Source organism: Enterobacter quasiroggenkampii, assembly GCF_043972695.1.
Lineage (GTDB): Bacteria > Pseudomonadota > Gammaproteobacteria > Enterobacterales > Enterobacteriaceae > Enterobacter > Enterobacter quasiroggenkampii.
In genome coordinates, this window is sequence record NZ_CP143745.1 from 3,554,635 (window position 1) to 3,669,977 (window position 115,343).

A 115,343-nucleotide genomic window follows, 5' to 3' on the forward strand; every position below is an offset into this window, starting at 1 on the left:
ACCCCGTCTGAACGTATGCGTCGTCTGAGCCGTTAAGCATGAAAACCCAGGCAACACTATCGCAACCTTCTGCCGTTCCCGGCTCACCTCTGCTCCAGGTGAGCGGGGCGTTGTTCGGTATTATTGCCTTTATTCTTATCGCCGCCTGGCTGGCGAAGCGCTTTGGCCTGGCGGGGAAAACCGCCGGCGCCCGCGGGCTGAAGGTCAGCGCCAGCACCACCCTGGGACCACGTGAACGCGTGGTCATCGTCGAGGTGGACGATGCGCGTCTGGTTCTGGGCGTCACGGCGTCAAACATCAGCGTATTACATAAGCTGCCGCCCGCCCCTGCTGTGGTGGACGAGCGTGCAGAGGCCCCTGCGGATTTCCAGTCCGTGATGAAGAGTTTGCTTAAGCGTTCCGGGAGATCCTGATGCGCCGTTTGTTATCCCTGACGCTTGCGGGCGTTGGCCTGTTTGCTCCCGCGGTCTATGCGCAACTGCCCGGTCTGGTGTCAACCCCTCTCGCAGGCGGCGGCCAAAGCTGGTCGCTTCCGGTGCAGACGCTGGTGTTCATCACCTCGCTGACGTTTATTCCGGCTATCCTGCTGATGATGACCAGCTTCACCCGCATCATCATCGTTTTTGGTCTTCTGCGAAACGCGCTGGGCACCCCTTCCGCTCCGCCAAACCAGGTTCTGCTCGGACTGGCGCTGTTTTTGACCTTTTTCATTATGTCGCCGGTGATCGATAAGATTTACACCGACGCCTACCAGCCGTTCAGCGAAGATAAAATCTCCATGCAGGAAGCGCTGGATAAAGGCGCGCAGCCGCTGCGGGAATTTATGCTGCGCCAGACGCGCGAAGCGGATTTGGCCCTCTTTGCCCGCCTGTCCAACACCGGCGAGCTGCAGGGACCGGAAGCGGTACCCATGCGTATTCTGCTGCCCGCCTATGTGACCAGCGAGCTGAAAACCGCGTTCCAGATCGGCTTTACCATCTTTATTCCGTTCCTGATTATCGACCTGGTGATCGCCAGCGTCCTGATGGCGCTCGGGATGATGATGGTGCCGCCAGCGACCATCGCCCTGCCCTTTAAGATCATGCTCTTTGTGCTGGTCGACGGCTGGCAGCTTTTGGTCAGCTCGCTGGCGCAGAGTTTCTACAGTTAAGGAACGGCAATGACACCCGAATCGGTCATGATGATGGGCACGGAGGCGATGAAAATCGCGATTGCCGTTGCCGCTCCGCTGCTGCTTGTCGCGCTGGTTACCGGTCTGGTTATCAGTATTCTGCAGGCCGCCACGCAGATTAACGAAATGACACTGTCGTTCATCCCGAAAATCATCGCCGTGTTCGTGGCGATTATCGTGGCCGGACCGTGGATGCTGAACCTGTTGCTGGACTACATGCGCAACCTGTTTACCAATCTGCCGTACATCATCGGCTGACCTGACGATGCTGCACTTCACCAGCGACCAGTGGGTTCAGTGGCTCGGCGTCTACTTCTGGCCGATGCTGCGCATCATGGCGCTGATCTCCACCGCCCCCATTCTCAGCGAGAAATCGATACCCAAGCGTGTCAAAGTGGGGCTGGGGATTATCATCTCCATTATCGTCGCACCGTCTCTCCCTCCCGTGGATATTCCGATCTTCTCGGCGAATGCGGTGTGGGTCGCCCTGCAGCAGGTGATGATTGGCGTTGCCGTCGGCTTTACCATGCAGCTCGCTTTTGCCGCCGTGCGTACCGCGGGGGAACTGATTGGCCTACAGATGGGGTTATCGTTCGCCACGTTTGTCGATCCCGGCAGTCATCTCAACATGCCCGTGCTGGCGCGCATTATCGATCTGCTCGCCATGCTGCTGTTCCTGTCGTTCAACGGCCATCTGTGGCTTATCTCCATGCTGGTGGACACGTTCCATACGCTGCCGATTGGCGAAAACCCGGTGAACAGCAACGCTTTCCTGGCGCTCACCCGCGCCGCGGGGCTGATCTTCCTGAATGGGCTGATGCTGGCGCTGCCGATCATCACCCTGCTGCTGACCGTCAACCTGGCATTAGGTTTACTGAACCGAATGGCGCCGCAGCTTTCGGTGTTTGTCATTGGTTTTCCGTTGACGCTGACGGTCGGAATTTTATTAATGTCATTACTGATGCCACTTATCGCTCCCTTCTGTGAACATTTATTCGGCGAGATATTCAACCTGTTAGCGGATATTGTCAGCGAACTGCCTCGTAAATAATAGACCGTACTGTTGCTACTGTCTTTCTGAGGATATTCCTAAAATAAAACGCGAAAAACATCTTCCAGGATATATCTGACGCGGTTTAATTGTTTCTAACCACCTCACAATACTTAATATTTACTTTACTTTAAGAAGATTCCTGGCAAATTATACGTAACTTTACGGGATAGTGAGTCCGCCTGAAAGTCTTTGTCATGCTCACAGGTTTATTATTTTTTTCCATCCCGTATGGCTGTTTTGAGCTCTCAGGCAGATGGTGAATTATCGTTACGCATTGAGTGAGGGTATGCCATGTCAACGATCATTATGGATTTATGCAGCTACACCCGGCTAGGGTTAACCGGGTACCTGGCAAGCAGAGGGGTAAGAAAGAGAGACATCAACGATGCACACACCGTTGACGAACTCGCAGCCGCTTGTGACGAACTAAAACCAGGCGTGGTGTTTATTAATGAGGACTGTTTCATTCACGATCCAGCCAACAGTCAGCACATTAAGCAAATCATTAATCAGCATCCAAAAACCCTGTTTATTGTTTTTATGGCGATCGCGAATATCCATTTCGATGAGTATTTGTTGGTCCGTAAAAATTTATTGATCAGTTCTAAATCGATTAAACCCGAGTCGCTGGATGACATTTTGGGTGATTATTTGAATAAAGAAGTTAAAAATGTAGGAGCGGTTAACTTACCCACCCTATCATTAAGCAGGACTGAATCAAGTATGCTGCGAATGTGGATGGCGGGACAAGGAACTATTCAGATCTCCGACCAGATGAATATTAAAGCGAAAACCGTTTCATCACACAAAGGAAATATTAAACGGAAAATTAAAACGCATAATAAGCAAGTGATCTACCACGTGGTACGCCTGACCGATAATGTGACGAACGGGATTTTCGTCAACATGCGTTAGTCGCTTAAGACCCTGTGCACCCTACCTTTGATCTCTGGCCTGGCCAGAGATTTTTGCTTCTGCAGAGGGTGTCGGGCACGCGATATGCTACCCGACGCCGTGTTAGTCTGCTTTCTCAACAAAAATACCGTCCGGATGCCCCAGTTCGTTAAAAAACCAAATGCCGAGCGGGTAGTCTTCCAGTGATACCAGGTACATTGTCCCTTCGCTAAACTCTTCAATTGCCAGCACCACACCCGGGCGGCGCGGCCCACCGTCCGTTTTAACCGTTACCCGATCGTTGACCTTCATACATTCCTCCTCTGGTTTTGAGCCAGTGTAGAACAAAACGCAAAATCGCACATCGCCGCTCGGTGTGAATGGCGTTTTTATCTACAGTCTATACTTAGCGATGGACCCGGCTGAATGAGGAACCCCGCAATGAAGACCGATAAAGAGTACAGCGACACCATCAAGCGCGAAGTCGAGGTGGATGTCGATGCCCTGCTGGCCGCCATCAATGAGATTAGCGAGTCAGAAGTCCGCAGGACGGACGACAATTCGGACCGCGTCATTGTTAACGGAAGGGATTATCACACCTATCGTGAGCTGGCGGAGGCCTTCGAGCTCGATATTCACGACTTTAGCGTGTCGGAAGCCAATCGTTAGGGCGAAAAAAATCCCGGTCATGGGGATGACCGGGATCAAAACTTGCTTATGCAAGAAGCACTTGAAAATTCGTTACACCAGGAAATCTGATGTACAAGCCACACTATCCCCAACGAATTTGTCTGACAAGCATATATTCTTATGATGAATATAATATTTTTAACATAATGCTTTTCGTTATGAGCACTAACTTACGCCGAATGCGGGTTTGCCAGGGATTGTTCCCATTTCATCTGTTAACAATTCGGTTATTTTTTAGGAATTTTCTTAGAACGAAACGCAACCGTCATCGGGAGTCACTATGCCTTCACTGCGGGATACCTTGCTGATTTTTTCTGACCTGGATGGCGCGTTGCTGGATATTCATACCTACGACTGGCAACCCGCAATGCCCTGGCTGGACAGGCTACAGGATAACCAGATTCCGATTATTCTCTGTAGCAGCAAAACCGCGGCAGAGATGCTCGATATTCAGCAGGATCTGGGGCTGGAAGGCCTGCCGTTTATTGCCGAGAACGGCGCGGTAATTCAGCCTGACGTGCGCTGGGACAAGGTCCAGCGTCAGATCCGGGGGATGACGCACCGGGATATTCGCCCGCGAATCGAGCAGATTCGTCTGCAAACGGGCTTTAAATTCACCACCTTTGACGATGTAGATGAGTACATTATCAGCGAGTGGACCGGACTGACGCGCTTCCGTTCGACGCTTGCCCGCAAGCATGAAGCCTCCGTCACGCTCATCTGGCGCGATACCGACGAGAAATTGGTCCAGTTTGAAGAGCAGCTGGCGCACATCGGCCTCAAGTGTGTGCAGGGGGCGCGCTTCTGGCATATTCTCGACGCCCGCTGCGGTAAAGACGTGGCGGTTAACTGGCTGATTGAACAGTATCGCGAGCAGGACGAGATCGAGCCCACCACGCTGGGGCTCGGCGATGGCCCTAACGATGCGCCGCTGCTCGACAGCATGGACTTCGCGGTGGTCATCAAGGGGATTAACCGCCAGGGCATCACGCTACGGGACGATAACCCCGAGCGGGTCTATCACACCCAACAGACCGGCCCGGCAGGCTGGCAGGAGGGGCTGGATCACTTCCTGTCCTGATCCCGCCACACGACCCGGTTACGCCCGCTCTGCTTAGCCTGATAGAGCCGGACGTCCGCCACGGACTGCAGCTGTTCAAAATCGTAGTTGCCCGTTTCATCCGCGCTGCTGACGCCCAGCGACGCGCTGATGCGCAGGGTGGTGCTCTTCTTCACCAGGATCTCCTTACTGGTGATTCGGTAACGAATGCGGTCAGCGACGCCCCTCGCCTCCTCCAGACCAATGCCGGGAAGGACCACACAAAACTCTTCTCCGCCGACGCGCCCGGCCACATCATTCTTGCGTAACGCGCTGGCAATCACGCCTGCCGTATGGGAAAGCACCTTATCACCTGCCTGATGGCCGAAACGGTCGTTAATGCTTTTAAAATGGTCGAGATCGATCTGAATCACCGAGAACGGCAGCGCCTGCTGGCGGCAGGTTTCCGCCAGCAATTTGGCGCGGTCGAACAGCGCGCCGCGATTATTGAGCCGTGTCAGCGGATCGTGCCAGGCCTGCCACTGGAGGGAGTGCTGAAGCGTGTACATGTTACTCACCATCCGACGGATCACCAGCCACGAGATCAACAGCATGGCGGTAAAGAGCGCCCACAGCAGCGCCAGCACGATACTGATACTGCCGAAATCATCCTGCACCCCTTCATGCAGGGTGTGGATCCGCAGGACGACGCCATCGAAGTGATCGAGCCGCTCCCAGGTGATAAACCGGCTCCCGAGGCGGATCGCGCCGCCGGTATCATGCTCAATCGCCTGGGCAATCTGCGCCGTTTCGCGTTCGTCAAAATGGTTAACCAGGGTTCCCGCGTGGGCAGAGGTGGCTATCATATTAAGCCGGGTATCGTACAGCTGATACTCCCCCTCCGTCCGGTCTTCCGTCGCGTCGGTCAGCAGACGCTGCATCGTGTCTAAGGTAAAGTCCATCGCCACGACGCCGTACCAGTAGTGATCGAAATAGATGGGGACGCTGGCGGTGATCGTTCGTTCATCCCCGGTCCAGGATGAAGGGGTAGAGATAAACCAGCGCACGGCGCGCGCGCGATTGTTACGTTCTGACTGCTGGGTAAACCAGGACTGCGTGACCAGATGATAATAGCGGGCGGTAATATCGCCCGCCTGGTCCGGCGTATCCGTGGAAAGGAAAAAACCGGCGCGAGAGACGTAGATCACCCGCGCTTCTGTTTGTGCTCTCGATGACGCCAGCCTGAGCAGATACCCCACTTCGAGTGCGGCAGAAATTTCATGACTGATGCGCTCAGCGTCCCGGTTCAGAAGGGTGGTTTTATCCACGAATGCATCCGAGACCCCATTAAGGGGAAGCGTGCGCTTTTTATCAACGGCAAGCTGCCAGGTGGGGAGCATGCGGACGGTATTAAAGCGTGACACCGCATCCTGTAAGACATCAAAGGCCAGCGGCGTCTCGATTGCATCATGCATGCCCTGGCGGAATAACAGCATCCTGTCGACGCTGTTCTGTAACTGCCTGTCCAGCGAACTGGCCACCGTATCCAGATGGTTGCGCTGGCTGGAGATGTACGCCTCTTCCAGCACCACCACCTCACGCCAGGTCAGGAGCGTGGAAAACACCAGAACGATCAGAAAACAGAGATTAACAATCCGCCCCGGATTGCTACGCTTATGCAGCCATTGCAAAAAAGTTTGTCTTACAACAAAGGTATCGCGCTGCACACACACTCCCTGATTACTGCTCTTTACCCGAAACCTGAGATAAAAACGCCCGGCAAAGCCGGGCGTTATGTGATTAAGCCTTGTCCCGCTGGTGCTGCCCGTCACCCGGCTGAAGCTCATCTTCACGGAATGCTTCCCGCTTGATGCTATAGCCATCGTGCCACCGACATTCCACCATTCCGCTGGAATACCCGGTGACGATCATACGTGGGCCGCCCTTCTTAGGCTTAACTTCATCACTGACCAAAAAGACCATACCTGCCTCCTGTATCAGGGTGAAACTGTTTCAATTTAGACGAGGAATGGTCTTTTTGCATCCTGCCGCGGGTAACAATTAGTGCGACGTGCCGCGAATTTTCTCAACCAGCTTCACCGCCGCGACGACGATAGCGCCAATGATAAAGCCCAGCACAAGATTCAGCAGCGTAGGCAGAATCGCCGCGATAACGGCCCCCTGCGTGGAGGAGAAATGTTCGATGGCATGGTGCAGCGGCGCAATGCCGTGAACCACAATTCCGCCACCCACGAGGAACATCGCCAGCGTGCCCACCACCGACAAACTCTTCATCAGCCACGGGGCCAGCACCAGCAGGCTTTTGCCGATGCCTCTTGCTACCGCGCTCGATTTTTCCTCCAGCCAGTAGCCAATATCGTCCAGCTTGACGATCAGCCCCACCAGACCGTACACGCCCACGGTGACCAGAATCGCGATGCCGGAGAGGATCAGGACCTGATTCAGGAGCGGCGCGTCAGAGACAATGCCCAGCGTAATCGCGACGATTTCCGCAGACAGGATAAAGTCGGTCCGAATAGCGCCTTTGACCTTATCGCGCTCGAAGGTTTTCGGATCCTGCGCGGCCAGCGCTTCAAGACGCTGCTGGCGCACCTCCGGCGTATCGCTCTGCTTGCGCGCGCTAAAGGAGTGCAGCACCTTCTCCACGCCCTCGAAGCAGAGAAATGCCCCGCCAATCATCAGTAACGGCGTGATGGCCCAGGGAATAAACGCGCTGATCAGCAGCGCCAGCGGCACCAGAATCACCTTGTTCAGGAAGGAGCCTTTCGCCACGCCCCACACCACCGGCAGTTCACGGTTTGCCCTCACCCCACTCACCTGCTGGGCGTTAAGCGATAAATCATCGCCCAGCACGCCTGCGGTTTTCTTCGCCGCCAGTTTCCCCATCACTGAAATGTCGTCCAGTAAGGTGGCAATATCATCCAGCAATGTTAATAAGCTACTTCCTGCCAAAATCTTAATCCTTCATTTTTTGGTAATTAAGTGAATAGTATGGAGCAAAAGCGCCAACCCGGAAACAGGCACCTTACGTCAACAAAAAATTCACATCTGCCACACAATTAAAGGGCTCGCCAGCGAGATAGTTTTCGCGTTTACTATCAGCGAACTTTTTATTTCGTCGTGAGGGATTATGCGTTTCCGGCAAATGCTACCGCTTATCGGGGCACTCTTTTCGCTGTACATCATCTGGGGGTCAACCTACTTTGTCATTCGCATCGGCGTGGAGAGCTGGCCGCCGCTGATGATGGCGGGCATTCGCTTCCTCTCGGCGGGCATCCTGCTGCTGGCCTTCCTGCTCCTGCGCGGGCATAAGCTTCCCCCGCTACGCCCGATGCTGAATGCCGCCCTGATCGGCCTGCTGCTGCTGGCGGTGGGTAACGGGTTTGTGACGATTGCCGAGCACCAGAACGTCCCGTCCGGGATCGCCGCCGTGGTCGTTGCCACCGTACCGCTGTTTACCCTCTGCTTCAGCCGCCTTTTCGGCATCCGCACCCGCAAGCTGGAATGGCTTGGGATTGGGATTGGCCTGGCCGGCATTGTTCTGCTCAACAGCGGCGGCAACCTGAGCGGGAATCCGTGGGGCGCGGTGATTATCCTGATTGGCTCGATGAGCTGGGCGTTGGGTTCCGTCTACGGGTCGCGTATCGAACTGCCGACCGGCATGATGGCCGGTGCGATTGAGATGCTTGCCGCGGGGATTGTCCTGCTGCTGGCCTCGGCGCTGACGGGAGAAAAGCTGACCGCGCTGCCGGACCTGTCGGGCTTTCTCGCGGTAGGCTACCTGGCGCTGTTTGGCTCTATCATCGCCATTAACGCCTATATGTTCCTGATCCGCAACGTCTCTCCGGCTGTCGCCACCAGCTACGCCTACGTCAACCCGGTCGTGGCCGTGCTGCTCGGAACGGGACTGGGGGGAGAAACGCTCTCACCTGTGGAATGGATTGCTCTTGGCATCATCGTGTTTGCCGTCGTGCTGGTCACGCTGGGCAAATATCTGCTGCCGGCAAAACCGGTGGTCACGCCTTGCGAGGTGGAGAAACCGTAAGCAGGTGAATGCCCTGCGTGTCGATCTGCGCGGTCTGGCCGCCGCCGCAGATCCACTCTTCCAGCCGTTCGCTCAGATCGGCATCGTTCAGCTTTAATCTGCCTCTCAGCGCACACTCCCAGACGATCAGCACCCGCCAGCCCTGCGCCATCAGCGTGGCCAGATCCCGCCTGTCGCGCTCGACGTTCTTACCAATCTTATCCAGCCAGAAATCGGTGCGCGTCGCCGGGACTTTGAAGAGGTAGCAGTCGTGATGGTGCCAGAAACAGCCATGGGTAAAGATGATGCACTGCCAGGCGTCGATGACGAAATCCGGGCGTCCCGCCAGGGTGGGATCCTGCACGCGGAAGTCAAACCCCGCCTGCTTCAGCAGCGCGGCCAGGCGCTTTTCAATGGCGGTGTCACGCGTGCCGATGGCACGCATGTTTTTACTGCGCGTCGCCTTATCGTGAACATCCGTCATTGACGGCCTCACCCTGACGAAGTGCCACCGCCTGTCGGATGCGCGAGGCTAACAGCTTTGCGACAGCCGCGAACGCCGGGACCACCACCGAGTTACCAAACTGGCGGTACGCCTGGGTGTCCGACACCGGGATGCGGAAGCGATAACCCTGCGGCGTCTCAAAGCCCATCAGCCGGGCGCATTCGCGCGGCGTTAAGCGCCGTGGGCGATGGCGCTGGTTGTGCGGATCGTCGAAATCTTTTTCACCCAGCGCCTTGTCCCAGCCTCTGTCGATCAGGATTTCCGCGCCGTCTTTATAGTAGCGAGCAGACAGCGTACGGGTGACGCTGTGCGGATCGTTCGGGTTGACCATCCCAAAGCCGAAGCCGTTGCCTTTCGCCTGGTGCTTTTTGGCATAGCGGTAGAGGTATTTCCAAAGCACCGGGGTCAGGATAAATTTCGCGTCGACGACGGGTTCCAGCAGATCGGCCACGGTGGGGCGGCGCTCGGGATACAGAGAAGGAATATCCCGCAGAGTAAAATCGCCTTTCAGATTGAGATCGCGGCGGAAGCCCACCAGCACGATACGTTCGCGATGCTGGGGCAGGAAATGTTTCCCATCAATAATTTTAGGATCGTCCGCGCCCATGTCCTCTGAATCGGCCACGTCATAACCCAGCTCATCCAGCGTTTGCATGATAATGCGGAAGGTTTTCCCGCCGTCGTGGCTTTTTAAGTTTTTGACGTTTTCCAGTACGAAAATGGCCGGACGACGGGCGTCAATAATACGCGCCACGTCAAAAAACAACGTTCCCTGCGTATCGCAGGCAAAACCGTGGGCGCGTCCAAGGGCATTCTTTTTGGAGACGCCGGCCAGCGAGAAAGGCTGACACGGGAAGCCTGCCAGCAGCACGTCATGCGCCGGGATCGTCTGACGAATGTGCTCGGCGGCCTGTTCATCGCTCACGCCGCTTTTATGGCTCAGGGTCACATCGCGGATATCCGCGTTAAAATGATGCTCGTGCGGATCGCAGTACCAGTTTGCCTTGTAGGTGCGCACGGCGTGCTTATTCCACTCGCTGGTAAACACGCACTGTCCACCGATGGCTTCAAAACCGTGACGAATGCCGCCGATACCGGCAAACAGATCGATAAACCGGAAGGCATAGTTCGGGTGTGCGGCAGAAGGACGCGGAAGCAGGTTCTGCAGACAACGAAACTCGCCTTCACTCAGGCGACGCCCTGCTCGCTCGCTGGTCAGCAGACGTTTAAGGATCGCCGGGCTCCAGTGGCTCTCGCCGTGCGCCACCAGCAGGCTGGCCAGCGTTTTAGCATCATAGATATCCAACAGCTGGCGCAGTAAGGCCTGCACCGTTGCCGTTGATTTCTCAGCCTGCGCGGGCGCGGGCTCTGTCACTGATCGATTTTCCTGCATTCTTTTAACCGGAGAGTAAAGACTGGGAACAGATTACCACAGTTCAGTTGCGCAAACTGCGACGGAAGCGGCTCAGCACCTGGCTATCCAGCCCGAGGCAGTCGCCGCGTAATTCGGCGCTGAGTTTCGCCATAAACTGGATCAGGAAATCGGCATTGTGACGTGCCAGTTCGCGGCCCATGTCCGTTTGCATTGTATCAGGCAAACGCAGCAGCTTGGTCTGAAAATGGTCGAGGGCAAACGCGCGGTCGTCGAGGGGACGCGCATCGGCAAAGGGATCGTCCGCGTCAAATAGCGGCACGCCCAGTGCGCCCGAGACGGCAAAAACGCGCGCCAGGCCGATAGCGCCTAACGCTTCCAGCCGGTCAGCGTCCTGCACAATTTTGGCTTCTATACTTTGCGGCGCAATACCGGCGCTGAAGCTGTGCGCCTCAATCGCGTGCGCGACGGCGGCAATATGCTCGGGTGGAAAGTCCGGGAAGTCGCGGCGCAGTATATCGCTCGTCTTGCGAGCAGCGAGCCGTGACGACTGGCTGCGTTCAGGATGGTTCTTCGGGAGGCTGACAATATCGTGAAAATAGCAGGCGGCCAGAATCACCCGCGGCTCGGCCGTGTGGTGAACCATGATTTTTTGCGCCGTCATCCACACCCGACGAAAATGCGAAATATCATGTGCAGTATCGTCGTTCTGGTGATTTTCCTTGAGCCAGCGCTCAAAGCCATGCTGCCACCGGGCCAGTTCCATCATCATGTCCTGTTGTTTAAAAGAAGGTGAATTATAACATAGCCAAATTAAATGAATTTAAAAATAGCGCTGCGAAATATTTAATAATAATTACTCCTTATAAATCCACCCCAATAATTCACAAGAAAAATAAAGAGATTAATAGAAATAATTTGAAATATTTCATCGAATTTAATTACATTTATTTTTGAAACTAAATCACAAGCCATAGAATAGTATCGAGCCTGTAATTACGGAGGGTGATTACATATATTCATATAAATTATCTTTAAAGGGAATATATAATGAAAAGAAAAGTTCTGGCATTTCTGGTACCCGCGTTATTAATGTCAGGCGCAGCGAATGCGGCTGAAATGTATAACAAAAATGGCAACAAAGTTGACCTGTACGGTAAGGTTGACGCGCGTCATACCTTCTCTGACAACCCTGGTGATGATGGCGATGAAACCTATGTACAGGTTGGTTTCAAAGGCGAAACCCAGATTACTCGCGATCTGGTCGGTTACGGTCAGTGGGAATATAAAACGTTCGCTAACGATACCGAAGGCGCGGGTGACAAATCCTTTAACCGTCTAGCCTACGCTGGCCTGAAATATGGCGAATACGGTTCATTTGATTATGGCCGTAATTACGGCGTCGTGTACGACGTTGAAGCCTGGACCGATATGCTGCCGGTATTTGGCGGTGATTCTTACACCTGGACCGATAACTTTATGAATGGCCGTGCCAACGGTCTGGCAACCTACCGTAATAGCGATTTCTTCGGTCTGGTTGAAGGTCTGAATTTCGCGCTGCAGTATCAGGGTGCGAATGAAGGTGCTAACGCTGATGAAAATCAGGAAGGCACCAAAAACGGACATAACAGCGTTCGTTTCCAGAACGGTGACGGCTTCGGTATGTCTACCTCCTATGACTTCTCAGGCGATCTCTCCGGCCTGAGCCTGGGTGCGGCGTACTCTTCTTCTGATCGTACTAATGAGCAGGAAGCGGCAGGCCAATACAACGCGCATTATGCGAGCGGTAAAACAGCTGAAGCGTGGACCCTTGGCGCGAAATACGACGCCAACAACGTCTATCTGGCAATGATGTACGCTGAAACCCGCAACATGACGCCATACGGTGATTATGGTATCGCGGATCAGACTCAGAACTTCGAAGCGGTAGCACAGTACCAGTTCGACTTCGGCCTGCGTCCATCCCTGGCATGGGTTTACTCTAAGGGCAAGGACATGACCTATCCAGGCAACGCCAGCAACCCTCAGGGTCAGCATGGAGACATGGACCTGGTTAACTACATCGACCTGGGCATGACCTACAGCTTCAACAAGAACTTCTCCACCTATGTTGACTACAAAATCAACATGCTGGATAACGATGAAAGCTTCTACGAAGCCAACGGTATTTCCACCGACGACATCGTTGGCGTCGGCATGACCTACCAGTTCTAATCTTTAAAAATACCAAAGGCCGCATCTGCGGCCTTTTTTATTTCTTCGCGGTCTGTGTTATGGCGCTTCCTGCAGCGCCACGCGGATGAACCCGTTATTCTGCGCCAGCAGTTCATGGGCTTTCCACGCATCCAGCCCTGTCAGCGCCATCAATACCGCCGTTTTACAGTGATGGTTACAGCTCTCCAGCGCGGCTTTTGCCTCCGCCCGGGAGCATCCCCCTGCTTCCATCACAATGGCGATTTGGCGTTCGGCCCATTTGGTACTGCTTGCCTCGAGATCCACCCGCAGGTTGCTGTAAACGCGTCCGGTTCGAACGGCCAGCCCGGTAGCGATCATCGAGAGGATCATTTTCTGCGCAATCCCCGCTTTGGTGTTGAGATAGCCGGCCACCACATCGGCCCCCAGTTCGGGAGCAATAACCATACTCGCCAGCTGCGCGGCTTCACTTTGCGCATCACCGGTAATAACGGCGACCGGCGCCCCCAGCGACCATGCATGGCGCATTGCCCCCCACACCCACGGTGTTTTTCCGCTGACGGTCACGGCCAGCATCATATCGTGTTCACCAAACTTAATGGCCTGCAGATCGGCAACGCCGCGCTCGTAGCTCCCTTCCCCCTCTTCTGCCGTGACGGCCACCACAGGGGTTTTGCCCGGCGCATAGTCATCAGCAACCTGTTGCGCGACCCGACCAGACGGTCCCGCCCCGACAATCACCAGACGGCCACCGTGATTGAGGGTCGCGGCAGCGTTATCCACCGCGCGGGCAATCACAGGTAAGCAAGGGGTGAGCGCAGCAGAAATGAGTGCATCATCCTGGTGAATGACTTTCAGCATGTCCAGCGTGGACAATCGATCGATATTCATCGTGCTGGCGTGCCGTCTTTCCTTGACCGAACCGGTAAGCAGAATGCTCATAAACAGCCTCCTTATTATGAGTACCCACACACTATAAAGTGTTTTATATAGATGACCTGCGAGGAGGGTCACGAAAAGAGGACCAAATCCACGCCTTTACATGGCTTTAAGAAAAGCGCGTCATCGGCGATAATTACCCCCTTACTTAATCATCGCGGAGTATTGATGAGCGATTTGCAGCCTTTCCTTCCGACGCGCAAGCGCCCCATGAAACTCAATACGCTGGTCACGCTGATGGTATGCGCGATTATCGGTTCAGTGCTGCTGGTGGTCTTTGCGCTCTATTCGGTGCAAATCACCCGCGCCACACGCGATGATGTCAAAGACACCGCGCTCGGCATTGCCCGCACCCTCGCCGACAGCCCCGAGATACAGCGCGGCCTGATGCAGGCGCCGCAGGAGAATATTATTCAGCCCATCGCCCAGGCGGTGACGAAACGAAACGATCTGCTGTTCACCGTGGTCACCGATATGCGCGGGATCCGCTATTCTCACCCGAACGAGGCGCTGCTGGGGCTGCATTTTATCGGCGACGATTTAACGCCCGCGCTGGAAGGCAAAGAGAACGTATCGGTTAACCGGGGTGCGCTCGCCGAAGCGCTGCGCGTATTTACCCCCGTCTACGACGGCCAGCACGAGCAGATTGGCGTGGTGGTGGTCGGTATCTCCCTCAATAAGGTGGAAGAGCAGATTACCCGCGGGCGGCTAAACGCCGTCTGGACCATTTTGTTCAGCATTTTTATGAGTTCGATGGCGATTTGGGGTCTGGTGCGGGTCCTGAAACGCATCCTGTTCGGACTCGAACCCTATGAAATTTCCGCCCTGTTCGAACAGCGCCAGGCGATGCTGCAGTCGCTTCGTGAGGGGGTGCTGGCCGTTGATATTCACGGGCGCGTGACGATGATTAATCAGACCGCCAGAGAAATATTGCTTCTCCCGTCCGGCAAGCAGACCGAAAACACCAGCGCCCCCCTGCTGGCCAGCCTGCGTGACGTCTCGAAGACGGGCATCGCGCGCCAGGATCAGGAGATCAGCTGCAACGGCCGGCTATTGCTGTGCAACATGGTCCCGGTAAAAAGTCAGGATCGGGTGATCGGCGCCATCACCACCTTCCGTGATAAAACGGAAATCAGCCAGCTGATGCAGCGTATTGATGGCATGGTGAATTACGTCGATGCCCTGCGCGCCCATACACACGAGTTTATGAATAAACTGCATGTGATCCTGGGCCTGCTGCACATGAAGCGCTACGACAAGCTGGAAGAGTACATCCTGCAGACGGCACATCATTACCAGACGGATATCGGTACGATACAGAGCAAGGTAAAATCCCCGGTGGTAGCCGGGTTCCTGCTGGGTAAAATCAACCGGGCGAAAGAAGCGGGCGTCACCCTGACGCTGGCGGATGAAAGCCAGATACCGGATACCGCAAGTGAAGAGCAGGTCGCGGTGCTGATCACCGCGCTGGGCAACCTCATTGAAAACGCGCTCGACGCGATGGAAGGACAGCAGGAAGGTGAGATTGGCCTGCTGCTGCATTATCAAAATGGCTGGCTCAGCTGTGAAGTCAGCGACGATGGCCCCGGCATTGATCCCACTCAGCTGGAGTCTATTTTTACAAAGGGCTTCTCAACAAAAGGCGACAACCGCGGCGTTGGGCTGTTCCTTGCTCGCCAGCAGATTCAGAACCTTGGCGGCGATATCAGCGTCGAGTCTGAGCCCGGCGTATTTACCCAATTTTTTGTTCACATCCCCTGGGATAGCGAGAGGAATATCGCGTGATAAATGTATTAATTGTCGATGATGACGCCATGGTGGCCGACCTCAACCGTCTGTACGTCAACCGTGTTGAAGGCTTTACCTGCTGTGGCGTCGCCTCCACGCTAAACCAGGCCGAGGCCATCATTAATGACCCCAGCCATCCTGTCGATCTGGTGCTGCTGGATGTCTATATGCAGCAGGATAACGGGCTGGATCTGCTGCCCGTCATTCGAGCATCCGGCCGCCCAATCGATGTGATCATGATCACCTCGGCCGCCGACGCCGCCACGATCCAGACCTCCATCCATTATGGCGTGGTGGATTATCTGATAAAGCCGTTCCAGTTCCCGCGCTTTGAAGAGGCGCTGAACGGCTGGAAGGCAAAGCACAGCCTGATGGGGTCGCATCAGTATTACGAGCAGGCGGACGTCGACCGTCTGATCCACGGCGGGGCACCGGAACTGGCAGACAGCAAAAAGCTGCCGAAAGGGTTAACGCCGCAAACGCTGCGCACGATTTGCCAGTGGATTGACGCACACCCGGAGACGGAGTTTTCTACTGATGACCTGGCAAACGCGGTCAATATTTCCCGCGTGTCCTGCCGCAAATATCTGATTTGGCTGGCGCAAATCAATATTCTGTTCACCAGCATTCACTACGGCGCTACCGGGCGTCCGGTGTATCGCTACCGTCTCCAGCCGGAGCAGACGGGCCTGCTCAAGCAATACTGCCAGTAACGCGGTAGGTATCGTCCAGCAGGGTAAAGCGGAAGTGGTGTGCTGAAGAGAACACCACTTCTTTTGTTTTGGTCACAAAGATCGCTTCTATGTCTGGACGCGCACGCAGCGCGGCGCAGCCCTTCTCCACGCCCATGCCGTACATCAGCGTGGTCCAGATATCGCCATCGATGGAATCTTTTGAAATGATGGTCACGCTGTCCAGTTCGTTGTCCAGCGGATACCCGGTGCGCGGATCGAGAATGTGGTGATAGCGTTTGCCGTTGTGCTCAAAGTAGCGCTCGTACGTTCCCGACGTCACGACGGAGAGGTTCTCGACGACCATCGTGCCGATCAGCGCATCCCCGGCGAACGGTTTTTTCAGCCCAACGCTCCAGCCCCCTTCCGGGGAGCCTAAGGTCTGAATGTTTCCGCCAAGGTTAATCAGCCCCAGCTCAGCGCCCTCTTTACGCAGGTAATCCCGCACCCTGTCGGCGATATAGCCTTTGGCAATCGCCCCCAGATCGATCTCCATCCCCGCCCGGGTCAGAAACACGCTGCTGCTGGCCTCATCAAGGAGAACATCCTCTGGACGGGTAATTGCCAACAGCGACGTGATTTCATCGGCAGGCGGAACGCTGTCCCCCTGAAAACCAATCTTCCAGCGCTTCACCAGCGGACCGATTGCCAGATTAAAGGCGCTGTCCTTGAGGAGGCTTGCCGCTTTTGCACAGCGGATCAGATCAAACACTGGCCGACTGACGGTGACCGGATGCTGGCCGGCCGCATGGTTGATGTCCATCACCTGCGAGTGCGCGCGGTTGACAGTGAGCAGGTCTTCATACTGTTTGATCAGGCGAAACACGCGGGACGCGAGGGCTTCGTCATGGGAAAAGAGCTTCAGGAGGATGGGTGACCCCATCAGGACGGCGGAGTAACTGTAAACGCGATGGCTATCAGGCATGGCAGGAGTCCTCAGCTGTAGCCCCGGCTGGCACCGCGCCGCCGGGGAAAATGCCGGATAACGCTGCGCGTATCCGGCCTGGGAAGCAGGAGCCTTACCTCATTTTCGAACGCAGAGCCGCCTGATGTCCTGCAAGGGTACCAAAAATAATGATATCTGCCACCGCGTTACCGCCGATACGGTTAGCACCGTGGATCCCGCCGACCACTTCACCGGCTGCAAACGCGCCTGGCAGCACGTTGTGGTTGCTGTCCAGCACGCAGGTTTCGGTGTTGATGGTCACGCCGCCCATGGTGTGGTGCACGCCCGGCGCAATCTGAATGGCGTAGAATGGCCCTTCATTGATGGGCGCACGCAGCGCGGTGGTACGACCAAAGTCGTCATCATGCTGTTTTTCAACGAAACCGTTATAACGTTCCAGGGTCGCCAGGAAAGCGTGGTAATCCATGCCGAGCGCTTCCGCCAGGGCTTTCGGCGAGCTGGCGCTGGTCACGAAGCCTTTGGCAATGTACTCATCCGCGGCTTTGTTTTTGGCGCGTACATGCTCGTCAAAGACGATGTAAGCGTATTTCTCCGGCAGGGCGATGATTGACGCCGAGACTTTATCGCGGGTCGACATTTCGTTGTAGAAGCGTTCCCCTTTCTGATTGACCAGAATCGCCCCACCCCCGCGGATGGATTCGGAAATCAGGTACGAGGTTTTCTGCTCTACGGTCGGGTGAATTTGAATCTCGCCCATATCGACAGTGCCAGCCCCGATGCGCTCCAGCAGCGCGATACCGCCACCGGTCGCCCCTTTATGGTTGGTGGTGACGAAACCTTCCAGATCCGGACGGTATTTCACGACCATCTGGCTGTTAGCGCTGAAGCCGCCCGTTGCCACAATCACGCTTTTCGCTGCCACGGTGATGGTTTCATTCTCTTCGGTGGTCAGGCGCACGCCGGTGACTTCACCGTTTTCGAAGAGGATGTCGCTGACGGAAGTATCCAGCATCACCTCGATATTGCGTTTGTTGACGTTACGCACCAGGCCGCTAATCAGGTAACCGCCCACCGCAGAACCGTCTTTTGGACGGTGAGTACGGTCGATGCTCATCCCGCCGGTGGTGGTGATGTCGTTCAGCATGATGCCGCGGGTTGCCAGCCACTCAATTGCCTGCGGCGCGTTCTCGACGAAGCGGCGCAGCAGTTCAGGGTTGTTCTTGTTGCCGCCACCTTTCAGGCTTTCCTGGTAGAACAGCTCTTTGCTGTCCTGAATGCCCTTCACGCGCTGGAAGCGCGTTTCGGCGGCGTTCATCCCGGCAGAGGCTTTAATGGTGTTCCCGCCGATGGTTGGCATTTTCTCAACAATCAGCACGCTCGCGCCTTCGTCGTGAGCCTGAATCGCCGCCGCCAGACCGGCGCCGCCGCTGCCGACAACCACCACGTCCACGCTGCGGGTTTCGTTCGGGTCAACGCCCTCTTCCGCTGCCCGCGCTTTGCTGGATTTCAGCATCGCTTTAGAGACCGCTTTCTTCACCGCTTCACTCTGGCTGGTTGCACCGGTGATGGCATCCACGTGCGGGGTATTGGCATCCAGAATGCGGGTGCGGATCTCTTCAAAGCTGGTGACGAACTCAACGTCTTCGCTCGGGCCAGACGCCAGCTCGATGTCCGCAATGCGGTCAGTCTCCAGGCTGACGTTAATCACCAGTTCGTTCGCGTCGTCCTGCACCTTCTCGGTGAACATGCCCGGTTTGAATTTTGATTCGCCCATGCTCATGTCGCGGATCATCGCTTCCACCAGCGAGAAGCGCCACAGCGGTTCAGGAATGTTCAGCGCCTCGCGCTGAGTGCTGTCCATAAACAGCTCCAGCGTTTCCCCGGCCGCGATGCGGTCGGTCCAGTCCGGATAGGCGATGGTGGCACGGCCCACGGCAATCAGGTCGTAACCGTGTTCCAGCGCTTCATTGGCATCGGCGGCATTCACCACGCCACCCACGCCCATGACCGGAACCTGCGCCAGCGTTTCAGAACGCATCGCGCAGTATTTTTCGATAAGCGGCGTTGGGTCCTGGGTGTCGACAATGGAAGGACGCAGGGTCGCGCCGACGGAGAAGTGCAGGTAATCCACGCCGCGCGCCGCCAGTTTTTCCAGCAGGTACATGGTGTCTTCAAAGCGGATGCCCGGCACTTCCAGCTCTTCAGGGGAGAAGCGGTAGCCAATAATAAAGGCGTCGTCCGCGTACTGGCGCACCATTTTGTGGGTGATATCCAGAACCGCCAGCGGGAACTTCGCGCGATTATCGCGGCTGCCGCCCCACTCGTCGTCACGCTGGTTAGAGTTTGGCGAATAGAATTGCTGAATCAGATAGGTGTTTGCCCCGTGGATTTCCACGCCGTCGAAGCCGGCCTGGATGGCGCGGCGCACCGCTTCACCAAACTTGCCGATCATGCCTTCGACTTCTTCGCCAGTCAGTGCCACTGGCGTTGCTGCGCCCTCACGCGGCGCGGCAACGGCACTTGGGCCAACCGGCGTACGGCCACCGATCAGTTTCGGGTCAACCATGCGGCCGCCGTGGTAGATCTGCAGCAGAGCCTTAGAGCCTTTGGATTTAATCGCCTCCGCGATTTTCGCCAGCCCGGCAATTTTCTCATCATTATCAATCCCGATTGCGCCCGGGAAAGCCAGACCGAGATCGTCGACGAAGCAGCACTCCACAATGATGGTGCCGATACTGCCGGAACGGGCACGATAGTACTCCACCAGTTCACTGGTAACGGTGCCGTCGTAATAGCCGGTGCAGGTGGTCATAGGGGCCATTAACAAACGGTTTTTCAGTTCAGTGCCATTCGGTAATGTGAAGGGGCTAAGAATACGTTCGTTAGTGCTCATATTAGAAACTCCAAACTTTTAAAAAATTAAGAATTCGTTATCGGATTAGTTTTTAGTTCGTCGTTATTTGCCGATGTCATGATATTAATATAATGATTTTTTTAGTTTCTAAAGTTATTACGTTAGTTAAAAAACTATTTAATCCCTGCAATAACACAAATAACACATTGGTGTTAGCGAATGTAATTCAGTCATTCACAATAATTTAAAACTCGTTAAATAAAAATTGGTTAAACCAATTTCCATCACGCATGCAAAATCATTAAAAACAACAAGATAAAAGACAAAGAAAAAATAGATGTTACGAAAATGATAAAACAAACCAATAAAACAGGCAATACCCACATACGCCTGAGTGGTTATTAATAAAAGCATAAAAATAACGCTGCAATTCTGTTTTTTTGATCGCGATCAATAGTTATGGCATCCAAAAGCGCAATATAAAAACATCATCATTTTTTAATTTAACGCCACCATAAAAGCGTTGAATTGCTATTACTGAAAATACAAAACCGCACCTTTAATAACTAAAAAAAGCAAAAAAACTTAAGAAAGTGATTTTGTTTTTTCAGTACGACCGAATCTTTGACAACTTAAGACGTGAAACTATGAATACAAAAACTGCTGTAACGCCCCCTGTGGCGAACCAGGCATCAAATGGAAACGCAAAACGTCTGCTGATGATGGCACTGCCCGTCATCGTCGCCGTACTGCTGCTGTTTGTTCCGGTACCGGAAGGTCTGCCTCCTTACGCATGGCACTACTTCGCCATTTTCGTTGGCGTAATCGTGGGTTTGATCTTCGAACCGCTGCCGGGCGCGGTGATCGGTCTGACCGGCGTGGTCGCCATTGCCCTGTGCAGCCAGTGGGTGCTGTTCAGCCCTGAACAGCTGGCTGACCCGAAATTCAAGCTGGCAGGCGCCTCCTTTAAGTGGGCGGTGAGCGGGTTTGGTAACTCGACCGTCTGGCTGATTTTCGGTGCCTTCATGTTCGCCGCAGGCTATGACAAAACCCGCTTCGGCCGCCGTCTGGCGCTGATTCTGGTGAAATACCTCGGCCGTCGCAGCCTGACGCTCGGTTACGCGATTACGTTTGCTGACCTGCTGCTGGCACCGTTCACCCCGTCCAACACCGCGCGCAGCGGCGGGACCATCTACCCGATCATCGCTAACCTGCCGCCGCTGTACGGTTCTAAACCGAACGACCCAAGCGCGCGTAAAATTGGTTCGTACCTGATGTGGGTGGCGATCACCGCGGCCTGTATCACCAGTTCAATGTTCCTCTCCGCCCTCGCGCCGAACCTGCTGGCGCTGGCGCTGGTGAAAAGTACGGTTGGGATCGATATCTCCTGGGGCACCTGGTTCCTCGCCTTCCTGCCGCTGGGTATCCTGTTGATTCTGGCCATGCCGCTGCTGGCTTACTGGTTCTACCCACCAGAAGTGAAGGTGAACAACGAAGTGCCGCTGTGGGCGACCCGTGAGCTGGAAAAACTGGGCAAACTGTCCCGCAATGAAATCCTGCTGCTGGTGTTCGTGTGCTGTGCGCTGCTGATGTGGATCTTCGCCGCCGCGTGGATTGAACCCGCTATGGCTGCCCTGCTCATCGTCGGCCTGATGCTGTGGACCGGCGTGCTGGAGTGGAACGATATCACCGGTAACAAAGCGGCGTGGAACACCTTCGTCTGGTTCGCCACCCTGGTTGCGCTGGCGGACGGCCTCTCCTCTACCGGCTTTATCAGCTGGCTGGGTAAAGAAGGTGGTCTGTTAATGAGCGGTATCTCTCCGGGCGTGGCGACCATCGTCCTGCTGCTGGCGTTCTACCTGCTGCACTACCTGTTTGCCAGCACCACCGCGCACACCACGGCGCTGCTGCCAGCGATGCTGACCATCGCCTCCACCATTCCGGGCATGAATATGGAAGTGTTCGTTCTGCTGATGGTGACCTCGCTGGGCGTGATGGGGATCATCACCCCGTACGGTACTGGCCCAAGCCCGATCTACTACGGTAGCGGCTACCTGCCAACCAAAGACTACTGGCGCCTCGGCACCATCTTCGGTGCCATCTTCCTGGCGGCCCTGCTGCTGATTGGCTATCCGTGGATGTCCATGATGTTCTGATTTCTGACCGCCGGGGCCTTCCTCCGGCGGTTTTATTTTTGTGGAGCAAGCTATGTCAAACAAACCGTTTATCTACCAGAACCCCTTCCCTCTTGCGCATGACGACACCGAATACTACCTGCTGACCAAAGAGCACGTCTCCGTTGCCGAGTTCGAAGGCCAGGAAATCCTGAAAGTGGAGCCGGAAGCGCTGACCCTGCTGGCGCAGCAGGCCTTCCACGACGCCGCATTTATGCTGCGTCCTTCCCACCAGAAGCAGGTTGCCGCCATCCTCAACGACCCGGAAGCCAGCCAGAACGATAAGTACGTTGCCCTGCAGTTCCTGCGCAACTCCGAAATCGCGGCCAAAGGCGTGCTGCCGACCTGCCAGGATACCGGCACCGCGATCATCATGGGTAAAAAAGGCCAGCGCGTCTGGACCGGCGGGGGTGACGAAGCGGCCCTGAGCCAGGGCGTGTATAACACCTACATTGAAGACAACCTGCGCTACTCCCAGAATGCGGCACTGGATATGTATAAAGAGGTGAATACCGGTACCAACCTGCCCGCGCAGATCGATCTCTACAGCGTGGACGGCGATGAATACAAATTCCTGTGCATGGCGAAAGGCGGCGGCTCTGCCAACAAAACCTATCTCTACCAGGAAACCAAAGCGCTGATCACCCCGGCTAAGCTGAAAAATTACCTGGTTGAGAAGATGCGCACCCTCGGCACCGCGGCGTGCCCGCCGTACCATATCGCGTTTGTTATCGGCGGAACCTCGGCGGAAGCCACGCTGAAAACCGTGAAGCTGGCTTCCACGCGCTACTACGACGCGCTGCCAACGGAAGGCAACGAACACGGCCAGGCGTTCCGCGATGTTCAACTGGAACAGGAACTGCTCCAGGAAGCACAGAACCTCGGCCTCGGCGCGCAGTTTGGCGGTAAATACTTCGCCCACGACATCCGGGTGATCCGCCTGCCGCGCCACGGCGCGTCCTGCCCTATTGGCATGGGAGTTTCCTGCTCCGCGGACCGCAACATCAAAGCGAAAATCAACCGCGACGGGATCTGGATTGAGAAGCTGGAGCACAACCCGGGCCAGTACATTCCTGAATCGCTGCGCCAGCAGGGCGAAGGCGATGTGGTCAGCATCAACCTGAACAAGCCGATGAATGAGATCCTGGCGCAGCTTTCCGCGCACCCGGTCTCTACCCGCCTGTCGCTGAACGGAACCATCATCGTGGCGCGCGACATCGCCCACGCGAAGCTGAAAGAGCTGATCGACAACGGTGAAGAACTGCCGCAGTACGTCAAAGATCATCCGATTTACTACGCGGGCCCAGCCAAAACGCCGGAAGGCTACGCGTCTGGCTCACTCGGTCCAACCACCGCAGGGCGCATGGATTCGTATGTGGACTTACTGCAGTCCCACGGCGCGAGCATGATCATGCTGGCAAAAGGCAACCGCAGCCAGCAGGTGACGGACGCCTGCCATAAGCACGGCGGCTTCTACCTGGGCAGCATCGGCGGCCCGGCGGCGGTGCTGGCGCAAAACAGCATTAAGAGCCTGGAGTGCGTCGCGTATCCTGAGCTGGGCATGGAAGCCATCTGGAAAATTGAAGTCGAGAACTTCCCGGCGTTTATCCTGGTGGATGACAAAGGCAACGATTTCTTCCAGCAGATCCAGAACCAGCAGTGTAAAGGCTGTTCACAGCGCTGAGTGCTTCCATACGTCCGGCAAGAGCGACAGCGTTTCAGCGATCGTGCTGCGCTTGTCGCTTCCCGGCTTCCAGATGGTGACCATCGTCTGACCAATCCCCTGGCTGCCCACTTCGGTGTGCAGCCTTTTTACGTTTTGCCACTGCCCGGCGTGAAAATGCGTCGGTAAGAATCCCCAGCCGCAGCCGCGCTCCAGCAAACCGCGCAGCATCTCCGGTTCATTGGTAAAGAGGGTATGCCCGGAAATCTGCAGGCGGCGCGCCACCGGCTCGTCCGAGGCGGGGTGCATGACGACCTGGGGCACCAGGGAGAGATCGAGCAGCGACAGAGGCGAAGAACGGTCAGCAAACAGCCCGCTGGCGGCATAAAAATCCATATCGATGGCACCCAGGGCGCGCCACTCCATATCATTGCCCACGCTGCGGTTGCGTGCCTGGCAGATGGCGAGATCCGCGTCGTTGTTCGCCAGCAGCCGTTCCGATTCATCCCGCGAGGCGCAAATAAGGCTCAGGCGGATTTTTCGCACCGCCATTTCAGCAATCACCCCGTGCAGAAAGGCTCTGGGCGTAAAAGGATCGTAGACCAGCGTCAGGTCCTGCGTGGCACCGTGCGGCACCTCTCTGGCAAACGCCTCAAAGGCTTTTACCTGCCGCATCAGCAGGTGCGCCTGGCGCTGAAGCTGCTCCCCTTCGGGCGTGAGCCGCAGGGTGCGGCCGTCGCGAATAAACAGCGCGTAGCCTAACCCATCCTCAAGAAAATCAACCAGATCGCGAAGCGTCGTTCGGTCCTTCTTCAGCGCCACCGCGGCTTTACTCAGGCTCCCGTTCTCGGCCACGGCGGTAAATGCCTCGAGCTGTGCAAAAGAGTAAATCAATCCCGCCACGCTACGCTCCTTCTGTTTTTTGGGGGGATTTTCCCCCGCTACGCGTTTTTTATTATAGCCCCGGGGTTTTTAAACTGAAGCCGTTCCTAACCTGTAAGAGACGGATATGAAAAACAGAAAAGTAAACCATGCCCTGCTGGCGGGCCTTGTCTTCAGCACCCTGCTCTCCCCTGCGGCAGTGGCGGCCTGTAAAGGCACCGACCTCAGCGCCTGCCCAGCCCCCTTCGACACCACGCTGCCAGACCCCCATAAGATGCTCACCTGGAGCCAGGCCGATCGCGTGGTGGGCTTTCGCAATGACTACCGCAACTACGCCGGGGATCGTTTCCGCCACGGTAACGCCGTGCCGCTGCAAATGTCGGACAAGCCGCTCACGGACGCACACTATCAGGTCAACGGCAGGCGCTACGGCCTTCAGGAGTACCTCCAGCGCCAGAACGTCAGCGGCATGCTGGTGCTGAAGGACGGCAAAATCGCCTGGAAGTATCTTGGAGAGGGCAATACCGACTCGACGCTCTGGACCTCGCGCTCGGTTGGGAAATCGGTGGTATCGGCGCTGGTGGGCGTGGCCCTCAAAGAGGGAAAGATCCACTCGCTTGACGATCTGATCACGCGGTATGAACCCGACCTGAAAGGCACCGCGTGGGATGGCGTGACGCTCAAACAGCTGATCACCCATACCTCCGGCGTGGCCTGGAACGAGGATTATACCAACCCCCACTCCGACTTTGCGCAGCTCACCGAGTGCGAGGCGAAACCGGGTACCTATGACTGCGTGCGCAAGCTGGTGAAGGGGTTACGCAGAGCGCATCCGGCCGGAGAGAGCTGGTCTTACTCTTCGGGTGGCGCCTGGCTGCTGGGTGACGTGCTGGAGCGGGCCACCGGCATGACGCTCGCAGCCTATCTGGAGAAAAGCATCTGGCAGCCTTACGGCATGGCGAGCGACGGCGTGTGGCATGCCTACAGCAAAGGCCAGCACGACGTCGGCGCGCACGGCTTTAACGCCACGCTGGAGGACTGGGGACGCTTCGGGCAATTTATCCTGAACAACGGTACGCTGCCGAACGGTAAGACCATCCTGCCGGAAAACTGGATCCGGCAGTCGTCAGACTGGACGAAGGCCAAAGGCTCGGTATCAGACGCCCATCCCGAGGGGCTGTACGGCTATCAGTGGTGGAACAATGAAGTGCCCGCGAACGCCGCGGGCGTAGAGCCGACGGCACAGGATTCGCTAAAAGGTTCGCTCTGGGCGCTGGGCATTTTCGGGCAGATGATCGTGGTGAACCCGAAGGAAAATCTGGTCATCGTCCAGTGGTCTACCTGGCCGCAGGCGGAGCCGTCCTTCAGCGCCCAGCCGCTGGAAGCTTCTCTGATGTTTAGCGCGATCGCCAGGGCGCTGCGCTAAAATGCATCCGCCGGGTAATGAAGCGGTTACCCGGCGCATTCTGAAACGGGCCTCTGCGCCACATCACAAAATCGCAATATCAGAGACTTACAGAATATTGGTGAATAAAAAGCCAACGGTTTGTTAAGTTATTGTTGCCATTAATTGTATTTATCAGTCGAATTATATTCATGCAAAAAATGCATCAGTCGATGCGGCATTTGCGCTTATCTAATTCCTCATCCTGATCCAGTTTTCAGAAACAGACGCGTAAAACGTCAACAATAAACTGGAGATAACCATGTTTTCCTCAACCTCACCTGCAACCGTACGGTCGAAAGCGGGCGCGATACTTCGCGTCACGTCCGGCAACTTTCTTGAGCAATTCGATTTCATTCTGTTCGGCTTCTATGCCACCTACATCGCCCACACGTTCTTCCCGGCGAGCAGTGAATTTGCGTCGCTGATGATGACCTTCGCCGTATTCGGCGCGGGCTTTTTGATGCGTCCAATCGGGGCCATTGTGCTTGGCGCGTATATCGACAAGGTGGGGCGCAGAAAGGGGCTGATTGTCACGCTGTCCATCATGGCGGCGGGGACCTTCCTGATCGTGCTTATTCCGTCTTATCAAAGCATCGGTCTGTGGGCGCCGCTGCTGGTGCTGACGGGCCGTCTGCTGCAGGGTTTTTCCGCCGGCGCGGAGCTTGGGGGCGTGTCGGTCTATCTGGCTGAAATCGCCACGCCGGGCCGCAAGGGTTTTTACACCAGCTGGCAGTCCGGTAGCCAGCAGGTCGCCATTATGGTCGCCGCCGCAATGGGCTTTGCGCTGAACGCGATGCTGGAAGAGAGCGCTATCCGCGAATGGGGCTGGCGCATCCCGTTCCTGTTCGGCTGTTTAATCGTGCCGTTTATCTTCTTCCTGCGCCGCAAGCTGGAAGAGACGGAAGAGTTCAGCGCGCGTCGCCATCATCTGGAGATGCGTCAGGTCTTTAAAACGCTGCTCGCGAACTGGCAGGTGGTGGTCGCGGGCATGCTGATGGTGGCGATGACCACCACGGCCTTTTATCTGATCACCGTCTACGCCCCCACCTTTGGCAAAAAGGTGCTGATGCTGAGCGCGTCAGACAGCCTGCTGGTCACGCTGCTGGTGGCGATCTCTAACTTCATCTGGCTGCCGGTGGGCGGTGCCCTGTCGGATCGGTTCGGGCGCAAGCCGGTGCTGATTGCCATGACCCTGCTGGCGCTGGCGACCAGCTACCCGGCCCTCACGCTGCTGGCGAGCGCGCCCAGCTTCTCGATGATGCTGAGCGTGCTGCTGTGGCTCTCCTTCCTCTATGGCCTCTATAACGGCGCAATGATCCCGGCGCTGACGGAAATTATGCCGGCTGAAGTGCGCGTGGCGGGCTTCTCGCTGGCTTACAGCCTGGCAACGGCGGTCTTTGGCGGCTTTACCCCGGTCATGTCCACCGCGCTGATTGAATACACCGGCGACAAAGCCTCGCCGGGCTACTGGATGAGCTTCGCCGCGGTATGTGCCCTGCTGGCGACGCTCTACCTCTACCGCCGCCGCGCGGTATCGCTGCAAAACACCGTCAAGTCAGAGGGGGCAGTATGAAACGCACTTATCGCTATACCGCCAGCGCGCTGGTGCTGACGTTCCTGAGCGTCAATGCCTTTGCCCAGGACGTGAAGGTGATGATCTCAGGCGGTTTTAAAGCCGCCCTTGAAAAGCTGGCCCCGGAATATGAACACCGGACCGGGGATAAAATTGTGATCATCCCCGGCCCCTCAATGGGCAATACGCCGCAGGCGATCCCAAACCGACTGGCGCGCGGCGAGAAGGCCGACGTGGTGATTATGGTGGGCGATGCGCTGGAGAAGCTCGAAAAGGCCAGCCAGACCCAGCCGGGTTCGCGAACGGAACTCGCGGATTCTCCCGTTGGCATGGTGGTAAAAAAAGGAGCGAAAGTACCGGATATCAGCAGCGATGCGAAACTGCGTGAAACGCTGCTGCAGGCCAGCTCCATCGCCTACTCTGACAGCGCCAGCGGCAGGTACGTCAGCCAGGCGTTATTCAAAAAGCTGGGAATAGAAAAAGAGGTGGCGGGTAAAACGACAAAGGTCGAGCGTATTCCGGTCGCCTCAGAAGTGGCCAAAGGAAAATACACCCTCGGTTTCCAGCAGGTTAGCGAGCTGTTGCCGGTTCAGGGCGTCACCTTTGTCGGGAAAATCCCTGACAATTTGCAATACATCACGCGCTTCGCGGGCGCGGTTACCCGCCATGCAGAACATCCCGGGGAGGGGAAAGCGCTGTTGACCTATCTCGCCTCACCGCCCTCAAGGGCCGTCATTACGGAGACGGGGATGATCCCCGTTACGTCCGGCGATACTGCTCGGTGATCTGCTTTTCCAGTTCAGCCGCAATATAAGACTGGATGCGCCCCCGGCGCCGGATAAGCCCCACGGTGCGTTTCACTTCCGGCGCCATCAGCGGCAGATGCGTCAACAGCGTGTGCTCTGAGGTCGGCATTGACATGGCGGGAACGGCAGCGATGCCGATCCCCGCCTCAACCATACCGAGCATCGTGGTAACGTGACGTGTTTCGCAGACACTGGGCCGCTCGGGAACGATATCCCCCAGCATCCGGTCGAGCAGATTGCGGTTGCCTGACGTTTTATCGAGGGAGATATAATCCTGCTGGTAGAACGTCTTCCATGTCAGGTGACTCTTCTGCGCGAGGGGATGATCCTTTCTGCACGCCGCGACGTAGACATCCTCCACCAGCGGGAAAAATTCGATTTCAGACGGCAGGTTTCCTGCAAAGCAGATACCAAAATCCGCCTGGCTGCGGGCCACGGCGTCAATGACATTGCCCGCGCTGCTGTCGATGAGCTTAATGCGAACACGCGGATAGCGAGACTGAAAACGCCGGATCACGTCAGGCATAAAGTAACAGGCCGCGGAAGGTACCGTGGCAACCGTGATCAGCCCCGTCCGCTCTTCACTGGCCTTATCGACATCCGCGAGCATTGACTCAACGCTGTCGAGCAACTGTGCGGAGCGCTCAGCAAAGTTTTGTCCGTAGAGCGTCAGCGCCACGCGGCGGGTGGTGCGATCGAACAGCCTGTTTCCCAGCGCGGCTTCCAGCTTTTCAATCCTGCGGCTCAGCGCCGACTGGGATAAACAGATAGATTCAGCGGCGACACGGAAGTTACCGTATTCCACTAACGCTCTGAAAGCATAAAGATCGTTAAGGTCAAAATTCACGGGCATAGCGTCTGGATGTCCTGTCAGGGAATACGCAACAAAGTCAAAAATAATAGCGTCTTATTGACCTGCCGCAACCGCCCAGGCGTTGAAATACCGATCAGAGGTCGTTGAGATGCAGGCGGATGTACCCGGCGCGGTCTGCAATGGCCTGCCGATCCTCTTCCGTCATGTCCGCTAGCTGTTTAAAGACAATGCCCAGGCGGGGATTGTTACCGAGACGCGCCTTATTGCGCGCAAAGAAGTCCCAGTAAAGGGCATTGAAGGGGCACGCCTGTTCGCCGGTACGCTGGTTGTGTTGATACCGGCACCCCTGACAGTAATTACTCATTTTATGAATATATGACGCGCTCGAGACGTAGGGTTTACTCGCCAGTAACCCGCCATCGCCAAACTGGCTCATGCCGAGGGTGTTGGGCAGCTCCACCCACTCAAAGGCATCAATATAGACGCCCAGATACCATTCATGGACCGCCTGCGGCGACAGGCCGCTGAGCAGGCTAAAGTTTCCAATGACCATCAGGCGCTGGATATGGTGGGCGTAAGCCTCGGTGAGCGACTGCCCAACGGCATGCGCCAGGCAGCGCATCTGCGTCTTGCCCGTCCAGAACCAGTCCGGCAGCGGGGCGTGCTGGTCTAAGGCATTCAGCTCCCGATAGCCCGGCATCTGCGACCAGTAGATCCCGCGCACATACTCCCGCCAGCCGAGAATTTGTCGGATAAACCCTTCTACGGCAGGCAGCGGCGCGTGGCCCGAACGCCACGCCTGCTGGGCGGCCGCGACCACTTCCCGCGGATTAAGCATTTTAGCGTTCAGCGCGAATGAAATTAACGAGTGGAAAAGAAAAGGTTCCTCCGCGTGCATCGCGTCCTGCCAGTTTCCAAACTGCGGGAGCACGTGCGCGATAAAATCATCCAGCCTGGCTTTGGCTTCCGCACGGTTGAGCGGCCAGCGAAAATTGTCGGCCTGCGGTTCGCCGAAGGTCTTTACGCCGCAGCGTTGGATCTCCGCCCATAAGGCGGAACGATCGTGGCAGGGACGCGCGTCCACCGGCGCGGGAGGCTCGCCGGACCAGCGCTTGCGGTTTTCAGCATCGAAATTCCATTTCCCCCCTTCCGGCTCGCCTTCAGAGGTTAACAGGACGCCGTGCTGACGACGCATTTCCCGATAAAAGTACTCCATTCGCCAGCTTTTGCGTGACGCAAAGAACGCGCTGACCTGTTCCCGAGTGGTGAAAAAATGCTCGCTACTGACGCAGGCCGTTTCAACGGAGACCGTCTTCGCCCACGCCTGCAGCTGCGTATCAAGACGCCATTCGTCGGGCTCCTGCCATATCACCCTGTCCGCGCGGTAATGCGCGACAAGCGCGTTGAGATTGTCTTCCAGCGCGCCGCGGTTTGAGCCGTCGGAGAGTCGGACATACCTCACCCGATGCCCCTTCTCTTTTAATGCAGAGGCAAACGCGCGCATGGCGGCGAAGATAGCGATAACTTTCTGGGCGTGATGAAGCACGTAGGCGGTTTCTGCCCGGAGTTCCAGCATCACGTAAATGACGTTCGGACTGCAGGTATCAAACCAGCTGTGATGCGGATTAAGCTGATCGCCCAGGATCAGACGCAGCTCGGTCAACGGTGGCTCCTGCGGCAACGCTCAGAACAGTATTTAACCTCATTCCAGCATTTCGCCCATTTCTTGCGCCACGTCATGGGCCGCTGGCAGTGCACACACAGTCGACTGGGCAGGTCCTGCTTGTTACCTTTGAAATCGCTCATCTTTTCAATACCGCACTGATTAATTCACCCCACCTGCGGATAAAGGCCACGACAGACTTCACAAAATGAAGGTGATGCCCGCAAACCGCTACCCACCGCTACGTACGAAATGATAGTTTATTCAGGCTGGATTTGTCGCAGTGAGCGATTTTCTGGCATCTTAACCGAACCTGACTTTCCCATTTTTGTTCAAATGACGAGTTTGCGAGCAAAGCGATGATAAAGTGGCCCTGGAAAACGAATGAGGCTGGCCGGGATGTGGCGCTGCCATGGGATGACGCGCTGACGATCCCTGTTCTGGCTAATCTAACCCCGGATGAACAATCGAAGCTGGTTCAACTGGCGGATCGTTTTTTGCAGCAAAAACGCCTGGTACCACTGCAGGGGTTTGAACTCGATCCCCTGAAAAACGCCCGCATCGCCCTGCTGTTCTGTCTGCCGGTGCTTGCACTCGGCATTGAGTGGCTGGACGGTTTCCACGAAGTGCTTATCTATCCCGCGCCGTTCGTGGTGGATGACGAATGGCAGGACGACATCGGGCTGGTGCATAACCAGCGCGTGGTGCAGTCCGGACAAAGCTGGCAGCAAGGGCCGATAATCCTCAACTGGCTCGATATTCAGGACTCGTTCGACGCCTCCGGCTTTAATCTGATTATTCATGAGGTGGCGCACAAGCTGGATACCCGCAACGGCGATCGCGCCAGCGGCGTTCCGCTGATCCCGCTTCGCGAGGTCGCGGGCTGGGAGCACGACCTGCACGCGGCGATGGATAACATTCAGGATGAAATAGACCTTGTGGGCGAGAGCGCGGCCAGCATTGACGCCTATGCGGCAACCGACCCCGCTGAGTGCTTTGCGGTGCTCTCCGAGTATTTCTTCAGCGCGCCAGAGCTTTTCGCACCCCGTTTCCCGGCCCTGTGGCAACGTTTCTGCCAGTTTTATCAGCAGGATCCGCTCCAGCGCCTGCGGCAGAATGAGGGGTCTGGCGGGCATTCCTCCTCCCGCCAGGTCCATTAAGCTTTTTCAGCAGGGGTACGCTCGGTTGACCATACCCCTATGCTCAGGGCTAAAAACAGCAGCGCCATTCCCCATGCGGCCACCGTTAAAGCCTGCTCCCCGTAAAAGCGCGTCACGACCGGCACCAGCAGTGCGCTGACGCCGTAGCCTAACGTGTGGCTGGTGGCGATGACGCCCGCGCCTTTCCCCGTGGTCAGCCGATCGTTCAGCAGAAGCTGGTAGCCCGGCGTGGCCATCGCCGCCCCGAGTGACGTGATAACAATCCCCACGTAGAACAACATTAAACCGGCAACAGCCATCAGCCCAAGCCCTGCCACCATCAGCACCGCCGCGATACAGAGCAATGTCACCGGGCTGAAATGCTGCGGGCGGACCACCAGAAACTGTGCCGCGAGCGTGGCCAGCGCGGCCAGGCTCAGCAGGAGCGCGACATGATGGCTGATCTCCCGGGCGTTACCGTCCAGCAGCGGGCTAAGATGCGGTGACAGGCCAATCTGCATCAGGCTCACCAGCGCCGCTAGCAGCAGCGCCAGCAGCAGGAACGGCAGCATGGAGGCCTGCAGGCGGGTTGCCTGGTGGGCTACCGGTGGCAGCGGCGGGTCAGCGACTTCGCGAAGCACCAGCAACAGAGCGAGAAGCGGCGCAACCGCCATCAGCCAGAGCGGCGCCACCGGATTAACGCTGAGCATCAGCGCCGCCAGCGGTGGGCCGAGCAAACGCCCGCAGCTGAGGCCGGAGCTTATCGTCGCCAGCGCCGCCATTCTTTTCTCCAGTCCCGCACGCTGAATCGCCCACGTCTGGGCCGCAGGCACCAGCCCCGAGACCGTCAGTCCGTAGAGCAGGCGCGAGAATATAAGCCCCGCCAGCCCCCAGACCGTATCCAGCCTTCCGGCCGCCATCGCCCAGACCACCAGCGCCATCACAACAAAACTGGCCAGATAGCCGCTTAGTGAGGCCAGCATGACGGACTTACACCCCTTCCGCTCGCTCTGACGCCCCCACCAGGGCGATGCCGGTAAAAAGAGCATGGATCCAAACATCAACAGCCCGGCCCAGACCGAGAGTGACAGCCCGGTCAGGGTGACCAGCTGCGGGAGCATCACCAGCAAACCGTTTTGCCCGATGCCCAGTAAACCCGCAGATAGCGCCAGGGGCCAGTTAGCTTTTGAGGTGACGTTTTTCGTCAAGGTTTCAGAGTCAGCGCGCATGAGAATGTGAACATAGTGTCAATAAATGTGTGGAAATTATGAAGTTTATGAAAACAAATATTGCAAAAATGGTTGCGACTGTAAACAGAATGAATATCATAACGAGAATTATTATCAATCATGGAATGAGGTACATCTATGCGTGCTCTGCTCCGCGCCGCCGGTACAGACGTTGCAGCCCAGTGTTTTTTAAACGCCCTGTTGCGCGAAACGAAGGACTGGCGTTATCACTCCGCTACCGATGCGGATGCGCTATCTGAGATCCATATCCCGCTTTCCCAAACCCAGGCGCTTCGGGTGCCGGTACGGTATTTCTCTCCCACCCAGCATCATCAGTACCGCTTCCCGGCAACGCTTATTCAGAGCAACAGCGACCGCAGTGACGCTGTCACATTCTCTCAACTGGTTGATTTAATTCTTGAAAAACCGTCCGTAAAAGGCTCGCTGGATGCCGATACGCTGGCGCGTTTTAAGCAGCGCGTTCTCGAAAGCCATGTCCACACCTGGCAGGCGATTGATTTACGCCACGGCTGGGCAACCCTGCGCGATAAGCCGCTGACGTTTGCCGACGCGGAACAGGCGCTGCTGGTCGGCCATGCGTTTCACCCGGCACCGAAGTCGCACGAGCCGTTCAACGAAACCGAGGCGCGTCGCTACCTGCCTGATTTCGCCTCCCGCTTCCCGCTGCGCTGGTTTGCCGTTGAGAGCACACTCGTTGCCGGCGACAGCCTGAACGTCTCCCTGCGTGAACGTCTGCTGCGCTTTGCGGCCCAGAGCGCGCCCGAGCTGCTCGGCCACTTCACCGACACCCGTTGGCTGCTGCCGATGCACCCGTGGCAGGCCGACTATCTGCTGGAGCAGGACTGGTGCCAGCGTCTGGCGGAAGACGGTTCACTGCAGGATCTGGGTGAAGCGGGCGCACAGTGGCTGCCCACCAGCTCCTCCCGCTCGCTGTACAGCGAGACCAACAGCGACATGATTAAGTTCTCCCTCAGCGTGCGCCTGACCAACTCCGTGCGCACGCTGTCGGTGAAAGAGGTGAAGCGCGGCATGCGCCTGGCGCGTCTGGCAAAAACGGAACGCTGGCAGGAATTACAGGCGCGCTACCCGACCATGCGCGTGATGCAGGAAGACGGCTGGGCGGGCCTGCGCGATGACAGGGGCGTCATTCAGGAAGAGAGCCTGATGGCCCTGCGCGTTAATCTGCTGTTCGATACGCCAGACACCCAGACCAACGTGCTGGTGAGCCTGACGCAGGCCGCGCCGGACGGCGGTGACAGCCTGCTCGCTGCGGCGGTGCGCCGTCTGAGCGAGCGTCTTAATTTACCGCTCGCTCAGGCCGCCCGCTGCTGGCTGGACGCCTACTGCGACCGCGTATTGCTTCCGCTGTTCAGCGCCGAAGCGGACTACGGTCTGGTCCTGCTGGCGCACCAGCAAAATATCCTCGTTGAGATGCAGCAGGATTTCCCGGTCGGGCTGATCTATCGCGACTGCCAGGGCAGCGCGTGGACCGAAAGCGCCGACGCGTGGCTGAAAGAAGCTGGCGAAACTGAGGTGGAAAACCGCTTCGGCGAGAGCCAGCTGCTGCGCTACTTCCCTTACTACCTGCTGCTGAACTCTACCCTTGCCGTTACCGCCGCCCTTGCTGCCGCCGGTTTTGACAGCGAGGAGAGCCTGATGTCCCGGGTGCGCGACGCGCTGGCGGAACTGCGCCGCACGGCGAAGCAGACCCGCTGCCTCGACTACGTGCTCGACAGCCCGACCTGGAACTGCAAAGGCAACTTCTTCTGCTACCTGCACGATCGCAATGAAAACACCATCGCCGATCCGGCGGTGATCTATTTCGACTTTAGCAACCCGTTCTACAAGGAGAAGGCGTGATGGCTATCGCGAATATCGTCCATTCCGGCTACGGCTTTCACTGCACCGCAACGGATCGCACCCTGCCGCTGGCGTTGGGTCTCGACGGCAGCGCGGTGCTGGAGCGTCTGAAGGGGATCCCGGACGGCTGGTTGATGGAAGCTCTGGATCAGCTGTTTGTGGCCGCCCCCGCGCTGACCGGCATTACGTTACCGTGGGCGGACTGGCAGGATGAACCCCAGGCGCAGGCGCTGTTTGGCCTGGCCCATGGTGATTATCTGGCGCGCGATGCCTTCTGGCAGTTGCCGCTGTGGCTGAAAGGGGAACGGCATCAGGCGAGCGGCGGAATGCAGTTTGACGAGAGCCGTCAGCTGTATTTCCCGCTGCGCCCTCACCGCCCGCAGGGCGAAGTGTATCGCCGTTACGATCCGCAAATTAAGCGCACCCTCAGCTTCCGCGTGGCCGACGTGGCGCTGGACGGCGAGCGCTTTACCCAATGGATGAACAACCCGCGCGTGAACGCCTTCTGGGAGATGGCGGGCCCGCAGGCCGAGCAGGAAAACTACCTGCGCCGTCAGCTCGACTCGACCTACTGCTACCCGGTTATCGGCTGCTTCGACGACCAGCCGTTCGGCTATTTTGAACTCTACTGGGCGGCGGAAGACCGCATTGGCCGCCACTACCGCTGGCAGCCGTTTGACCGCGGGCTGCACATGCTGGTGGGCGAAGAGAACTGGCGCGGTGCGCAGTACATCCGCAGCTGGCTGCGCGGCCTGAGCCACTACCTGTATCTCGATGAACCGCGCACCACGCGGATTGTCGCCGAGCCACGCTTCGACAACCAGCGCCTGTTCCGCCATCTGGACTCTGCCGGTTTCGACACGGTGAAAGAGTTCGACTTCCCGCATAAACGCTCGCGCCTCATTATGAGCCAGCGTCACCGCTTCTTCAGCGAGGTGGGCCTGTGAACGCGCTCTGGGAAAAAGTGAACCGCGAGATGGTGGCGAAGATCCTCGCCGAACTGGAGTATGAACGCACCCTGCGCGCCGAGCCGCTTGCGTCTGACGCCTGGCGCATCACTATGGGCAACGAGTCCTGGCAGTTTTGCGCCACGCGCGGGATCTGGGGCTGGTTGCACATCGACCCGGACAGCCTGACCACCGCCAGCGGTGCCGCCGTGGAGGCGGAGAGCGCGCTGCTGCAGCTGGCGAAGGTGCTGGAGATGAGCGACGCGCAGACGGCGGAGCACATGGAAGATCTCTACGCCACGCTGCGTGGCGACATACAGCTGCTGCAGGCGCGTGACGCGCTGGACGCGGACGCGCTGATCCACCTCGACCCGGACGAATTACAGTGCCTGATGCGCGGTCACCCGAAGTTTATTTTCAACAAAGGCCGCCGCGGCTGGGGCCTGGACGCGCTGCGTCAGTACGCGCCTGAGTATCGCGGACGTTTTCGTCTGCACTGGGTTGCCGTTCAGCGGGAGCATCTGGTCTGGAGCAGCGACGCCGATTGCGATATCAGCGCCCTGCTGGCCAGCGCCATGTACAACGCCGAGCGCGCCCGCTTTGACGCCCGCTGGCAGGCGCTGGGTCTCGACGAGAGCTGGCTGCCGGTGCCGCTGCACCCGTGGCAGTGGCAGCAGAAGATCGCCATTCATTTCCTGGCGCAGCTGGCAAGGGGTGAGATGGTTGAACTGGGCGAGTTTGGCGATGAGTACCTGGCGCAGCAGTCCCTGCGCACGCTCACCAACGCCAGCCGTCGCGCGCCGTTTGATATCAAGCTCCCGCTGACAATCTACAACACCTCCTGCTATCGCGGTATTCCGGGCAAATACATTGCCGCCGGGCCGCTGGCCTCGCGCTGGCTGCAGCAGCAGTTCGCCAGCGACGCCACGCTTGCCCGCTCTGGCGCGCAGGTGCTGGGTGAGCCCGCTGCCGGGTATCTCTCGCATCCGGGTTATGCCGCATTGCCGAAAGCGCCCTATCGCTACCAGGAGATGCTGGGCGTGATCTGGCGCGAGAACCCGTCCTGCTATCTGCAGGACGGCGAACAGGCGGTGCTGCTAGCGGCGCTAATGGAAACAGACAACGCCGGGTGTGCGCTGATCGACGCGTGGATCAGCCGCTCCGGGTTAAGCGCCGACGCATGGCTGGAAAAACTGTTTGAGGCATCGGTGATCCCGTTCTATCACCTGCTCTGCCGCTACGGCGTGGCGCTGATCGCCCACGGGCAGAACGTGACGCTGGTGATGAAGGATTACGTCCCGCAGCGCATCCTGCTGAAAGATTTCCAGGGCGATATGCGCCTGGTGGATGAAGATTTCCCTCAGGCCCAGAGCCTGCCGGAACAGGTGAAGGCCGTCACGGCGCGCCTGAGCGCGGATTACATCATTCACGATCTGCAAACCGGCAACTTTGTGACGGTGCTGCGTTTTATCTCACGCCTCACGCTGCAAAGTGGCGTCAGCGAAACGCGTTTCTATCAGATCCTCGCCGGGGTTCTGCACCGCTATATGGCCGCGCACCCCGAGCTTGCCGACCGCTTCGCGAAGTTCGACCTGTTTAAGCCGCAAATTATTCGCGTGATCCTCAACCCGGTCAAACTGACCTTCTCCGAACACGACGGCGGCAGCCGCATGCTGCCGAACTACGTCACCGACCTTGATAACCCTCTTTTTCTGGCCTCCCGGGAGTCAGCGCAATGAAAACCTATGATTTCATCGGCATTGGTATCGGCCCGTTTAACCTCAGCATCGCCGCGCTGGCGGAAGGGCTGGACGGCTTTAGCTCGCTGTTTCTTGAGCGCAAACCGCACTTTTCCTGGCACCCGGGGATGATGGTGCCGGACTGCCACATGCAGACCAGCTTCCTGAAGGATCTGGTCAGCGCCGTGGAGCCGACCAACCGCCACAGCTTCCTGAACTACCTGGTGCAGCGTAAAAAGTTCTACCGCTTCCTGACCACCGAACAGCGCACCGTTTCGCGGGAAGAGTTTGCCGATTACCTGTGCTGGGCGGCGGACAACCTCACCAACCTGTCCTTTAGCCAGCAGGTGCAGCAGGTGAGCTTTGATGAGAAAAGCGGCCTGTTTGAGGTGGTGACCCAGCGCGACCGCTTCCTGGCGCGCCACGTCTGCGTAGGGATCGGTAAGCAGATCAACCTGCCGGACTGCGTCACCGTGCAGGACGATACCTGCTTCCACGCCAGCGAGATGATGCTGCGCACGCCGGATCTTACGGGCAAGCGCGTCACCGTCGTCGGCGGCGGCCAGAGCGGCGCCGACCTGTTCCTGAATATTTTCCGTGGCGAATGGGGCCAGCCGCTGAGCCTGAACTGGGTCTCGCGCCGCAACAACTACAACGCGCTGGATGAAGCCGCCTTTGCTAACGAGTATTTCACGCCGGAGTACGTGGACAGCTTCTCCACGCTCGGTGAAGAGGCACGTCGGCAGATGCTACACGAGCAGAAGATGACCTCCGACGGCATCACCACCGAGTCACTGCTGGCGATTTACCGCGCCATGTACCACCGCTTCGAAGTGCTGCGTGAAAAACCCTGGGCGCACCTGATGCCGTCCCGCTCGGTGACAGCCCTGACGCGCCTGGAAAACGGCCAGCGCCTGAGCATACAGCATCACCTCGACGGCGGCCGCGAGCAGCTGGAGAGCGACGTGACGATCTTTGCCACCGGCTATCGCGCCGTGCAGCCTGCGTTCCTGGCGCCGCTGTCTCACCGCCTGCATCTGGATACGGACGAAGCCTTCTGCATCAACAACGATTTCACCCTCGAATGGGACGGTCCGCAGAGCAACCGCCTGTTTGCCGTGAATGCCGGGATGCACCGTCTCGGCATTGCCGAACCCCAGCTCAGCCTGATGGCCTGGCGCGCGGCGCGCATTCTGAATCGCGCGCACGCTGACGAGCCGTTTGAGCTGGCCACCACCCCTGGCGTTATCCACTGGCGAAGCACCACCAGCCCGGAGAACAGTCAGGTTTTTAAATCATTAGCAAACACCACCGAGTACTGACACACACAATCAGGGTCAACATAACAATGAAACGTTCTCATCTTTGGGTTTTAAATCCTTGCTTGCTTGCAATGCTTTCTACCTCTGCGTGGGCGGAAGAACAAAAGGAAGAAAATATCGTGGTCTCCGCCAGCCGCGCGCACCGCAGCGTGGCGGAGATGGCGCAGACCACCTGGGTCATTGAGCGGGCTGAAATTGAGCAGCAGGTTCAGGGCGGGAAAGAGATTAAAGAAGTGCTGGCACAGCTGATCCCGGGTATGGACGTCAGCAGCCAAGGACGTACCAACTACGGCATGAACCTGCGCGGCCGCTCCATGATGGTGATGGTGGACGGCGTGCGCCTGAACTCGTCCCGCAGCGACAGCCGCCAGCTCGACTCTATCGATCCGTTCAACATTGACCGTATCGAAGTCATCTCCGGCGCCACGTCACTCTACGGCGGCGGCAGCACCGGTGGTCTGGTGAACATCGTTACCAAAAAGGGCCAGCCTGAGACTGAAGTCGAGTTCCAGACAGGTGCTAAAAGCGGGTTTAACAGCCACAACGACCATGATGAGAACGTATCGGCAGCGGTCAGCGGCGGCAACGATAACGCTTCCGGTCGTCTGTCGGTGTCGTATCAGCGCTACGGCGGCTGGTATGACGGCAACGGCGACGAGGTGATCATTGATAACACCCAGACCGGCTTACAGTATTCCGACCGTATCGATGTGATGGGCACAGGCACCCTCAATATTGACGATCACCAGCAGCTGCAACTGACCACTCAGTACTACAAGAGCGAGTCCGACGGAAAGCATGGTCTGTATCTCGGGAAGAACTTCTCGGCGGTTACGGGGGATGCGACCGCGTACAACAAAGGTAACCTCGATTCTGACCGCGTGCCGGGTACCGAGCGCCATCTGATCAACCTGCAGTACTCCAATACCGATTTCTGGGGCCAGGATCTGGTCGCGCAGATTTACTATCGCGACGAGAGCCTGACCTACTATCCGTTCCCGACCCTGACCAAAGGCGTGGTCAGCAGCATCGGCGCGTCGCAGCAGAAAACTGATTTCTACGGCGGCAAGCTGACGCTGAACAGCAAGCCGGTGGACGATTTAACGCTGACCTGGGGTATGGATGCCGACCACGAAACCTTCGACGCCAACCAGCAGTTCTTTAACCTGAGCAAAGCTGCAGCGAGCGGCGGCATGGAGCTGGATAACGCCTACAACGTGGGCCGCTACCCGGGCTACAGCATTACCAACCTCGCCCCGTTCCTGCAGGCCAGCTACGATATTGACGCCATCACCCTGAGCGGCGGCGTGCGCTACCAGTACACCGAGAACAAGGTAGACGATTTTGTCGGTTACACCCAGCAGCAGGCCATCGCTACCGGGAAAGCCACCTCCGCCGACGCGGTGCCGGGTGGGAAAACCGATTACAACAACTTCCTGTTTAACGCCGGGATCCTTGGTCGCCTGACCGAACAGCAGCAGGTGTGGTTTAACTTCTCCCAGGGCTTCGAAATTCCGGACCTGGCGAAGTACTACGGCTCCGGGACCTATCAGCTCAGCAACGGTCACTATCGCCTGCTGAACAGCGTCAACGTGAACGACTCGAAGCTGGACGGTATCAAGGTCAACGCTTATGAGCTGGGCTGGCGCTACACCGGGGATAACCTGCGCACGCAGGTTGCGGCGTACTACTCGCTCTCGGATAAAACCATCACCATCAACAAGACGGATATGACCATCAACCTGGAAGACGACAAGCGTCGTATCTACGGGGTGGAAGGTCAGGTGGACTATTTCTTCACCGACAGCGACTGGAGCACGGGCGCGAACTTTAACGCCATTAAGTCTGAAACCCGCGAAAACGGGAAATGGGAGAAGCTGACGGTCGACAGCGCCAGCCCGTCAAAAGCCAGCGCGTGGGTCAACTGGGCGCCGGGCGACTGGACCCTGCGCGTACAGAGCACGCAGACCTTTGACGTCTCTGACGCCGACGGCAAGAAGATCGATGGCTACAACACGGTCGACTTCCTGGGCAGCTACGCCCTGCCGGTGGGTAAAGTCAGCTTCAGCGTGGAAAACCTGCTGGACAAAGACTACACCACCGCCTGGGGCCAGCGCGCGCCGGGGCTGTATAGCCCAACCTACGGTGCACCGGGTCTGTATACCTACAAAGGCCGCGGACGGACGTTTGGTCTGAACTACTCCGTTCTGTTCTAATCCTGCGCGCCGCCTGCGGGCGGCGCAATTTGCTGTGTAATTTCGAAGCAAATTTACTATTAAATCAGCGATTTGCTGAAATTGTCGGCAAACGAACGAAAAGTGCGTTTTCACCCTTTGACAAGGTGTAGTGAGGTCGCTACTATGCGCCTCGTTCACACGATTCCTCTGTAGTTCAGTCGGTAGAACGGCGGACTGTTAATCCGTATGTCACTGGTTCGAGTCCAGTCAGAGGAGCCAAATTTGAAAAGCCTGCTTTTGAAGCAGGCTTTTTGCTTTTCTGCGTCGGGTAAAATTGTCGGGTGGCGGCTTCGCCTTACCCGACCTACGGGACCGTAGGCACGGTAAGCGCAGCGCCACCGGGCAATAAACCGCTGCTTTCATCATTTTTCCTCTGTCTTATTTTCGACTGGCGGAAAGCTCATAACGCTCAGGGCAGCCGGGCAATCACCTTTATCTCAAACTGGAATCCGTACAGCCACGTCACGCCGATCCCCGTCAACGTAGGGTAAGGCGCTTCCCCCCAATATTCTGGCAGGATACTCCAGATAGCGTCGAGGTTTGACTCGGGGTCGACGACAAAGAGGGTCACGTCAACCACGTTAGCGAATGTGCAGCCCGCAGCCGCGAGGACAGCATTAAGATTATCGAAAGCCAGCCTGACCTGCGCTTTCAGATCGGGCTCAGGCGAACCATCCTCGCGACTACCCACCTGCCCCGAAACGAACAAGAAACCGTTGGATTTGATGGCCGGTGAATAGCGATTACGCTCATAGAGCGCCTGCCGACCGGAGGGGAAAACTGCTTCGCGTGCTGTCATATTTATACCTTTGTAATGGGGCGAAATCTGCCCGGTGAACATACAGACACTTTACAGGCGCCAGATCGGGCGGATAAACAAGCGACTTTGTCCATCATTGTTTGTAATATCCAAACAATCGGTGAAAAGAGAGGATAAGGAATGGATCGTTTCGATGCGATGCGCGCCTTTGCTCGCGTGGTGGAGGCAGGAAGTTTCACAAAGGCTGCCCAAACGCTTCATATGAGCAAAACTACAGTGACGCAGCTCATTCAGCAGCTGGAAGCGCGCCTGCGCGTCAAATTGCTCCATCGCACCACCCGCAGGCTCGGCGTCACTCCCGATGGCGCGATCTACTACGAGCGCGTCATCCGCCTGCTGGCGGACATGGAAGATGCTGAAAACAGCCTTTCCAGTGCGACGATGCTCCCCAGGGGACGCCTGCGGATAGATGTGCCCACGCCTCTCGCCCGCCTGGTGCTGGTGCCCGCGCTGCCAGCTTTTCACGCACGCTATCCTGATATCCAGTTCGACATGGGCGTGAGTGACCGGGTGGTGGATCTGATCGGCGACAACGTGGATTGCGTTCTGCGCGGTGGCGAAATCAACGACCAGTCCCTGATCGCACGTCATGTCGGCGATTTGCAAATCGGTGTTTACGTCGCACCGAGCTATGTGGAACGCCTTGGCTCCCCTGCGCATCCGCGTGAGCTGGAAAACACCGACCATCGCATAGTGGGATTCTTGTCCTCACGCACCGGTAAGATTGATCCTCTGGTACTGCACAGAGAGAGTGAACATATTGAAATCAAGGGCAGCTACGTGCTTGCAGTGGATGATGGCAATGCTTACCTCGAAGCTGGGTTAGCCGGGATAGGCGTGATTGCGCTGCCGGTCTATATGGCAGAAGCGCATCAGGCTTGTGGTTCCTTGATTCGGCTGTTCGAACATTGGCGTATTAACCCAATGCCCCTGTACCTGGCATTTCCGCCTAACCGCCATGTCAACGCCAGGCTGCGCGTTTTTATTGATTGGATCGTTGAATTGATGCGGCAACATGTCCCCAACACCAATAGAAAGGGAAATGAGATTTAGCTTATTTATTCGCCCGTTACTGGCAAAGGCGCTCCCGGTCAGAGGAGCTAAATTTGAAAAAGCTGCTTTTGAAGCAGCTTTTGCCCTACAGCACAAACTCATAGTGCGAGCCATCCGGCAGCTCAACGTCAAGTTTAAGCTTTCCACCCGCTGCCTCAACGTAGCGCTTAAGTGAAGAGAGTTTCAGATCGCGCCCTGGCTTTTCCATAACCGCGACGGTGGGCTGCCTGATGCCCAGCGCCTGCGCCATTTCAACCTGCGTTTTTTGCACCTTTTCACGTAGCTCTGCCAGGTGAATGTTTAGCAAAATGTCGGCCGCCATTGCCTGAGCGCTGGCAACAACATCCGGTTTTTCATCCGCTATAAGCTGCTCAAGGTTTCTGCCCATCGCGCAACGTCCTCTCTTTTAATGTATTCAACCAGTGAGTGAATTCCCGGTCAGCCACCAGAAGCATCTCATCGTAAAATCGTCTTTCGTTGCCGGCCTTGTTGCCAGCACAAAGCACAATGCCTGTTCGATTTGGGTCAAACGCGAAAAATGCCCGCAACGGATCGCCCTTACTCTGAATGCGCAGCTCTTTCATGTTACTGTGACGAGAGCCTTTAAGCGTATCGGCATAGGGTCTCGACAAAGCCGGCCCCTTTTCTCGCAAAACAAGCAGTGCTGCCAGCACGCAGGCCCGGTCAGTATCGTCAAGTGAACGAAACCAGCAATCAAACCTGTCCGTCGTGTTAATTGTCCACACACTTCCTCCATGAAATATAGATCAAAAGCTATATAGCAGTAAAGCTATAGCAGCAATTATCCTGAGAGAATGTGCATGATTCATGTGTTTTTACGCGAAAGCTGAAGACGTGCAGGAGTATTTCGATGAATCACCCGTCAGGCATTCACCGCATTGCGAGCAGTACCGTAAAAAAGAGTTCAGAACTCCGTGAGCTGAAGCCAGGCCGCCACTTCCTCATCCAGCCACTCGACAAAGAGAGCCACCTCCGGCTTCGCCTCCGTTAACTGCGATGTCACCAGCCAGTAAGGCCAGGGATACGGCGCAGTGAAAGGGGTACAAAATGTGTATGAGCACAACCTACGCCCGGAAGAAAAGCAGCACGGTGGCTGGGTCGATCGTCCAGCTGCTGGCGGCCTGCAGGGAATGGAATGCGCTGCTAAAGACGCGTCCGACCACCTACGCTCCCGATCGGGTTGCCGTCACCAGTACGGTTATCAGGACGTTTATTCAGTCAATGAGCCCGGTCAGCGCAGCGCCACCGGGCAAAACCGCACCTAAATCTGATAATCAATCGCCACTTCTTCCGGCTCCATGACCTGACGTTTAATCTCATCCACCGACAGCCCGGCGTTGCAGAGCTCGATAAAGCGCCACACATAGTTGCGCTGCAGCTGTCCACGCTTCAGGCCAAGCCATACGGTGTTGGCGTCAAACAGATGACGCGTGTCAAGACGCACCAGGTTCCCGTCTTCGCGTTCTCCGCTGGACTGTTCCGCCACCAGGCCAATGCCCAGCCCCAGCTCGACGTAGGTTTTGATCACGTCAGAATCCTGCGCGCTCAGCACGATGTCCGGCGTTATCCCTTTACGGTTGAAGGCTTCATCAATACGCGAGCGTCCGGTGATCCCCTGGCGGTAGGTAATGAGTGGCCATTTCGCAATGTCTTCCAGCGTCAGGGGAGAAACCTGATTCAGCGGATGATCGACCGGAAGTAATAAGCTGTGGTACCAGCGGAACCAGGGGAAAGCCACCAGCAGCGGATCGTTGCTCAGGCGTTCGCTGGCAATGCCGATATCCGCCCCACCGTTTTGCAGCAGCACTTCAATTTCCTGCGGCGTGCCCTGGATAAGCTCCAGACGGACGTCAGGGAAAAGTTCGCGGAACGCTTTAATCACCGGCGGCAGGCTGTAGCGCGCCTGGGTGTGGGTGGTGGCAATGGTGAGCACGCCCGAGGCGTCATTGGTGAAGAGATCCGCCAGGCGACGCACGTTGCTGGCCTCGTTGAGGATCCGCTCAGCGATGGTGAGCAAAGCCTTACCCGGCTCCGTCATGCCGAGCAGCCGCTTGCCGCGACGGATAAAGATCTCTATGCCCAGTTCCTCTTCCAGCTCGCGGATATGGCGGCTGACGCCGGACTGAGAGGTATAAAGCATATTGGCGACCTCGGTCAGGTTGTAGTCCCGCCTGGCCGCCTCACGGATAATTTTAAGTTGCTGGAAATTCACGATTCACTCCGGCGCATCTGACATAGCTCTATTGTTAGAGTCAGCCGAGCTGCAGAACAAATAATAAAAACCAGCATCTTATGCTTTTATGGAATATCAGCTCACGAGCTGGAGTTCACGGTTCTCAAGCGATGGCTTGCTGACCAGCGACATCAAAATCTCTTTTACCGCCTGCGCCTGTGGCGACAGCGAACCGCGTGCGGACATATTCAGCGACAGCGGCAGGCTCATGGAAGGCGTGGTGATCCGCGCCATCCAGCCGTTTGCCGCACTGCACAGCGAGCGTGCTGCGGATTCCGGCAGAACGGTCACCCCCATGCCGCTGGCAATGGCTGCGGTCAGCGTGGAGATCGAGTCGATTTCGCCGATGATTTTGGCCGTCAGGCGGCGCAGGGAAAATGCTTCGTCCACGCGCACGCGCACGGCGCTGTAGTCGCGCGGCAGATAGAGGTTCATTTCCGCCACGGCGGTAAGGTCGACGCTCTGGCCCGGGCAGTCGCGGGTGCCCACGAGGTAGAGATCTTCTTTCAGCAGCGGCTGGCTGGTGATCCCGGCAACCGGGGAGCGATCGTAAAGGACCGCCATGTCCAGCTGGCCACTGAGCAGTTTATCATTCAGGACAGAACCGCTGTTTTCGTGCAGATAGACCAGCACTTCAGGCAGCTCAGCGCGGACGGCCTGCAGCAGCGGCATGGTTATGGACGATGCCGCCGTTCCCGGCGCCAGCCCGATGGACACGTGCCCGCTCAGGGTCTGGCCCACGTTATTCACCGCCAGCTGCGCCTGTTCACACTGGCGAAGAATGGTGCGCGCATGGGTATACAGGATCTTACCGGCTTCCGTTGGCGTGACGCCGCGTTTGGTGCGGATCAACAGCTGCTGATCCATCTCGCCTTCCAGAGTAGCCACCTGCTGGCTCAGCGCAGGCTGCGCGATATGCAGCACTTCTGCCGCTTGAGTCAGGCTGCCGATATCGACGATTTTTACGAAGTATTTCAGTCGTCTTAAGTTCATTTTGCCCCCTGTTCGAAATGCTGTGCCGGAACCGGCTGTCGTTGTTGAACAGGTTTTGCAATATGAATGCCACTTTTACCAGGCGGTCTGAATTGGGCGCTAAACGCCTGAAAATAAGGAAACCTAATCATGGAGGGGGGTTTTATTACCGAAACAGCAGTTTATGATCTGCCCCATTAGAGGTATACCCGCACCAAAGCGGTGCATTCCGCTGTCAAAAACATCACTTTGCCGATTTTGTCAGCAAACGATCAAAAGGCGGCGATCCACCCTTTGACAAGGTGAACGCAGGTCGATAATATGCGCCCCGTTCACACGATTCCTCTGTAGTTCAGTCGGTAGAACGGCGGACTGTTAATCCGTATGTCACTGGTTCGAGTCCAGTCAGAGGAGCCAAATTTGAAAAGCCTGCTTTTAAAGCAGGCTTTTTGCTTTTCTGCGTCGGGTAAAATTGTCGGGTGGCGGCTTCGCCTTACCCGACCTACTGGACTGTAGGCCCGGTAAGCGCAGCGCCACCGGGCAACACAGCCTCAATAAGCAAGCTTCACCGGCATCCCTGACCGCCGGTCCAGTTCGGCTCCCGCCCCCTCGTTTATCAACTGCGTCCGCTGCGCGGCTGACATTGGCAGAGGCACTTTTCGGGTCGATTCAAACTCCGCGCGATTACGTGATAATGGCTCGTGAACCTCCACCCAGCGGCTGCCGTCCGGTTCCGTGGTGACTTTAACGGGCCGATCGATAAGCTGTACGCGGGTTCCAACGGGGACATTATCGAAAAGGTATTTGATGTCGTTATTGCGCAGACGAATACAGCCCTGGCTCACCCGCAGTCCGATGCCGAAATTCGAGTTTGTGCCGTGTATGGCATACAGCCTGCCAATATAGATCGCATACAGCCCCATCGGGTTATCCGGTCCGGCGGGCACGAAGGCAGGCAGCGTTTTTCCCTCTGCCGCATAGGCACGGCGCGTATTCGGCGTCGGAGACCAGGTTGGCCCCACCTGCTTACGTTCAACCGCCGTTACCCAGTTACGCGGGGTTTCGCGCCCGGCCTGACCGATGCCGATGGGCAGCACTTCAACGGTATTGCTGCCAGGTGGATAATAGTAAAGACGCATTTCCGCCACGTTAACGACAATCCCCTCGCGGACGGTGTCGGGCAAAATCAGCTGCTGGGGAATCACCAGCCGGGTGCCGGATTTGGGCAAGAAAGGATCCACCCCCGGATTCGCTTCCAGCATATTGCTTAGCCCCTGCCCGTACTGCGCGGCAAAGGCCTCAAGCGGTAACGTATTGCGCTCGGGAACGGTGATGATAATCGGGGCTCCCACCAGACGACTGCCTTCCGGTGGTAAGGTATAGGTTACGGCAAACGCGCCGGGTACAGCGGCACACAGCGTAAGGACGAACCAGGTAAATCGCATCATAATTTCCTGTGCTCAAAAAAGAGAAAGCCTCGACTCAGGCAGGCTTTCTCAGTTTACGCTATTACGCCTCGGTTTTGCGCCATCTGCGCGTCAGCACTTTTTCCGCCTCGACAATAAGGAACATCACAAAACCAATCAGGAAGGTGATGACCCAGTAGCGGAACGGCAGTGCTTCGGTGCCAAACAGCATCTGCATGAACGGTGCGTAAATGATAAGAAATTGTAGCGCCAGCAGTACACCGCTCACGATCCAAATCCCTTTATTCGCCAGCAGGCCTTTGCTCAGCGAGAAGCCGTCATTAACGCGGCAGTTAAGCATGTAAAACCACTGCGCGGTCACCAGGGTTTGCAGCAGCACGGTGCGGATAAATTCCGCTGAGTAACCGCGCGGCTGTAGCCAGGCTTCCAGCACGAAAGCGCTGATGGCAATCATCAGACCGACAAACACCACGCGCCAGATGGCATAGCCGTCCATCACATGCAGATTCGCCTTACGCGGTGGCCGGTTCATGATGTCCTTCTCACCCGCTTCAAACGCCAGGCCAAACGACAGCGTCGCCGACGTCGCCATGTTCATCCACAGGATCAGGACCGGCGTCAGAGGGATCAGGTTCCCCGCCAGCAGCGCGATGATGATTAGCAGGGCCTGCGCAATGTTGCTCGGGATAACGAAGAGAATCGTTTTTTTCAGGTTATCGTAAACACGACGCCCCTCGTGCACCGCACTGGCAATGGTGGCAAAGTTGTCATCCGTTAACACCATGTCGGCGGCTTCCTTGGTGACCTCTGTCCCCTTAATCCCCATGGCGATACCCACATCCGCCCGTTTGAGCGCCGGGGCATCATTTACGCCATCCCCGGTCATGCCCACCACTTCCTGTTTACTTTGCAGGGCCTGCACGAGGCGGAATTTATCCTCCGGGCTGGTTCGGGCGAAAATATCGTACTGCTGCGCGGCGTCGCTCAGCTGACGGTCGTCCATCGCCTCCAGCTCGCGTCCGGTGATAGCGCTTGCAGCGTTACCAATCCCCAGCATTTGCCCAATGCTCATGGCCGTTTGCGGGTGGTCGCCGGTGATCATTTTCACGCGAATCCCGGCCTGCAGACAGTCGGCAATCGCGGTAATGGCCTCCGGACGCGGCGGATCCATCATTCCCGCAATACCCAGCAGGATCACGCCATCACGCAGGTCCGGGTGATCCAGCTCGCGCTGTCCCTCGCGGGCAGGTTTCCAGGCCGCAGCCACCATACGCAACCCTTCCCGGGCATACTCTTCAATCTTGCCTTCCCAGTAAGGTTGGTCGAACGGCTGCAGTCCGTCATTCGTCTGCTGGTACTGACAGAGGCGGAACAGGACGTCCGGCGCGCCAGTGATTAAAATCACCTCTTCTTCACCCAGCCGGTACAGCGTGGACATGTATTTATACTGCGAATCAAACGGGATTTTACTGCGCATTTCGGTATCACGCGGTGGGAGCGGGATTTTTGCCGCCAGCACCTTCAGGGCGCCCTCGGTCGGCCCCCCGGTGATTTTCCACAGCCCCTGCTCGTCTTTGATCAGCTGGCTGTCATTACAAAGGTCAATGGTGCGCAGGTAGCGTTCCAGCAGGGAACCCTGCGTCACGCTGACGGGCGTCGGGTCATCTACGGGGTGAATATTCCCCACCGGTTCGTAGCTGTCGCCCTCAACGCGATAGGTCGTCTCAGCGGTAATCACCGCTTTGACCGTCATTTCATTCATCGTCAGGGTGCCGGTTTTATCCGAGCAGATGACTGTCATTGCGCCCAGGGTTTCCACCGTGGGCAACTTACGAATGATGGCCTTGCGACGCGCCATGGCCTGTACGCCAAGCGAAAGGATGATGGAAATGATGGCCGGCAGGCCTTCCGGCACGGCGGCAACGGCGAGGCTGATAAGCGACAGCACCAGTTCAGAAACCGGCATATCCCGGAACAAGAGGCTGAAAACAAACAGCGCCACCATCATGACCAGGATAGTAATGAAGATGGTTTTACCGAGCTTATCCATCTGCACCATCAGCGGCGTGCGGTGCTTTTCAATGTCGGACATCATCTGATTGATGTGGCCAAGCTCGGTCTCGCCCCCGGTTGCCACCACCACGCCTTTACCGCCGCCGGAGCTGACGGTGGTGCCTGAGTAAAGCAGGTTATACCGGTCACCTAAAGGCAGTTCCCCGCTTAACGCATCGCTGTTTTTTTCAACAACGGTGGATTCGCCGGTCAGGATGGCCTCCTCCACGCGAAGGTTATGCGCTTCAATCACACGCAGGTCCGCAGGAATACGATCCCCGGCGCGGATCACCACGATATCCCCCGGGACCAGCGACGTGGTGGGGATCGTTTCATGATTCCCCTGTCGTACCACCACGGCTTCGCTGGAGAGCATATTGCGAATACTCTGCAACGATTTTTCAGCATTGCTCTCCTGGATATGGCCAATCAGCGCGTTAATGATGGCAACCCCCAGGATCACGAACATGTCTACCCAGTGGCCCATAAAGAGCTTAAGCAACGCGGCCACCAGCAGAACGTAAATCAATACATCGTTAAAATGCGCCAGGAAGCGCAGCCAGGCGGGTTTGCCCTTTTTTTGCGGCAATGCATTCTCACCATGCTGCTGAAGTCGGGCTGATGCCTCAGTGCCGCTAAGTCCTTCCAGAGTGGAGTGGATATTCGACAGGGTTTCGTCAACGGTTTGTTGATAATATGGACGTTCAGATTTTCCTGTTTTCATCGTTCCTTCCTCAGGTTCTATTCAGAAATCACCTTGCTTTCATGTAATTAACGAATAACGAAAACAGGAACATGGGCGTAACGGACAATACTTGCCGCCTCCGATCCTAACAAATGGGTTTGAATATTTGGATTTCGAGAGCCGACAATAATCGCGCCAGCAGCAAGTTCATCCGCCAGCTTAATAACCTCATCACGAACATTTCCGCTACGAACATGGAGATGAACCCGCTCTTCTGGCAGATTCAATTTTTTGACCAGGTCAGACATTTTTTCTTTCGAATTATTAATCATATATTCATCCATCTTGCGCGCATCTGAAATAAAACCGCGCGTCAGTTCGGCTGAAAATTTGGGCATGACGTGCAGCAAATGAATGTCACCTGATGCGCTTTGCGCCAGAAACTGTGCATGTTGCAACGCTTTATCCGCCAGGCTTGTCTCGTAGACGTCCACCGGAACGAGAATGTTTTTATACATATCGAGCATCCTTTTTATAACCAACATGAGAGTGAATGAAGCATAAAAACGCATTAAATGCAGGGGGTTGCCCTTAATGCCAGTTACGGTAAAAAGAGATGAATAATATTAAACGTAGCACAGGAATATCAGGTTTAGCGCTTCCCCACTGCTAATGGTTATTTAACATTTATCTTTTCGCCGACTATGCTCATAGTTAGCCACCGCTTCCGGCTCATGGAGGAATGTATGTATGGTATAAGCCTGATCCGACTGGGTATGTTTATTGCGCTTGCCATTATCGCCAGCACGGCGATTGGTTTATTTACCTATATGGTCGTCACTGTTCTGGCAGAATAGTGTCACCCCTGTCCAGGTTATGGAATAAATAAAACAGTTATTTATTAGGGGAATACAGTGAACCGCTACCTCTCTCTTTTACCGTTCGTTTTGTTAACGCTCACAGCGTGCGACCCGAAACCCAAAGACGTCTCCCCCCTGCCCAGGATGGTAAAAGTAGCGGAGGTGACGGTTCCCGGTAACGCCCAGCAGCGCGTTTTTCCCGCCCGCATTGAATCGGGCGATGCCACAGACCTTTCCTTCAAGCGCGCAGGTCAAATTGAAGCGCTCGATGTGCGTCAGGGCGCAGTCATCAAGCAGGGTCAACAGCTTGCAAGATTGAATGCCCGTGAAGCCCAGCAGCGGGTTAATGACAGACAAACGGCGGCGACGCTGGCCCAGAGGCAATTCGATCGTTTCCAGACGCTGGCGGGCCGCCAGGCGGTTTCGAAAGCCGAAATGGACGTGCAGCGTGCGAACCGCGATTCGGCGAATGCGGCGCTACAGATCGCCCGAGAAGAGTTGAATCAAATGACGCTTGTCGCCCCCTTCAGCGGGACGGTGGCCAGCGTACATGTCCGAAACCATCAGGTGGTGTCTGCCGGTCAGCCCATCGCGACGTTAACCCGCACCGATCTGCTTGACGTGGTGTTCAGCATCCCTGAAAACCTGTTTAAGACCTTTGATATTCGCAACGCGCAGTATCGCCCGGTAGTGAGAATTAACGCCATTCCGGATCGGGAATTTACCGCCGTTTATAAAGAACACTCAGGCAGCAGCGACAGTAATACCCTCACCTGGCAGGTAATACTCACCATGCCGCGGCCAGATGATTTTCCCGCCGTCGGTGGCGTAAGCGGTACGGTTACCATTAATTTAACCAACCTCCCGGCTGGCGCGGGCACTCAGGCGCTGGTCGTACCGGTTGAGGCAGTCTTTAACCCGGACAACAGCCCGCGCAATGAGCCGCACGTCTGGGTTGTGGCGGGAGAAGGCGACACGCTCCATCTTGAAGACCGCAAGGTCAGCGTGGGGCAAGTGATTACCGAAGGCGTAGTGATCACCAGCGGGCTTAAGGCGGGCGAGCGCGTGGTAGCCGCAGGCGTTGGGGAGCTGCATGCTAACCAGCCGGTGCGTATCTGGACGCGTGAACGGGGACTGTAATGGATATCTCTCGTCAATTTATTAATAACCCTGTTCGCGTCTGGCTAACGATTCTGCTGCTGGGCATCGGGGGTATTTTCGCGCTGTTGAATATCGGCAGGCTGGAAGATCCCGCCTTTACCATCAAAACCGCAGTGGTTGTCACCCACTACCCCGGCGCATCCGCTCAGCAGGTCGAAGAAGAGGTGACGCTGCCGCTGGAGAATGCCCTTCAGCAGCTGCCTTATCTGGACAACGTGAGCTCCATCTCTTCAAACGGTTTGTCACAAATCACCGTTAACATCGCGTCACGCTATCACTCAAACGAACTGCCGCAGATTTGGGATGAACTGCGCCGCCGCGTGGGCGACGCCTCGCGTCAGTTCCCGCCCGGCGTCGTCACGCCCTTTGTGAATGACGATTTCGGCGACGTGTTCGGCTTCTTCTTCGCCATTTCCGGGGATGAATTCAGTAATCCTGAACTGGTGAGATACGCGGAGCAGCTGCGCCGCGAGTTGATTCTGGTCCCCGGGGTCGCGAAGGTTGCCATCGGTGGAGCGATTAGCCAACAGGTCAATATCGATATTTCCCTGACCAAAATGGCCGCGCGCGGCATTACCCTGAACCAGCTTTCCACCCTGCTCAGCAGGCTTAACGTCGTTTCCAGCGCCGGAGAAATCACCTCTGGCAGCGAATCCATTCGTCTGCACCCGACCGGTGAATTCGAGAATCTTGATGAACTGGCGGATCTCATCATCACGCCTTCCGGCACGGGGGCGGCGACGCGTCTGCGGGATATCGCCACGCTGTCGCGCGGGCTGAACGAATCGCCAGCCAGTATCTACCATGCCAACGGCAAAAAAGCCGTCACCATGGGCGTCTCGTTTATTCCCGGCGTGAACGTGATCGACGTGGGCCACGCGCTGGAGGCGAAGCTAAACCAGATGTCGGCGGAAAAACCGGCAGGCATACAGATAGATCTGTTTTACGATCAGGCAGCCGAAGTGGGCCACTCTGTTAACGGTTTTATTGTTAACTTCCTGATGGCGCTGGCGATTGTCATCGGCGTGCTGCTGATCTTTATGGGCGTACGCAGCGGGATCATCATCGCGTTTTCCCTCGCGCTTAACGTGCTGGGCACGCTGCTGATTATGTATCTCTGGGGCATTGAGCTACAGCGCATCTCGCTTGGGGCGCTGATTATCGCCCTTAGCATGCTGGTGGATAACGCCATCGTCATTGTCGAAGGGGTGTTGATTGCCCGACAGCAGGGCTCCCCGCTATTAACCGCCGTTAACACGATCATCCGTCGCTCCGCCCTGCCGCTGCTGGGGGCGACGGTGATCGCTATCCTTGCGTTTGCGCCTATCGGGCTGTCGCAGGATTCCACCGGGGAATACTGTAAATCCCTCTTCCAGGTGCTGCTGATTTCCCTGATGCTGAGCTGGTTCTCGGCGCTCACCCTCACCCCGGTGATGATTAAGTGGTGGTTGTTTAAAAACGACAGCGAGCCGGAGACCACTGACGAGTCAGATCCTTACGACAAACGTCTCTACCGCCTCTATCAGCGCCTGCTTAACACGCTGCTGCACCATAAGGCACCGACGCTGGTAGTGATGGCCGCCCTGCTGGCCGCGTCTGTCTGGGGGTTTGGCGCGGTGCGGCAAAACTTTTTTCCGTCATCCAATACGCCGATTTTCTTTGTCGACCTGTGGTTACCCTACGGGACCGATATCAAATGGACCGAGAAAATGACCGGTGATATTGAGAAAACCATCAAGGGCCAGCCCGGCGTGGAAACCACCGTCTCCACCATCGGTCAGGGGAGCATGCGGTTTATTCTGACCTACAGCGGACAGCGGCAGTACAGCAACTATGCGCAGATCATGGTGCGCATGGATGACCAGCGTAACATTTCCCCCTTGACCCGCCACGTTGACGAGTACATCGCGCGAAACTACCCGCAGGTGAACGCCAGCACGAAACGGGTGATGTTTGGCCCTTCCGGCGACAGCGCCATTGAAGTGCGCATTAAAGGCCCGGATCCTGACAGGCTGCGTCTGATTGCCAGCCAGGTGGACGATATTCTGGCGCGCGATCCGGCTACGGGGAGCGTCCGAAACGACTGGCAAAACCGCAGCAAAGTGATCCGCCCGCAGTACGTTGCCGCGCTGGGACGCGAGCTTGGCGTGGATAAACAGGACGTCGACAACGCACTGGAGATGAATTTCTCCGGCAGCCGGGCGGGGTTGTATCGGGAAGGCAGCGACCTGCTGCCCGTGGTGGTGAGGCCCCCGGAAAGCGAAAGGCTGGATGCCAGCCACCTGAACAACGTGCTGGTGTGGAGCCAGGCGCGGCAGCAGTATATCCCGCTGAGTAACGTCGTCAGTCGCTTCTCTCTGGAGTGGGAAGATCCGCTCATTCTTCGACGCGACCGCTCGCGGGTATTGACGGTTCAGACGGACCCGGACCCGCTGACCCAGCAAACCTCCGGCGATATTCTCGCCCGCGTGAAGCCGCAGGTAGATGCCCTTCCCCTGCCACACGGCTACAGCATCGAGTGGGGGGGCGATGCGGAAAACTCCAGTGAAGCGCAGCAAGGGCTGTTCACAACGCTGCCTCTCGGGTATCTGGTGATGTTTGTCATTACGGTGCTGATGTTCAGCTCGGTAAAAAATGCCGTCGCAATCTGGCTGACCGTACCGCTGGCGTTGATTGGCGTCACACCAGGATTTTTAATTACCGGCATTCCCTTTGGCTTTATGGCGCTGATTGGTCTGCTGAGCCTGAGCGGAATGCTCATCCGCAACGGCATCGTGCTGGTGGAAGAGATCGAACAGCAGAAAACGCAAAAGGATCAGCACAGCGCGATCGTTTATGCCGCCACCTCGCGCCTGCGCCCTATCCTGCTCACCGCGTTCACGACCGTACTTGGCCTGGCTCCGCTACTGCTGGATGTTTTCTTCCAGAGCATGGCCGTTGTGATTATGTTTGGACTGGGGTTTGCTACAATCCTGACGCTACTGGTACTCCCCGTGATCTATGCGTGTTTCCATCGTAAGGACGAAGCCAAACAACAATGAATGCGACAGGGCTGAACATTATCAAGACGCTGGGCTGCATGACGGCGGTGACCTTCTTCACCATCTACAATACCTGGGATCATTATGATTATGACTATCACTGGATCCTGGGGTTTTTAACCTTTATCTCGACGATCGCTACACCGTTGTTTTTTGTGGTGTCGGGCTATCTCGACGGACAATCCCGGCACGGCACGCGCTGGCAACTGGGTAAAATTAAAAGTCTTGTGATTGTTTTTCTGTTCTGGATAACGATCTACTACCTGTGGGAGCCTTATCAGCGCGGGTATTTAATCCAGCCCTGGTTCGTGTTCGCCTTTGTCGTGATTTACACCTTCCACCCGGCGGTAGAGTGGCTTAGCCAGCGGAGATCGCTGTTCTGCGGCGCGATTGCTGCCCTGCTGTTCTTTTCCTACGGATACGATCTGTTATCGGCGCTTTATCCTGAAACGCACGTCCTTTCTCTTTCACCGCAGTATCGGCTTTGGACGTGGCTGCTGTTTTATCTGACGGGGCAACTCTTCTGCGATCCTAAAATCGCCGAGTGGATAAGCCGCAAAAATGTAGTCCGTGCGGCGGTTATCGCCATTCCGTTTATCTATCTCTTCACCTGGTTTTACGAGCGCCACTTCTTTTTTGCCCTGTTTAAGGCCGACAGAAACGCCTTTATCCTCACCGGCTCGCAGATCTACATCCTGATTATTGCCCTGGTGATTGCGGCGAACGGCGTGCGCTTTCGCCGCAATGCTGAGTTTAAGGAGTCCATACTGGCCGCCATCAGCAAAACGATGACTGGCGTATATATTGTGCACTACTCGGTGTTTCATCTGCTGACGGCGCTGATACCGGTGACGTCGCTCGGTATGAAGCTGGCGTTGATTGTACTTACGTTCGTCACCTCTGTTCTCTTCTCCATGCTGGTATTGTCTAACGCCGTGGCAAAAAAGGTGATCACCCTTTAAAAGCCTAAGCGCAGCCAGGCAAAGAGCACGTTGCCGTTGTTATAAGTCCCGGGAATATAGGTGAACTGGACGGTAACGCGCTGATAGCTGGCCGAAAAAAGCGGGAAGATGAACGGTAGCGGGACATAGTTCGCAAAATCATCGCGCGCCGTGATGCCCGCGGCGGCACCGAGCCCAAGGCGGAAATCTCTGGCATTATCCAGATACCAGCCCTTCTCCCAGCCATAGCCCATCGCGGGCTGCCATTCGTTGTGCGAGTCCTTGAACATCATCGCGAAAAGCGCGCTCCAGTTACCCTCTTCGTTATAGCGGGAAACGCCCAGCCCACCTCCCCACGGCATTTCGTTGTACTTGTCGGTTTTTTCTTTGTCGTACATAAAGCGAGCGTGCCAGCTCAGAAACGGCAGGTACAGATCGTAACGCTGAGGCTGCGCCCAGGTTTGCGAAATGTCTTCCGTCAACGCATTCCACCAGCCGCTGATGCGTTGCTCGCCATAGACGTTGGGCTCCGCCTGAAGCGGTGCGACGAATAAAAACAGAATCATCCAGAATGCCGAAAAGGTGCGTTGCATCGTTATTCCCTCAGCTTAACTCACGCGGCGGTCACTATTACTGTAAACCATTCAGCACTTAACGAAGCCAGAAGAGGCAATTATCTCGCCGCAGGTGTGGATGAAATTTATTTATTCAGCACCTTCCGGAAAGATAAAAACGTTTTCTCAGGCGTTTTGTCGCGGTAGTCTCATAGGTTCCGTTTATATGACGGGCGCAATGTGAGTGACCTTTTCTTATACCAATAATTAAAAAATCAGTACGGACAGGACAACTATGGACTCCACCCTCATCTCCGATCGTCCCAACGAGGAGACACCTTCGCTCAATCGCGCCCGCCGCGCCGCACTCGGCAGCTTCGCGGGTGCCGTCGTCGACTGGTATGATTTTCTGCTTTACGGCATTACCGCCGCGCTGGTGTTTAACCGTGAATTCTTCCCCCAGATCAGCCCTGCGATGGGTACGCTCGCCGCGTTTGCCACCTTCGGCGTCGGCTTTCTGTTTCGCCCCCTGGGCGGGGTGATCTTCGGCCACTTCGGCGACCGCCTGGGCCGCAAGCGCATGCTGATGCTCACCGTCTGGATGATGGGGATCGCCACCGCGCTGATTGGCATTCTCCCGTCGTTTTCCGCCATTGGCTGGTGGGCCCCGGTATTGCTGGTGACATTACGCGCCATTCAGGGCTTCGCCGTGGGCGGCGAATGGGGCGGCGCGGCGCTGTTATCCGTTGAGAGCGCGCCAAAAAATAAGAAAGCGTTTTACAGCAGCGGCGTGCAGGTCGGGTACGGCGTAGGGCTGTTGCTTTCTACAGGGCTGGTGTCGTTAATCAGCCAGCTCACCACCGACGAGCAGTTCCTGAGCTGGGGCTGGCGCATTCCGTTCATCTTCAGCATCGTGCTGGTGATTGCCGCACTGTGGATCCGTAACGGCATGGAGGAGTCCGCTGAATTCGAACAGCAGCAGCAGGAAAAACCGGCCGTCAAAAAGCGGCTGCCGGTGATGGAAGCCCTGATTTGGCACCCTGGCGCTTTTCTGAAAATTATCGCCCTGCGCCTGTGCGAGCTGCTGACGATGTATATCGTCACCGCCTTTGCGCTGAACTACTCGACGCAGAATCTCGGCCTGCCCCGTGAATTGTTCCTGAATATCGGCCTGCTGGTCGGCGGGATCAGCTGTCTGACGATACCCTGCTTCGCCTGGCTGGCGGACCGGTTTGGCCGCCGTCGCGTCTACATCACCGGCGCGCTGATTGGGAGCCTCAGCGCCTGGCCATTCTTTATGGCGCTGGAGGCGCAGTCGATCTTCTGGATTGTCTTCTTTGCCATCATGCTCGCGAACATCGCTCACGATATGGTGGTCTGCGTGCAGCAGCCGATGTTTACCGAACTGTTCGGCGCCAGCTACCGCTACAGCGGCGCGGGCGTGGGCTACCAGGTCGCAAGCGTGGTCGGCGGCGGGTTTACGCCGTTTATTGCCGCCGCGCTGGTGACCTTCTCCGGCGGTAACTGGCACAGCGTGGCGGTTTATCTGCTGGCCGGTTGCCTGCTGTCGGCGGCAACGGCGCTATTGATGAAAGAGACGAGCCACCGCTGATCTCACTTTTGTTTCACAGGCGTGTGACATACTATCGGGTAGAGTCGCACACCTGTGGAACAAGGAGACAGAGATGAATAATAAGGGCTCCAGCCTGACCCCGGCTCAGGCGCTGGAAAAACTCGACGCGCTGTATGAACAGTCCGTCAACGCGCTGCGCAGCGCCATCAGCGAATATATCGAAACAGGGAAACTTCCCGACGAAAAGGCCAGAACCGAGGGCCTTTTTGTTTATCCATCGCTCTCTGTGACCTGGGACGGCAGCGCCAGCACAACACCGAAAACCCGTGCCTACGCCCGTTTTACCCACTCCGGCTGCTACAGCACCACCGTCACCCGCCCGGCCCTGTTCCGCCCGTACCTCGAAGAACAACTTACGCTGCTGTATCAGGATTACGGCGCGCACATTCACGTTGAGCCCTCGCAGCATGAAATTCCATACCCCTACGTGATTGACGGTTCGGCGTTAACCCTCGACCGTTCGATGAGCGCGGGGCTAACCCGCCACTTCCCGACGACGGAACTGTCGCAGATTGGCGATGAGACGGCCGATGGGATCTATCACCCGGCAGAATTTTCTCCCCTGTCGCACTTTGATGCCCGCCGGGTCGATTTCTCCCTGGCGCGTCTGCGCCACTACACCGGCACGCCCGTCGAACATTTCCAGCCGTTCGTCCTCTTTACCAACTACACCCGCTACGTTGACGAGTTTGTCCGCTGGGGCTGCAGCCAGATCCTCGACCCGGAAAGCCCGTATATCGCGCTCTCCTGTGCGGGAGGGATCTGGATCACTGCGGAGACCGAAGCGCCCGAGCAGGCCATTTCTGACCTGGCGTGGAAAAAACATCAGATGCCCGCCTGGCACCTGATCACCGCCGACGGTCAGGGCATTACGCTGATTAACATCGGCGTGGGCCCGTCAAATGCCAAGACCATCTGCGACCATCTGGCGGTGCTGCGTCCGGACGTGTGGCTGATGATCGGCCACTGCGGCGGCCTGCGTGAAAGCCAGCTGATTGGCGACTACGTGCTCGCCCACGCCTATCTGCGTGATGACCACGTGCTGGATGCGGTGCTGCCGCCGGATATCCCAATCCCGAGCATCGCCGAAGTGCAGCGTGCGCTGTATGACGCCACCAAAGAGGTTAGCGGCATGCCGGGTGAAGAAGTTAAGCAGCGCCTGCGCACCGGTACGGTCGTCACGACGGATGACCGCAACTGGGAGCTGCGTTACTCCGCCTCCGCGCTGCGGTTCAACCTGAGCCGCGCGGTGGCCATTGATATGGAGAGCGCCACCATCGCCGCGCAGGGGTATCGCTTCCGCGTCCCGTACGGCACGCTGCTGTGCGTCTCCGATAAGCCGCTGCACGGCGAAATTAAGCTGCCCGGCCAGGCCAACCGTTTCTATGAAGGGGCGATATCCGAACATCTGCAAATTGGCATTCGCGCCATTGACCTGCTGCGGGCAGAAGGTGACCGGCTCCATTCCCGCAAGCTGCGCACCTTCAACGAGCCGCCGTTCCGCTAATAACGATAAGGAATAATCATGTCCAGCACATCTCCGCTCTCTGCCCTGCGCCACTGGCTTGAGGCCAGCCATCTCGACGGGATGATCGTCCCGCGTGCGGATGCATGGCAGAGCGAATACTGCGCGCCCTGTGACGAAAAGCTGGCCTGGCTGACGGGCTTTGACGGCTCTGCTGGCGTCGCGCTTGTACTGAAGGATAAAGCGCTGCTGTTCGTTGACGGGCGCTATCAGGTGCAGGCCCGCGTTCAGGTCAATACGGATGAGGTTGAGATCCACCATCTGCACAACGAGCCGCTGGCAGACTGGCTGACGGCAAACGTCGAGGCGGGCACGCGCATCGGTTTTGACCAAATGCTGATGACCCATTCAGAGTTTGAGCAACTGTCTGCCACGCCTTGCGAACTGGTCCCGCTGAAAGCCTCGCCGTTTGACACCCTATGGACTGACCGCCCTGCCGCACCGGCGGGGCTTATCCGGGAAATGCCGGTTGAATACAGCGGTGAAAGCAGCGCTGATAAACGTCAGCGCGTCGCCGCCGTGCTGGCTGCAAGCAATGCCGATTATCTCGCCGTTACCCTGCCGGATAATATCGCCTGGCTGTTAAACGTCCGTGGCGCGGATATTCCTTACAGCCCGGTACCGCTCTCTTTTGCTCTTCTGCGCCGTGACGGCCACGTTGAGTGGTTTGTTAACGACAGCAAGCTCGGCGCCCTGCCGGAAGACGTGCGCAGTGCGTTTACCATTGCGCCGCAGGACGCCTTTGTCGAACGCTGCCAGCAGATTGCTGCAGGAAAACGGGTGATGATTGATGCCGATTCCGCGCCGGTCGCCCTGCGCTTTGCCATCGAACCCCGGGGAGAAATTGTCTGGCGGACCGACCCCATCACCCTGATGAAAGCCACCAAAAACCCGGTTGAGCTGGCCGGTTATCGCGCGTGTCATCACCAGGACGGCGCCGCCTGGGTCAACTTCCTGGCCTGGCTGAGCCGTGAAGTGCTGCTGCGCGAGGCGGCAGGAAATCCGCTCACCGAGCTGGAAGTTCAGGCGCAGCAGCTGGCGTTCCGTCAACAGCAGCCCGGGTTCATCGAGCAGAGTTTTGCGACCATCTCCGCCTCTTCGAGCAATGCGGCGATGTGCCACTATCATTCGAGCGAGGCCAGCAACAAGCCCATCGGTCATGACCATTTTTACCTGAACGATTCCGGCGGTCAGTACGTGAATGGCACCACCGACGCCACGCGCACGCTGGCATGGGGTAAGGTCGACCCGCAGCAGCGCCTGCACTACACCGCCGTGCTGAGAGGCTTCCTGTCGCTGATTACCCTGCAGTTCCCTTCCGGGACTCAGGGGCATCAGTTGGATGCATTTGCGCGTCGCCCGCTGTGGGAGATGGGGCTGGATTACGATCACGGCACGGGGCATGGCGTGGGTCATCAGCTTCTTATCCACGAAAACCCGCATCGCATTGCCAAAAAGGTCAACCCGTGGCCGCTGGTGGCGGGCAATATCATGACTATCGAGCCGGGCTACTATCTGGGCGATAGCCACGGTATTCGTATTGAAAACCAGGTGGAGATTGTGGAGAGCCGCCCGGGGTTCTGCAGGTTTGCCTCGCTGACGCTGATCCCGATCGACTTAAGCCAGGTTGAGTTGCATTTGCTGAGCGAGCAGGAAAAGCAGTGGCTGGATGCGTATCACCAGCAGGTACGCGAGGCGCTGTCACCGCGGGTGAACAGCGATGCGCGTTCGTGGCTGGTAGAGGCGACGGCGCCGGTTCGTGTGAACGGATAGTGCGGCTTTTGCCGGGTGGCGGCTTCGCCTTACCCGGCCTACGATTCGAGGTTTTTGTAGGTCGGGTAAGGCGAAGCCGCCACCCGACAATTTTACCCGACGCAGAAAAGCAAAAAGCCTGCTTTAAAAGCAGGCTTTTCAAATTTGGCTCCTCTGACTGGACTCGAACCAGTGACATACGGATTAACAGTCCGCCGTTCTACCGACTGAACTACAGAGGAATCGTGTGAACGGGGCGCATATTATCGATGCGCTCCCGGGATGTCAAAGGCAGAATGCATATTTCCGATCGTTTGACGATTTATTCTCCACTTCGCGCAATTGTCAGGCATTTTGTCGCGGATATTTCCATAGCCAGCGCCCGCTGACCATACGCCAGTAGAACAGCGCGCCCCGCACGGCCCAGTCCATGAACATCCCCAGCCAGACGCCGATCACACCCCATCCAAGCATTACCCCAAGCGTATACCCCGCCACGACGCGACATCCCCACATGCCAAGCATCGACACCCACATCGCAAAGCGGGCGTCGCGCGCCCCCTTCAGCCCGGCAGGCAGTACCCATGAGGCCGCCCAGATAGGCATAAAAGCCGCATTGAGCCAGATGAGGACTTTTACAACCTCTTTAACGTCGTCTTCATGGGTATAGAACGAGGCCATCAGCCCGGCAAACGGCGCGGTTCCCCAGGCAATCACGGTCAGTCCAATGGTCGACAGCCAGAAAACGTGGCGCAGCTGTCGCTCCGCCTGGCCGATTTGCCCTTTCCCGAGCCGTTTCCCGGTAATAATGGTCGATGCAGAGCCCAGCGCGTTACCCGGCAGGTTAATCAGCGAGGCGATGGAGAAGGCGATGAAGTTACCGGCGATCACGTCGGTGCCCATCCCGGCGACAAACATCTGCGTCAGTAATTTCCCGCCGTTAAACAGCACCGACTCAATGCTTGCGGGAATGCCGATCCCCATCACTTCCCAGATAATGGCGAAATTGAAGGGGCGGAAATAGCTCTTCAGCGTGAGGCGCAGCGAGGGGGTGATCCCCGCCATCAGCACGCCGATAATCGCCGCTGCACCGATATAGCGTGAAATGGTTAGTCCCAGTCCTGCACCGACAAAGCCCAGCCCGTCCCACGAGAACACGCCGTAGATCAGCACGCTGCTGATGATAATATTCAGGATATTCATTCCGCCGTTGATCAGCAGCGGGATTTTAGTGTTCCCTGCCCCGCGCAGCGCGCCGCTGCCAATCAGGGCGATGGCCGCCGCCGGATAGCTGATGACGGTCATCTCCAGATAGGTCAGCGCCAGGTCTTTAACCTCGTTCGTGGCCTCCCCGGCGACAAAATCGATGATCTCTTTGCCGAAATAGTGGATCACCGCCGCCAGAACGGCCGAAAACACAGTCATGATCATCAGCGACTGGCGTGCCGCCTCGCGCGCACGTTTGGGATCCAGCTTGCCGAGGCTAAAGGCCACCACCACCGTCGTCCCGAGGTCAATGGCGGCAAAGAACGAGATCACCACCATGTTAAAGCTGTCCGCCAGACCAACCCCCGCCATCGCCTCTTTTCCCAACCAGCTCACCAGGAAGGTGCTCAGCACCCCCATCAGCAGAACACAGGTATTTTCCAGGAAGATAGGCACGGCAAGAGGGGTGATTTCACGCCAGAAGAGAACCCGATAGCTTTTACGTTTTGCATACCATGGCGTGCGCGCGATCGCCTGGCGTAAGGAGGCAGTGACGTTCAAAATGGACCTTAGCGAGAAAAGTTGAAACTCCATTTCAAATAATGGGGGAGAAATGCTCATCCTGCAAAGTATTTTCCGGAAAAAGATGTGTGGATTTACAACAAACTGACGACAGAATCAGCAATCAATCGATTTTCCCTAAGATCAGGTTTGACAAAACTTTTTTCGCCGCTAAGATAAGCCTCCACAACGATTCCTCTGTAGTTCAGTCGGTAGAACGGCGGACTGTTAATCCGTATGTCACTGGTTCGAGTCCAGTCAGAGGAGCCAAATTTAAAAAGCCTGCTTTTAAAGCAGGCTTTTTGCTTTGCGGATGAGGGAAAATGAACGCTCTGTTTGTCTACGGCACGCTGCGTCCGGGCCATTCTAATGCGCATATCCTTGAAAACATTGGTGGCGAATGGCTGGCCGGTTTCGTCTCCGGTACGTTTTACGAACGCGGCTGGGGCGCTGCGGCGGACTTCCCGGGGATCGTGCTCCACCCCGATGGCCCCCGCGTCGAAGGCTATCTGTTTATCTCTGATCGCCTTGCCGCACACTGGTCAATGCTGGATGAGTTTGAAGACGGCTACGATCGGGTTGAGGTCACGGTGACCACCTCTGAAGGCAAGCAGGTTCAAGCCTGGATTTACCAGCTACAGCCGCGTTCTGAACCATAAAAAAAGGCTCTCTGTCACCAGAGAGCCTTTTTCACTATTCGCTGCGATTACTCGCTTTTTGCTTCGCCGTTTTTGATTTCGCCCATCACTTTCAGCTTTTTAGAGATGTCACGACGCTCTTTGGACAGCTCAGCATTTTTGATGATGTAGTCATCAACACGGTCTTCATAGTCGCTCTTCATGCTGGCGATGATGCCCTGAATAGCTTCAACGCTCATGCCTGGCTTGATGTAGTCGCTCAGGTTGTCGAGCAGCAGAACACGTTTCTGGTTGTCACGGATCTTCTTCTCAACGTCCTGGATTTCACGCTGCAGTTTGTTTTTGCGGCGGAACAGGCGGACGAATTCCAGAACATCCTGGAACGAAGGCTTGGTAGTTTCCATTTTTACACCCCTGATAATGTGAGATTCGGATTCGTTAAAGCAACCGTTGTAACAATAACCTTACTGACAGCGGCCGCGAATGACAATGAGTATATCGTTTAAAGCTATCATAACCCCAATTGCTGCTGAATCGAAGCAGCAGGCGTCACATACGCCTTTTATTTGCGCAGCGCCCGGCAAATCAGGTGCGATAACAGCTCAAGCTGCCGCGCCAGTTCCATGCTCAGCCAGACGTAGCCATGAATAGGCGTTTCCGCCACGTTATCGCTCTGGCGCTCATTGATTAACTGCTTCAGTTCCGCAACGATCTCATTCAGACGCTCGCTGTTGGCCAGGATCGGCTGCGGGTTACCTTCGTAGAGCGCATGGGCGATGGTCAACAGCGTTTGCTGCGTCATCTGCTGGGTCTCTTTGAGAGTCTGCGCGTTAAGCATCAACAGATGGCTGGGTCGCGTGGCCCAGTGTGCGTTGATTTGCAGTTCAAGCATGCAGACCAGATTGCGGCTCACCGTCTGAATAGCTTCGAAAATTGATTTCTGAATATGGGTTTCTTTGCTGGCTGGCGTGATCAAGCCGCGCATTTTGACCACGTCGTTAAGAATGGTTTGCAGGTGCTTTTCCAGGCGCGGGCGCTCAACCAGATTCGGGGAAAAACCGGCCTGATAGACGCGGTTAAACGCGGTGACGTAGCTAGCCATCTGAATACGCCAGTGCAGAAAAGCGCGCTGCGGCCAGATACCGGTGAAGAGCATCGCCAGCAGTGAACCCAGGATGACATCCCCGCTTCGCCACAGCGCCGTGGTCATATCCCCGGCGGGTGCACCGACCACCACCGCGAGAGTAATACCGATCAGCAGCGCCTGATAAGGCTTTTTACCCAACGCCAGCCAGCCGCACAGGAACATGGCGGCACCGCACCATGCCAGCATGACCGGGAACGAGATGAGCTCCAGCTTCAGGGCAATAAGCCCCAGGGCCGAACCTAACACGGTCCCGCCAATACGCTCCAGAGCGCGCGGGACGACGTTGCCCCAAAACGAGATGGGCCCCATCACCACCACCAGCGTGATCAGCGGCCACGTTCCTTCCGGAACCTCCAGCAAACGCACCAGGACAAACGTCAACACGAACGCCAGCGCGATGCGACACCCGTGCACCACGCGGTAGTGTTTGTACAACCGAATTTCAAAAGGCGTTAATGATTTGTCGGGACGCACACCCGCTCTCCAGCTACACGGCAAAGCACAATTGTACTGTGTTTTCAGCCGGGCGGATCGCTCCCGGCTTAAAAACCCTTCATTTAGCAGGCTTAAACCGTTTTGTGCTCGACGGCGATATACATTTCGATATCCCAGTAGCCGTCCGCATTGCCGTCATTGAGATAGCGCTCGAAGCAGGGTTTGAGCGCCATCTGGTACTTATTGTCCTGCAGCAGGGAATTGAAGAACTGATACCACGGCGTGGCGAAGTCGTAGTTTTCGACGCGCGCCGTCGCCACGGCATAATCCCCGGCCGCGATTTCCGTCATCATGACGCCTTCGCTGTTTTCCGGGATGACGAAATCATCCGGTACCGTCACGGCCGTATCACAGCGCAGTTTTTCTGCCGGGACTTCATCCGGGTTATCGTAATAGACTGCCACCCACTCCAGCGGCTCAATGTGACGCCCGTCGACCCACATGACCAGCTGTTCAAAGCCCTGTTTTACCGTGTGTTCCCACGGGCCGACCAAATGAAAACCGGCAATCTTACGTTTCTGTTGCTGCGTAATGCTGTAGTCCATACTGCCTCCGCTCATCACTGTATATTTATACACTATAAAACTGGATTATCATTATCAGCAAACGAGGAGTGTTTATTATGTGAGCAGACTCGCAACCCTGCCAGTCTACTCAGCAGCAGTTAAAGCGTGTGATGCAGATAATCGCTCAGACGAGAGAACAGGCCGCCTTTATCAACGGCTTCCAGCGTGACCAGCGGCCAGTGGGCTACCACCTTGTCGCGGTCATAGAGCTGAATCTCCCCGACCCGCTGATGCGCAGCAATCGGCGCTTCCAGCTCTTTTTTATCCAGCACGTACTTGGCTTTGATGTTGGGAACCTCCGCTTTCGGCAAGGCCAGCCAGAAGTCCTGATCGGTGCCCAGTTTCACCTGCTCCTTATCGCCGTACCAGATGCGCTCTGTCCCCACTTTTTTACCGCTATGCAGGATCTGCACCGTATCGAAATTCTGCTGCCCCCAGTGCAGCAGTTTCCGGGCCTGGTCTTCGCGCCCTTTCGGACTATCCGCCCCCATCACCACCGCGATTAACCGGCGCTGGCCGTCTACGGCAGACGCAATCAGGTTAAAACCGGCCCCTGAGGTATGCCCCGTTTTCAACCCGTCCACGTTCATGGTCTTATCCCAGAGCAGGCCGTTACGGTTTTGCTGGGTGATTCCGTTCCAGGTCAGGCTTTTTTCGCTGTACATATGATAAAACTCAGGCTCGCCGTGGATGATGGCCCGGGAGAGAACGGCCAGGTCATACGCCGAGCTGTGCTGGCCCGGCGCGTCCAGCCCATGGACGGTTTCAAAATGCGTATCGCGCAGGTTCAGCTTCTGCACGTAGTCGTTCATCATCTTCACAAACTGCGGCTGCCCGCCCGCCACGTGATCGGCCAGCGCCACGCAGGCGTCGTTGCCAGAATCGACAATCAGGCCGCGGCTCAGATCGCGCACGGAGACGCGATCGCCCTCTTTCAGGAACATCAGCGATGAACCGTCAAACACCGGGTTCCCTTTTGCCCAGGCATCACGTCCTACGGTGACGATGTCATCCGGGGTAATGCGGTGGCTATCAATGGCCCGATCCACTACATAGCCCGTCATCAGCTTGGTCAGGCTCGCCGGATTACGTTGTTGATGTTCGTTGCCCGCCGTTAAAATCTGACCAGTCGTGTAATCCATCAGCACCCAGGAGCCCGCCTGAATGGCCGGAGGCTGCGGCGAAAAATCCAGTGGTTCGGCCGCAAAAGCAGATGAGACACTCGAAGCGAGTAAAGAAACAGCAATAAACAGACGGCGTTTCAACGGTATATCCTCAGGTCATTAAAAATCGATGACCTTTTTACGGGAGTTCTGATGTCGTTACCTGGCTTAATTGCAAAAAAATGTGACAGAACGCAGATTTTTCTCTGAAGCTGGCGCGCAAATTTGCGACGCGGCGGTGCTTTTTATTCGGTCTGACCCGCACGATCGTTTACCATAGTGACGTCATTTTTTAACAGGATGGTATTACTGGTGTCTGACTCTGCCGCTCGCCCGACTTTTTTGTTCCACGATTACGAAACCTTTGGCACGCACCCGGCGCTGGACCGACCGGCGCAGTTTGCCGCCATCCGTACCGACGACGAATTCAACATCATTGGCGAGCCCGAGGTCTTTTACTGCAAGCCTGCGGATGACTACCTGCCGCAGCCCGGCGCGGTGATGGTCACCGGGATCACCCCTCAGGAAGCGCGGGAAAAAGGCGTTAACGAGGCAGAATTCGCCCGACGCATCCACGACTTGTTTACCGTCCCCAACACCTGCGTGGTCGGTTACAACAACATCCGCTTCGATGACGAAGTGACGCGCAACATCTTTTATCGTAACTTCTACGATCCCTATGCCTGGAGCTGGCAGAACCGCAATTCGCGCTGGGATTTGCTCGACATCATGCGCGCCTGCTACGCCCTGCGTCCTGAGGGCATTCACTGGCCGGAAAATGAGGAAGGGCTGACCAGCTTCCGGCTGGAACACCTGACGCGCGCCAACGGCATTGAGCACAGCAATGCCCACGACGCGATGGCGGACGTCTATGCCACCATTGCCATGGCGAAGCTGGTGAAAAGCGCGCAGCCACGACTGTTCGAGTATCTGCTCAGCCATCGCAGCAAGCAGAAGCTTATGACCCTTATCGACGTACCGCAGATGAAACCCCTGGTGCATATTTCCGGCATGTTTGGCGCATGGCGCGGCAATACCAGCTGGGTCGCGCCGCTGGCGTGGCATCCGGACAACCGTAATGCGGTCATCATGGTGGATTTGGCGGGCGATATTTCACCGCTGCTGGAGCTCGACAGCGATACCCTGCGTGAACGGCTGTACACGCCGAAGAATGAACTCGGCGATCTGCCTGCTGTGCCGGTCAAGCTGGTGCATATCAATAAATGTCCGGTACTGGCGCAGGCGAATACGCTGCGCCCGGAAGATGCGGACAGACTCGGCATTAACCGCCAGCACTGCCTCGATAATCTCAAAGTGCTGCGTGAAAATCCGCAGGTGCGCGAGAAAGTCGTGGCCATTTTTGCCGAAGCCGAGCCGTTCGTGCCGTCTGAAAACGTGGACGCCCAGCTCTATAATGGTTTCTTCAGCGATGCCGATCGCGCGGCCATGAATATCGTTCTGCAAACCGAGCCACGCAACTTACCGGCGCTGGATATCACCTTCGCTGATAGCCGTATCGAAAAGCTGATGTTTAATTACCGCGCGCGTAATTACCCGGGAACCCTGGATGAAGCAGAGCAGGAACGCTGGCTGCAGCACCGTCGTAACGTGTTTACGCCAGAATATCTGCACAGCTACGCCCAGGAGCTGGAAATGCTTTATGGCCAGTATGAAGGGAATGCTGAGAAACAGGCACTGCTGAAATCCCTGTACCAGTACGCGCAAGAGATAGTTTGATCGATGGGTATAAAAAAGCCGGAGGCGATGTCTCCGGCTTTTTTTTGCCCGGTGGCGCTGCGCTTACGCGGGCCTACGGGGTATGTAGGTCGGGTAAGGCGTAGCCGCCACCCGACACAGTCTTACGCGACGTCTTCGTACTGAGGAACCGGGTTACGGAAACTCTTCGTGACGCAGGCCAGGTAAACCAGGCCGATACCCGCCCAAATCAGGCCAAGCACCATCGAGCTCTCTTCCAGGTTAACCCACAGCGCGCCCACGGTCAGGGCACCACACATCGGCAGGAACAGATACTGGAAGTGATCTTTCAGCGTCTTGTTACGCTTTTCACGGATCCAGAACTGAGAGATAACCGACAGGTTAACAAAGGTGAACGCCACCAGCGCACCGAAGTTAATCAACGCCGTTGCCATCACCAGGTCAAAGTTAATCGCCAGAAGCGCGATCGCACCGACCAGGATAATGTTCATCGCCGGGGTACGCCATGTTGGATGCACGTAGCCGAAGAAGCTTTTCGGGAATACGCCATCGCGGCCCATTACGTACATCAGACGCGCAACGCCTGCATGCGCGGCCATACCGGACGCCAGTACGGTGATGGTGGAGAAGATCAGCGCGCCGACCTGGAACGCTTTACCCGCCACATACAGCATAATTTCCGGCTGAGACGCATCCGGATCCTTGAAGCGAGAGATATCCGGGAAGTACAGCTGCAGGAAATAGGTCGAGAAAATAAAGATCAGACCGCCAATCAGCGCCGTCAGGAAGATGGCACGCGGGATCACGCGCTCTGCATCTTTCGTTTCTTCAGACAGGTTGCTGATCCCGTCAAAACCGGTAAAGGAGAAGCACAGAATGGTTGCCCCGGTAATCATCGGGATCACATGCGCATCACCAGACCAGAACGGTTTGCTGCTCGCCAGGGTGCCCGCACCTTCGCCGTGGAATACGCCGTAAATAACCATGCCAAGAATCACCGCAATCAGCACAACCTGAAGCACAACGATAACAGAGTTAAAGTTGGCAACGGACTTGATGCTGCGCAGGTTAAAGGCCGTCATAAAGGCCACCAGCGCCACGACGAACATCCACGAGGGAATCGATGGCACCAGCGCTTCAAAATAGATTTTTGCCAGCAGAATGTTGATCATCGGCGCGAACAGATAGTCGAGCAGCGAAGACCAGCCCACCATAAAGCCAACCGTCGGGCTGATGGATTTCTGGGCATAGGTGTAGGCGGAACCCGCAGACGGATAGCGACGCACCAGTTTACCGTAGCTCAGCGCGGTAAAGAGGATCGCAATCAGCGCGAAGCCATAAGCCGTCGGCACATGACCGTCGGTGAGGCCCGATACGATACCGAATGTATCGAACAGCGTCATCGGTTGCATATAGGCCAGGCCCATCATAACAACCGGAATCAACGTAAGCGTTTTACGTAATTCCACGCGAGAGGTGTTTGGAGTTGCGTTATGCGACATAGTTAATCTCCTTTACGGTGATAACCGCCACGTAAGCGAAAAATTGCCCCATTTCTTTCTTCCTCAGCGACAACAACTGTCGGATTTTAGTAAATATCTATCCGGTACGAAGCCCGGCCTCTTGGTTTTTAGTTTCGTTTCGTACATGCAAAAAAAAATAACCGACGCCTTTTATATCGTCGATTATTCATTTGGTTGCAGCGGCCGCATTTTGCCCCACATCGGATACAAAAGGCAATACTTTGCAACGCAGCGGGTAATTTTCTTTTTTCTAACTGGCTGATTTCTCGGCAGTGCCCTGAGCATATACAGCAGCGATAGCACTATTTGCTAAAATTTCGTCCCGCCACCAGGCGCTGGCGAGCCCGGCGGTCTGTTCATTCCAGCCCACCCATACCGATTCATGGCTGTTTTGAGCAAGTACCTGTTTTTCAACAAGCGCACCGCTGTCAATGTACCGCTGTGCCAGATAGCGGGGCAAATAACCGCAGCCCAGACCGCTGATTTGCAGCTCCAGCTTGGTTTTAAAATCGAAAACGGTGATGGCCTCCTGCTCGTCGAGCAACTGCGAGGAAACCGCACATTCCGGGCGAGAGCTGTCCCCCACCACAATCGCGCGGTAGCCTTTAATCACGCGGCGGTTAAGCGGCTCAGTTTCCTGAGCCAGCGGATGATGGGGCGCTACGGCAAACACCTGCTCCAGCACGCCCAGACGCGCAAAGCCAAACTCACTCAACTGGGGAGGCTCGTGGAGTGCACCGACAAAAATATCCGCCCTGCCCTGGGTTAGGGCATCCCAGGAGCCCCCCAGCACGCCGTTGATAAAGATCAGCCGCGTCACGCTGTGGTGTTGATAGAAGGCCTCAATCAGCGGCGTCAGGAGAGAAAACGGGAAAGTGTCATCCACGCCAATCACCAGCTCGTTTTCCCATCCCTGGTGAAGTTTGACGGCCTGTTTTTCGAGTTCACGAACGGTATGGAGGACTTCACGGCCTTTTTCCAGCAGCATCTGTCCGGTGCGGGTAAAACGGGCGCGATGCCCGGAGCGATCGAGGATCTGGATATTGAGGTCGCTTTCCAGTTTTTGGACGGTATAGCTCAGGGCCGAAGGGGTTTTGTAGAGTTTTGCCGACGCAGCGGCAAAGCTCCCCTCTTTTTCCAGTGCATCCAGAATAATAAGAACATCCAGCAGCGGTTTCATGCTCGCCCCCTTTCGGTGTGCGACGGTCTCCGCTGCGGGATTTATTCCATGGGCATCACCAGCGGATCGGGATACTGATACTCAAACCCCAGCTCATGACAAATGCGATTGCCATCAACAATTTTGCCTTTACTGCCATCCTTTGCCTCACCAAAGACCGGCGGAGCCAGGCCCAGCTGACGTGCCATCAGCGGGTAAAACGTGCTGCGCGCCGGATGAGACGGTGCACATATATTATAGATGTGTCCGCCTTTCGGAGCCTGTAAGAGTAGCTCAATCGCGCCAACCACATCATCAAGATGCACAAGATTGACAACATGTTGGCCATCTGGCGCCGACTTCCCGGCAAAAAAGCGTCCCGGATGACGACCCGGGCCTACCAGCCCCGCCAGACGTACGATATCAACCTGGGTGCCGGGAAGATGATGCAGCCAGTCTTCCAGCTCTTTCAGAACCTGACCGCTCGCCGTAACGGGACGGCGCTCGGAAGTCTCTTTTACTACGCCCTCAACCTCACCATAGACCGACGTCGAGCTGGTAAAAATAATGCGCGGAACATGATGCGCCAGCGCGCTGTCGACAATCTCCTGCATCGCCTGCAGGTAAAATGATTCGCCCGGGCCGCTGCGCCGCGCGGGTAGCGTAATCACCAGCGCATCGACGTTCATCAGGGTGTCCAGATCGTCCGCATCACACACCAGTTCCGGCTCCAGACGCAGTTCAACGCCATCAATACCGCACATGCGCGCCGCTTCGACCCCATCTCGGGTGGTCTTACTCCCGGTCACCTGCCAGCCTTTCGCGGCTAATGACATCGCCAGCGGCATTCCCAGCCATCCTAAACCGACAATCGCGACCTTTTTCATGCGAATTCTCCTGACTCTTACTCGTCTTTCATAAGGCTACGCCAGCCCGGCAGAACACACAATTCATAGCATCAATATGAAATGAATTAATGATCAAAAAAAGCCCTTGCAATATGTCGCACAACTGGTTTAGGTTAAAAGACATCAAATGAATAAGCATTCATCGAGAATTTATATGACACGCGTTCAATTTAAACACCACCATCATCACCATCATCCTGACTAGTCTTTCAGGCGATGTGTGCTGGAAGACGTTTGGATCTTCCAGTGGTGCATGAACGCATGAAAAAGCCCCCGGAAGATCTTCTTCCGGGGGCTTTTTTTTGGACCGGGTTCAGACAGGTTAAAACAGGTTAACGAGGAATAAAGAATGTTAGATAACTCACGTTTACGCATAGCTATTCAAAAATCAGGCCGTTTGAGTGACGATTCACGCGAACTGCTGGCCCGCTGCGGGATTAAAATTAACCTGCACACCCAGCGCCTGATTGCTCTGGCTGAAAACATGCCCATCGACATTCTGCGCGTGCGTGATGACGATATTCCCGGCCTTGTCATGGATGGCGTCGTTGACCTCGGCATCATCGGCGAAAACGTACTGGAAGAAGAGCTGCTGACCCGCCGCGCGCAGGGCGAAGATCCACGTTACTTCACCCTGCGTCGTCTGGACTTCGGCGGCTGCCGCCTGTCGCTGGCAACGCCGGTTGATGAAGCGTGGGACGGCCCGGCCGCGCTGAACGGCAAACGTATCGCCACCTCCTACCCTCACCTGTTAAAGCGCTATCTGGATCAGAAAGGCGTGCAGTTTAAATCCTGTCTGCTGAACGGTTCTGTTGAAGTGGCGCCGCGTGCGGGTCTCGCGGACGCCATCTGTGACCTGGTCTCTACCGGCGCGACGCTGGAAGCGAACGGTCTGCGCGAAGTGGAGGTGATCTACCGCTCCAAAGCGTGCCTGATTCAGCGTGACGGCGAGATGGCCGACGCTAAGCAGCAGCTGATCGACAAACTGCTGACCCGTATTCAGGGCGTCATTCAGGCGCGTGAATCCAAATACATCATGATGCACGCCCCAACCGAGCGTCTGGATGAAGTCATTGCCCTGCTGCCGGGCGCCGAGCGCCCAACCATCCTGCCGCTGGCGGGCGATCAGCAGCGCGTGGCGATGCACATGGTGAGCAGCGAAACCCTGTTCTGGGAAACCATGGAAAAACTGAAGGCGCTGGGCGCAAGCTCCATCCTGGTGCTGCCGATTGAGAAGATGATGGAGTAATGGCCATGAGCTTTAACACAATCATCGACTGGAATACCTGTAGCGACGCACAGCAGCGCGAGCTGCTGATGCGCCCGGCGATTTCCGCCTCTGAAAGCATCTCGCGCACCGTGGCGGAGATCCTGGATAACGTCAAAGCCCGCGGCGATGACGCGCTGCGTGAATACAGTGCAAAGTTTGATAAGACGGAAGTTGGCGCATTACAGGTTACCGAGCAGGAAATGACTGATGCCAGCAATCGTCTGGGAGATGACATCAAGCAGGCGATGGCCGTTGCGGTGAAAAACATTGATACTTTCCACACCGCGCAAAAGCTGCAGACCGTAGATGTGGAAACCCTGCCCGGCGTGCGTTGCCAGCAGGTGACCCGCCCGGTTGCGTCGGTCGGCCTCTATATTCCTGGCGGCTCTGCCCCGCTTTTCTCCACCGTACTGATGCTGGCGACTCCCGCGCGCATTGCCGGGTGTCAGAAAGTGGTACTGTGCTCACCGCCACCGATTGCCGACGAGATTCTGTATGCGGCGAAGCTGTGCGGCGTGCAGGCGGTCTATAAAGTGGGCGGCGCGCAGGCGATTTCGGCCCTGGCGTTCGGCACGGAATCCATTCCCAAGGTCGACAAAATCTTTGGCCCGGGCAATGCGTATGTGACCGAGGCTAAGCGTCAGGTCAGCCAGCGTCTGGACGGCGCGGCCATCGATATGCCTGCCGGCCCGTCTGAAGTGCTGGTGATTGCCGACAGCGGCGCCACGCCGGATTTCGTGGCGTCTGACCTGCTTTCCCAGGCGGAACACGGCCCGGATTCGCAGGTCATCCTGCTGACACCGGATGCCGATATGGCGAAACGCGTGGGCGAAGCCGTGGAGCGTCAGCTTGCCGACCTGCCCCGCGCCGACACGGCACGCCAGGCGTTAGCGGCCAGCCGCCTGATTGTGGCACGCGATCTTGAGCAGTGCATTGCCATTTCTAACCAGTACGGCCCGGAGCACCTGATTATTCAGACCCGCAACGCGCGCGATCTGGTCGACAGCATTACCAGCGCGGGCTCGGTGTTCCTCGGCGACTGGTCCCCGGAGTCCGCAGGCGATTACGCCTCCGGCACCAACCACGTGCTGCCAACGTATGGCTATACCTCAACCTGTTCCAGCCTGGGACTGGCGGATTTCCAGAAACGCATGACCGTGCAGGAACTCTCCCGCGAAGGGTTTGCCTCACTGGCGTCCACCATTGAAACCCTGGCCGCCGCCGAGCGCCTGACCGCTCACAAAAATGCCGTTACGCTGCGCGTTGCAGCCCTGAAGGAGCAAGCATGAACATTGAAGAATTAGCCCGCGAAAATGTCCGTCGCCTGACGCCCTATCAGTCTGCGCGTCGTCTGGGCGGTAAAGGGGATGTCTGGCTGAACGCCAACGAATATCCAACGGCGGTGCAGTTTGAGCTGTCGCAGCAAACGCTGAACCGTTATCCGGAGTGTCAGCCGAAGGCGGTAATCGAAAACTACGCCCAGTACGCGGGCGTGAAGCCAGAGCAGGTGCTGGTCAGCCGCGGCGCGGATGAGGGCATTGAGCTGCTGATCCGCGCGTTCTGCGAGCCGGGCAAAGACGCCGTCATGTACTGCCAGCCGACCTACGGCATGTATAGCGTCAGCGCGGAAACCTTTGGGGTGGCGTGCCGCAACGTGCTCTCCCTGGAGAACTGGCAGCTGGATCTGCAGGGCATTGCCGACAATCTTGACGGCGTAAAAGTCGTCTTTGTCTGTAGCCCGAACAACCCGACCGGGCAGATTATTAACCCACAGGATATCCGAACCCTGCTGGAGATGACGCGCGGAAAAGCGCTGGTGGTGGCCGACGAAGCCTATATTGAGTTCTGCCCGCAGGCGACGCTGGCTGGCTGGCTTGAAGAATATCCGCACCTGGTCGTGCTGCGTACGCTGTCGAAGGCTTTCGCCCTCGCGGGTCTGCGCTGCGGATTCACCCTGGCGAATAAAGAGGTCATCGACCTGCTGCTGAAGGTGATCGCTCCGTACCCCCTCTCGACGCCGGTTGCCGATATTGCAGCACAGGCGCTGACGTCTCAGGGGATTAACGCGATGCGCGAGCGCGTGGCGCAAATCCTGGAGGAACGTCAGTACCTGGTGACCGCCCTGAAGGATATCCCGTGCGTGGAGCAGGTATTCGACTCGGAAACCAACTACATCCTGGTGCGCTTTACCGCCTCCAGCGCCGTATTTAAATCTTTGTGGGATCAGGGCATTATCTTACGAGACCAGAATAAACAACCTTCTCTGAGCGGATGCCTGCGCATTACCGTCGGCACCCGCGCAGAGAGCCAGCGCGTCATTGACGCCCTGAAAGCGGAGAAAGTATGACCCAGAAGATCCTTTTCATCGATCGTGACGGCACCCTTATTTCGGAGCCACCAGCTGATTTTCAGGTCGACCGATTCGACAAGCTGGCGTTTGAACCTGACGTGATCCCGGTGCTGCTCAAGCTGCAAAAAGCCGGATACAAGCTGGTGATGATCACCAACCAGGACGGTCTGGGTACCGACAGCTTCCCGCAGGCAGACTTTGACGGCCCGCATAATTTAATGATGCAGGTGCTGACCTCTCAGGGCGTGGTGTTTGATGAAGTGCTGATTTGCCCGCACATGCCAGCCGACGAGTGCGACTGCCGTAAGCCAAAGGTGAAGCTGGTCGAGCGCTATCTGGCAGAGGATGTGCTGGATAAGGCTAACAGCTATGTCATCGGCGATCGCATCACTGATATTACGCTCGCGGAAAACATGGGCATCGCGGGGCTTCGCTACGACCGCAACAACCTTAGCTGGGCGATGATTGGCGAACAGCTGACAAAACGTGACCGCTACTCGCACGTTGAACGTAACACCAAAGAGACGCAGATTGATGTGAAGGTCTGGCTGGATCGCGAAGGCGGCAGCAAGATCCACACCGGCGTGGGTTTCTTCGATCACATGCTGGACCAGATTGCCACCCACGGCGGTTTCCGCATGGAGATCACGGTAAAAGGCGATCTTTATATTGACGATCACCACACCGTGGAAGATACCGGCCTCGCGCTGGGTGAAGCCCTCAAGCTGGCGCTCGGTGATAAACGCGGCATCAACCGTTTTGGCTTTGTCCTGCCGATGGACGAGTGTCTGGCGCGCTGTGCGATGGATATCTCCGGTCGCCCGCACCTGGAATATAAAGCAGACTTCAATTACCAGCGCGTGGGCGATCTGAGCACCGAAATGGTGGAGCACTTCTTCCGTTCATTGTCCTACACCATGGGCCTGACGCTGCACCTGAAGACCAAAGGCAAGAACGACCACCACCGCGTAGAGAGTCTCTTCAAGGCCTTCGGCCGTACGCTGCGCCAGGCAATCCGCGTGGAAGGTGACGCCCTGCCCTCATCAAAAGGAGTCCTGTAATGAACGTGGTGATTCTGGATACCGGATGCGCCAACCTGAACTCCGTAAAGTCGGCGATTGCGCGCCACGGCTACGAGCCGGTGGTCAGCCGTGACCCGGACGTGGTGCTGCGTGCCGATAAGTTATTCCTGCCGGGCGTGGGCACTGCGCAGGCGGCGATGGATCAGATCCACGCGCGCGAGCTGGTCGATCTGATCAAGGCTTGTACCCAGCCGGTGCTGGGGATTTGCCTGGGCATGCAGATTCTAGGCCGCCGCAGCGAAGAGAATAACGGCGTTGACCTGCTGGGCATTATCGACGAAGACGTGCCGAAGATGACCGACCACGGTCTGCCTCTGCCGCATATGGGCTGGAACCGCGTGTACGCCAAAGCGGGCGACAGGCTTTTTCGCGGCATTGAAGACGGCGCGTATTTTTACTTCGTACACAGCTACGCCATGCCGGTGAACGCGAATACGATCGCCCAGTGCACTTACGGCGAGGCGTTTACCGCAGCCGTGCAGAAAGACAATTTCTTCGGCGTACAGTTTCACCCGGAGCGCTCTGGCGCCGCGGGCGCGCAGCTGCTGAAAAACTTCCTGGAGATGTGATGATTATTCCCGCGTTAGATTTAATTGACGGCACGGTTGTCCGTCTTCATCAGGGCGATTACGGGCAGCAGCGAGACTACGGAAACGATCCGCTGCCGCGTCTGCAGGATTATGCCGCCCAGGGGGCTCAGGTGCTGCATCTGGTCGATTTAACAGGTGCGAAAGACCCGGCAAAACGCCAGATCCCTCTGCTGAAAAATCTGGTTGCCGGTGTTGATGTGCCGGTACAGGTGGGCGGCGGCGTACGTACAGAAGATGACGTTGCGGCACTACTGGACGCGGGCGTAGCGCGCGTGGTGGTCGGTTCAACCGCGGTGAAAGAGCCTGAGATCGTAAAAGGCTGGTTCCGCCGCTTTGGCGCCGACGCGCTGGTACTGGCGCTGGACGTGCGCATTGATGAACAAGGTAATAAGCAGGTGGCGGTCAGCGGCTGGCAGGAAAACTCCGGCGTGACGCTGGAGGCGCTGGTCGAGATGTATCTCCCCGTTGGCCTGAAGCACGTGCTGTGCACGGATATCTCCCGTGACGGCACGCTGGCGGGCTCCAACGTCTCGCTGTATGAAGAGATCTGCGCGCGTTATCCGCAGGTGGCGTTCCAGTCTTCGGGCGGAATTGGTGATTTAAACGATATTGCCGCGCTGCGCGGAACGGGCGTACAGGGCGTGATTGTGGGCCGAGCCCTGCTGGAAGGTAAATTTACGGTGACGGAGGCGATTCAATGCTGGCAAAACGGATAATCCCTTGCCTGGACGTACGTGACGGCCAGGTCGTGAAAGGCGTGCAGTTCCGCAACCACGAGATCATTGGCGACATCGTTCCGCTGGCAAAACGCTATGCTGATGAAGGCGCAGACGAGCTGGTGTTCTACGATATTACCGCGTCCAGCGATGGCCGCGTGGTGGACAAAAGCTGGGTGGCGCGCGTGGCGGAAGTGATCGATATTCCGTTCTGCGTGGCGGGCGGGATTAAATCCGCTGACGATGCGGCCCAAATTCTCTCGTTTGGTGCCGACAAGATTTCCATCAACTCCCCTGCCCTGGCCGACCCGGAGTTGATTACTCGCCTCGCCGATCGTTTTGGCGTGCAGTGTATTGTGGTTGGGATCGACACCTGGTATGACGCCGCAACGGGCAAGTACCACGTCAATCAATATACGGGTGACGAAAGCCGCACGCGCGTAACGCATTGGGAAACGCTCGACTGGGTGCAGGAAGTGCAAAAGCGTGGCGCGGGAGAGATTGTCCTCAACATGATGAACCAGGATGGCGTGCGTAACGGGTATGACCTTGAGCAGCTGAAAAAAGTCCGTGCAGTCTGCCACGTTCCGCTGATTGCCTCCGGCGGCGCGGGCACCATGGAACATTTCCTCGAAGCCTTCCGCGATGCGAACGTGGACGGCGCGCTGGCCGCTTCCGTGTTCCACAAACAGATTATTAATATTGGTGAGTTAAAAACGTACCTGGCCGACCAGGGCGTGGAGATCAGGGTATGTTAACAGAGCAACAACAGGCGCAGCTGGACTGGGAAAAAACGGATGGATTACTGCCGGTGGTTGTCCAGCATGCCGTTTCAGGCGAAGTGCTGATGCTGGGCTATATGAACCAGGACGCGCTGGCGAAAACGATCGAAAGCGGCAAAGTGACGTTTTACTCCCGCACGAAACAGCGTCTGTGGACCAAAGGGGAAACCTCGGGTCATTTCCTGAACGTGGTCAGCATAACACCTGACTGCGATAACGATACCCTGCTGGTGCTGGCAAACCCAATCGGCCCGACCTGCCATAAGGGCACCAGCAGCTGCTTCGGCGAGGCGAGTCATCAGTGGCTGTTCCTGTATCAACTGGAGCAGCTGCTGGCAGAGCGTAAAACGGCAGATCCTGAGAGTTCTTATACCGCGAAGCTGTACGCCAGCGGCACCAAGCGAATTGCGCAGAAGGTGGGTGAAGAAGGCGTTGAGACTGCGCTGGCCGCGACCGTGCATGACCGCGAGGAGCTGACGAATGAAGCCTCTGATTTGGTGTATCACCTGCTGGTGCTCCTGCAGGATCAGGCGCTGGATTTGACGGCGGTGATTGAGAATTTACGTAAAAGGCATAAATAAACATCCTACCGGGGGAGCGCTCGCTCCCCTTTTCCTGTAATAAAGCAGTTATCATTCCTTCCGTGAGCGGGTATCATCAGCCGATAGTGTAAACGCACGATTTTATGCGTTAAGAGTTACTCATTTAACATTGAGGTTGAAGATGAAATTTCTGGTCACCGGCGCTGCCGGCTTTATCGGTTTCCACGTCAGCGAGCGCCTGCTGCAGGCAGGACATCAGGTTGTAGGAATTGATAACCTTAATGACTATTACGATGTCAATCTGAAGCAAGCGCGACTGGATCTACTTACGTCCGACAATTTCACTTTCCATAAGCTGGATCTGGCCGATCGCGAAGGGATGGCCTCGTTGTTTGCCGCTGAGAAGTTTGACCGCGTGATCCACCTCGCCGCGCAGGCTGGCGTACGTTACTCTCTGGAAAATCCGCACGCTTACGCGCAATCAAACCTTATCGGCCATCTCAACGTACTGGAAGGCTGCCGACACAACAAGGTGCAGCATTTACTGTATGCTTCTTCCAGCTCTGTTTACGGCCTGAACCGAAAGATGCCGTTCTCCACCGATGACTCGGTTGATCACCCGGTTTCCTTGTATGCCGCGACGAAAAAATCCAACGAACTGATATCGCATACCTACTCTCATCTTTACAATCTGCCGACGACCGGCCTGCGCTTTTTCACTGTGTATGGGCCATGGGGCCGTCCGGACATGGCGCTGTTTAAATTTACTAAGGCCATGATTGAAGGCAAAAGTATTGATGTTTACAACTATGGCAAGATGAAGCGCGACTTCACCTATATCGATGATATTGTTGAAGCGATTATTCGTCTGCAGGATGTTATCCCTCAGGCCGATGCGAACTGGACCGTTGAAACAGGGTCCCCGGCGTCCAGCTCTGCGCCGTACCGTATTTACAACATTGGCAACAGTGCGCCAGTAGAACTGATGGATTACATCACCGCGCTGGAAGAAGCGTTAGGCAAAGAAGCGGATAAAAATATGATGCCTGTTCAGCCAGGTGACGTGCTCGAAACAAGCGCGGATACCACGGCGCTCTATGACGTGATTGGGTTTAAGCCGAAAACGTCGGTGAAGGAAGGCGTGAAGAATTTTGTGGACTGGTATCGCAATTTCTACAAGGTCTAAAAAAACAAAACCCGGCGAATGCGCCGGGTTTTTTATGCGTTACGGGCAGTAATCAGTCGCTGCCGAACAGATCGCGGGTATACACTTTATCCGCAACGTCCGCCAGCTCTTCCGCCATGCGGTTAGAGATGATCACGTCCGCCTCTTTCTTGAATGCATCCAGATCACGCACCACGCGGGAATGGAAGAACTCATCTTCCTTCATTACCGGTTCATAAATAATGACCTGTACACCCTTGGCCTTAATGCGCTTCATGATGCCCTGGATGGAAGATGCACGGAAATTATCGGAGCCACTTTTCATAATCAGGCGATAGACGCCTACAACTTTCGGCTGACGGGAAAGTATTGAGTCAGCAACAAAATCTTTGCGGGTCCGGTTGGCATCAACAATCGCCGAGATGATGTTGTTAGGAACAGACTGATAGTTAGCCAGCAGCTGCTTAGTATCTTTCGGCAGGCAGTAACCGCCATAGCCAAACGACGGGTTGTTATAATGATTGCCGATACGTGGATCCAGACAAACGCCTTCGATAATTTGACGGCTATTCAACCCCAGGCTCTCTGCATAGCTGTCCAGCTCGTTAAAATATGCCACACGCATGGCAAGATACGTGTTAGCAAAAAGCTTGATGGCTTCCGCTTCGGTCGAATCGGTGAACAGCGTTGGAATATCTTTTTTGGTCGCCCCTTCCTGCAGCAGCGCGGCAAATCGCTCGGCGCGCTCTGAACGCTCGCCAATAACGATGCGTGATGGGTTCAGGTTGTCGTACAGCGCACGCCCTTCACGGAGAAATTCCGGGGAGAAGATGACATTATCAATGCCGTACTTTTCTTTAACGGACTGGGTAAAACCAACCGGGATGGTGGATTTAATGATCATCACCGCGTTCGGGTTGATTTCCGTAACATCGCGGATCACCGACTCAACGCTCGAGGTGTTGAAGTAGTTGGTTTTAGGATCATAGTCGGTCGGTGTGGCGATAATCACATAGTCCGCCCCACGGTAAGCATCCTGCTTGTCAGTGGTTGCGCGGAAGTTTAGCGGCTTCGTTGCCAGATACTCTTCAATCTCTTTATCTACAATCGGGGACTGCTTCTTGTTAAGCATGTCCACTTTAGCCTGCACGATATCCAGCGCAACCACTTCGTGGTTCTGAGCAATCAAGATACCGTTGGAGAGACCTACATAACCTGTACCGGAAATTGTTATTTTCATTCGCGAATAACTTCTGTAAGTGAGCTGTAGAGATGACCGCAGGGCCATCACGATAATCAATAACTGTAGGGCTTTTTACCTCCTGCCTTGTGGGAGTGTCAAGGCGAAGCCTCAGGAATAGCCCGTCCAGGTACAACATTCAGACTACTTCGAATATGTGGTTGTGATTTTGGTGAAAAAAAACCCGGAGAATATCTCCGGGTTTATATAACAACCTGAGGCTAAATCAGATTAGTCCAGCCATTCCGTGTGGAACACACCTTCTTTATCTGTACGCTTATAGGTATGCGCACCGAAATAATCACGCTGAGCCTGAATGAGGTTAGCCGGCAGTACCGCAGCACGATAGCTGTCGTAGTAGGCTACTGCAGCAGAGAAGGTCGGAACCGGGATACCGTTCTGCACCGCGTAGGCTACCACGTCACGCAGCGCCTGCTGGTATTCGTCAGCGATTTTCTTGAAGTACGGTGCCAGAAGCAGGTTGGCGATACCGGCGTTTTCAGCATAGGCATCGGTGATTTTCTGCAGGAACTGCGCACGAATGATGCAGCCCGCACGGAAAATCTTCGCGATCTCACCGTAGTTCAGATCCCAGTTGTTCTCGTCTGATGCCGCACGCAGCTGAGAGAAGCCTTGCGCGTAAGAAACGATTTTCCCCAGGTACAGTGCACGACGCACTTTCTCAACGAACTCCGCTTTATCACCTGCTGGTTTAGCCTGCGGGCCAGACAGCACTTTAGATGCCGCCACGCGCTGCTCTTTCAGAGAAGAGATGTAACGCGCAAAGACAGATTCGGTGATCAGAGACAGTGGTTCACCCAGATCCAGAGAGCTCTGGCTGGTCCATTTACCGGTGCCTTTGTTCGCTGCTTCATCCAGAATCACATCAACCAGGTATTTACCCTCTTCATCTTTCTTCGTGAAGATATCTTTGGTGATGTCGATCAGGTAGCTGTTCAGCTCGCCTTTGTTCCACTCGGTGAAGGTTTCAGCCAGCTCTTCATTGGAGAGGTTCAGGCCGCCTTTCAGCAGGGAGTATGCTTCCGCAATCAGCTGCATATCGCCGTATTCGATGCCGTTGTGCACCATTTTCACATAGTGACCGGCACCGTCAGGACCGATATAAGTCACACACGGCTCGCCATCTTCAGCAACCGCAGCAATTTTGGTCAGAATAGGCGCAACCAGCTCGTAAGCTTCTTTCTGTCCGCCCGGCATGATGGAAGGACCTTTAAGAGCCCCCTCTTCACCACCGGACACGCCGGTGCCGATAAAGTTGAAGCCTTCTGCAGACAGTTCACGATTGCGGCGAATGGTGTCCTGGAAGAAGGTATTACCGCCATCAATGATGATGTCGCCTTTTTCGAGGTAAGGCTTCAGGGAGTCGATAGCAGCATCGGTACCTGCACCTGCTTTCACCATTAACAGGATACGACGAGGGGTTTCCAGAGACTCAACGAATTCTTTAACCGTATAGAAAGGGACCAGTTTCTTGCCTGGGTTCTCGGCAATCACTTCTTCAGTTTTTTCACGGGAGCGGTTAAATACGGAAACGGTATAGCCACGGCTTTCAATGTTAAGCGCCAGGTTGCGCCCCATAACTGCCATACCGACAACGCCGATTTGTTGCTTGGACATTACATACTCCTGTCAGGTGTGAGCACCCGATAGCTTAGGTGCTATCGGGGTTAATAATCTGAGATGTTAACTCATAAAACCCAGCGTGGCATAGCAAGTGCATGCTCTTTTATGCTGTAAAAGTCATTTTATAGGTTAATAAGGGGCAAAAACTTTGATGCAAGCCAACATCACAATTACTGCTAAATAGTTAATAAACAATGACTTATCAAATATCTGTTTTGAAAATGTTCTATTCTTATACCATTCAATAATGATTCTCCTGCAAGGCAGTTCAATTAAACGGTGTAAAAACCATGCAGTTAGCAGTGATATAGACCAAAAAATTAACACTTGTTCAGTTACAGAAAGACCATTAAAAACAGATAAATTTTTCTGGAACCAGACAAGAACGCTCATATGGACCAGGTAAAGAGAAAAACTAATTTCACCCAGCAGAACAAAAAATTTAGCAGACAATATCTTATTAATTATTCCATTACCATAAGCAAAGATCAGAATAAGGAATGCAAAGGAAAAAACAGATCCGGCTTTTGATAGATAATAGCTGAGCACTACCCCGGTCTGCTCACCAATTCCTACGAAACCAGTAAATCTTGGCGAAAGCCACATTGTGAAAACTGCAATTATTATCGCCATAATTTCCGCAATGGAAAAAACAGCACTAGAGCGCGAGGTATTCCATGAATGATCGCGTGTCTTCATATATACATTACAGACAAGAACTCCAATGTAGAACTCAAAAATTCTTACCCATGGATTTATATAAAGCAGCCCCATTAAGCTAAACTGGCTATTACCTTCATCCGCAGAAACGTTCCATAACACACCGAAACACAGGTGCATAATAACAGCAATACTTAAAATGATTAATTTAAGCCATTTACCAGGTATCAGGCTTGTTATTAATAATGGAAACGCAATATAGAAAAACATCTCCGTGGAGATACTCCAGGAGACGCCGTTAAAGGTAAGAAATACATCTTTCAATGGCACCAGTGACTGAAGCAAGAAAGTATGCAGGAAAGCGGTGAACGCAATGGCCGCTCCCTGTAGCCCCCCTTGGTTAATACCACCCGTGAATATTACAAGTAAGAGCATCGCAAAAAGATGTGATGGCAGGATTCTTGCGAAGCGTGCAACATAGAATCCTTTTACTTCCGCGAAGGTTTTTAATTTAGGATAATTATAAGTGAGTATAAATCCTGACAAAACAAAAAAGAAAGATACACCCTGCGCTAAAGATAAAGTTGTTGCAATGCCTAGTGAACCAAATAAACCGTGACCATGCCCTAAAACGATCATTGCCGCAGCAAAGAACCTTAGAGAAGTAAGTGCGTCTAATTTTTTTATATTCTGCATAGTTTTTTTTCAGATTTGCTTGCTATAAAACTTAAGCATAATTCATTCATGCCTCGCCTCCCAAACATCATAGATATCATCAACATATTGGCATGATGTCTTTGGTCTTACTGAACCCTGACTTAGCCTTGTTAAATCTGCGTCTATTAAAGATTTTATTTTTTCATAAAGATCTTTATAATTGCCGGCTTCGAACAAAAGCCCATTAATATTATGGGTTATTACCGCAGAGATTCCCGGCAAATTTGACCCAATAACAGGACAATTCGCTGCCTGCGCAGAATAAATAACAAGCGGTGTGTTTTCGAACCAAACAGACGGAACCACCAGGACATCAAATTCATCTAAGACTGATAAGATTTTATTATTTGGAAATACCCCCTTAAAAGAAATATTTCCTTTTCCTGCTGCAAGACTATATAGTTCTTTAACGTAATCAGGAAATTCGTCTCCACTGCCAAAGATAGTCAATGACGCAAAATTATCTGGTAATAAATTAACAGCTTTTATTGCAACATCACAGCCTTTATGCGGTGCCAGTGTCCCAATGAAACCTATTCGTAATGGTCTATCTTTAGCCCATTTCTTATATTTAGCTTCAGTAAATCCTTCATTAAAATCAATACCAAAACTTTTTTCGTATATGATGGATGGACTGACGCCGTATTTGATGAAAAGCTCAGACATAAAACGATTGGGGGAAATAATACCCTGGATTCTATTCAGCGCACTAACAGTATTATCAATGCGATGTGCCATCGCCTTCACCTCATGGCTCATCGGATACTTGATGTTTTTATATCTCTTAGTAACGTCGGTGAGTTTGTCAAAAACAACACTGGGTATTATTTGAATGATATTTGCTGTAAATCTATTTACCCTATCCTGTGCAAAATGCTTTACGCAATTTCCAGAATACCTATCAGGACCATTACAGAAACATCCATTATTAAGCATTAATTGTGCCGTTGGGCATATCATCCAGAAATCAGTTGGAGTGAAATATTGTGCGATTCCAGCGTCGGCAAGATAGTTAATAATTCTCACCCCAAGCCTGTTTAGGTGAAAATGATGCACTAATTGAGGTTGGTAACTCTCGCATACCTCAGTGAAATAATGCTCAGCTAACTTATTATTATATCCTACATCAATCATTGATGTTTGATCGGCCACCGGCGAATAAGAGTGATGGAATCGATAAATATGGATGTTTTCGTATTCATATTCATCAAATCGTTCATCTTCAGCAAGTTCACTTTTCGCTGGATGGCCTGTAAAGACACGTACATCATGACCGCGTCTTATGAGCTCTTTTACTACCGACAATGTTAATACTTCAGTACCAGCTCTGTATTCTGGAAAAAACTGATGAACGGTAATTAATATTCGCATTAATGATTACTCAATATTAATTCCTGCTATTTATTATGTATTACTTGTTTCATCCACTCTGCAGTACGGACTAGACCGTCCTGCATAGTTACTTTTGGTTCCCAGCCTAATTCATTTCGAGCCTGTTGATTGCAAAGCACACTGATATCGATGTCGAATGAACGACCTGGTTTATAAATAACCTGGACCGGCTCTGTTACGATATTTTTCATCATATCAATTAATTCATTCAGGCTTGTTCCTGTTCCGGAACTTATATTAAAGCATTCTTTTTCACCTTCATAGGTGATAGCTTTTGCAAAGGCTTCAGCAACATCGCTTACATGAATATAATCTCGTTGCACATTACCATCACCCCAAATTTCAATGGGAGCCCCCTTCAGGATGTTGTGCATAAATATACCAATTGCACCCTGCGCGGTTTCCACGCGCTGTCTTTCACCATAGGGGTTAGCAACACGCAAAGTTACCGCTTTGATCCCATGCAACTTACTGAACATATGCAAATATTTTTCTATCGCTAACTTAGTAATACCATAAGATACTACTGGCTCTGTGGGATGCTTTTCATCGATAGGAATATACTGGGGGTTTCCATAAACAGTACCACCTGAAGATATAAATACAATACGCTTAACTTTGTGTTCGACCATAGCGTTAAGCATGTGCAAGCTTGGAATGATATTTGTTTGTACGTCATAAACAGGATCATCATTAGAGCTTTTAGGCAAAGTGGTTGAAACTAAATGAACGACCCCATCCATGCCTTCAACGGCATCTTTCAAATCATGGCTACTGCTAAAATCCCCGGTTGTCCATTCAACATTTTCTGTTTCTGCAAAATGGCGATAAGGCGGCACACGAGGTCGCTCAAATATACGTAATTGATGGCCTTCCTGTAACAATCTTTCACAAATTGCAGAGCCAATAAATCCACCACCACCAAAAACAACTAATTTCATTTTCCCTCCAGGGATATATCTATACTTAACCACGCAGAACGATCGGATAAGGTGCCGGCATAGTAATTAGTTCGGCTGGTAAAGACTTAATGTTTCTTTCGCCATAACTTCCGTAGTACGCAAATATTCAGTCGTTAATGAAAGTTTGCTCAGCAATCCTGGCGTTTGCAGAATGTATGATAGCTTCTCGGTAAGATCATTTACATCACCACGTTTGAAGCTATATCCATTCTTCCCTTCAGTTAGAAACTCGGTCATTCCTTCGACGTCAGAAACCAATACCGGAGTATGCGTCGCAAGGGAGTTTAATAAAACTAAAGGACTGTTTTCGTACCAACGGGAAGGTATAACGAAGAGATCCATCTCCTGGAAAATGTTAGCGGTTAGTGACTGCTCAAAGGTACCCATAAATGAGATACCATCCACGCCTTCACTTAATCTGTTCAGTTCTTCCATATAATTTACGGACTGATTGGTAGGCCCATAAATCTTAAGCACCGCACTATTTTTAGGAAGCCTTTTAAACGCTTCAATAATGAGGTCTGTACCTTTATGAGGCGCAATCTGACCAATATAACCAATGACCGGGATATGACCTTTACTACGCAGCGGTTTTGGCTGGCGATCGATATCCATGCCGAACCACAACTTAGTCATCGGTACGCTGATGCCATTTTTCTCATAGGCTTTCTTAAGAAAGGCAGTTGGCGCAACGGCGCCTTTATAATATGTATTATAAAGGTATGATAACGTATCAGGGCGTTGTGCAAGATCTTCGACTATGCCTTCCAGATGACTATTTTTCAGCAAGCCTATCTGTTTAGCGCCAACAAGGCCTTTTGAAATGACGTTAGCAGCAACAGGTGTGGCTGCTTTACTCAACCAACCACTGGCATAGCCATTTCGCGCAGCTTCTTTTAAATAACAGGCAATACAATTAGCTCTGGAAACTGAAGGACCGGCACATAAATCACCATTTGCTGCTTCAAGTTTATTATTAAAGCAAAACCCAAAGAAATCTGTGAACGTGGTATAAGTCGGTATATTTAATTTCCCCGTTACTTCAAGAAGAACAGAGGTATGGTTAATAAGATGCGTGATGTGAACAATATCTGGTTTAAGTTCAGCAAGAATACTTTCCAGCACGTCACGCATTTCAGGTTGATAATAAGTCTCTTTAATTCTTGAATGTGGAAGAACATTCTTATCTATTGATATCACTGGAATGCCTTCCCAGGAATAGCGGCTGACCAATTCTGCTTGTTTAGCCTCCCCTTGAAAGACTGCAGAAACTACTGTGACATCATGGCCCCAGGCACGATAATGTTTAGCTAAACCTAAGGTATACGTTTCAGTACCATAGAAATGGTCAGGAAAAAAACAATGTACGAAGAATACAATTTTCATAGTTTGCAATATTATTTTTTCGCCATTTCAGCATAAAGCCCAGCATAGGCTTCGATCATGGCCTGCACAGAAAAATTCTCTTCTGCACGCTGTTGATGTTCACGTCCCATTTTTGCTCGCAGCTCATCGTTATTGAGTAGTTCTACGGCAATGTCTGCCAGACTCTCTGCGTCGCCGCCTGGTGCCAGCATCTCTTTTGAGTTAACTATTTCACTAATTGCCCCAATATCATAACCGATTACCGGCACCCGCATATTCATGGCAAATGGGCTCACCTGTCCGAAACTCTCTTTCCAGACTGGCGCAACGAACAGAGACATACGGCGATAATAATCAGGCAGAGTATCGTAGTCGACGTATCCAGTGAATTCAAATTGTGCTTCTACACCGGCACTTTTTACTGCCTGCTGGAAAGGCGATAGCAGACTACCTCCACCTACAATCAGAATTTTCGTTTTTGGTCTTTTCTGAGCAATGAGGATAAACGGCTTAATCGAATCCTCATTTAACTTATCGCACTCAAGTCTATAGACCATGCCTACGCAATCTGAAGGAACAGCTTCGTGGTCTGCTCGCATGAAGTGCGAAAAATCAGAACCTGGATAAACAGTAACATGCGTTGCATCAGGACGACCAAAAACATGACGCACATAATCACTCACATAAACATATCGTTTAACCGCATCGGAAATGTGGGGTGCAATTGGTGTATTGATATTCTCAATAACCGGGATATCAAGGATTCTAGCGGCTTCTATTGCCTGCGCATACCAAGGTTCATCGACATCGCCCCAATAATGGACATGGACAAAGTCTGGCTGTCTACGCTTTAAATAATTAATAAATGGGGTTATATCGTGACTGTCACGTTGCTCCTCAATGTCCAGACCAATGTATGCAGGAGGATTTGGCGCATAGCTTGTCAAAACAAACTGTTCATAGTCATGTCCTAAATATTCGACTAAATCCACAACTAAACGCGATGAACCACCCGTCATAAAGTTTGCAATGATATGGGCAATCTTAGGTGCGCCCTGCTTAGTAATGGGCTTCTTGACCCGGTATCCAGTGGATATCAATGCGTTATCAACAGTTTCAACAGGATGAGGACGCCGCGAGAAGCGATTACGTAGCCAGCTTGTAACTGGCTGTAATTTGCTTCGTAATGAACGCGGAGTAACAAGTGATGCAGAAAGGTAAGCGGCATGCATGACTTTACGCGCTCCCCACGGCTGATAAAGCATGACGTTCCGTAACCGCATCAAACGGGTTTGCATAACCGCATTAAATTCATGGAGCCTGGCTGCCTGTTCAGCTATAACCGTATCTTTTAAATTAATGGTATTTACCAGTTCAGCCGATGACGAATTCTTTAACTGCACAGAGCTTGTCAGCTCTGCTAATTCCATATCTTTTATATGCATAGCACTTGTCAGCTCTGCTAATTCCATATCTTTTAAATGCAGAGATTGAGTCAGTTCAGCTAATTCTCTTTCTTTCATCTGAACGCTATGCGCTTGTTCAGACAATTGCGTTTTTTGGTGCTGTATAACATCACGCAGAGAGGCGGCGAAAGTATCGAGCGATAAAATTTGCGTCCTAAGGGAATCACACTGACTTTTTAGCGAAACAAACTGAGCATGAGGGCTTCTCTGCAGTTGCAGCCACCACCATGGCTTATCTTTAAAATCATCCAGGTTAGTTAACGCATAGGCACAATTGCTTGCAAAGTCGAGTATGGATGATAATTCAGGCAAGGCAAATTCTACTGGAGCGCTTAAATCACCCAGACTTAGTTGCCAGTCAGCAGTTACTGCACTTTGCGCAGCTGAAATACCTGCCTTCCATGCTTCACGAGCAGATGCTTCATCACCACTATTAAGAGAAAGTTTCCCGAGGTACAGATATGCTTCAACTGTCCTGTTTGCGAGCAGAGGGCTAAATTGTAAAGGATCAATCTCAACACACTTCTTGAAAGCAATACGAGCTTTATCGTGCATACCTGCTTGTAGCCATAATTTTGCAATTACAAAATGAAGCGAAATCATCCAGCGAATTGCGTGAGGCGTTTCAGGCTTACTGACAATATATTCTTCAACCCGTTCGACAAAATCATTTATAGTATCGATGGAGGTCATTTCTTGCTTATTTAGCAACTGATACCCTTTAACACAAAGCGCTGCCCCAGCATCAGCGCTGTTGTTGTGGTTAGTATCGATAACTTTTTCTGTAAGTTCAGCCAGCAGCGCTTTGTTTTTCTGCCGCCAGCCAATATCTACCATCCCACGAACCAACCACGGATTTTTATAATCACGTGCGAAAGCAGTTACATTCCACTTTGGCTGTGGGAAGGTTTTATGCTGTGTTTCATGATATACAGCATCTTCGGCGTTGAGAGGAGATTTCATGCCCACCGCGAGCCACCATTCCGATGGAGGTGCAATGGCTTCATCTATCTCAGTACTAATCTCGTATAATTCTCGTTTTGCAGGCACCCAGTTTTTACTTCCAGCAGATTCTTTGTAATGTGTGGCGGACTGGACTGTCACATTTTCCAGCTCAAATGACGCCTTAAGCTGGCTGCGAAGTTTATCAAGCGTATAAACATGCAGGTGGAAGGGGTTGGGATCTTCCCCTGTTTCATCGCTCCAGTCGTTAGGGACACTGACGATGACGCGCCCTGCTGGTGTCAAAACGCGATGGAATTCTTTAAGTACACTCTCAGGATCGGGGATATGCTCTAGCGTTTCAAAAGAGATGACAACATCCACACTATTATCCGCGATATTATTTAATGCTTCTGGCAACATTCCGGCAGAAAAGGAAAGGTTACGCACGTCTGGAGAAAAATTAATATTTGCGTAATCAATGGCGTAGTCGCTGCCATCAATTCCTATCGTTTTAGCCGCCATGGTATTGCATTGAAGAATATAGCTTCCATAGCCCAGACCACAAGCCGCATCAAGTACTGTATCACCAGGGCGAACAAAGGTTGCGGCCCATTGATAACGGGCGATGTGGGCATCGGAACGTTCACCTGCTTCACGGGTCATATCCATATGCAGATCGCGTTCCTCCTTGAGCGCCTCAAGGGGATAACGTTCACTCGCTGTATGGGAAATGCACTCTAATAAAATTACGGCTTCCCCGCTCTCACGGCCCAGCGCACTATAGTCATTGACTAAATAATAAGAAGGGTGCTTACGGAAATTCTCGTTAAAGAACAGACTCTCCCAACCATTGCGATCAAGAACGTTTTCATTTACGTCACTCTGCTGAGAATGCGCTGTTTTTACCCGTAAATAAACTGAACGACGCGTTACGCGTTTTAACTCTTTAATTGCTTGAACAAGGAGTTCACGATCAATATGCTCAAAATTATAAAGGATTACAGTGGTATCGAAGCTTTTATCTGCATACGGTAATTTTTGAGCATTACCTTGCATAAAACGCCCAGGCATCAAACTGTTTGCAGTAGCTACAGCTTCAAAAGACTCATCAACGCCATGCGCGTCTATACCGTTGGCAAGCAGTGTCTGTACTAATTGTCCATTACCCGATCCAATATGGAGGAATGTTTGACCTCCACATGTGTTTAATATCTCTCGTGCAATAGTATCAATATTTTCAATATTCGTCATTTATATAGCCTGTCTTTTCCAGGTATTAGAAGCAATTGTTCAGTAATTTAACAATAATTTTAAAGCAAATCACTTACCATGCGTAAATCTGCTACACCACCGAAATGATAAGATTGAGGTTCCGTATTCACGGTAAAGAAGGCAGCCTCATCAATCCAATGAATCATACGTTGTTCAGCATAATAAGGTTTACCCTCTTCCGTGATTGAAACCTGGATCTCGTATAGATTGGGACCCATACCGCATATAAACTCAAATTTAATACTAAATAGTTGATCCTGAGAAAAATTGCGCCGCCAGAATATGTCTCCCGGCATTGTTACTCCGTTTAGTATCGCCATATCCTGGTTCAGCGTTCCCCAGGAGTACATTTTCACGCCTTCTTTATTTCTGATGCGCAAACCAACATTTAAATGTGTTAGGTCCGTATGGGCTTTGCATTGAACAATAACGGTTACTTTATCGCGAGGATCAAAATTGGAACAAGGTTCTCCCTTTTCATTAAAGAGAGATACATCCAAAACCTCTGCATCCAGATCGCCAAAAGAAAATGCTTTGAGCCGCTCTGATAATGCAGGAGAATTAACATTATTTGCTAATGTGGAAGAATCACTCATATTCAGTGACTCAATTTTTCCCTGTTCTGCTTGCTGCTCCCCCGTTTGTTTAGCAGCTCTCATTTGACGCGCTTTTTCTTTAAGTTGTAAGGCTGCCTGGCTAAGCCTTTTCGACTCAATCTCATGCAAGGATTTTCTGTACTCAAGCAACGCATCCGCAGAAGTTCCAGTGAATTTGACGACGCCATGCTCAAGGAATATAGCCTTGTCCGTCATGGTACGGACGGATTCCTGATCATGCGAAACAAAAAGCAAAGTTGTCCCGTTGGTGCGTAACCGATCCATGCGCTCAAAGCATCTTTTCTGGAATAGTGCATCCCCTACTGCGAGGGCTTCATCCACAATCAGGATATCTGGCTCGATACATACTTGTACAGCAAACGCGAGGCGAACAAGCATACCACTTGAATAAGTTTTAGTCGGCTGATCGATAAACTCACCGATATCCGCAAACGCCAAAATCTCGTCAAAGCGTTCATTAATTTCGGCTTCCGTTAAACCAAGCACCGCACCGTTCATATAGACATTCTCGCGGCCAGAAAATTCAGGGTTGAAACCCGAACCCAGTTCCAACAGAGCCGCAACACGACCTTGAGTTTTTACAGAGCCTGACGTTGGGTTTAACGTGCCACAGATTAATTGCAGTAAAGTCGATTTACCTGAACCGTTTTGCCCGATGATACCTACTGATTCTCCTTTCGCTATTTCAAAGGAAACATCACGCAATGCCCAAAACTCACGGAATAACGGTTTTGGGTTTTTACCAACAAGGCGATGCAATCCTGAGTAAATGGACTGCTTCAGACGATCTGAAGGACGATCGTATATTTGATAACATTTACTCAGGTTTTTAACCTGGATTACAAAATCAGAGCACATCAGCAAAACCCTTCCGCGTTTTCTGGAACCATACAAAGCCTATCCAGGCGATAATAAAAGCAGAAACCCAGTAAATACCCAGTACGGTAAAATCAGGATGTTTCCCCCAATAAAGCGTATTACGGGTCTGCTCAATTACCGTAGTCAGAGGATTGAGGTACATTAACTGACGGAATTCTGGCGGCAAAATATCGGCTGAATAAAATACAGGGCTCAGAAACATTAAGGCAGTGGTAAAAAGCGTGATGAATTGATTAATGTCTCGCAAGAATACTCCCAAAGACGCAAGAATCCAGCTAATGCCAAGTGCTATAATCATTAATGGCATCAAAACCAATGGGAAGTAAAGTATGGTTAGATGAGGGATACCGAAAAATACACAATATGCAACAAGCCATACAAAAAGGCTAATCACCATATGAAAAAGCGCAGAGCCAAGCGATACAATTGGCAAAATCTCTAATGGATATACCACTTTTTTTACATAATTGACATTTGAGAGTATTAACTGTGGCGCTTTATTGAGACATTCGGAGAAAAGGTTAAATACAATCAGTCCTGCAAAAAGAACTAAAGCAAATTCACCTTTGGAAGCACTGCCCCCATGCCAACGAGCTTTAAAAATTTCGCTAAAGACAAAAGTATAAACAGTCAGCATGAAGAGTGGATTAATTAACGACCAAATAATGCCCATTGATGAACCACGATAGCGACCCTGAATTTCTCGTATCGTTGTTGTTTTAATGAGAAATCTGTTCCGCCAAATAGACGCCAGCATTTCACGCGGGCTTACAGGGAAATATTGCATTGAACACCTTTTCGAACATCTCGTAAACGTTTAATGTGACCTTGTGATACATTAGACTTTTTTCAATAATGCTGCGACAAATACAGCCAGAGTATCTATTTTAGTCTGCCTGTACATACCTAATTTGAAAAAATAATACAGTCTTTGAAATACATTTTTTGTATGAATTGCTTTGAAAAATGAAAATCTTTCCTGATTTTCCTCTGTCAATAAGAACTTTATTTTTTCAATCTCACGGATATGTGCTGCGTTCCAGGAGCGATATTGTCCTTGAATAATCTTTTTGAGGCGAAGCAAACGAGCCCTTAACCCCATATTTGTACCAATCAGATTTTCACCATGCTGTCGATATCCTAAACTGGGCTGTGGATCATAATTAATTTCCCCACCAGCGCCGGAAATCAAAATATAAATCCACCAATCATGACTGACGACATTAACAATGCCTGCCTGACAAACAATTTTGCGTGCTGCTTCATTCATCACCATCGTATTGCCACCACCAATGTTCTGTACCAGGGCATTGCAAAATGACGGTGAACGAGTGAAAAGAGGAGACAAGCCAAGGCTCTCTCCTTTTTCATTGATCAGATGAGTTCTTGTACAATACAGAGCAGGTTTGTCTGTTGGTATATTTTTAAGCCATTCTACCGCGTGGGAAATTTTGTTTTCATACCAGATATCATCCTGATCTGAAAAAGAATAATAACTTGCCGCCAAATCCTCACGTAACAATAATGATAAAAAATTACTCACAAAGCCCTGTCTTGGTCCAGCCACAACTTTCACTTTCGACACATTCTTTAAGGCAAAATCAGCTACTCTGGAAAGCGTGTTATCTGTTGAACCGTCATCTGAAATAATTAACTTCCAGTTAGTATATGTTTGACGCTCAAATGATGTAAGTTGTTCGCAAATATATCGCTCTCCTTGATACGTAGCCATTAATATTGCGACATCATCATTATTTGCAAGGGTCATTAAAAGTAATCTCATTAATGCAAAAAGTAAAATAAAGTAATAACCAGACTACCTATCCGGCCTTTATTTACGCGAATTTCAACTAATCATAAACTTGCGCTTCGGCAAAAAATTCGCCAGCTAAATCTTTCTGTGACAACTGAATATCGTTAATAGTTGGCCATTCAATATTTAGATCCGGATCATCCCACTTGATACAACGCTCTGTTTTTGGCGCATAATAATTAGTTGCTTTATACAAAAATTGCGCTCGCTCACTTAGCGTTAAGAAGCCATGAGCAAAACCTTCAGGGATCCAGAACTGACGTTTATTTTCTGCACTTAAAATAACGCCTTCCCATTGACCAAAAGTTGGCGATGATCTGCGAAGGTCAACTGCCACATCAAAAACCTCACCTGCTACACAGCGAACGAGTTTGCCCTGAGAAAAGGGGTCAAGCTGATAATGTAGACCACGAAGAACACCGCGTTGCGATTCGGAATGATTATCCTGTACAAACTCAACACTACGTCCTATGGCCTCATCAAATATTTTCTTATTATAACTCTCAAGAAAAAAGCCTCGAGAATCCCCAAAAACTTTGGGTTCAAATATAATAACTTCTGGTATCTTTGTTTTGACTATATTCATTTCAATGCCTGATTACTTTCCTAAAATCTCAGTAACGACACGCTCCACCCCAACCTTCCAGTGCGGTAAAACAACATCAAAAGTACTCTGAAACTTTTCATTAGAAAGTCGAGAGTTAGACGGGCGTTTTGCCGGTGTCGGATAGGATGAAGTCGTCACCCCTTCAACTTTATTAATTTTCAGTAATTCGCCTTTTTGGCTGGCAAGCTCAAAAACAAATTGCGCATATTCATGCCAGTTTGTTTCACCACTCGCGACCAGATGATAAGTACCGTAGAGCGATTTATTATGCATCGAGTTACGAATAGCAATCGCGGTGCAATCCGCTAACAATTCGGCACCTGTCGGCGCACCAAATTGGTCATTTATAATTGATAATTGTTCCTTCTCTTTGGCGAGACGTAACATTGTCTTGATGAAATTGGCTCCGCGAGTTGCATAAACCCAACTTGTTCGAAAAATAAAATGTTTCGGGTTATGCGCGGCAACTGCAATTTCACCAGCCAGTTTCGTTTCACCATAAACGTTTAACGGATTTGCTTGTTCATTCTCCTGGCGATAGTGAGTACCCTCACCATTGAAAACATAGTCTGTTGAATAATGAATCAATAATGCGCCAAGTTTTGCCGACTCTTTTGCGATAGTCTCAACACTTTCAGCGTTAAGTATTCTGGCAAGCTCTTTTTCACTTTCCGCTTTATCCACTGCTGTATGGGCCGCCGCATTGACTACCACGTCAGGCTGAACCGTTCGGATAGTCTCAGCTATGCCGTGCGTATCTGTTAAATCGCCGCACAGATCTTTATCATAAAAATCGACAGCAATCAGTTCCCCCAAAATCGAGAGAGACCGCTGTAGCTCCCAGCCAACCTGGCCATTTTTTCCAATCAGCAAAATTTTCATGGTGTTCTCATCAGCCAGATTAAATTATACTTTTTCGCCGATCAGCATTTGCAGATAGCGACCATAATCGGTCTTCGATAGTTTTTTTATCTGCTCCGCTACCTGCTCTGAGCTCAACCATCCCTTGCGGAACGCAATCTCTTCCAGGCAGGCCACCTTCATACCCTGACGCTTTTCAATGGTATGAATAAACTGTGACGCTTCCACCAGGCTGTCATGGGTGCCGGTATCCAGCCAGGCAAATCCGCGCCCTAATAGCTCAACCTGCAGATTCCCCTGCTCAAGATACATCTGGTTAAGCGTGGTAATTTCAAGCTCGCCGCGTGCTGATGGTTTTACCTGTTTTGCCATCTCTACGACATGCTTATCATAGAAATAGAGCCCGGTGACCGCCCAGTTTGATTTGGGTTTTAACGGTTTCTCTTCGATAGACAACGCTTTATAGTTCTCATCAAATTCCACGACGCCAAAGCGTTCTGGATCCTGCACCTGATAACCAAAGACCATCGCTCCGCTGGTCATTTGCGATGCCGCTTCCAGTTTCTTACCGAAGCTCTGACCGAAATAGATGTTATCTCCCAGCACCAGGGCACAAGGCTCATTGTTGATGAACTCTTCACCAATGATGAATGCCTGTGCCAGGCCATCTGGAGAGGGCTGAACGGCGTATGATAAGCTTATGCCAAACTGCGCCCCGTCACCCAACAAGCGTTTAAACGCGGGCATATCCTCGGGAGTGGTAATCACCAAAATCTCACGGATGCCAGCCAGCATCAGTACAGAAATGGGGTAAAAAATCATTGGCTTATCATAAACAGGAAGCAACTGCTTAGACACACCTTGCGTAATCGGATAGAGACGGGTTCCGGAACCACCAGCAAGTACAATACCTTTCATCATAATTTCCTTTTTATTCTGCCAGTCCCAGACGTTCGCCCGCATAGGAGCCATCCATTACACGCTTCCACCAGCTTTCGTTTTTCAAATACCACTCAACCGTTTTACGGATACCTGACTCAAAGGTTTCCTGAGGCACCCATCCCAGATCGTTTTTAATTTTGCTGGCATCAATGGCGTAGCGCAGGTCGTGTCCCGGGCGGTCGGTTACATAGGTAATCAGATCGGCGTAATGGGTAATGCCTGCCGGTTTATCGGCAATGATTTCGTCCAGAATGGCGCAGATTGTTTTCACGACGTCGATGTTTTTACGCTCGTTATGACCACCGATGTTATAGGTTTCGCCAATCGTTCCTTCAGTCACCACTTTGTAAAGCGCGCGAGCATGATCTTCAACGAACAACCAGTCGCGAATTTGCTCGCCATTGCCATACACCGGCAGTGGTTTACCTGCCAGAGCGTTAAGGATAATGAGCGGGATTAGTTTTTCCGGGAAATGATACGGGCCATAGTTATTTGAGCAGTTGGTCACCAGCGTCGGCAGGCCGTAGGTACGGCGCCACGCACGCACTAAATGATCGCTGGACGCTTTAGAAGAGGAGTAGGGGCTGCTTGGGGAATATGGCGTGGTCTCGGTGAAGAGCGGCAGATCGCTATCGGCCGGCAGTTCATCGGGATGCGGCAGATCGCCGTACACTTCATCCGTAGAAATATGATGGAAACGAAACGCCGACTTGCGCGCGTCGTCCAGTTGCGACCAGTACTGACGCGCCGCTTCGAGCAGAACATAGGTACCGATAATGTTGGTTTCGATAAAGGCCGCAGGCCCCGTGATGGAACGGTCAACATGGCTTTCAGCTGCAAGATGCATTACCGCATCCGGCTGATGTTGCGCGAAAATGCGCGCCATGGCGCTACCGTCACAGATGTCTGCTCGCTCAAAGGCATAACGGGGATTATTTTCGATTTCTGCCAGCGATTCCAGATTACCTGCGTAGGTTAATTTATCAACGTTAACCACTGAATCGTTGGTGTTATTAATAATATGACGTACAACAGCAGATCCAATAAAACCTGCACCACCAGTGACGAGTATTTTCACAAGACTATTCCGTATTGCTTCGCAATGTTAAATTTCAAACTTCACTTCTGAGGAGTCAGCAAAGGCATGCTGAATTCTGAACACGCTACCGCCCCTGGCTCTCCAGCTACCAGTGTACTGAAAACAATAACAATGTTAACTGTTCCAAGTGCGAGAACAGAGGCCTGATTTTACCGAGGTAGGCACAAAATGCTAATCCGCTATTCTCCCCTTAAACAGTCCTGAAAACAAGGAAAAATCTCTGTCAAAACCAGGAAGCAACAGTCCGGATAGCCTCATTTTACCTATTGATATTCTTACAAAAAAAAAGGTAGCAAGAGCGATTGCTTAAGCTGTAAACAGCCCACATACGCTCATTGCCACCCATTTATGTTAAACAATCTTGCGACTTATTCTGTCAGTAATTTCTCAATTCTCTTGCGGAACTTCGCCCCTTCCTTCAGGTTACGCAGTCCATAGTTCACGAACGCCTGCATATAGCCCATCTTCTTACCGCAGTCATAGCTCTCGCCGGTCATCAGCATCGCATCGACAGACTGCTTCTTCGCCAGCTCAGCAATCGCGTCGGTGAGCTGAATACGGTCCCAGGCGCCTGGCTCAGTTTTTTCCAGTTCGGCCCAGATATCCGCGTTCAGAACATAACGGCCCACCGCCATCAGGTCAGAATCCAGCGTCTGCGGCTGATCCGGTTTTTCGATGAACTCAACGATGCGGCTAACCTGCCCTTCCGTCTCCAGCGCTTCTTTCGTCTGAATTACGGAGTACTCGGAGAGATCACCTTTCATGCGCTTCGCCAGCACCTGGCTACGGCCCGTTTCGTTGAAACGTGCCACCATTGCCGCCAGGTTATAGCGCAGCGGATCGGCAGACGCGTTATCAATAATGATATCCGGCAGCACAACGATGAAGGGGTTGTCACCCACAACCGGACGGGCACAAAGAATAGAGTGTCCCAGACCCAGCGGCTGCGCCTGACGCACGTTCATGATTGTCACGCCCGGCGGACAAATAGACTGCACTTCCGCCAGCAGCTGACGCTTAACGCGCTGCTCAAGCAACGCTTCGAGTTCGTAAGAGGTGTCGAAGTGGTTTTCTACCGCATTCTTGGACGAGTGCGTAACCAGGACGATTTCTTTGATCCCTGCAGCAACAATTTCGTCGACAATGTACTGAATCATTGGCTTATCGACGATCGGCAGCATCTCTTTAGGAATGGCTTTTGTGGCTGGCAGCATATGCATGCCCAGGCCTGCTACCGGAATGACTGCTTTCAAATTGATCATTATTTCTTCCACCTTAAAATGGTTGACGAATTATAGCTCTTAAACCTGTTTTCGCCAGCATGATTTGCCGTAACCCTTAAGCAATGTTACGCCTTAGCATCACATATTTCTGTAGTTGTAATCTGATTCGATCGCGCTTTTATGCCAGGAATAGTCTCAAAACAGATTATTGTCGATTATCTGTGCGGAAGCGCAAAGTTCAGCCTTTCCACATTCACCACCTGCTGGTCGACACGGTCAATATCCACCGAGCTTTGCCCCTTCTCATTAACGGCTTTTATGTTCGCCAGCGACAACAGCGTCTCGTCTTTCGCCATGAATTTTCCTCGCACATCCTTGCGCAGGTCGAAGTTAATCTTCAGGGCGGGCCCCACGGCAGCTTCCTGCATGACATTGATATTGCGTAAAAAAAGATGCTGCGGCTTGTTGTGTAATTCAAGCGTAGCACGTTGCATTTCCACGTTGGTTATCGCCACAAACGAGGTCGCGTTACCGGATGAAATCTGTATTCCGCGCAATTTATACGCAAGCTGGCGGTTATCGAGGTGAATATTATTGAGCTTAAAGTTCTGCGGGATGGACAAATAATCGCCTTTTATCACCCCATAGCCGATTAACATTCCCGCACTGTTGACCATGTCGACATTATCAATAATGAAATTATCACAGCCATAAATGGCCACCGTGGCATTGTCTATTCCTGCCTTTTTACTGAAGTCAGGGGTGATATTTTTGGCCTTAATATTGCGGATAACAAAGTGTTTCCCGTTTTCCACGTGCACCAGCTGACGACAGTTGCTGCCGGTGATGTTGGCCACCACGAAGTTCTTAACAGTTTGCTTTTCCGGGTAGTCGTTGTCGTAGGTGCTGCCGGCGAGGCCAATGCCAATGCCCCAGTTGATCTTGCCGTTGGTGCAATTGATGTTATCGATGACATGGTCGGAAATCAGGATATTGCGATCGTTGATAGCGACGTTCCACTCGATCGCATCCCCCTGCAGATGGCTAAATTTGCTGTTGGTGATGCGAGCGCCGTCCACCTGGTTGTGGAAACCCTGGCGGAGGATAGCGTAGTTGGCCTGACTCACGCTGATGTTATCAATCAGCAAATTGCGCATCACACTGGGTTTCTTACCGCCGATGTAGATCTGCGTTACAGGACCAAAACCGCTCATGGCCAGCCCTTTAATTACGCAGTCGGAGCCACGTACATCGAGAGTAATATTCTCTGTCCGTCCCTCGCCTTCCCCTATCACTTTGCTGCCTTCCTGCAGAACAAAGCGGCCGCGGCCATTGCCGGTTAACGCCCCGCGGATCAGCAGCGTTTTACCGTCGGGAATGAAAATACCCGTGTTGATGTTTTCACAGGTCAGCCCGGCAGGGACAACGACGGTGTCCCCGTCATTAAACGCCTGCTTAAAGGCCGCGATCCAGTCGTTGTTATTGTACTGTTTAACAGAGACCGTTCTTCCGCTCGCCGCCCGCGCAATGCGGGACGACAGCAGTGGCGTGGCCGCCAGAACGGACAAAGACGAGACAAAGGTGCGTCGGGTAATCTTTTTCAGCATACATCCTCGGCGTTACAACGTTTGCAGCAGGCTGGCTAACTGACGGTTAATCACCTGCTGGTTAAAATCGGCTTCAACTTTTTGTCGGGCATTGTGCAGCACGGGCTCCAGCGCCTGTTGGTCGATATCGCTGAAGGCAGCTAACCGATCGGCGAGCGCCATGGCATTATTCTCCGGCACCAGCCAGCCGGAATGGTCAGACTTAATCAGCTCCGGGATCCCGCTGTGCAGGGTCGAGACCACCGGGATCCCCACGGCCATTGCCTCCATCAGCGCCACCGGAATGCCTTCCATATCGCCATCTGCCCCCGTGACGGAAGGCAGCAGAAATACATCTGCCTCATCAAGCATGGCCTTGACCTCGTGGCTCGGCTTGAAGCCCGGCATCTCTACGACATCTTCCAGCTGATACTGTTCGATCAGCGTGCGCAGACGACGCTCCCACGGCCCAATCCCGAGAATGCGGTAGTGGAAATCCACCCCACGCGCTTTCAGCTGGCGGCAGGCTTCAATCGCCACATGCAGCCCTTTCTTCTCGGTCAGACGCGCGACGGAGATGATCTGCAGCGGTTTACCCGGCACTTTCACCGGACGGCGGGTAAAGCGCGTTAAATCCACGCCCATACGTGAAACGGCAATTTTCTCTCCCGGGCAGCCCATGTTTTTCAGGCGTCCGGCCCACAGTTCGCTGATCGGCAGCATCATGTCGCCACGCCGGAAAAGCTGCTGGTATTCCGGCGTGTAGTGGTTCAGCACTTCGCGGCTGGAGATGTCGATACCGTGGAAGATAGTCGCAATTTTACCGTCAATTACGCCCAGTTCGCGCAGCTTCGCGGCGGTGACGCCTGCCGGGCCAAAGTGGGCAATAAACACGTCGGCACGATACGGCTGCGCCGTTTGCCCGCAGATGGCCGACAGGATCAGATTGCGTGATTCTGATCCATAGCGGGAGACATTCAGCGCCCGCCACGTCGACGCGCGATGGATCCCACGTAAGGTCTGGCTGGCGCGGTGGCGCAACTTACTCAGCTTCCCGGACGGCTCATCCTGCAGCCAGCGGGTTTTTGCCTCCAGCCCATACTGGGTATACGCCGCATGGGTATTTTGGGTATCGCCCTTTTGCAGGGCGATAATCTCCACGTCATATCCCATATCGATAAACGCGGTGATTTGGTTCAGAACAAACGTTTCGGACGACAGTGGAAATTTCAGTAAGAAGAAACCAACCTTCATTTCCCCTCCCGTACGCGATCGAGTACCGATTTCACCATTCCAATGCCCTTCTCGCGCTCGGCTTTCACCGCCACCGCCAGACGTTCATTGATAGCAGGCAGTTGGCCAAGCGTGTCCCCCACCATGGCGCCGAGCGATCCGTCCAGCAGGTGACGAATATCCACCGCCATTTCCGGCATACCGAGCTGCTGCATAATCCCGGCGGACTTGTGCTCATAGTTAATGGCAATGGCCGGCGTGCCAAAGTTCATGGAGATAATGGCCGAGTGCAGACGGGTGCCCACTGTCAGGTCGCAGGCGGAGAGCAGCTTGCCCATCTCCAGGTCGTTCAGTTCATCCATCACCACGTGATAACGTGATGGGTCATTGACCAGGTTGCGCAGGTTCAGCGCCACCATGCGGTCATCTTTGTTGTAGCTGTCGATACCGGTACAGGTGGACAGCGCCAGCACCTGGTACCCGCTGTCCAGCACGCGGTTCACCACGTCGGCGAACGCTTGCTCATACGCCGCCTGCGTCGTGCCTAAACGTTTATCGAAGGGCGCCAGCTCGCGCAGGGTAATGGCGACGGTTTTCTGTTTCGCCGCTACGTCGAGCCAGTGCTGCACCGCGTAGCTCGGCTGGAAGCTGTCGTCCTGGTGATCCACCAGCCAGGCGGTATCCACGCCGTGCTCAACTTTTGACGTATCAATCTCGCTGCGCTTCATCATCTCAAGGCTGACCGACTCGCGCAGGATCAGCGCGTCGCAGTGGCCGAAGACATAGTTTGCGAGCTGGTTAAACTGCGGATCCTGGAAAGGCCCCACGCTGTGGCCAATCATAAATAGCGGCTTTTTCGCCATGAACGTGCAGAGCGCATGCTCAAACTGCGGCACGCCGTAGAGATCGACGAAGAATGAACCGCCGACCTGGATAATGGCGTCATAGCCGGACAGCAGACGAACAAAGTCAGTGAAACCCTGCGCGATGGCGATGTTGCGCAGCTTGCCGGTATCGGTCACCCGGGAAAGCAGCACCTGATGCTGGTAGCGACGACGCAGCACTTTTTTCACGCGGCCCATCACGCCCGCGGCGTTGTTGTGCTGTTTCATCTGGCTGTAAAGCGGGTCGCCCATCACCGGGCGGTTCAGTAACCAGGATGAGCTAACCGGATAACGGCTCATCACGTCCACTTCGGTCTCAGGCTTAAGGGTGTTAATCGCATCCAGTAAACCGCGCAGGATGGCGCTGTCGCCACGGTTGCCGCAGGTATGGTTGCCAAGAATTAATAATTTCATAATGGCCTCTTAAAGAACTAGCCTGCGCGAAGCAGCGTTTTCATTTTTTCGTTACGGCAAAACTGGCGCTTCATCTCAACGACCAGCGCATTGCGAGAAAGTACGATCATCACGACGAAGGCCAGCGCCCCCGCGGCAACCTGCACCGCCAGCAGCGCGGCCAGCGGCAGATGGCCGCTGAGGATCGCGCCCAGACCGTAGCTCACCGCCAGGGTCGGCAATGAGAGATAGAACGGCAGCCACAGGCTCAGGATGTACTGACGGTAGCTGGAGCCCAGCACCGGTTTAATCATGATGAAGTAGCTCAGGACGGTATTGACGATCTGCACCAGCAGGAAGCCCAGCGTCACGCCAATGGCGCCCGCCATGTGCCCGCCGACGATAATTGCCGGAATAAACAGGAAGGTTTTGAATACGTTGAATTTAAAGCTGATGTCCACGCGCGCTTTTGCCATCAGCAGGGACCCAATCGGGTTCCCCACGGAGCGCAGCAGCCCTACTACGCACAGCAGCTGAAGGATCGGGATAATACCGTTCCATTTCTCGCCAAACACCAGCGGCACGAAGTTGCTGGACACCACCATCAGCCCCAGCAGCACCGGGAAGTTGATAATCCCCACCACCGAAAGCAGCTTGTAAAAGTTAACGCGCAGCTTCTCGGTGTCGTCCTGAATCTTGGCAAACGCCGGGAACAGCACGCGGGTGATTATTGGGTTCAGCTTCATCGGCGGCACCACCGCGACGTTGTAGGCCAGGTTGTAGCCCCCCGCCACGCTGGCGCCGAGAATACGTGCCAGCACCAGCGTCGAGAGGTTGGTGTTCACGTAGTTGATAATGCTGTCCGCCGTCAGCCACGCGCCAAAACGCAGGTTGGACGAGACGGACGCAAGAGAGAAATGCAGTCCCGGACGGTAAATTTTACGCCCAAAGTAGCCAAACAGCAGCGTACGCACGGCAGAGTTCACCAGGTAACCGAGGATGGCGGTCATCGCCAGCGGCCAGAAATGGGCGCTCACGACTGTAAAGGTAAAGCCCGCCAGCACGGCGCTGGTCTCGATCATGCCGATCTTATTGAACTCCAGCTCTTTCTGCATCAGCGCACGGAACTGCTGCCCGTGGGGGATCACCACGAACGCAAACGACAGCGTGCGCATCAGCGGGGCGAGATCCGGGTTGTGCAGCACGCTGGCGATGGTGTCGCTCAGCAGGAACACCAGCACAAACACGAAAATCCCCAGCCCCACGTTCAGCCAGTAGAGCGTGGTCAGCTCAAGATGGCTGATCTCTTTGCGCTGGATAATCGAGTTGGCAATACCAAAGTCAGACAGCGTATCGGCCAGCGCGATGATCACCAGCGAGACGGTCAGCAGGCCGAACTGGTGATTATCGATAATGCGCGCCAGCACCGTCATCTGCACCAGGCCGAGGCCAATGATGACGATGGTCGCCATCGCTGACCACTTGGCGCCGCTGATGGTTTTTTCACGTAAGCTCATCTTAGTACGCCGCTTTGTTCACGAAACCTTTGAAGATAGTCAGAAAAACAATCTTGATATCGAACCAGAGGCTCCACTCGCGGATGTACTCCAGATCGAACTCGATGCGTTTTTCCATTTTTTCCAGCGTGTCGGTTTCGCCGCGCCAGCCGTTGATTTGCGCCCAGCCGGTGATGCCCGGCTTCACCTTATGGCGCAACATGTAGCCTTCAATCAGCGAGCGGTACTGCTCGTTATGCGCCACCGCGTGCGGACGCGGGCCAACAATCGACATCCCGCCGGTAAAGACGTTAATAAACTGTGGCAGTTCATCCAGCGAGGTGCGGCGCAGGAAGTTCCCGACGCGGGTGACGCGCGGATCGTTCTGCGTGGCCTGGGTCACGACATTGTCGTTCTCCATCACCTTCATGGAGCGGAATTTCCACACCATAATCGGCTTACCGTCCATGCCGTAGCGGGTCTGACGGAAGATAACCGGTCCAGGAGAGCTCAGCTTCACCGCGAGGGCAATGCAGCACAGCACCGGAGAGATGAGCAGAAGAATCAGCGAAGAGAGCACGATATCTTCCAGACGCTTCAGCACGCGGTTAATACCGGACAGCGGCGTGTCGTACAGCGGTACGACCGGCACGCCGTTCACCTCTTCAATACGCGAATGAAGGATGTTGAAGGTAAACACGTCCGGGATCAGGAGCACTGAACAGGTAGTATCCGCCAGCTCACGCATCAGCTGCTTAATGCGGGAGTCGTCTTTCATCTGCATGGCGATGTAGACGTTATGAATTTTGCCGGCCTTGGCATCGTCAATCAGTTGGTCGTAGTTGCCCGCCCAGTCGGCAGGCACGCCGCCCGGCTTCGCGTCGTGATAAATCCCGACCACTTCAAAGCCTAACCACGGCTCTTTGCGGAAGCTGTCGAGCAGCACCCTGCCGACAGGCAGATCGCCTGCTACCGCCACAAAGCGACGATTATAGCCACGGTTGCGCAGCCAGCCCGCGCCAAAGCGGATCAGGGAGCGGCACACTACCATGCCGACGCTGCTCAACAGATACCAGCAGAGATAGGTCACGAGGCGATTATCAAAATCATGGCTGAACGCCACCAGGCCTGCGCTGAAGATCAGGCTCAGGGTCCAGTTCTGCAGCAACAGCATCAGTTCGGTGGTCATTTTGACGCCGCGCCACGAGCGGTAGAAATCGGTCATTCCGCCGATCATCTGAAACACAACCAGCGCAATCAGGGCCATCAGAAGATGCATATATAAGAACGGCAGCCCGCTGATCCGACACACCGCCCACAATCCACCGACCATGATGGTGATATCAGAAAAACGCTGCACCATAGAGATTAACGATGCATTCGTTCTCGCTCGTTCGCGTTTTTTTAGATTCGTCATCGTTGTTCCTGTATTCGGTTCCCCCTCCCACCGGGAGGGGCAGTTATTACTGATTCAACAGCGCCAGAATGTCCTTCGTTCGGGCTTCCATCAGCGCGGTGTCCGCACGGGACTCCACGTTCAGGCGCACCACCGGCTCGGTGTTGGACGAGCGCAGGTTAAAGCGCCACTGCGGGAACGCCATGCTGATGCCGTCGGTACGATCAATTTCCAGCGCGTGAATCGCAAAGTGCTGCTCCACGCGGGCAATCGCCTCGGCCGGCTGCGCCAGCTTGCTGTTGATCTCCCCGCTCGCCGGGAACGCCGCCATACGGTCGCGCACCAGCTCGCCCAGAGTCTGCCCCTTCAGGCACAGCAGCTCGGTGACCAGCAGCCACGGGATCATTCCACTGTCGCAGTAGGCAAAGTCCCGGAAGTAGTGGTGGGCGCTCATCTCGCCGCCGTAGATGGCGTCTTCTTCGCGCATGCGCTCCTTGATGAAGGCGTGGCCGGTTTTGGACATCACCGGCGTGCCGCCTGCGGCAGACACCACGTCGACGGTGTTCCAGGACAGACGCGGGTCATGAATGATTTTCGCGCCCGGGTTTTTCTCAAGGAACGCTTCTGCCAGCAGGCCGACAATGTAGTAGCCCTCGATGAACTGCCCTTTCTCGTCGAACAGGAAGCAGCGGTCGAAATCACCGTCAAAGGCGATACCCATGTCCGCGCCGTGCTCAATCACCGCGTTACGCGTGTCGTCGCGGCACTCCGGCAGCAGCGGGTTAGGAATACCGTTCGGGAAGTTGCCGTCAGGGGTGTTATGCACTTTCACGAAGGTCACCGGCACGTTCAGTGCCTTAAAGCGCGCTTCAAGGGCATCGACAACCGGGCCGGCCGCACCGTTACCGGAGTTAATCACCAGCTTCAGCGGCTTCAGGTTCGCCACGTTGATGTAGCCCAGCAGGTGGTCGATGTACTCTTTCTGCAGGTTGATTTTTTTGTAGCTGCCGCGCTTCGCCTCGTTCACCGGCGGGAAATCGTTGGCTTCCGCCAGGCGCTGCACGTCGCGCAGGCCGGTGTCGCCGCTGATCGGGCGGGCGCCCTTGCGCACCAGCTTCATGCCGTTGTAGTCCATCGGGTTGTGGCTGGCCGTCACTTCAATACCCCCGTCCACGCCCAGGTGGAAGGTGGCAAAGTAAATTTCTTCGGTTCCGGAAAGACCGATGTCCAGCACGTCCACGCCCGCATCCTGCAGCCCTTTCGCCAGAGCCAGCTTCAGGGATTCGCTGGTCAGACGCACGTCGCCGCCCAGCACGATGGTCTGCGGTTTTAAGTATTCGCCGTACGCACGACCAATGCGCCACGCAATGTCTTCATTCAGCTCTTCGCCCAGCTTGCCGCGAATATCGTAGGCTTTAAAACAGGTTAATTTTTCCATGATGACCCCTTTTTCAGGCAACAGTCGGTCCTGACCACTCAATGGCCAAATTGATTTTTTTGTCATTCGTAGGCCCGGTAAGCGCAGCGCCACCGGGCATGATACTGAGGGCTACACCCGTCCGTAGCGGTCCTGGAATCGCACGATATCGTCCTCTTCCAGATACGAACCGGAGCGCACCTCAATTAAATCGAGAGGAATTTTCCCCGGGTTCTCCAGACAGTGCGTCGCCCCCAGCGGAATATAAATGGACTCGTTTTCACCCAGCAGTTTGACTTCACCGTCGATCGTGACTTTGGCGGTACCCGCGACCACCACCCAGTGCTCGGCGCGGTGATGGTGCATCTGCACCGACAGCCCCTCGCCCGGCTTCACGGTGATGCGTTTCACCTGATAACGGTCGCCTGCGTCAATGGAGTCATATTTCCCCCACGGACGGTAGACTTCGCGATGAATGTGGTGCTCGTGACGGCCATCCGCCTTGATCTTCTCCACCACTTTTTTAACGTCCTGCACGGCGTTACGGTCGGCAATCAGCACGGCGTCTTTGGTCTGGACCACCACCAGATCTTTCACCCCGACCGTGGTGACCAGGCCAGACTCGGCGTAGACGTAGCTGTTTTCCGTTTTGTGGCTAATGACATCACCGTGATGGACGTTACCCTCCGGGGTATGGGCGCTGATCTCCCACAGGGAGGACCAGGAGCCGACATCGCTCCAGCCCGCATCCATCGGCACCACAACGGCATCTGCCGTACGCTCCATCACCGCATAGTCAATGGACTCTTCCGGACAGGCGAGGAAGGCTTCTTCATCCACGCGGATAAAGTCGAGATCCGGGTCCACCACCGCCATCGCTTTCTCGCAGGCTTGCAGAATATCCGGACGATATTTGCTCAGCTCTTCCAGATAGCGTCCGGCGCGGAACAGGAACATCCCACTGTTCCAGTAATATTCCCCGCTGGCGACATACGCCTGCGCGGTTTCCAGATTCGGTTTTTCAACGAACTGCGCCACGTCAAACGCCACGCTGTCGCCTTCACCCGGCGTCACGTTGCCGCGACGGATGTAGCCGTAGCCGGTTTCCGGCAGATCCGGCACGATACCGAATGTCACCAGCTTGCCGCTCTCAGCGTAAGGAATGGCCGCACGCACCGCGTCGCGGAAGGCCTCTTCCTGCTGGATCACATGGTCTGCCGCCAGCACCAGCATCAACGGGTCACAGTCCGGGCTGCTGCGTTTTGCTGCCAGCGCCGCCAGGGCGATAGCCGGTGCGGTATTGCGTCCGGCAGGCTCCAGGATGATATTTTCTGTGAGTTTGTTCAGCTGGCGCAGCTGCTCGGCAACGATAAAGCGGTGCTGTTCGTTACAGATCACCACCGGGCTTTCACACTCCACGCCGTGGAGACGGTTTACCGTCGTCTGCAGCATGGTGAGATCCCCTTTCAGGCAGAGGAACTGTTTTGGATAGAGCACGCGGGACAGCGGCCACAACCGGCTACCAGAGCCACCAGCCATCACAACCGGATACAAAGTGGTTTGACTCATGATTTATCCCCGTATATCTGCAATAAATTGGCTCAGCACGTTCTCTTTCTCGAGCGTGCGTTCGGCATATTCACGTGCCACCGTGTTCATTTTTGACATGGCAAGTGCCTGTTCAATGCCGGTGACCAGCGCCGGGACCGATTCCGGCTCTACGCACACGGCAATCCCCGGATAACTGTCACACAGCTGGCCTAATTCAGTTTCGGCTTCGGCCGTAATCACCGCGTTACCGCCCACTGCCAGAATGTTGGTCAGCTTGGACGGCAGCACCGCATCCGCCGCGCCGCGTTTTTGCACCACCAGATGGCAGTCGCCCATCTTCAGCAGCGCAGGCAATGCCTCGTAAGACTGAAGCGGGAAGAATTTCACGTTGGTCAGGCCGCGTTCGCTGACCATTTTTTCCATCCGCGCTTTTCCACCACCCTGCCCGACAATCACAAACATCCATGGATGTTCTTTCAGCAGTTGAGCCGCCTCGATCACGCTCTCCAGCCCCTGCTTTTCGCCGATGTTGCCTGAGTAAAGAATGATTTTTTGATCTTCAGGCAAACCGAGCTGCGCGCGCAGCGCCTGAGCGTCTTGCTCAGTCACGTCGCGAAAACGCGCCACTTCGGACCAGTTCGGGAAGAAGATCACCTTCTCCGCCGGGACGCCTTTCTCTTGCGCCTTGTTCATCATCGAGCGCGAGATCGTTGAGACGTAATCCACGTTGTGTAAGCCACTGCGCTCAAACGCGCTGGCGAGCTTCGCCACCTTGCCGCCTTTGCTTTTGCCTGCCATCCCCAGGCCCAGCATGGCGTCAACTTCATAATCCTGAATGTGCAGCAGGGTGCGCGCGCCGGAGAGTTTGCCCAGCAGACGCATGCCCGGCGTGCAAAACAGCGTCGGCACCACGCCGATGATGCGATCCGGCTTCCAGCGACGCTGCGCCATCAGCGGGAAGAAACTACTCAGAGCAAAGCTGCCGAGATGAATCAACCGTTTAAGCGTTGAGGGCTGCTTAGGCACATACAGCGGGCAGCGCCAGACGGTCGCTGCACCCTCTTCGCGACGGTAGCGCCAGCTTGAGTAGCGCTCCCCCACTTTCCATTCCGGGTAGTACGGCGGCGCGGTAATGACCCGCACGTCATGTCCCTGGCTCGCCATCCACTCGACCATCTCGCCGGTGTATTTCCCGATACCGGTTAGCTCCGGCGAGTAGTTGATTCCGTATACGAGGATCTTCATAAGCCCGGCACCCCGGACTGACGTTCAGCGAGGAAATAGGCGCGACTGTTGTCATGCACATTGTCGCTCGCCAGCAGCGCCTCTGGCGTCTGCCAGCGGTAGTCGTCGTGCTGAGAATCAGGCAGACGCAGGTCTGCCTCACTCACCTTCAGGCGGAACCCCAGCACGATGTAGTGCGTGGTGAACCCGGTGCCTGAAAAGTTATCGTCATAGAAGTGCTGCCAGACCCCGTAAAACTGGCCCGCTGCCATCGGCAGCTGCAGACCCAGTTCCGCCAGAGTGAGACGCTCAAACGCATCGGTAAGCGTCTCATCCTTTTGCACGCGCCCACCGGGCACGAACCAGAAGCCCTGCGCAGGACGGTTGGTTCGTTTCCCCAGCAAGAACTCGCCGCGTTCGTTCTCCACGATCAAATCAATCGAGATGAGCGGAGTGGAACGCACCACCGTGGCAAAATCTTCCTGACTTAAAAACATCATTACCCCCGGAAGCGGTGCTGGTTTTCCAGGAACCACTGATAGGTACTTGCCAGCCCCTGCTCCAGTGACACCTCGTGATACCAACCCAGCTGATGCAGACGGGTCACGTCCAGCAGTTTGCGCGGCGTGCCGTCCGGTTTCGTGGCATCAAATACCACGCGGCCTTTGTAGCCCACCACCTGCGCGATGGTCTGCGCCAGCTCGCGAATGGTGCAGTCCACGCCGGTGCCCACGTTGATGTGCGACAGCATCGGCTCGGTGTTCTCCTGCCACACTTCGCGATCCAGCTCCATCACGTGAATGCTGGCCGCAGCCATGTCGTCCACGTGCAGGAATTCACGCATCGGCGTACCGCTGCCCCACACCACCACATCCGGCGCGTTCTCGGCGGTTGCCTCGTGGAAACGACGCAGCAGCGCCGGGATCACGTGCGAGTTGCTCGGATGGAAGTTGTCGTGCGGTCCGTACAGGTTGGTCGGCATCACCGAGCGATAGTCGCGGTTGTACTGACGGTTGTAGGACTCGCACAGCTTAATCCCGGCAATCTTGGCAATGGCGTACGGCTCGTTGGTCGCTTCCAGTGTGCCCTGCAGCAGCTCGCTTTCGGCGATCGGCTGTTTCGCCATTTTCGGGTAAATACAGGATGAGCCGAGGAACAGCAGCTTGTTCACGTTGTGCAGATGCGCCGCGTGAATGATGTTGCTCTCAATCATCATGTTTTCGTAGATGAAATCCGCCGGGTAGGTGTTGTTGGCAACAATGCCGCCCACCTTCGCCGCCGCCAGATACACCTGGTCAATGCGTTCGTTAGCAAAGAAGTCCTGTACCGCACGGCTGTCGAGCAGGTTAAGCTCGTCGCGCGTGCGGACAACCACTTCGACGTCACCGCGCTGTTCGAGCTGGCGAACAATCGCGGAACCCACCATTCCGCGATGACCGGCGACAAAAATACGTTGTTTTGTCATTCTCAGGACTCCAGGGCGATGGCAACCTCGTAGCCATGAGACTTGAGCAGGGAGTGTTTTTTCGCTGCTTCAAGATCTTTGGCTACCATCTCGGAAACCATCTCCTGCAGAGTGGTTTCTGGTTTCCAGCCCAGCTTCTCGTGCGCTTTGGTTGGGTCGCCCAGCAGGGTTTCCACTTCAGCAGGACGGAAGTAGCGCGGGTCAACCTGCACAATCACGTCGCCCGGCTTCACGCCCGGTGCGTCATGGCCGGTCACGGAAACCACGATGCCCTTCTCTTCCACGCCGGTGCCTTCGAAGCGCAGCTTGATGCCCAGCTGTGCAGCAGCCATTTCAACGAACTGACGAACGGAGTACTGCACGCCAGTGGCGATCACGAAGTCTTCTGGCTGTTCCTGCTGCAGCATCATCCACTGCATTTTCACGTAGTCTTTGGCATGGCCCCAGTCACGCAGGGAGTCCATGTTGCCGAGGTGCAGGCACGATTCCAGACCCTGCGCGATGTTGGCGATAGCGCGGGTGATTTTGCGGGTCACGAAGGTTTCACCGCGACGTGGAGATTCGTGGTTGAACAGAATGCCGTTACAGGCGTACATGCCGTAGGATTCACGGTAGTTCACGGTGATCCAGTAAGCGTACAGTTTCGCTACCGCGTACGGAGAGCGCGGATAGAATGGCGTGGTCTCTTTCTGTGGAATTTCCTGCACCAGACCGTACAGCTCAGAGGTGGATGCCTGGTAGAAACGGGTTTTCTTCTCAAGGCCGAGGAAGCGAATTGCTTCCAGCAGACGCAGCGTACCCATGGCGTCCACGTCAGCGGTGTATTCCGGAGACTCGAAGGAGACCGCAACGTGGCTCATCGCGCCCAGGTTGTAGACTTCATCCGGCTGCACTTCCTGCAGGATACGGGTCAGGTTGGAGGTATCGGTCAGGTCGCCGTAGTGCAGGTGGAATTTCGGGTTCGCCGCGTGAGGATCCTGATAAATA

Annotated in this window: 100 protein-coding genes, 4 tRNA genes, 3 pseudogenes and 1 other annotated feature (2 of these 108 only partly in view); of the genes and pseudogenes, 46 read left to right on the forward strand and 61 right to left on the reverse strand. The window is 54.5% G+C overall.

Annotation, left to right across the window (positions count from 1 at the left end; all coding sequences use genetic code 11):
- The 6 genes and pseudogenes from fliN to rcsA form a co-directional block, all read left to right on the forward strand.
- On the forward strand, nucleotides 1-36 hold the end of the coding sequence (gene fliN / locus V1572_RS17070; RefSeq protein WP_008500318.1) for a flagellar motor switch protein FliN. It extends 378 nt beyond the left edge of the window; 36 of the gene's 414 nt are visible here — the last part of the coding sequence; the start codon falls outside the window, past its left edge; its stop codon occupies nucleotides 34-36.
- A 2-nt stretch (nucleotides 37-38) separates the two neighbouring features.
- Nucleotides 39-413, forward strand: coding sequence for a flagellar biosynthetic protein FliO (gene fliO, locus V1572_RS17075; RefSeq protein WP_028016024.1), 375 nt, complete (start codon nucleotides 39-41; stop codon nucleotides 411-413).
- Complete coding sequence (gene fliP / locus V1572_RS17080; protein ID WP_008500316.1) at nucleotides 413-1,150, forward strand: flagellar type III secretion system pore protein FliP; 738 nt, start codon at nucleotides 413-415, stop codon at nucleotides 1,148-1,150. Before fliO ends, fliP begins: the two co-directional genes overlap by 1 nt.
- 9 nt (nucleotides 1,151-1,159) lie before the next feature.
- A complete protein-coding gene (gene fliQ / locus V1572_RS17085) occupies nucleotides 1,160-1,429 on the forward strand; it encodes a flagellar biosynthesis protein FliQ (RefSeq protein WP_395299403.1) in 270 nt (89 codons plus the stop codon).
- 7 nt (nucleotides 1,430-1,436) lie between these two features.
- Nucleotides 1,437-2,229: pseudogene (gene fliR / locus V1572_RS17090) on the forward strand (flagellar biosynthetic protein FliR); the annotation flags it as partial.
- Nucleotides 2,230-2,516: 287 nt separating this feature from the next.
- A complete protein-coding gene (gene rcsA / locus V1572_RS17095; RefSeq protein WP_008500313.1) occupies nucleotides 2,517-3,140 on the forward strand; it encodes a transcriptional regulator RcsA in 624 nt (207 codons plus the stop codon).
- 102 nt (nucleotides 3,141-3,242) lie between these two features.
- Here the strand turns inward: rcsA and dsrB are convergent, their stop codons facing one another.
- Entirely contained in the window at nucleotides 3,243-3,431 is a 189-nt protein-coding gene (gene dsrB / locus V1572_RS17100) for a protein DsrB (RefSeq protein ID WP_008500312.1), read from the reverse strand.
- A gap of 129 nt (nucleotides 3,432-3,560) precedes the next feature.
- Here dsrB and yodD point away from each other — a divergent pair, with 129 nt between their 5' ends.
- Both yodD and V1572_RS17110 read left to right on the forward strand, forming a co-directional pair.
- Nucleotides 3,561-3,788, forward strand: a complete 228-nt coding sequence (gene yodD, locus V1572_RS17105; RefSeq protein ID WP_013097742.1) for a YodD family peroxide/acid resistance protein — start codon at nucleotides 3,561-3,563, stop codon at nucleotides 3,786-3,788.
- A gap of 301 nt (nucleotides 3,789-4,089) precedes the next feature.
- Nucleotides 4,090-4,890, forward strand: coding sequence for a mannosyl-3-phosphoglycerate phosphatase-related protein (locus V1572_RS17110; RefSeq protein ID WP_395299404.1), 801 nt, complete (start codon nucleotides 4,090-4,092; stop codon nucleotides 4,888-4,890).
- Here the strand turns inward: V1572_RS17110 and dgcQ are convergent.
- The 3 genes from dgcQ to V1572_RS17125 form a co-directional block, all read right to left on the reverse strand.
- Nucleotides 4,875-6,575 (reverse strand): cellulose biosynthesis regulator diguanylate cyclase DgcQ, encoded by a 1,701-nt coding sequence (dgcQ, locus tag V1572_RS17115; RefSeq protein ID WP_395299405.1) that lies wholly within the window; start codon nucleotides 6,573-6,575, stop codon nucleotides 4,875-4,877. The genes V1572_RS17110 and dgcQ overlap by 16 nt on opposite strands.
- A 73-nt stretch (nucleotides 6,576-6,648) precedes the next feature.
- Nucleotides 6,649-6,831, reverse strand: coding sequence for a YodC family protein (locus V1572_RS17120; protein WP_023618677.1), 183 nt, complete (start codon nucleotides 6,829-6,831; stop codon nucleotides 6,649-6,651).
- A 78-nt stretch (nucleotides 6,832-6,909) separates the two neighbouring features.
- On the reverse strand, nucleotides 6,910-7,821 hold the full coding sequence (locus V1572_RS17125; protein WP_008500306.1) for a DUF808 domain-containing protein: 912 nt from the start codon (nucleotides 7,819-7,821) through the stop codon (nucleotides 6,910-6,912).
- A 178-nt stretch (nucleotides 7,822-7,999) separates the two neighbouring features.
- Here V1572_RS17125 and yedA point away from each other — a divergent pair, with 178 nt between their 5' ends.
- Nucleotides 8,000-8,914, forward strand: coding sequence for a drug/metabolite exporter YedA (gene yedA, locus V1572_RS17130; RefSeq protein ID WP_395299406.1), 915 nt, complete (start codon nucleotides 8,000-8,002; stop codon nucleotides 8,912-8,914).
- Here yedA and V1572_RS17135 read toward each other — a convergent pair.
- The 3 genes from V1572_RS17135 to V1572_RS17145 form a co-directional block, all read right to left on the reverse strand.
- Nucleotides 8,886-9,377: a very short patch repair endonuclease gene (locus V1572_RS17135; RefSeq protein ID WP_395299407.1), complete on the reverse strand. Its 492-nt coding sequence runs from the start codon at nucleotides 9,375-9,377 to the stop codon at nucleotides 8,886-8,888. The two genes, yedA and V1572_RS17135, sit on opposite strands and share 29 nt — an antisense overlap.
- Nucleotides 9,358-10,773, reverse strand: a complete 1,416-nt coding sequence (locus tag V1572_RS17140; RefSeq protein WP_350223604.1) for a DNA cytosine methyltransferase — start codon at nucleotides 10,771-10,773, stop codon at nucleotides 9,358-9,360. The genes V1572_RS17135 and V1572_RS17140 overlap by 20 nt, the downstream gene beginning before the upstream one ends.
- Before the next feature lie 61 nt (nucleotides 10,774-10,834).
- Nucleotides 10,835-11,536 (reverse strand): phosphohydrolase, encoded by a 702-nt coding sequence (locus V1572_RS17145; protein WP_252076961.1) that lies wholly within the window; start codon nucleotides 11,534-11,536, stop codon nucleotides 10,835-10,837.
- 284 nt (nucleotides 11,537-11,820) lie between these two features.
- On the opposite strand from V1572_RS17145, the gene ompC reads away from it, so the two are divergent.
- Entirely contained in the window at nucleotides 11,821-12,984 is a 1,164-nt protein-coding gene (gene ompC, locus V1572_RS17150; RefSeq protein ID WP_325841193.1) for a porin OmpC, read from the forward strand.
- 57 nt (nucleotides 12,985-13,041) lie between these two features.
- Here the strand turns inward: ompC and V1572_RS17155 are convergent, their stop codons facing one another.
- Nucleotides 13,042-13,905 carry an N-acetylmuramic acid 6-phosphate etherase gene (locus tag V1572_RS17155; protein WP_048223889.1) on the reverse strand — a complete coding sequence of 288 codons (864 nt, stop codon included), beginning with the start codon at nucleotides 13,903-13,905 and terminating at the stop codon, nucleotides 13,042-13,044.
- A gap of 165 nt (nucleotides 13,906-14,070) precedes the next feature.
- On the opposite strand from V1572_RS17155, the gene V1572_RS17160 reads away from it, so the two are divergent.
- Complete coding sequence (locus V1572_RS17160) at nucleotides 14,071-15,687, forward strand: sensor histidine kinase (RefSeq protein WP_048223891.1); 1,617 nt, start codon at nucleotides 14,071-14,073, stop codon at nucleotides 15,685-15,687.
- Nucleotides 15,684-16,403: a two-component system response regulator DcuR gene (dcuR, locus tag V1572_RS17165; RefSeq protein WP_045908149.1), complete on the forward strand. Its 720-nt coding sequence runs from the start codon at nucleotides 15,684-15,686 to the stop codon at nucleotides 16,401-16,403. The genes V1572_RS17160 and dcuR overlap by 4 nt, the downstream gene beginning before the upstream one ends.
- On the opposite strand, the gene V1572_RS17170 is transcribed toward dcuR, so the two are convergent.
- Entirely contained in the window at nucleotides 16,384-17,346 is a 963-nt protein-coding gene (locus V1572_RS17170; RefSeq protein WP_048223892.1) for an FAD:protein FMN transferase, read from the reverse strand. The genes dcuR and V1572_RS17170 overlap by 20 nt on opposite strands.
- Before the next feature lie 94 nt (nucleotides 17,347-17,440).
- Nucleotides 17,441-20,221 (reverse strand): flavocytochrome c, encoded by a 2,781-nt coding sequence (locus V1572_RS17175; protein ID WP_167211375.1) that lies wholly within the window; start codon nucleotides 20,219-20,221, stop codon nucleotides 17,441-17,443.
- Between the two features lie 608 nt (nucleotides 20,222-20,829).
- Here V1572_RS17175 and V1572_RS17180 point away from each other — a divergent pair.
- Both V1572_RS17180 and fumA read left to right on the forward strand, forming a co-directional pair.
- Complete coding sequence (locus V1572_RS17180) at nucleotides 20,830-22,338, forward strand: anion permease (RefSeq protein WP_008500292.1); 1,509 nt, start codon at nucleotides 20,830-20,832, stop codon at nucleotides 22,336-22,338.
- A 52-nt stretch (nucleotides 22,339-22,390) separates the two neighbouring features.
- The gene (gene fumA / locus V1572_RS17185; RefSeq protein ID WP_069718952.1) at nucleotides 22,391-24,040 is read left to right on the forward strand and encodes a class I fumarate hydratase FumA; all 1,650 of its coding nucleotides are present in this window, start codon (nucleotides 22,391-22,393) and stop codon (nucleotides 24,038-24,040) included.
- Here fumA and V1572_RS17190 read toward each other — a convergent pair.
- On the reverse strand, nucleotides 24,029-24,922 hold the full coding sequence (locus V1572_RS17190; RefSeq protein ID WP_048029380.1) for a LysR family transcriptional regulator: 894 nt from the start codon (nucleotides 24,920-24,922) through the stop codon (nucleotides 24,029-24,031). The two genes, fumA and V1572_RS17190, sit on opposite strands and share 12 nt — an antisense overlap.
- A gap of 106 nt (nucleotides 24,923-25,028) precedes the next feature.
- Between V1572_RS17190 and V1572_RS17195 the strand changes: the two genes are divergently transcribed.
- The 3 genes from V1572_RS17195 (at nucleotide 25,029) to V1572_RS17205 (ending at nucleotide 28,706) form a co-directional block, all read left to right on the forward strand.
- Entirely contained in the window at nucleotides 25,029-26,327 is a 1,299-nt protein-coding gene (locus V1572_RS17195) for a serine hydrolase (RefSeq protein WP_069718951.1), read from the forward strand.
- Between the two features lie 280 nt (nucleotides 26,328-26,607).
- Nucleotides 26,608-27,921: an MFS transporter gene (locus V1572_RS17200; protein WP_395299408.1), complete on the forward strand. Its 1,314-nt coding sequence runs from the start codon at nucleotides 26,608-26,610 to the stop codon at nucleotides 27,919-27,921.
- On the forward strand, nucleotides 27,918-28,706 hold the full coding sequence (locus V1572_RS17205) for a substrate-binding domain-containing protein (RefSeq protein ID WP_069718950.1): 789 nt from the start codon (nucleotides 27,918-27,920) through the stop codon (nucleotides 28,704-28,706). Before V1572_RS17200 ends, V1572_RS17205 begins: the two co-directional genes overlap by 4 nt.
- On the opposite strand, the gene V1572_RS17210 is transcribed toward V1572_RS17205, so the two are convergent.
- From V1572_RS17210 to V1572_RS17220, 3 genes are all read right to left on the reverse strand, one after another.
- Nucleotides 28,681-29,580, reverse strand: coding sequence for a LysR family transcriptional regulator (locus V1572_RS17210; RefSeq protein WP_045908141.1), 900 nt, complete (start codon nucleotides 29,578-29,580; stop codon nucleotides 28,681-28,683). The genes V1572_RS17205 and V1572_RS17210 overlap by 26 nt on opposite strands.
- A gap of 94 nt (nucleotides 29,581-29,674) precedes the next feature.
- Nucleotides 29,675-31,204: a cryptochrome/photolyase family protein gene (locus V1572_RS17215; protein WP_069718949.1), complete on the reverse strand. Its 1,530-nt coding sequence runs from the start codon at nucleotides 31,202-31,204 to the stop codon at nucleotides 29,675-29,677.
- On the reverse strand, nucleotides 31,201-31,347 hold the full coding sequence (locus V1572_RS17220; protein WP_071530926.1) for a DUF2256 domain-containing protein: 147 nt from the start codon (nucleotides 31,345-31,347) through the stop codon (nucleotides 31,201-31,203). The genes V1572_RS17215 and V1572_RS17220 overlap by 4 nt, the downstream gene beginning before the upstream one ends.
- A gap of 216 nt (nucleotides 31,348-31,563) precedes the next feature.
- On the opposite strand from V1572_RS17220, the gene mtfA reads away from it, so the two are divergent.
- Nucleotides 31,564-32,364 (forward strand): DgsA anti-repressor MtfA, encoded by an 801-nt coding sequence (mtfA, locus tag V1572_RS17225; protein WP_069718948.1) that lies wholly within the window; start codon nucleotides 31,564-31,566, stop codon nucleotides 32,362-32,364.
- Here mtfA and V1572_RS17230 read toward each other — a convergent pair.
- Nucleotides 32,361-33,572 (reverse strand): MFS transporter, encoded by a 1,212-nt coding sequence (locus V1572_RS17230; protein ID WP_395299409.1) that lies wholly within the window; start codon nucleotides 33,570-33,572, stop codon nucleotides 32,361-32,363. The two genes, mtfA and V1572_RS17230, sit on opposite strands and share 4 nt — an antisense overlap.
- 138 nt (nucleotides 33,573-33,710) lie before the next feature.
- Here V1572_RS17230 and V1572_RS17235 point away from each other — a divergent pair, with 138 nt between their 5' ends.
- The 6 genes from V1572_RS17235 (at nucleotide 33,711) to V1572_RS17260 (ending at nucleotide 41,917) form a co-directional block, all read left to right on the forward strand.
- Nucleotides 33,711-35,453 (forward strand): IucA/IucC family siderophore biosynthesis protein, encoded by a 1,743-nt coding sequence (locus tag V1572_RS17235; RefSeq protein ID WP_196346874.1) that lies wholly within the window; start codon nucleotides 33,711-33,713, stop codon nucleotides 35,451-35,453.
- Nucleotides 35,453-36,400: a GNAT family N-acetyltransferase gene (locus V1572_RS17240; protein WP_196346873.1), complete on the forward strand. Its 948-nt coding sequence runs from the start codon at nucleotides 35,453-35,455 to the stop codon at nucleotides 36,398-36,400. The genes V1572_RS17235 and V1572_RS17240 overlap by 1 nt, the downstream gene beginning before the upstream one ends.
- Nucleotides 36,397-38,139: an aerobactin synthase IucC gene (gene iucC / locus V1572_RS17245; protein WP_395299410.1), complete on the forward strand. Its 1,743-nt coding sequence runs from the start codon at nucleotides 36,397-36,399 to the stop codon at nucleotides 38,137-38,139. The genes V1572_RS17240 and iucC overlap by 4 nt, the downstream gene beginning before the upstream one ends.
- Nucleotides 38,136-39,461 carry a SidA/IucD/PvdA family monooxygenase gene (locus V1572_RS17250; protein ID WP_325841182.1) on the forward strand — a complete coding sequence of 442 codons (1,326 nt, stop codon included), beginning with the start codon at nucleotides 38,136-38,138 and terminating at the stop codon, nucleotides 39,459-39,461. Before iucC ends, V1572_RS17250 begins: the two co-directional genes overlap by 4 nt.
- Before the next feature lie 26 nt (nucleotides 39,462-39,487).
- Nucleotides 39,488-41,677 carry a TonB-dependent siderophore receptor gene (locus V1572_RS17255; protein ID WP_111968096.1) on the forward strand — a complete coding sequence of 730 codons (2,190 nt, stop codon included), beginning with the start codon at nucleotides 39,488-39,490 and terminating at the stop codon, nucleotides 41,675-41,677.
- Between the two features lie 164 nt (nucleotides 41,678-41,841).
- Nucleotides 41,842-41,917, forward strand: a tRNA-Asn gene (locus V1572_RS17260).
- A 190-nt stretch (nucleotides 41,918-42,107) separates the two neighbouring features.
- On the opposite strand, the gene V1572_RS17265 is transcribed toward V1572_RS17260, so the two are convergent.
- Complete coding sequence (locus V1572_RS17265; RefSeq protein ID WP_234083910.1) at nucleotides 42,108-42,497, reverse strand: RidA family protein; 390 nt, start codon at nucleotides 42,495-42,497, stop codon at nucleotides 42,108-42,110.
- A 141-nt stretch (nucleotides 42,498-42,638) separates the two neighbouring features.
- Between V1572_RS17265 and V1572_RS17270 the strand changes: the two genes are divergently transcribed.
- Nucleotides 42,639-43,571 carry a LysR family transcriptional regulator gene (locus V1572_RS17270; protein ID WP_262796438.1) on the forward strand — a complete coding sequence of 311 codons (933 nt, stop codon included), beginning with the start codon at nucleotides 42,639-42,641 and terminating at the stop codon, nucleotides 43,569-43,571.
- Nucleotides 43,572-43,656: 85 nt separating this feature from the next.
- Here the strand turns inward: V1572_RS17270 and V1572_RS17275 are convergent, their stop codons facing one another.
- The 3 genes and pseudogenes from V1572_RS17275 to V1572_RS17285 form a co-directional block, all read right to left on the reverse strand.
- Nucleotides 43,657-43,959 carry an XRE family transcriptional regulator gene (locus V1572_RS17275; RefSeq protein ID WP_167211435.1) on the reverse strand — a complete coding sequence of 101 codons (303 nt, stop codon included), beginning with the start codon at nucleotides 43,957-43,959 and terminating at the stop codon, nucleotides 43,657-43,659.
- The gene (locus V1572_RS17280; protein WP_069718932.1) at nucleotides 43,943-44,317 is read right to left on the reverse strand and encodes a type II toxin-antitoxin system RelE/ParE family toxin; all 375 of its coding nucleotides are present in this window, start codon (nucleotides 44,315-44,317) and stop codon (nucleotides 43,943-43,945) included. The genes V1572_RS17275 and V1572_RS17280 overlap by 17 nt, the downstream gene beginning before the upstream one ends.
- Before the next feature lie 179 nt (nucleotides 44,318-44,496).
- A pseudogene (locus V1572_RS17285) lies at nucleotides 44,497-44,634 on the reverse strand (transcriptional regulator); the annotation flags it as partial.
- On the opposite strand from V1572_RS17285, the pseudogene V1572_RS17290 reads away from it, so the two are divergent.
- Nucleotides 44,627-44,834, forward strand: a pseudogene (locus V1572_RS17290) (glutathione S-transferase); the annotation flags it as partial. The pseudogenes V1572_RS17285 and V1572_RS17290 overlap by 8 nt on opposite strands.
- Nucleotides 44,835-44,853: 19 nt before the next feature.
- On the opposite strand, the gene cbl reads toward V1572_RS17290, so the two are convergent.
- Both cbl and nac read right to left on the reverse strand, forming a co-directional pair.
- Nucleotides 44,854-45,804 (reverse strand): HTH-type transcriptional regulator Cbl, encoded by a 951-nt coding sequence (gene cbl / locus V1572_RS17295; protein ID WP_395299411.1) that lies wholly within the window; start codon nucleotides 45,802-45,804, stop codon nucleotides 44,854-44,856.
- 96 nt (nucleotides 45,805-45,900) lie between these two features.
- The gene (gene nac, locus V1572_RS17300; RefSeq protein ID WP_045908128.1) at nucleotides 45,901-46,818 is read right to left on the reverse strand and encodes a nitrogen assimilation transcriptional regulator NAC; all 918 of its coding nucleotides are present in this window, start codon (nucleotides 46,816-46,818) and stop codon (nucleotides 45,901-45,903) included.
- Nucleotides 46,819-47,138: 320 nt separating this feature from the next.
- On the opposite strand from nac, the gene V1572_RS17305 reads away from it, so the two are divergent.
- Nucleotides 47,139-47,214, forward strand: a tRNA-Asn gene (locus tag V1572_RS17305).
- Nucleotides 47,215-47,348: 134 nt separating this feature from the next.
- Here the strand turns inward: V1572_RS17305 and ldtA are convergent.
- From ldtA to V1572_RS17320, 3 genes are all read right to left on the reverse strand, one after another.
- Nucleotides 47,349-48,245, reverse strand: a complete 897-nt coding sequence (ldtA, locus tag V1572_RS17310) for a L,D-transpeptidase (RefSeq protein ID WP_395299412.1) — start codon at nucleotides 48,243-48,245, stop codon at nucleotides 47,349-47,351.
- A gap of 61 nt (nucleotides 48,246-48,306) precedes the next feature.
- A complete protein-coding gene (locus V1572_RS17315) occupies nucleotides 48,307-51,000 on the reverse strand; it encodes a cation-transporting P-type ATPase (protein WP_395299413.1) in 2,694 nt (897 codons plus the stop codon).
- A 47-nt stretch (nucleotides 51,001-51,047) separates the two neighbouring features.
- Nucleotides 51,048-51,479, reverse strand: a complete 432-nt coding sequence (locus V1572_RS17320) for a universal stress protein (RefSeq protein WP_063622043.1) — start codon at nucleotides 51,477-51,479, stop codon at nucleotides 51,048-51,050.
- Between the two features lie 396 nt (nucleotides 51,480-51,875).
- Between V1572_RS17320 and V1572_RS17325 the strand changes: the two genes are divergently transcribed.
- The 3 genes from V1572_RS17325 to V1572_RS17335 are packed head-to-tail and all read left to right on the forward strand — an operon-like array spanning nucleotide 51,876 to nucleotide 56,985.
- Complete coding sequence (locus V1572_RS17325) at nucleotides 51,876-52,961, forward strand: efflux RND transporter periplasmic adaptor subunit (RefSeq protein WP_063622044.1); 1,086 nt, start codon at nucleotides 51,876-51,878, stop codon at nucleotides 52,959-52,961.
- Nucleotides 52,961-56,023, forward strand: coding sequence for an efflux RND transporter permease subunit (locus tag V1572_RS17330; RefSeq protein ID WP_395299414.1), 3,063 nt, complete (start codon nucleotides 52,961-52,963; stop codon nucleotides 56,021-56,023). Before V1572_RS17325 ends, V1572_RS17330 begins: the two co-directional genes overlap by 1 nt.
- Nucleotides 56,020-56,985, forward strand: coding sequence for an acyltransferase (locus V1572_RS17335; protein WP_048029361.1), 966 nt, complete (start codon nucleotides 56,020-56,022; stop codon nucleotides 56,983-56,985). Before V1572_RS17330 ends, V1572_RS17335 begins: the two co-directional genes overlap by 4 nt.
- Here the strand turns inward: V1572_RS17335 and pagP are convergent.
- On the reverse strand, nucleotides 56,982-57,557 hold the full coding sequence (gene pagP, locus V1572_RS17340; RefSeq protein ID WP_045908122.1) for a lipid IV(A) palmitoyltransferase PagP: 576 nt from the start codon (nucleotides 57,555-57,557) through the stop codon (nucleotides 56,982-56,984). The two genes, V1572_RS17335 and pagP, sit on opposite strands and share 4 nt — an antisense overlap.
- A 256-nt stretch (nucleotides 57,558-57,813) precedes the next feature.
- Between pagP and shiA the strand changes: the two genes are divergently transcribed.
- From shiA to V1572_RS17355, 3 genes are all read left to right on the forward strand, one after another.
- Complete coding sequence (shiA, locus tag V1572_RS17345) at nucleotides 57,814-59,130, forward strand: shikimate transporter (protein WP_395299415.1); 1,317 nt, start codon at nucleotides 57,814-57,816, stop codon at nucleotides 59,128-59,130.
- 73 nt (nucleotides 59,131-59,203) lie between these two features.
- A complete protein-coding gene (locus tag V1572_RS17350) occupies nucleotides 59,204-60,658 on the forward strand; it encodes an AMP nucleosidase (RefSeq protein WP_045908120.1) in 1,455 nt (484 codons plus the stop codon).
- 18 nt (nucleotides 60,659-60,676) lie between these two features.
- Nucleotides 60,677-62,449 carry an aminopeptidase P family protein gene (locus V1572_RS17355; RefSeq protein WP_395299416.1) on the forward strand — a complete coding sequence of 591 codons (1,773 nt, stop codon included), beginning with the start codon at nucleotides 60,677-60,679 and terminating at the stop codon, nucleotides 62,447-62,449.
- 145 nt (nucleotides 62,450-62,594) lie between these two features.
- Here V1572_RS17355 and V1572_RS17360 read toward each other — a convergent pair.
- Nucleotides 62,595-62,670: transfer RNA gene (locus V1572_RS17360), tRNA-Asn, on the reverse strand.
- 103 nt (nucleotides 62,671-62,773) lie between these two features.
- Nucleotides 62,774-64,228: a multidrug efflux MATE transporter EmmdR gene (emmdR, locus tag V1572_RS17365; RefSeq protein WP_395299417.1), complete on the reverse strand. Its 1,455-nt coding sequence runs from the start codon at nucleotides 64,226-64,228 to the stop codon at nucleotides 62,774-62,776.
- Nucleotides 64,229-64,389: 161 nt separating this feature from the next.
- Here emmdR and V1572_RS17370 point away from each other — a divergent pair.
- Together V1572_RS17370 and V1572_RS17375 are read left to right on the forward strand one after the other, a co-directional pair.
- A tRNA-Asn gene (locus V1572_RS17370) sits at nucleotides 64,390-64,465 on the forward strand.
- A gap of 53 nt (nucleotides 64,466-64,518) precedes the next feature.
- A complete protein-coding gene (locus V1572_RS17375; protein WP_235404693.1) occupies nucleotides 64,519-64,854 on the forward strand; it encodes a gamma-glutamylcyclotransferase family protein in 336 nt (111 codons plus the stop codon).
- A 47-nt stretch (nucleotides 64,855-64,901) separates the two neighbouring features.
- On the opposite strand, the gene V1572_RS17380 is transcribed toward V1572_RS17375, so the two are convergent.
- The 4 genes from V1572_RS17380 to dacD form a co-directional block, all read right to left on the reverse strand.
- The gene (locus V1572_RS17380) at nucleotides 64,902-65,237 is read right to left on the reverse strand and encodes a DUF496 family protein (protein ID WP_008499467.1); all 336 of its coding nucleotides are present in this window, start codon (nucleotides 65,235-65,237) and stop codon (nucleotides 64,902-64,904) included.
- A 158-nt stretch (nucleotides 65,238-65,395) separates the two neighbouring features.
- Complete coding sequence (locus V1572_RS17385) at nucleotides 65,396-66,454, reverse strand: FUSC family protein (RefSeq protein WP_045908595.1); 1,059 nt, start codon at nucleotides 66,452-66,454, stop codon at nucleotides 65,396-65,398.
- A 92-nt stretch (nucleotides 66,455-66,546) separates the two neighbouring features.
- Nucleotides 66,547-67,020, reverse strand: a complete 474-nt coding sequence (gene sbmC / locus V1572_RS17390; RefSeq protein ID WP_045908596.1) for a DNA gyrase inhibitor SbmC — start codon at nucleotides 67,018-67,020, stop codon at nucleotides 66,547-66,549.
- A gap of 119 nt (nucleotides 67,021-67,139) precedes the next feature.
- Nucleotides 67,140-68,306 (reverse strand): serine-type D-Ala-D-Ala carboxypeptidase DacD, encoded by a 1,167-nt coding sequence (gene dacD / locus V1572_RS17395; protein WP_032646438.1) that lies wholly within the window; start codon nucleotides 68,304-68,306, stop codon nucleotides 67,140-67,142.
- Between the two features lie 198 nt (nucleotides 68,307-68,504).
- Here dacD and sbcB point away from each other — a divergent pair, with 198 nt between their 5' ends.
- Nucleotides 68,505-69,941 (forward strand): exodeoxyribonuclease I, encoded by a 1,437-nt coding sequence (gene sbcB / locus V1572_RS17400; protein WP_395299998.1) that lies wholly within the window; start codon nucleotides 68,505-68,507, stop codon nucleotides 69,939-69,941.
- 122 nt (nucleotides 69,942-70,063) lie between these two features.
- On the opposite strand, the gene plaP is transcribed toward sbcB, so the two are convergent.
- The 4 genes from plaP to V1572_RS17420 all read right to left on the reverse strand — a co-directional run bounded on the left by plaP (nucleotide 70,064) and on the right by V1572_RS17420 (nucleotide 73,489).
- Nucleotides 70,064-71,422 carry a putrescine/proton symporter PlaP gene (plaP, locus tag V1572_RS17405; protein WP_008499462.1) on the reverse strand — a complete coding sequence of 453 codons (1,359 nt, stop codon included), beginning with the start codon at nucleotides 71,420-71,422 and terminating at the stop codon, nucleotides 70,064-70,066.
- A complete protein-coding gene (gene yoeI / locus V1572_RS17410; RefSeq protein ID WP_100245854.1) occupies nucleotides 71,412-71,474 on the reverse strand; it encodes a membrane protein YoeI in 63 nt (20 codons plus the stop codon). The genes plaP and yoeI overlap by 11 nt, the downstream gene beginning before the upstream one ends.
- A 219-nt stretch (nucleotides 71,475-71,693) precedes the next feature.
- Nucleotides 71,694-72,623, reverse strand: coding sequence for a LysR substrate-binding domain-containing protein (locus V1572_RS17415; RefSeq protein WP_395299418.1), 930 nt, complete (start codon nucleotides 72,621-72,623; stop codon nucleotides 71,694-71,696).
- A gap of 41 nt (nucleotides 72,624-72,664) precedes the next feature.
- Complete coding sequence (locus V1572_RS17420; RefSeq protein ID WP_045908599.1) at nucleotides 72,665-73,489, reverse strand: SDR family oxidoreductase; 825 nt, start codon at nucleotides 73,487-73,489, stop codon at nucleotides 72,665-72,667.
- Between the two features lie 175 nt (nucleotides 73,490-73,664).
- On the opposite strand from V1572_RS17420, the gene hisL reads away from it, so the two are divergent.
- The 10 genes from hisL (at nucleotide 73,665) to V1572_RS17470 (ending at nucleotide 82,028) form a co-directional block, all read left to right on the forward strand.
- A complete protein-coding gene (hisL, locus tag V1572_RS17425) occupies nucleotides 73,665-73,715 on the forward strand; it encodes a his operon leader peptide (protein WP_001364200.1) in 51 nt (16 codons plus the stop codon).
- Nucleotides 73,691-73,814 (forward strand) — a sequence feature (His leader region). Its footprint overlaps the gene before it by 25 nt.
- Before the next feature lie 45 nt (nucleotides 73,815-73,859).
- A complete protein-coding gene (hisG, locus tag V1572_RS17430) occupies nucleotides 73,860-74,759 on the forward strand; it encodes an ATP phosphoribosyltransferase (protein ID WP_000886595.1) in 900 nt (299 codons plus the stop codon).
- A gap of 5 nt (nucleotides 74,760-74,764) precedes the next feature.
- Nucleotides 74,765-76,069: a histidinol dehydrogenase gene (gene hisD, locus V1572_RS17435; RefSeq protein ID WP_045908762.1), complete on the forward strand. Its 1,305-nt coding sequence runs from the start codon at nucleotides 74,765-74,767 to the stop codon at nucleotides 76,067-76,069.
- Nucleotides 76,066-77,127 (forward strand): histidinol-phosphate transaminase, encoded by a 1,062-nt coding sequence (gene hisC, locus V1572_RS17440; protein WP_395299419.1) that lies wholly within the window; start codon nucleotides 76,066-76,068, stop codon nucleotides 77,125-77,127. Before hisD ends, hisC begins: the two co-directional genes overlap by 4 nt.
- Nucleotides 77,124-78,191 carry a bifunctional histidinol-phosphatase/imidazoleglycerol-phosphate dehydratase HisB gene (gene hisB / locus V1572_RS17445; protein WP_126534992.1) on the forward strand — a complete coding sequence of 356 codons (1,068 nt, stop codon included), beginning with the start codon at nucleotides 77,124-77,126 and terminating at the stop codon, nucleotides 78,189-78,191. Before hisC ends, hisB begins: the two co-directional genes overlap by 4 nt.
- Nucleotides 78,191-78,781, forward strand: coding sequence for an imidazole glycerol phosphate synthase subunit HisH (hisH, locus tag V1572_RS17450; protein WP_045908601.1), 591 nt, complete (start codon nucleotides 78,191-78,193; stop codon nucleotides 78,779-78,781). Before hisB ends, hisH begins: the two co-directional genes overlap by 1 nt.
- Complete coding sequence (gene hisA, locus V1572_RS17455) at nucleotides 78,781-79,518, forward strand: 1-(5-phosphoribosyl)-5-[(5-phosphoribosylamino)methylideneamino]imidazole-4-carboxamide isomerase (RefSeq protein ID WP_023616231.1); 738 nt, start codon at nucleotides 78,781-78,783, stop codon at nucleotides 79,516-79,518. The genes hisH and hisA overlap by 1 nt, the downstream gene beginning before the upstream one ends.
- The gene (gene hisF / locus V1572_RS17460; protein ID WP_262779703.1) at nucleotides 79,500-80,276 is read left to right on the forward strand and encodes an imidazole glycerol phosphate synthase subunit HisF; all 777 of its coding nucleotides are present in this window, start codon (nucleotides 79,500-79,502) and stop codon (nucleotides 80,274-80,276) included. The genes hisA and hisF overlap by 19 nt, the downstream gene beginning before the upstream one ends.
- Nucleotides 80,270-80,881 (forward strand): bifunctional phosphoribosyl-AMP cyclohydrolase/phosphoribosyl-ATP diphosphatase HisIE, encoded by a 612-nt coding sequence (gene hisIE, locus V1572_RS17465; RefSeq protein WP_214573366.1) that lies wholly within the window; start codon nucleotides 80,270-80,272, stop codon nucleotides 80,879-80,881. Before hisF ends, hisIE begins: the two co-directional genes overlap by 7 nt.
- Nucleotides 80,882-81,023: 142 nt before the next feature.
- On the forward strand, nucleotides 81,024-82,028 hold the full coding sequence (locus V1572_RS17470; protein WP_395299420.1) for an NAD-dependent epimerase: 1,005 nt from the start codon (nucleotides 81,024-81,026) through the stop codon (nucleotides 82,026-82,028).
- Nucleotides 82,029-82,080: 52 nt separating this feature from the next.
- Here V1572_RS17470 and ugd read toward each other — a convergent pair whose 3' ends face one another.
- The 26 genes from ugd to gmd form a co-directional block, all read right to left on the reverse strand.
- Entirely contained in the window at nucleotides 82,081-83,247 is a 1,167-nt protein-coding gene (ugd, locus tag V1572_RS17475; protein WP_021241437.1) for a UDP-glucose 6-dehydrogenase, read from the reverse strand.
- 231 nt (nucleotides 83,248-83,478) lie between these two features.
- Complete coding sequence (gene gndA / locus V1572_RS17480; RefSeq protein WP_069720594.1) at nucleotides 83,479-84,885, reverse strand: NADP-dependent phosphogluconate dehydrogenase; 1,407 nt, start codon at nucleotides 84,883-84,885, stop codon at nucleotides 83,479-83,481.
- A 135-nt stretch (nucleotides 84,886-85,020) separates the two neighbouring features.
- Nucleotides 85,021-86,247, reverse strand: coding sequence for an acyltransferase family protein (locus tag V1572_RS17485; RefSeq protein WP_395299421.1), 1,227 nt, complete (start codon nucleotides 86,245-86,247; stop codon nucleotides 85,021-85,023).
- Nucleotides 86,248-86,289: 42 nt separating this feature from the next.
- Complete coding sequence (locus V1572_RS17490) at nucleotides 86,290-87,639, reverse strand: glycosyltransferase (RefSeq protein WP_069720596.1); 1,350 nt, start codon at nucleotides 87,637-87,639, stop codon at nucleotides 86,290-86,292.
- Nucleotides 87,640-87,665: 26 nt separating this feature from the next.
- Nucleotides 87,666-88,601, reverse strand: coding sequence for an NAD-dependent epimerase/dehydratase family protein (locus V1572_RS17495; protein WP_069720597.1), 936 nt, complete (start codon nucleotides 88,599-88,601; stop codon nucleotides 87,666-87,668).
- 66 nt (nucleotides 88,602-88,667) lie between these two features.
- On the reverse strand, nucleotides 88,668-90,008 hold the full coding sequence (locus tag V1572_RS17500; protein ID WP_069720598.1) for a glycosyltransferase family 4 protein: 1,341 nt from the start codon (nucleotides 90,006-90,008) through the stop codon (nucleotides 88,668-88,670).
- A gap of 11 nt (nucleotides 90,009-90,019) precedes the next feature.
- Nucleotides 90,020-93,649: a methyltransferase domain-containing protein gene (locus V1572_RS17505; protein WP_252076935.1), complete on the reverse strand. Its 3,630-nt coding sequence runs from the start codon at nucleotides 93,647-93,649 to the stop codon at nucleotides 90,020-90,022.
- Between the two features lie 59 nt (nucleotides 93,650-93,708).
- Nucleotides 93,709-95,145: an ABC transporter ATP-binding protein gene (locus tag V1572_RS17510; protein ID WP_047649495.1), complete on the reverse strand. Its 1,437-nt coding sequence runs from the start codon at nucleotides 95,143-95,145 to the stop codon at nucleotides 93,709-93,711.
- Nucleotides 95,135-95,953, reverse strand: coding sequence for an ABC transporter permease (locus V1572_RS17515; protein ID WP_065102659.1), 819 nt, complete (start codon nucleotides 95,951-95,953; stop codon nucleotides 95,135-95,137). Before V1572_RS17515 ends, V1572_RS17510 begins: the two co-directional genes overlap by 11 nt.
- Nucleotides 95,954-96,004: 51 nt before the next feature.
- Nucleotides 96,005-96,934, reverse strand: a complete 930-nt coding sequence (locus tag V1572_RS17520) for a glycosyltransferase family 2 protein (RefSeq protein WP_262805052.1) — start codon at nucleotides 96,932-96,934, stop codon at nucleotides 96,005-96,007.
- A gap of 82 nt (nucleotides 96,935-97,016) precedes the next feature.
- Nucleotides 97,017-97,565 carry a dTDP-4-dehydrorhamnose 3,5-epimerase gene (gene rfbC / locus V1572_RS17525; protein WP_069720601.1) on the reverse strand — a complete coding sequence of 183 codons (549 nt, stop codon included), beginning with the start codon at nucleotides 97,563-97,565 and terminating at the stop codon, nucleotides 97,017-97,019.
- A gap of 12 nt (nucleotides 97,566-97,577) precedes the next feature.
- A complete protein-coding gene (gene rfbD / locus V1572_RS17530) occupies nucleotides 97,578-98,468 on the reverse strand; it encodes a dTDP-4-dehydrorhamnose reductase (protein ID WP_069720602.1) in 891 nt (296 codons plus the stop codon).
- 24 nt (nucleotides 98,469-98,492) lie between these two features.
- Nucleotides 98,493-99,365: a glucose-1-phosphate thymidylyltransferase RfbA gene (rfbA, locus tag V1572_RS17535; protein ID WP_069720648.1), complete on the reverse strand. Its 873-nt coding sequence runs from the start codon at nucleotides 99,363-99,365 to the stop codon at nucleotides 98,493-98,495.
- Between the two features lie 13 nt (nucleotides 99,366-99,378).
- Entirely contained in the window at nucleotides 99,379-100,467 is a 1,089-nt protein-coding gene (gene rfbB, locus V1572_RS17540; RefSeq protein WP_395299422.1) for a dTDP-glucose 4,6-dehydratase, read from the reverse strand.
- Nucleotides 100,468-100,856: 389 nt separating this feature from the next.
- Nucleotides 100,857-101,750: a GalU regulator GalF gene (galF, locus tag V1572_RS17545; RefSeq protein WP_048223999.1), complete on the reverse strand. Its 894-nt coding sequence runs from the start codon at nucleotides 101,748-101,750 to the stop codon at nucleotides 100,857-100,859.
- Between the two features lie 176 nt (nucleotides 101,751-101,926).
- Nucleotides 101,927-103,318: a colanic acid biosynthesis protein WcaM gene (gene wcaM, locus V1572_RS17550; RefSeq protein ID WP_048224002.1), complete on the reverse strand. Its 1,392-nt coding sequence runs from the start codon at nucleotides 103,316-103,318 to the stop codon at nucleotides 101,927-101,929.
- Nucleotides 103,319-103,330: 12 nt separating this feature from the next.
- Nucleotides 103,331-104,551 carry a colanic acid biosynthesis glycosyltransferase WcaL gene (wcaL, locus tag V1572_RS17555; RefSeq protein WP_063622062.1) on the reverse strand — a complete coding sequence of 407 codons (1,221 nt, stop codon included), beginning with the start codon at nucleotides 104,549-104,551 and terminating at the stop codon, nucleotides 103,331-103,333.
- Entirely contained in the window at nucleotides 104,548-105,828 is a 1,281-nt protein-coding gene (gene wcaK, locus V1572_RS17560) for a colanic acid biosynthesis pyruvyl transferase WcaK (protein ID WP_045908618.1), read from the reverse strand. Before wcaK ends, wcaL begins: the two co-directional genes overlap by 4 nt.
- A 17-nt stretch (nucleotides 105,829-105,845) precedes the next feature.
- The gene (gene wzxC / locus V1572_RS17565) at nucleotides 105,846-107,324 is read right to left on the reverse strand and encodes a colanic acid undecaprenyl disphosphate flippase WzxC (protein WP_032646471.1); all 1,479 of its coding nucleotides are present in this window, start codon (nucleotides 107,322-107,324) and stop codon (nucleotides 105,846-105,848) included.
- Between the two features lies 1 nt (nucleotide 107,325).
- Nucleotides 107,326-108,720, reverse strand: coding sequence for an undecaprenyl-phosphate glucose phosphotransferase (gene wcaJ, locus V1572_RS17570; RefSeq protein ID WP_214573353.1), 1,395 nt, complete (start codon nucleotides 108,718-108,720; stop codon nucleotides 107,326-107,328).
- A gap of 46 nt (nucleotides 108,721-108,766) precedes the next feature.
- Complete coding sequence (cpsG, locus tag V1572_RS17575) at nucleotides 108,767-110,137, reverse strand: colanic acid biosynthesis phosphomannomutase CpsG (RefSeq protein ID WP_029742028.1); 1,371 nt, start codon at nucleotides 110,135-110,137, stop codon at nucleotides 108,767-108,769.
- Nucleotides 110,138-110,248: 111 nt separating this feature from the next.
- The gene (gene cpsB, locus V1572_RS17580) at nucleotides 110,249-111,685 is read right to left on the reverse strand and encodes a mannose-1-phosphate guanyltransferase (RefSeq protein WP_045908620.1); all 1,437 of its coding nucleotides are present in this window, start codon (nucleotides 111,683-111,685) and stop codon (nucleotides 110,249-110,251) included.
- Nucleotides 111,686-111,688: 3 nt separating this feature from the next.
- Nucleotides 111,689-112,912, reverse strand: a complete 1,224-nt coding sequence (wcaI, locus tag V1572_RS17585; protein WP_395299423.1) for a colanic acid biosynthesis fucosyltransferase WcaI — start codon at nucleotides 112,910-112,912, stop codon at nucleotides 111,689-111,691.
- Complete coding sequence (locus tag V1572_RS17590) at nucleotides 112,909-113,388, reverse strand: GDP-mannose mannosyl hydrolase (RefSeq protein WP_045418617.1); 480 nt, start codon at nucleotides 113,386-113,388, stop codon at nucleotides 112,909-112,911. Before V1572_RS17590 ends, wcaI begins: the two co-directional genes overlap by 4 nt.
- A gap of 2 nt (nucleotides 113,389-113,390) precedes the next feature.
- The gene (locus V1572_RS17595) at nucleotides 113,391-114,356 is read right to left on the reverse strand and encodes a GDP-L-fucose synthase family protein (RefSeq protein WP_013097874.1); all 966 of its coding nucleotides are present in this window, start codon (nucleotides 114,354-114,356) and stop codon (nucleotides 113,391-113,393) included.
- A 2-nt stretch (nucleotides 114,357-114,358) separates the two neighbouring features.
- Nucleotides 114,359-115,343, reverse strand: the 3' portion of a protein-coding gene (gmd, locus tag V1572_RS17600) for a GDP-mannose 4,6-dehydratase (RefSeq protein WP_003863514.1). 137 nt of this gene lie beyond the right edge of the window; 985 of the gene's 1,122 nt are visible here — the last part of the coding sequence; its start codon lies off the right edge, out of view; the stop codon is at nucleotides 114,359-114,361.

Bases quoted from the DNA above. Each gene is read 5' to 3' on its own strand.
- wzxC (WP_032646471.1), bottom strand. From the start codon at position 107,324: ATGAGCTTACGTGAAAAAACCATCAGCGGCGCCAAGTGGTCAGCGATG.
- hisC (WP_395299419.1), top strand. From the start codon at position 76,066: ATGAACATTGAAGAATTAGCCCGCGAAAATGTCCGTCGCCTGACGCCC.
- nac (WP_045908128.1), bottom strand. From the start codon at position 46,818: ATGAACTTAAGACGACTGAAATACTTCGTAAAAATCGTCGATATCGGC.
- V1572_RS17155 (WP_048223889.1), bottom strand. From the start codon at position 13,905: ATGAGCATTCTGCTTACCGGTTCGGTCAAGGAAAGACGGCACGCCAGC.
- hisD (WP_045908762.1), top strand. From the start codon at position 74,765: ATGAGCTTTAACACAATCATCGACTGGAATACCTGTAGCGACGCACAG.
- V1572_RS17250 (WP_325841182.1), top strand. From the start codon at position 38,136: ATGAAAACCTATGATTTCATCGGCATTGGTATCGGCCCGTTTAACCTC.
- V1572_RS17330 (WP_395299414.1), top strand. From the start codon at position 52,961: ATGGATATCTCTCGTCAATTTATTAATAACCCTGTTCGCGTCTGGCTA.
- V1572_RS17495 (WP_069720597.1), bottom strand. From the start codon at position 88,601: ATGAAATTAGTTGTTTTTGGTGGTGGTGGATTTATTGGCTCTGCAATT.
- cpsG (WP_029742028.1), bottom strand. From the start codon at position 110,137: ATGGAAAAATTAACCTGTTTTAAAGCCTACGATATTCGCGGCAAGCTG.
- rfbA (WP_069720648.1), bottom strand. From the start codon at position 99,365: ATGAAAGGTATTGTACTTGCTGGTGGTTCCGGAACCCGTCTCTATCCG.
- hisA (WP_023616231.1), top strand. From the start codon at position 78,781: ATGATTATTCCCGCGTTAGATTTAATTGACGGCACGGTTGTCCGTCTT.
- wcaM (WP_048224002.1), bottom strand. From the start codon at position 103,318: ATGCTGAAAAAGATTACCCGACGCACCTTTGTCTCGTCTTTGTCCGTT.
- V1572_RS17145 (WP_252076961.1), bottom strand. From the start codon at position 11,536: ATGGAACTGGCCCGGTGGCAGCATGGCTTTGAGCGCTGGCTCAAGGAA.
- shiA (WP_395299415.1), top strand. From the start codon at position 57,814: ATGGACTCCACCCTCATCTCCGATCGTCCCAACGAGGAGACACCTTCG.
- gndA (WP_069720594.1), bottom strand. From the start codon at position 84,885: ATGTCCAAGCAACAAATCGGCGTTGTCGGTATGGCAGTTATGGGGCGC.
- V1572_RS17210 (WP_045908141.1), bottom strand. From the start codon at position 29,580: ATGCCCGTGAATTTTGACCTTAACGATCTTTATGCTTTCAGAGCGTTA.
- V1572_RS17205 (WP_069718950.1), top strand. From the start codon at position 27,918: ATGAAACGCACTTATCGCTATACCGCCAGCGCGCTGGTGCTGACGTTC.
- V1572_RS17350 (WP_045908120.1), top strand. From the start codon at position 59,204: ATGAATAATAAGGGCTCCAGCCTGACCCCGGCTCAGGCGCTGGAAAAA.
- plaP (WP_008499462.1), bottom strand. From the start codon at position 71,422: ATGTCGCATAACGCAACTCCAAACACCTCTCGCGTGGAATTACGTAAA.
- V1572_RS17270 (WP_262796438.1), top strand. From the start codon at position 42,639: ATGGATCGTTTCGATGCGATGCGCGCCTTTGCTCGCGTGGTGGAGGCA.
- V1572_RS17120 (WP_023618677.1), bottom strand. From the start codon at position 6,831: ATGGTCTTTTTGGTCAGTGATGAAGTTAAGCCTAAGAAGGGCGGCCCA.
- mtfA (WP_069718948.1), top strand. From the start codon at position 31,564: ATGATAAAGTGGCCCTGGAAAACGAATGAGGCTGGCCGGGATGTGGCG.
- cpsB (WP_045908620.1), bottom strand. From the start codon at position 111,685: ATGAGTCAAACCACTTTGTATCCGGTTGTGATGGCTGGTGGCTCTGGT.
- V1572_RS17170 (WP_048223892.1), bottom strand. From the start codon at position 17,346: ATGCCTGATAGCCATCGCGTTTACAGTTACTCCGCCGTCCTGATGGGG.
- V1572_RS17230 (WP_395299409.1), bottom strand. From the start codon at position 33,572: ATGCGCGCTGACTCTGAAACCTTGACGAAAAACGTCACCTCAAAAGCT.
- V1572_RS17375 (WP_235404693.1), top strand. From the start codon at position 64,519: ATGAACGCTCTGTTTGTCTACGGCACGCTGCGTCCGGGCCATTCTAAT.
- hisB (WP_126534992.1), top strand. From the start codon at position 77,124: ATGACCCAGAAGATCCTTTTCATCGATCGTGACGGCACCCTTATTTCG.
- wcaI (WP_395299423.1), bottom strand. From the start codon at position 112,912: ATGAAGATCCTCGTATACGGAATCAACTACTCGCCGGAGCTAACCGGT.
- fliP (WP_008500316.1), top strand. From the start codon at position 413: ATGCGCCGTTTGTTATCCCTGACGCTTGCGGGCGTTGGCCTGTTTGCT.
- sbmC (WP_045908596.1), bottom strand. From the start codon at position 67,020: ATGGACTACAGCATTACGCAGCAACAGAAACGTAAGATTGCCGGTTTT.
- yodD (WP_013097742.1), top strand. From the start codon at position 3,561: ATGAAGACCGATAAAGAGTACAGCGACACCATCAAGCGCGAAGTCGAG.
- V1572_RS17160 (WP_048223891.1), top strand. From the start codon at position 14,071: ATGAGCGATTTGCAGCCTTTCCTTCCGACGCGCAAGCGCCCCATGAAA.
- V1572_RS17380 (WP_008499467.1), bottom strand. From the start codon at position 65,237: ATGGAAACTACCAAGCCTTCGTTCCAGGATGTTCTGGAATTCGTCCGC.
- V1572_RS17275 (WP_167211435.1), bottom strand. From the start codon at position 43,959: ATGGGCAGAAACCTTGAGCAGCTTATAGCGGATGAAAAACCGGATGTT.
- V1572_RS17470 (WP_395299420.1), top strand. From the start codon at position 81,024: ATGAAATTTCTGGTCACCGGCGCTGCCGGCTTTATCGGTTTCCACGTC.
- V1572_RS17200 (WP_395299408.1), top strand. From the start codon at position 26,608: ATGTTTTCCTCAACCTCACCTGCAACCGTACGGTCGAAAGCGGGCGCG.
- galF (WP_048223999.1), bottom strand. From the start codon at position 101,750: ATGATCAATTTGAAAGCAGTCATTCCGGTAGCAGGCCTGGGCATGCAT.
- V1572_RS17500 (WP_069720598.1), bottom strand. From the start codon at position 90,008: ATGAAAATTGTATTCTTCGTACATTGTTTTTTTCCTGACCATTTCTAT.
- pagP (WP_045908122.1), bottom strand. From the start codon at position 57,557: ATGCAACGCACCTTTTCGGCATTCTGGATGATTCTGTTTTTATTCGTC.
- V1572_RS17220 (WP_071530926.1), bottom strand. From the start codon at position 31,347: ATGAGCGATTTCAAAGGTAACAAGCAGGACCTGCCCAGTCGACTGTGT.
- V1572_RS17355 (WP_395299416.1), top strand. From the start codon at position 60,677: ATGTCCAGCACATCTCCGCTCTCTGCCCTGCGCCACTGGCTTGAGGCC.
- dsrB (WP_008500312.1), bottom strand. From the start codon at position 3,431: ATGAAGGTCAACGATCGGGTAACGGTTAAAACGGACGGTGGGCCGCGC.
- V1572_RS17315 (WP_395299413.1), bottom strand. From the start codon at position 51,000: ATGAAAACAGGAAAATCTGAACGTCCATATTATCAACAAACCGTTGAC.
- rcsA (WP_008500313.1), top strand. From the start codon at position 2,517: ATGTCAACGATCATTATGGATTTATGCAGCTACACCCGGCTAGGGTTA.
- wcaL (WP_063622062.1), bottom strand. From the start codon at position 104,551: ATGAAGGTTGGTTTCTTCTTACTGAAATTTCCACTGTCGTCCGAAACG.
- V1572_RS17195 (WP_069718951.1), top strand. From the start codon at position 25,029: ATGAAAAACAGAAAAGTAAACCATGCCCTGCTGGCGGGCCTTGTCTTC.
- V1572_RS17485 (WP_395299421.1), bottom strand. From the start codon at position 86,247: ATGCAGAATATAAAAAAATTAGACGCACTTACTTCTCTAAGGTTCTTT.
- V1572_RS17505 (WP_252076935.1), bottom strand. From the start codon at position 93,649: ATGACGAATATTGAAAATATTGATACTATTGCACGAGAGATATTAAAC.
- ugd (WP_021241437.1), bottom strand. From the start codon at position 83,247: ATGAAAATAACAATTTCCGGTACAGGTTATGTAGGTCTCTCCAACGGT.
- ldtA (WP_395299412.1), bottom strand. From the start codon at position 48,245: ATGATGCGATTTACCTGGTTCGTCCTTACGCTGTGTGCCGCTGTACCC.
- V1572_RS17595 (WP_013097874.1), bottom strand. From the start codon at position 114,356: ATGACAAAACAACGTATTTTTGTCGCCGGTCATCGCGGAATGGTGGGT.
- hisH (WP_045908601.1), top strand. From the start codon at position 78,191: ATGAACGTGGTGATTCTGGATACCGGATGCGCCAACCTGAACTCCGTA.
- V1572_RS17510 (WP_047649495.1), bottom strand. From the start codon at position 95,145: ATGTGCTCTGATTTTGTAATCCAGGTTAAAAACCTGAGTAAATGTTAT.
- wcaK (WP_045908618.1), bottom strand. From the start codon at position 105,828: ATGAAATTATTAATTCTTGGCAACCATACCTGCGGCAACCGTGGCGAC.
- rfbD (WP_069720602.1), bottom strand. From the start codon at position 98,468: ATGAAAATTTTGCTGATTGGAAAAAATGGCCAGGTTGGCTGGGAGCTA.
- V1572_RS17415 (WP_395299418.1), bottom strand. From the start codon at position 72,623: ATGAAACCGCTGCTGGATGTTCTTATTATTCTGGATGCACTGGAAAAA.
- V1572_RS17180 (WP_008500292.1), top strand. From the start codon at position 20,830: ATGAATACAAAAACTGCTGTAACGCCCCCTGTGGCGAACCAGGCATCA.
- hisIE (WP_214573366.1), top strand. From the start codon at position 80,270: ATGTTAACAGAGCAACAACAGGCGCAGCTGGACTGGGAAAAAACGGAT.
- V1572_RS17335 (WP_048029361.1), top strand. From the start codon at position 56,020: ATGAATGCGACAGGGCTGAACATTATCAAGACGCTGGGCTGCATGACG.
- V1572_RS17590 (WP_045418617.1), bottom strand. From the start codon at position 113,388: ATGTTTTTAAGTCAGGAAGATTTTGCCACGGTGGTGCGTTCCACTCCG.
- V1572_RS17255 (WP_111968096.1), top strand. From the start codon at position 39,488: ATGAAACGTTCTCATCTTTGGGTTTTAAATCCTTGCTTGCTTGCAATG.
- fliQ (WP_395299403.1), top strand. From the start codon at position 1,160: ATGACACCCGAATCGGTCATGATGATGGGCACGGAGGCGATGAAAATC.
- hisF (WP_262779703.1), top strand. From the start codon at position 79,500: ATGCTGGCAAAACGGATAATCCCTTGCCTGGACGTACGTGACGGCCAG.
- wcaJ (WP_214573353.1), bottom strand. From the start codon at position 108,720: ATGACGAATCTAAAAAAACGCGAACGAGCGAGAACGAATGCATCGTTA.
- fumA (WP_069718952.1), top strand. From the start codon at position 22,391: ATGTCAAACAAACCGTTTATCTACCAGAACCCCTTCCCTCTTGCGCAT.
- emmdR (WP_395299417.1), bottom strand. From the start codon at position 64,228: ATGGAGTTTCAACTTTTCTCGCTAAGGTCCATTTTGAACGTCACTGCC.
- yedA (WP_395299406.1), top strand. From the start codon at position 8,000: ATGCGTTTCCGGCAAATGCTACCGCTTATCGGGGCACTCTTTTCGCTG.
- V1572_RS17135 (WP_395299407.1), bottom strand. From the start codon at position 9,377: ATGACGGATGTTCACGATAAGGCGACGCGCAGTAAAAACATGCGTGCC.
- rfbC (WP_069720601.1), bottom strand. From the start codon at position 97,565: ATGAATATAGTCAAAACAAAGATACCAGAAGTTATTATATTTGAACCC.
- V1572_RS17240 (WP_196346873.1), top strand. From the start codon at position 35,453: ATGGCTATCGCGAATATCGTCCATTCCGGCTACGGCTTTCACTGCACC.
- sbcB (WP_395299998.1), top strand. From the start codon at position 68,505: ATGGTATTACTGGTGTCTGACTCTGCCGCTCGCCCGACTTTTTTGTTC.
- V1572_RS17490 (WP_069720596.1), bottom strand. From the start codon at position 87,639: ATGCGAATATTAATTACCGTTCATCAGTTTTTTCCAGAATACAGAGCT.
- V1572_RS17320 (WP_063622043.1), bottom strand. From the start codon at position 51,479: ATGTATAAAAACATTCTCGTTCCGGTGGACGTCTACGAGACAAGCCTG.
- hisG (WP_000886595.1), top strand. From the start codon at position 73,860: ATGTTAGATAACTCACGTTTACGCATAGCTATTCAAAAATCAGGCCGT.
- V1572_RS17175 (WP_167211375.1), bottom strand. From the start codon at position 20,221: ATGAGCACTAACGAACGTATTCTTAGCCCCTTCACATTACCGAATGGC.
- V1572_RS17235 (WP_196346874.1), top strand. From the start codon at position 33,711: ATGCGTGCTCTGCTCCGCGCCGCCGGTACAGACGTTGCAGCCCAGTGT.
- fliO (WP_028016024.1), top strand. From the start codon at position 39: ATGAAAACCCAGGCAACACTATCGCAACCTTCTGCCGTTCCCGGCTCA.
- V1572_RS17520 (WP_262805052.1), bottom strand. From the start codon at position 96,934: ATGACCCTTGCAAATAATGATGATGTCGCAATATTAATGGCTACGTAT.
- V1572_RS17515 (WP_065102659.1), bottom strand. From the start codon at position 95,953: ATGCAATATTTCCCTGTAAGCCCGCGTGAAATGCTGGCGTCTATTTGG.
- V1572_RS17420 (WP_045908599.1), bottom strand. From the start codon at position 73,489: ATGAAAAAGGTCGCGATTGTCGGTTTAGGATGGCTGGGAATGCCGCTG.
- V1572_RS17110 (WP_395299404.1), top strand. From the start codon at position 4,090: ATGCCTTCACTGCGGGATACCTTGCTGATTTTTTCTGACCTGGATGGC.
- V1572_RS17265 (WP_234083910.1), bottom strand. From the start codon at position 42,497: ATGACAGCACGCGAAGCAGTTTTCCCCTCCGGTCGGCAGGCGCTCTAT.
- ompC (WP_325841193.1), top strand. From the start codon at position 11,821: ATGAAAAGAAAAGTTCTGGCATTTCTGGTACCCGCGTTATTAATGTCA.